Source organism: Kangiella spongicola (assembly GCF_003194565.2).
Taxonomy (GTDB): Bacteria; Pseudomonadota; Gammaproteobacteria; order Enterobacterales; family Kangiellaceae; genus Kangiella; species Kangiella spongicola.
On the sequence record NZ_QICH01000001.1, the window covers coordinates 115,343 to 230,685 of the forward strand.

The 115,343-nt window shown below is 43.8% G+C and carries 94 protein-coding genes, 6 tRNA genes and 1 pseudogene (1 of these 101 cut by a window edge); 25 read left to right on the forward strand and 76 right to left on the reverse strand.

What is annotated here, in order from left to right; all coding sequences use genetic code 11:
- From DL796_RS00465 to gshA, 5 genes are all read right to left on the reverse strand, one after another.
- Window positions 1-527 carry the 5' portion of a DUF3307 domain-containing protein gene (locus DL796_RS00465; protein WP_110198928.1) on the reverse strand. 235 nt of this gene lie to the left of the window's left edge, so 527 of the gene's 762 nt are visible here — the first part of the coding sequence; it begins with the start codon at window positions 525-527; its stop codon lies off the left edge, out of view.
- 71 nt (window positions 528-598) lie between these two features.
- On the reverse strand, window positions 599-1,252 hold the full coding sequence (locus DL796_RS00470) for a SatD family protein (protein WP_110198929.1): 654 nt from the start codon (window positions 1,250-1,252) through the stop codon (window positions 599-601).
- 273 nt (window positions 1,253-1,525) lie between these two features.
- Window positions 1,526-1,975: a universal stress protein gene (locus DL796_RS00475; RefSeq protein ID WP_110198930.1), complete on the reverse strand. Its 450-nt coding sequence runs from the start codon at window positions 1,973-1,975 to the stop codon at window positions 1,526-1,528.
- A gap of 182 nt (window positions 1,976-2,157) precedes the next feature.
- Complete coding sequence (gene putP / locus DL796_RS00480) at window positions 2,158-3,780, reverse strand: sodium/proline symporter PutP (protein ID WP_170114218.1); 1,623 nt, start codon at window positions 3,778-3,780, stop codon at window positions 2,158-2,160.
- Between the two features lie 77 nt (window positions 3,781-3,857).
- Window positions 3,858-5,429, reverse strand: a complete 1,572-nt coding sequence (gene gshA, locus DL796_RS00485) for a glutamate--cysteine ligase (RefSeq protein WP_110198932.1) — start codon at window positions 5,427-5,429, stop codon at window positions 3,858-3,860.
- Between the two features lie 165 nt (window positions 5,430-5,594).
- On the opposite strand from gshA, the gene DL796_RS00490 reads away from it, so the two are divergent.
- The 4 genes from DL796_RS00490 to DL796_RS00505 all read left to right on the forward strand — a co-directional run bounded on the left by DL796_RS00490 (window position 5,595) and on the right by DL796_RS00505 (window position 8,198).
- Window positions 5,595-6,902, forward strand: coding sequence for a hypothetical protein (locus tag DL796_RS00490; protein ID WP_110198933.1), 1,308 nt, complete (start codon window positions 5,595-5,597; stop codon window positions 6,900-6,902).
- A 12-nt stretch (window positions 6,903-6,914) separates the two neighbouring features.
- The gene (locus DL796_RS00495) at window positions 6,915-7,139 is read left to right on the forward strand and encodes a hypothetical protein (RefSeq protein ID WP_110198934.1); all 225 of its coding nucleotides are present in this window, start codon (window positions 6,915-6,917) and stop codon (window positions 7,137-7,139) included.
- A 38-nt stretch (window positions 7,140-7,177) separates the two neighbouring features.
- The gene (locus DL796_RS00500) at window positions 7,178-7,507 is read left to right on the forward strand and encodes a hypothetical protein (protein WP_110198935.1); all 330 of its coding nucleotides are present in this window, start codon (window positions 7,178-7,180) and stop codon (window positions 7,505-7,507) included.
- 355 nt (window positions 7,508-7,862) lie between these two features.
- Window positions 7,863-8,198 (forward strand): hypothetical protein, encoded by a 336-nt coding sequence (locus tag DL796_RS00505; protein ID WP_110198937.1) that lies wholly within the window; start codon window positions 7,863-7,865, stop codon window positions 8,196-8,198.
- Between the two features lie 455 nt (window positions 8,199-8,653).
- Here the strand turns inward: DL796_RS00505 and purL are convergent, their stop codons facing one another.
- Complete coding sequence (purL, locus tag DL796_RS00510; protein ID WP_110198939.1) at window positions 8,654-12,550, reverse strand: phosphoribosylformylglycinamidine synthase; 3,897 nt, start codon at window positions 12,548-12,550, stop codon at window positions 8,654-8,656.
- A 173-nt stretch (window positions 12,551-12,723) separates the two neighbouring features.
- Between purL and mltF the strand changes: the two genes are divergently transcribed.
- Entirely contained in the window at window positions 12,724-14,205 is a 1,482-nt protein-coding gene (gene mltF / locus DL796_RS00515) for a membrane-bound lytic murein transglycosylase MltF (protein ID WP_110198941.1), read from the forward strand.
- A gap of 58 nt (window positions 14,206-14,263) precedes the next feature.
- Here mltF and DL796_RS00520 read toward each other — a convergent pair whose 3' ends face one another.
- From DL796_RS00520 to DL796_RS00575, 11 genes and pseudogenes are all read right to left on the reverse strand, one after another.
- Entirely contained in the window at window positions 14,264-16,027 is a 1,764-nt protein-coding gene (locus DL796_RS00520; protein ID WP_110198943.1) for a GspE/PulE family protein, read from the reverse strand.
- Window positions 16,028-16,172: 145 nt separating this feature from the next.
- On the reverse strand, window positions 16,173-19,100 hold the full coding sequence (locus tag DL796_RS00525; RefSeq protein ID WP_110198945.1) for a TonB-dependent receptor domain-containing protein: 2,928 nt from the start codon (window positions 19,098-19,100) through the stop codon (window positions 16,173-16,175).
- Window positions 19,101-19,246: 146 nt separating this feature from the next.
- Window positions 19,247-20,044, reverse strand: coding sequence for a TatD family hydrolase (locus DL796_RS00530; protein WP_110198947.1), 798 nt, complete (start codon window positions 20,042-20,044; stop codon window positions 19,247-19,249).
- A gap of 17 nt (window positions 20,045-20,061) precedes the next feature.
- Window positions 20,062-21,639 carry a peptide chain release factor 3 gene (prfC, locus tag DL796_RS00535; RefSeq protein WP_110198949.1) on the reverse strand — a complete coding sequence of 526 codons (1,578 nt, stop codon included), beginning with the start codon at window positions 21,637-21,639 and terminating at the stop codon, window positions 20,062-20,064.
- A 75-nt stretch (window positions 21,640-21,714) separates the two neighbouring features.
- Window positions 21,715-22,995, reverse strand: a complete 1,281-nt coding sequence (locus DL796_RS00540; protein ID WP_110198951.1) for a mechanosensitive ion channel family protein — start codon at window positions 22,993-22,995, stop codon at window positions 21,715-21,717.
- A 70-nt stretch (window positions 22,996-23,065) separates the two neighbouring features.
- Complete coding sequence (gene rimI, locus DL796_RS00545; RefSeq protein ID WP_110200669.1) at window positions 23,066-23,518, reverse strand: ribosomal protein S18-alanine N-acetyltransferase; 453 nt, start codon at window positions 23,516-23,518, stop codon at window positions 23,066-23,068.
- Between the two features lie 356 nt (window positions 23,519-23,874).
- Window positions 23,875-25,221: pseudogene (locus DL796_RS00555) on the reverse strand (2-isopropylmalate synthase); the annotation flags it as partial.
- Between the two features lie 183 nt (window positions 25,222-25,404).
- Window positions 25,405-25,719, reverse strand: a complete 315-nt coding sequence (locus DL796_RS00560; RefSeq protein WP_110198957.1) for a hypothetical protein — start codon at window positions 25,717-25,719, stop codon at window positions 25,405-25,407.
- Window positions 25,720-25,856: 137 nt separating this feature from the next.
- Window positions 25,857-28,304 (reverse strand): acyl-CoA dehydrogenase, encoded by a 2,448-nt coding sequence (locus DL796_RS00565; protein ID WP_110198959.1) that lies wholly within the window; start codon window positions 28,302-28,304, stop codon window positions 25,857-25,859.
- 64 nt (window positions 28,305-28,368) lie between these two features.
- Complete coding sequence (locus tag DL796_RS00570; RefSeq protein ID WP_110198961.1) at window positions 28,369-28,998, reverse strand: TetR/AcrR family transcriptional regulator; 630 nt, start codon at window positions 28,996-28,998, stop codon at window positions 28,369-28,371.
- A 321-nt stretch (window positions 28,999-29,319) separates the two neighbouring features.
- Entirely contained in the window at window positions 29,320-29,583 is a 264-nt protein-coding gene (locus DL796_RS00575) for a glutaredoxin family protein (protein WP_110198963.1), read from the reverse strand.
- Between the two features lie 140 nt (window positions 29,584-29,723).
- On the opposite strand from DL796_RS00575, the gene DL796_RS00580 reads away from it, so the two are divergent.
- Window positions 29,724-30,401 carry a hypothetical protein gene (locus tag DL796_RS00580; protein ID WP_110198965.1) on the forward strand — a complete coding sequence of 226 codons (678 nt, stop codon included), beginning with the start codon at window positions 29,724-29,726 and terminating at the stop codon, window positions 30,399-30,401.
- A 55-nt stretch (window positions 30,402-30,456) separates the two neighbouring features.
- Here DL796_RS00580 and rlmKL read toward each other — a convergent pair whose 3' ends face one another.
- The 5 genes from rlmKL to DL796_RS00605 form a co-directional block, all read right to left on the reverse strand.
- A complete protein-coding gene (rlmKL, locus tag DL796_RS00585) occupies window positions 30,457-32,616 on the reverse strand; it encodes a bifunctional 23S rRNA (guanine(2069)-N(7))-methyltransferase RlmK/23S rRNA (guanine(2445)-N(2))-methyltransferase RlmL (protein ID WP_110198967.1) in 2,160 nt (719 codons plus the stop codon).
- Window positions 32,617-32,643: 27 nt separating this feature from the next.
- Window positions 32,644-33,666, reverse strand: coding sequence for a quinone-dependent dihydroorotate dehydrogenase (locus DL796_RS00590; protein ID WP_110198969.1), 1,023 nt, complete (start codon window positions 33,664-33,666; stop codon window positions 32,644-32,646).
- 182 nt (window positions 33,667-33,848) lie between these two features.
- Window positions 33,849-36,476 (reverse strand): type I DNA topoisomerase, encoded by a 2,628-nt coding sequence (topA, locus tag DL796_RS00595; RefSeq protein WP_110198971.1) that lies wholly within the window; start codon window positions 36,474-36,476, stop codon window positions 33,849-33,851.
- 237 nt (window positions 36,477-36,713) lie between these two features.
- Entirely contained in the window at window positions 36,714-39,194 is a 2,481-nt protein-coding gene (locus tag DL796_RS00600) for an ABC transporter permease (RefSeq protein ID WP_227592917.1), read from the reverse strand.
- Window positions 39,195-39,205: 11 nt separating this feature from the next.
- Window positions 39,206-39,907, reverse strand: a complete 702-nt coding sequence (locus tag DL796_RS00605; RefSeq protein ID WP_110198975.1) for an ABC transporter ATP-binding protein — start codon at window positions 39,905-39,907, stop codon at window positions 39,206-39,208.
- 53 nt (window positions 39,908-39,960) lie between these two features.
- Here DL796_RS00605 and DL796_RS00610 point away from each other — a divergent pair, with 53 nt between their 5' ends.
- A complete protein-coding gene (locus DL796_RS00610) occupies window positions 39,961-40,608 on the forward strand; it encodes an arylesterase (protein WP_110198977.1) in 648 nt (215 codons plus the stop codon).
- A gap of 551 nt (window positions 40,609-41,159) precedes the next feature.
- Here DL796_RS00610 and DL796_RS00615 read toward each other — a convergent pair.
- Together DL796_RS00615 and DL796_RS00620 are read right to left on the reverse strand one after the other, a co-directional pair.
- Complete coding sequence (locus DL796_RS00615) at window positions 41,160-41,834, reverse strand: OmpW/AlkL family protein (RefSeq protein WP_110198979.1); 675 nt, start codon at window positions 41,832-41,834, stop codon at window positions 41,160-41,162.
- Between the two features lie 177 nt (window positions 41,835-42,011).
- Window positions 42,012-43,220, reverse strand: coding sequence for an aspartate aminotransferase family protein (locus DL796_RS00620; RefSeq protein ID WP_110198981.1), 1,209 nt, complete (start codon window positions 43,218-43,220; stop codon window positions 42,012-42,014).
- A 232-nt stretch (window positions 43,221-43,452) separates the two neighbouring features.
- On the opposite strand from DL796_RS00620, the gene astA reads away from it, so the two are divergent.
- From astA to astB, 3 genes are read left to right on the forward strand one after another with little or no spacing between them, the layout of a single operon-like run.
- Window positions 43,453-44,502, forward strand: a complete 1,050-nt coding sequence (gene astA, locus DL796_RS00625) for an arginine N-succinyltransferase (RefSeq protein ID WP_110198983.1) — start codon at window positions 43,453-43,455, stop codon at window positions 44,500-44,502.
- A 15-nt stretch (window positions 44,503-44,517) separates the two neighbouring features.
- Window positions 44,518-45,984 (forward strand): succinylglutamate-semialdehyde dehydrogenase, encoded by a 1,467-nt coding sequence (gene astD, locus DL796_RS00630; protein WP_110198985.1) that lies wholly within the window; start codon window positions 44,518-44,520, stop codon window positions 45,982-45,984.
- Window positions 45,984-47,345, forward strand: coding sequence for an N-succinylarginine dihydrolase (astB, locus tag DL796_RS00635; RefSeq protein ID WP_110198987.1), 1,362 nt, complete (start codon window positions 45,984-45,986; stop codon window positions 47,343-47,345). The genes astD and astB overlap by 1 nt, the downstream gene beginning before the upstream one ends.
- 58 nt (window positions 47,346-47,403) lie before the next feature.
- Here the strand turns inward: astB and DL796_RS00640 are convergent, their stop codons facing one another.
- Both DL796_RS00640 and DL796_RS00645 read right to left on the reverse strand, forming a co-directional pair.
- Window positions 47,404-49,395: a TonB family protein gene (locus DL796_RS00640; RefSeq protein WP_110198989.1), complete on the reverse strand. Its 1,992-nt coding sequence runs from the start codon at window positions 49,393-49,395 to the stop codon at window positions 47,404-47,406.
- The gene (locus DL796_RS00645) at window positions 49,388-49,810 is read right to left on the reverse strand and encodes a BlaI/MecI/CopY family transcriptional regulator (RefSeq protein WP_110198991.1); all 423 of its coding nucleotides are present in this window, start codon (window positions 49,808-49,810) and stop codon (window positions 49,388-49,390) included. Before DL796_RS00645 ends, DL796_RS00640 begins: the two co-directional genes overlap by 8 nt.
- 257 nt (window positions 49,811-50,067) lie before the next feature.
- Between DL796_RS00645 and DL796_RS00650 the strand changes: the two genes are divergently transcribed.
- Window positions 50,068-51,378: a dicarboxylate/amino acid:cation symporter gene (locus tag DL796_RS00650; RefSeq protein WP_110198993.1), complete on the forward strand. Its 1,311-nt coding sequence runs from the start codon at window positions 50,068-50,070 to the stop codon at window positions 51,376-51,378.
- An 84-nt stretch (window positions 51,379-51,462) separates the two neighbouring features.
- Here DL796_RS00650 and DL796_RS00655 read toward each other — a convergent pair whose 3' ends face one another.
- From DL796_RS00655 to DL796_RS00735, 17 genes are all read right to left on the reverse strand, one after another.
- A complete protein-coding gene (locus DL796_RS00655; RefSeq protein ID WP_110198995.1) occupies window positions 51,463-53,394 on the reverse strand; it encodes an alpha/beta hydrolase family protein in 1,932 nt (643 codons plus the stop codon).
- A 6-nt stretch (window positions 53,395-53,400) separates the two neighbouring features.
- Window positions 53,401-54,057 carry a thiopurine S-methyltransferase gene (gene tmpT / locus DL796_RS00660; protein ID WP_110198997.1) on the reverse strand — a complete coding sequence of 219 codons (657 nt, stop codon included), beginning with the start codon at window positions 54,055-54,057 and terminating at the stop codon, window positions 53,401-53,403.
- A gap of 16 nt (window positions 54,058-54,073) precedes the next feature.
- The gene (gene sohB / locus DL796_RS00665) at window positions 54,074-55,171 is read right to left on the reverse strand and encodes a protease SohB (protein WP_406946417.1); all 1,098 of its coding nucleotides are present in this window, start codon (window positions 55,169-55,171) and stop codon (window positions 54,074-54,076) included.
- 193 nt (window positions 55,172-55,364) lie between these two features.
- Window positions 55,365-57,524: a hypothetical protein gene (locus DL796_RS00670; RefSeq protein ID WP_110199001.1), complete on the reverse strand. Its 2,160-nt coding sequence runs from the start codon at window positions 57,522-57,524 to the stop codon at window positions 55,365-55,367.
- 172 nt (window positions 57,525-57,696) lie between these two features.
- Window positions 57,697-58,416 (reverse strand): fatty acid metabolism transcriptional regulator FadR, encoded by a 720-nt coding sequence (gene fadR / locus DL796_RS00675; protein WP_110199003.1) that lies wholly within the window; start codon window positions 58,414-58,416, stop codon window positions 57,697-57,699.
- 338 nt (window positions 58,417-58,754) lie between these two features.
- Window positions 58,755-60,446: a Na(+)/H(+) antiporter subunit D gene (locus DL796_RS00680; RefSeq protein ID WP_110199005.1), complete on the reverse strand. Its 1,692-nt coding sequence runs from the start codon at window positions 60,444-60,446 to the stop codon at window positions 58,755-58,757.
- On the reverse strand, window positions 60,433-60,789 hold the full coding sequence (locus DL796_RS00685) for a hypothetical protein (protein WP_110199007.1): 357 nt from the start codon (window positions 60,787-60,789) through the stop codon (window positions 60,433-60,435). Before DL796_RS00685 ends, DL796_RS00680 begins: the two co-directional genes overlap by 14 nt.
- Window positions 60,782-62,272 (reverse strand): monovalent cation/H+ antiporter subunit D family protein, encoded by a 1,491-nt coding sequence (locus tag DL796_RS00690; RefSeq protein ID WP_110200670.1) that lies wholly within the window; start codon window positions 62,270-62,272, stop codon window positions 60,782-60,784. Before DL796_RS00690 ends, DL796_RS00685 begins: the two co-directional genes overlap by 8 nt.
- A gap of 44 nt (window positions 62,273-62,316) precedes the next feature.
- A complete protein-coding gene (locus DL796_RS00695; protein WP_110199009.1) occupies window positions 62,317-63,795 on the reverse strand; it encodes a monovalent cation/H+ antiporter subunit D family protein in 1,479 nt (492 codons plus the stop codon).
- Complete coding sequence (locus DL796_RS00700; RefSeq protein ID WP_110199011.1) at window positions 63,792-64,160, reverse strand: cation:proton antiporter subunit C; 369 nt, start codon at window positions 64,158-64,160, stop codon at window positions 63,792-63,794. Before DL796_RS00700 ends, DL796_RS00695 begins: the two co-directional genes overlap by 4 nt.
- Window positions 64,157-65,146 carry a DUF4040 domain-containing protein gene (locus DL796_RS00705; protein ID WP_110199013.1) on the reverse strand — a complete coding sequence of 330 codons (990 nt, stop codon included), beginning with the start codon at window positions 65,144-65,146 and terminating at the stop codon, window positions 64,157-64,159. The genes DL796_RS00700 and DL796_RS00705 overlap by 4 nt, the downstream gene beginning before the upstream one ends.
- 4 nt (window positions 65,147-65,150) lie before the next feature.
- Entirely contained in the window at window positions 65,151-65,534 is a 384-nt protein-coding gene (mnhG, locus tag DL796_RS00710) for a monovalent cation/H(+) antiporter subunit G (protein WP_110199015.1), read from the reverse strand.
- The gene (locus DL796_RS00715; protein ID WP_110199017.1) at window positions 65,531-65,803 is read right to left on the reverse strand and encodes a monovalent cation/H+ antiporter complex subunit F; all 273 of its coding nucleotides are present in this window, start codon (window positions 65,801-65,803) and stop codon (window positions 65,531-65,533) included. Before DL796_RS00715 ends, mnhG begins: the two co-directional genes overlap by 4 nt.
- Entirely contained in the window at window positions 65,803-66,291 is a 489-nt protein-coding gene (locus DL796_RS00720) for a Na+/H+ antiporter subunit E (protein WP_110199019.1), read from the reverse strand. Before DL796_RS00720 ends, DL796_RS00715 begins: the two co-directional genes overlap by 1 nt.
- A gap of 399 nt (window positions 66,292-66,690) precedes the next feature.
- Window positions 66,691-67,380 carry a DNA polymerase III subunit epsilon gene (gene dnaQ, locus DL796_RS00725; RefSeq protein ID WP_110199021.1) on the reverse strand — a complete coding sequence of 230 codons (690 nt, stop codon included), beginning with the start codon at window positions 67,378-67,380 and terminating at the stop codon, window positions 66,691-66,693.
- A gap of 10 nt (window positions 67,381-67,390) precedes the next feature.
- Complete coding sequence (gene rnhA, locus DL796_RS00730) at window positions 67,391-67,834, reverse strand: ribonuclease HI (protein WP_110200671.1); 444 nt, start codon at window positions 67,832-67,834, stop codon at window positions 67,391-67,393.
- Between the two features lie 54 nt (window positions 67,835-67,888).
- Window positions 67,889-68,578 carry a methyltransferase domain-containing protein gene (locus DL796_RS00735; protein WP_110199023.1) on the reverse strand — a complete coding sequence of 230 codons (690 nt, stop codon included), beginning with the start codon at window positions 68,576-68,578 and terminating at the stop codon, window positions 67,889-67,891.
- 110 nt (window positions 68,579-68,688) lie between these two features.
- Between DL796_RS00735 and gloB the strand changes: the two genes are divergently transcribed.
- Both gloB and DL796_RS00745 read left to right on the forward strand, forming a co-directional pair.
- Window positions 68,689-69,459, forward strand: a complete 771-nt coding sequence (gene gloB, locus DL796_RS00740; RefSeq protein ID WP_110199025.1) for a hydroxyacylglutathione hydrolase — start codon at window positions 68,689-68,691, stop codon at window positions 69,457-69,459.
- 14 nt (window positions 69,460-69,473) lie between these two features.
- A complete protein-coding gene (locus DL796_RS00745; protein WP_110199027.1) occupies window positions 69,474-71,015 on the forward strand; it encodes a lytic transglycosylase in 1,542 nt (513 codons plus the stop codon).
- A 96-nt stretch (window positions 71,016-71,111) separates the two neighbouring features.
- Here DL796_RS00745 and DL796_RS00750 read toward each other — a convergent pair whose 3' ends face one another.
- The 11 genes from DL796_RS00750 to DL796_RS00800 form a co-directional block, all read right to left on the reverse strand.
- A complete protein-coding gene (locus DL796_RS00750) occupies window positions 71,112-72,308 on the reverse strand; it encodes an ABC transporter permease (protein WP_110199029.1) in 1,197 nt (398 codons plus the stop codon).
- 1 nt (window position 72,309) lies between these two features.
- A complete protein-coding gene (locus DL796_RS00755) occupies window positions 72,310-73,110 on the reverse strand; it encodes an ABC transporter ATP-binding protein (RefSeq protein WP_110199031.1) in 801 nt (266 codons plus the stop codon).
- Between the two features lie 17 nt (window positions 73,111-73,127).
- Complete coding sequence (locus tag DL796_RS00760; RefSeq protein ID WP_110199033.1) at window positions 73,128-74,222, reverse strand: YcjF family protein; 1,095 nt, start codon at window positions 74,220-74,222, stop codon at window positions 73,128-73,130.
- Window positions 74,219-75,643: a YcjX family GTP-binding protein gene (locus DL796_RS00765; RefSeq protein ID WP_110199035.1), complete on the reverse strand. Its 1,425-nt coding sequence runs from the start codon at window positions 75,641-75,643 to the stop codon at window positions 74,219-74,221. Before DL796_RS00765 ends, DL796_RS00760 begins: the two co-directional genes overlap by 4 nt.
- 153 nt (window positions 75,644-75,796) lie before the next feature.
- Window positions 75,797-77,125 carry a tetratricopeptide repeat protein gene (locus DL796_RS00770; protein ID WP_110199037.1) on the reverse strand — a complete coding sequence of 443 codons (1,329 nt, stop codon included), beginning with the start codon at window positions 77,123-77,125 and terminating at the stop codon, window positions 75,797-75,799.
- Between the two features lie 18 nt (window positions 77,126-77,143).
- The gene (locus DL796_RS00775) at window positions 77,144-77,776 is read right to left on the reverse strand and encodes an energy transducer TonB (protein ID WP_110199039.1); all 633 of its coding nucleotides are present in this window, start codon (window positions 77,774-77,776) and stop codon (window positions 77,144-77,146) included.
- Window positions 77,777-78,178, reverse strand: coding sequence for an ExbD/TolR family protein (locus DL796_RS00780; RefSeq protein ID WP_110199041.1), 402 nt, complete (start codon window positions 78,176-78,178; stop codon window positions 77,777-77,779).
- Window positions 78,179-78,195: 17 nt separating this feature from the next.
- Window positions 78,196-78,708: a MotA/TolQ/ExbB proton channel family protein gene (locus tag DL796_RS00785; protein WP_110199043.1), complete on the reverse strand. Its 513-nt coding sequence runs from the start codon at window positions 78,706-78,708 to the stop codon at window positions 78,196-78,198.
- Window positions 78,709-78,717: 9 nt separating this feature from the next.
- A complete protein-coding gene (locus tag DL796_RS00790) occupies window positions 78,718-80,064 on the reverse strand; it encodes a MotA/TolQ/ExbB proton channel family protein (RefSeq protein WP_110199045.1) in 1,347 nt (448 codons plus the stop codon).
- Window positions 80,061-80,837 (reverse strand): DUF3450 domain-containing protein, encoded by a 777-nt coding sequence (locus DL796_RS00795; RefSeq protein WP_110199047.1) that lies wholly within the window; start codon window positions 80,835-80,837, stop codon window positions 80,061-80,063. Before DL796_RS00795 ends, DL796_RS00790 begins: the two co-directional genes overlap by 4 nt.
- Before the next feature lie 302 nt (window positions 80,838-81,139).
- On the reverse strand, window positions 81,140-82,291 hold the full coding sequence (locus DL796_RS00800) for a hypothetical protein (RefSeq protein ID WP_110199049.1): 1,152 nt from the start codon (window positions 82,289-82,291) through the stop codon (window positions 81,140-81,142).
- Window positions 82,292-82,681: 390 nt separating this feature from the next.
- Between DL796_RS00800 and DL796_RS00805 the strand changes: the two genes are divergently transcribed.
- From DL796_RS00805 to DL796_RS00825, 5 genes are read left to right on the forward strand one after another with little or no spacing between them, the layout of a single operon-like run.
- Window positions 82,682-84,418 carry an ABC transporter substrate-binding protein gene (locus DL796_RS00805; RefSeq protein ID WP_227592918.1) on the forward strand — a complete coding sequence of 579 codons (1,737 nt, stop codon included), beginning with the start codon at window positions 82,682-82,684 and terminating at the stop codon, window positions 84,416-84,418.
- A complete protein-coding gene (locus DL796_RS00810) occupies window positions 84,418-85,377 on the forward strand; it encodes an ABC transporter permease (protein WP_110199051.1) in 960 nt (319 codons plus the stop codon). The genes DL796_RS00805 and DL796_RS00810 overlap by 1 nt, the downstream gene beginning before the upstream one ends.
- The gene (locus DL796_RS00815; RefSeq protein ID WP_110199053.1) at window positions 85,374-86,249 is read left to right on the forward strand and encodes an ABC transporter permease subunit; all 876 of its coding nucleotides are present in this window, start codon (window positions 85,374-85,376) and stop codon (window positions 86,247-86,249) included. Before DL796_RS00810 ends, DL796_RS00815 begins: the two co-directional genes overlap by 4 nt.
- Before the next feature lie 13 nt (window positions 86,250-86,262).
- Window positions 86,263-87,240: an ABC transporter ATP-binding protein gene (locus tag DL796_RS00820; protein WP_110199055.1), complete on the forward strand. Its 978-nt coding sequence runs from the start codon at window positions 86,263-86,265 to the stop codon at window positions 87,238-87,240.
- A complete protein-coding gene (locus DL796_RS00825; RefSeq protein ID WP_110199057.1) occupies window positions 87,240-88,025 on the forward strand; it encodes an ABC transporter ATP-binding protein in 786 nt (261 codons plus the stop codon). Before DL796_RS00820 ends, DL796_RS00825 begins: the two co-directional genes overlap by 1 nt.
- 132 nt (window positions 88,026-88,157) lie before the next feature.
- Here the strand turns inward: DL796_RS00825 and DL796_RS00830 are convergent, their stop codons facing one another.
- From DL796_RS00830 to clpX, 6 genes are all read right to left on the reverse strand, one after another.
- Window positions 88,158-90,071 carry a SurA N-terminal domain-containing protein gene (locus DL796_RS00830; RefSeq protein WP_110199059.1) on the reverse strand — a complete coding sequence of 638 codons (1,914 nt, stop codon included), beginning with the start codon at window positions 90,069-90,071 and terminating at the stop codon, window positions 88,158-88,160.
- Window positions 90,072-90,169: 98 nt separating this feature from the next.
- Window positions 90,170-90,246 (reverse strand) — tRNA-Asp (locus DL796_RS00835).
- 55 nt (window positions 90,247-90,301) lie between these two features.
- Window positions 90,302-90,377 (reverse strand) — tRNA-Val (locus DL796_RS00840).
- Between the two features lie 12 nt (window positions 90,378-90,389).
- Window positions 90,390-90,662, reverse strand: coding sequence for an HU family DNA-binding protein (locus DL796_RS00845; protein ID WP_110199061.1), 273 nt, complete (start codon window positions 90,660-90,662; stop codon window positions 90,390-90,392).
- Between the two features lie 169 nt (window positions 90,663-90,831).
- The gene (gene lon, locus DL796_RS00850) at window positions 90,832-93,234 is read right to left on the reverse strand and encodes an endopeptidase La (protein ID WP_110199063.1); all 2,403 of its coding nucleotides are present in this window, start codon (window positions 93,232-93,234) and stop codon (window positions 90,832-90,834) included.
- 78 nt (window positions 93,235-93,312) lie between these two features.
- The gene (gene clpX / locus DL796_RS00855) at window positions 93,313-94,581 is read right to left on the reverse strand and encodes an ATP-dependent Clp protease ATP-binding subunit ClpX (protein ID WP_110199065.1); all 1,269 of its coding nucleotides are present in this window, start codon (window positions 94,579-94,581) and stop codon (window positions 93,313-93,315) included.
- 347 nt (window positions 94,582-94,928) lie between these two features.
- Here clpX and DL796_RS00860 point away from each other — a divergent pair, with 347 nt between their 5' ends.
- Window positions 94,929-96,809, forward strand: a complete 1,881-nt coding sequence (locus tag DL796_RS00860) for a metallophosphoesterase (protein WP_110199067.1) — start codon at window positions 94,929-94,931, stop codon at window positions 96,807-96,809.
- Here the strand turns inward: DL796_RS00860 and DL796_RS00865 are convergent.
- From DL796_RS00865 to DL796_RS00895, 7 genes are all read right to left on the reverse strand, one after another.
- A complete protein-coding gene (locus DL796_RS00865; protein ID WP_196597935.1) occupies window positions 96,806-98,329 on the reverse strand; it encodes an ATP translocase in 1,524 nt (507 codons plus the stop codon). The two genes, DL796_RS00860 and DL796_RS00865, sit on opposite strands and share 4 nt — an antisense overlap.
- 319 nt (window positions 98,330-98,648) lie before the next feature.
- Window positions 98,649-99,266, reverse strand: coding sequence for an ATP-dependent Clp endopeptidase proteolytic subunit ClpP (gene clpP / locus DL796_RS00870; RefSeq protein WP_110199071.1), 618 nt, complete (start codon window positions 99,264-99,266; stop codon window positions 98,649-98,651).
- A 105-nt stretch (window positions 99,267-99,371) separates the two neighbouring features.
- Window positions 99,372-100,664, reverse strand: a complete 1,293-nt coding sequence (gene tig, locus DL796_RS00875; RefSeq protein WP_110199073.1) for a trigger factor — start codon at window positions 100,662-100,664, stop codon at window positions 99,372-99,374.
- Between the two features lie 114 nt (window positions 100,665-100,778).
- A tRNA-Leu gene (locus DL796_RS00880) sits at window positions 100,779-100,863 on the reverse strand.
- Window positions 100,864-100,941: 78 nt separating this feature from the next.
- A tRNA-His gene (locus tag DL796_RS00885) sits at window positions 100,942-101,017 on the reverse strand.
- A 65-nt stretch (window positions 101,018-101,082) separates the two neighbouring features.
- A tRNA-Arg gene (locus DL796_RS00890) sits at window positions 101,083-101,159 on the reverse strand.
- A gap of 33 nt (window positions 101,160-101,192) precedes the next feature.
- Window positions 101,193-101,269, reverse strand: a tRNA-Pro gene (locus DL796_RS00895).
- Window positions 101,270-101,447: 178 nt separating this feature from the next.
- Here DL796_RS00895 and folD point away from each other — a divergent pair.
- On the forward strand, window positions 101,448-102,302 hold the full coding sequence (gene folD / locus DL796_RS00900; RefSeq protein WP_110199075.1) for a bifunctional methylenetetrahydrofolate dehydrogenase/methenyltetrahydrofolate cyclohydrolase FolD: 855 nt from the start codon (window positions 101,448-101,450) through the stop codon (window positions 102,300-102,302).
- A gap of 153 nt (window positions 102,303-102,455) precedes the next feature.
- A complete protein-coding gene (locus DL796_RS00905; protein ID WP_110199077.1) occupies window positions 102,456-102,866 on the forward strand; it encodes a hypothetical protein in 411 nt (136 codons plus the stop codon).
- Window positions 102,867-102,911: 45 nt separating this feature from the next.
- On the opposite strand, the gene DL796_RS00910 is transcribed toward DL796_RS00905, so the two are convergent.
- From DL796_RS00910 to DL796_RS00920, 3 genes are read right to left on the reverse strand one after another with little or no spacing between them, the layout of a single operon-like run.
- Window positions 102,912-103,565: a lysophospholipid acyltransferase family protein gene (locus DL796_RS00910; protein ID WP_227592919.1), complete on the reverse strand. Its 654-nt coding sequence runs from the start codon at window positions 103,563-103,565 to the stop codon at window positions 102,912-102,914.
- A gap of 10 nt (window positions 103,566-103,575) precedes the next feature.
- Window positions 103,576-104,535, reverse strand: a complete 960-nt coding sequence (locus tag DL796_RS00915) for a phosphatidate cytidylyltransferase (RefSeq protein ID WP_110199081.1) — start codon at window positions 104,533-104,535, stop codon at window positions 103,576-103,578.
- Window positions 104,536-104,563: 28 nt separating this feature from the next.
- Complete coding sequence (locus DL796_RS00920) at window positions 104,564-105,235, reverse strand: CDP-alcohol phosphatidyltransferase family protein (RefSeq protein ID WP_265090332.1); 672 nt, start codon at window positions 105,233-105,235, stop codon at window positions 104,564-104,566.
- A gap of 79 nt (window positions 105,236-105,314) precedes the next feature.
- Between DL796_RS00920 and DL796_RS00925 the strand changes: the two genes are divergently transcribed.
- The gene (locus tag DL796_RS00925) at window positions 105,315-106,049 is read left to right on the forward strand and encodes a helix-turn-helix domain-containing protein (protein ID WP_110199085.1); all 735 of its coding nucleotides are present in this window, start codon (window positions 105,315-105,317) and stop codon (window positions 106,047-106,049) included.
- A gap of 266 nt (window positions 106,050-106,315) precedes the next feature.
- Here the strand turns inward: DL796_RS00925 and cysS are convergent, their stop codons facing one another.
- A complete protein-coding gene (cysS, locus tag DL796_RS00930) occupies window positions 106,316-107,713 on the reverse strand; it encodes a cysteine--tRNA ligase (RefSeq protein WP_110199087.1) in 1,398 nt (465 codons plus the stop codon).
- Window positions 107,714-107,895: 182 nt separating this feature from the next.
- On the opposite strand from cysS, the gene DL796_RS00935 reads away from it, so the two are divergent.
- Together DL796_RS00935 and DL796_RS00940 are read left to right on the forward strand one after the other, a co-directional pair.
- Window positions 107,896-108,402, forward strand: coding sequence for a peptidylprolyl isomerase (locus DL796_RS00935; protein WP_110199089.1), 507 nt, complete (start codon window positions 107,896-107,898; stop codon window positions 108,400-108,402).
- 60 nt (window positions 108,403-108,462) lie between these two features.
- Entirely contained in the window at window positions 108,463-109,182 is a 720-nt protein-coding gene (locus DL796_RS00940; RefSeq protein WP_110199091.1) for a UDP-2,3-diacylglucosamine diphosphatase, read from the forward strand.
- Between the two features lie 79 nt (window positions 109,183-109,261).
- On the opposite strand, the gene pepE is transcribed toward DL796_RS00940, so the two are convergent.
- From pepE to DL796_RS00965, 5 genes are all read right to left on the reverse strand, one after another.
- Entirely contained in the window at window positions 109,262-109,975 is a 714-nt protein-coding gene (gene pepE / locus DL796_RS00945; RefSeq protein WP_110199093.1) for a dipeptidase PepE, read from the reverse strand.
- 10 nt (window positions 109,976-109,985) lie between these two features.
- On the reverse strand, window positions 109,986-110,651 hold the full coding sequence (gene miaE / locus DL796_RS00950; RefSeq protein WP_110199095.1) for a tRNA-(ms[2]io[6]A)-hydroxylase: 666 nt from the start codon (window positions 110,649-110,651) through the stop codon (window positions 109,986-109,988).
- Between the two features lie 70 nt (window positions 110,652-110,721).
- Window positions 110,722-112,686 carry a transglutaminase family protein gene (locus tag DL796_RS00955; RefSeq protein WP_110199097.1) on the reverse strand — a complete coding sequence of 655 codons (1,965 nt, stop codon included), beginning with the start codon at window positions 112,684-112,686 and terminating at the stop codon, window positions 110,722-110,724.
- A 21-nt stretch (window positions 112,687-112,707) separates the two neighbouring features.
- Window positions 112,708-113,649 carry a DUF58 domain-containing protein gene (locus DL796_RS00960; protein WP_110199099.1) on the reverse strand — a complete coding sequence of 314 codons (942 nt, stop codon included), beginning with the start codon at window positions 113,647-113,649 and terminating at the stop codon, window positions 112,708-112,710.
- Window positions 113,649-114,566, reverse strand: a complete 918-nt coding sequence (locus tag DL796_RS00965; RefSeq protein ID WP_110199101.1) for an AAA family ATPase — start codon at window positions 114,564-114,566, stop codon at window positions 113,649-113,651. The genes DL796_RS00960 and DL796_RS00965 overlap by 1 nt, the downstream gene beginning before the upstream one ends.
- 138 nt (window positions 114,567-114,704) lie before the next feature.
- On the opposite strand from DL796_RS00965, the gene DL796_RS00970 reads away from it, so the two are divergent.
- Window positions 114,705-115,241, forward strand: coding sequence for a hypothetical protein (locus DL796_RS00970; protein WP_110199103.1), 537 nt, complete (start codon window positions 114,705-114,707; stop codon window positions 115,239-115,241).
- The last annotated feature ends 102 nt before the right edge of the window (window positions 115,242-115,343 follow it).

The window sequence follows — 115,343 nt, forward strand, 5'->3', positions numbered from 1 at the left end:
TTGGCCAGTGAATGGTTCGTTTCACCAGGCTGATCGACATTCAACGGCGTCCAACGTGAAATTAACACTTTGATGATGATAGAAGAAACTCGCGTTAACAACAGCAGCACAACCGCCATCAGCCAAAACTGCTCGTAGTTGAAAGAAAACTCATAAAGCTCTGGGTAGTAATAACCAACAACCCCCAGTATGACTAGCAAATGAACCAGTTGATCCGCTAAAAAAAGACTGCGTTGATTAAAAAACAGTGATTTGTCAGCATCTATGGTCTTATCCAAAACCCGATTGCCGATAGCCTTTCCGCCGTCGACTAGGTAGTGAGTCATGCTCAAAATTAGCCAGCCAAGCCAAAACTGTGGGGCGAAGGAAAAGGCCATGGCGTATAAAGCTGCATGCACCAGACTGTGTAAAATCAGTTTGCTTGAAGCAAAGCCTTTTTGCTCCTTATCTTTGACCCACGAAAGCGGTTGGATCAGGAAGTCAGCGATCAGGTGAGCCAGTAATAATTTTAATAGTAATAAGGTCATGAGTTGCTCTTTATTAATTTATCCTTTTAATCTTTCAGAGGAAGCCTTTGAACGACTCTTGGCAAGAGCCTCTATAATGACAGTCTCTCTTTTATTCTTTCACGGTAATATTCTTCAGCATCCATAATAGGCCCATACCCAGCTCGCGATAAGCGCTCACTAACACGACTTTGCGGTATCGATAATAACGCCGCGATGTCTTTTTGAGTTGCCTCTGGGTGCTCCAAACGAGCTAGCACTACCTCGGCGCTAGTCTCAGGCCAATTATCAATGGTTAATAATGCCAAGTTGATTAACAGATTAATGCTTTCATCAAATTCTTGCCAGGGACTTTTTAGGGCAAGCGTCTGTTTCTTGAGCGAATCGAACTTTCTTCCTGAATTCACGAAAGCTTCACCGCTGGACTGCAATACCTGTTCACGATGATGCTCTATGCTTCCAATACCAATCGCCATCCGCACATCCAGCTCTTTGTGCTGCTTAAGGCCTGCCTTTAACTTTAGTGCGATACGTAGCGCATTTTCAGGTTGATAACACACCAACTGAAAACTATCCCCGCGATAGACTTGCCAGTCTTTCGGGCTATTTCCAAAATCAGACAAAAGTCTCTGCAGTTCCGAGTTCCAGTCAATCTCGCTCTTTATAGCCTGAGAGTTAATGATATCGCCAGTAATTACCGCCACTAGTGGTAATTCGCTGTGTTTGCTTTTCGGTTCTGGGTTCATCAAGTTCCTCGCTTCTTACAATAGGCTCAAGTACTAAGCCAGGCAAACCTTATTAAAATTACATAAATTTCCGTATAAATAGAAATATACGCTTTTTTTCGTATAAAATCAAATATACGTTATTTGATGTAATACAAAGACTTGTCATAGGGGTGAGCTAGCAGAAGTAAGTAAACAGAGGTTAGCAAGAGCGTTAGGACAAGCTCTAGTTTATTGAAGAAATATAAAGTTTGGAAAAGACACCAGCGTAGGGAGCTAGGTGGTACTTAGTGACTAATCCTCAGTTTTCATTTGCACACAGAGCACATCACAAGGCGCGCCATGCAAGACCCCGTTTGCCGTGGAGCCTAGTAACAGCTCCCACCCATGTTGACCATGAGTACCGATAACGATGAGATCGCAGTCATGATCGCTGGCAAACTTTTTAATGGTTCTAGAAGGCTTACCAATTTCAATATGCTGGTGCTCAGAAGGGATATTGAATCGATTTGCTAAATCATGCAGTCGCTTAGTCTTTGCCTTGATAGCTTCTTGCTCAAGTTCTTCGGTATTAACGACCACAGCTCCAAACGGTGCACCCGCCCAAAGGCCGGCATCGATTGGCTCAGCTACATGCAACAACTCAAGCACACCATCGCTCGACAGTTCACTTTGAGCTTTTTGAATGATCTTTCTACTTTCTTTGCGCAAATCGACGGCGACAACGATATGACTAAAAGGCATGACAAACTCCTTGTTGATTGAGTCTACATATTAACCATAGCATAGCAATCAGAGCATATCTTGCTCAAGGTCAATGAATCGACAATTTAAAGCCATAAAAAAAGCGCCCTCAAGGAGCGCTTTTTCAAGAGTTTGCTAGTGAGTCAACGCACTGTGGCACGCCGACTCCAACATACTAACCACTAGCTTTTATACTTCTTAAACTCATTGCTGTACCAATCGAACTGGTTTGCAGTTTGTTCGGATACTTTAGTCATTTTACTAACAACATAAATCGCCAGTAAGCCAATGATGAAGCCAGGCAGTAATTCATACAGGCCGAATAAGCTATACTGAGCTTCCTGAATAACCTCTCCAGCCTCATTAGTTTTTTCTGCGACTGTAAGTAATGACTCAAGGTAGTCCCAGATCAGTACCGATGCAGCACCAGCGATAATCCCGGCAAGCGCCCCCTGACGTGTCATATGCTTCCACAATAGCGAAAGTATAATCACTGGACCAAAAGCAGCACCGAAACCAGCCCACGCTTGACCAACCAAGTTTAGTACATTCTTGCTGTCGCCAAGCGCTACAAAGATACCGATCGCTGCCACTAGAATCACTACGAAGCGATTAACCCAAACCAGTTCAGTCTCAGAAGCTTCTGGACGAATGTGTGGTTTATAAATATCTTCTGTTACTGAACTTGAAACCGCGAGCAATTGTGAGTCAATGGTACTCATCACTGCCGCCATAATAGCCGCCAGTAAGAAGCCTGCTAACCATGGATTAAATAACGCCTGCGTCAGCAATAAGAAGACTTTTTCAGCGCCTTGAGAAGTGTTTAAAGCCGCCACTTCATCTTTGGTCAGTAACTTATATTCGCTAGCCGCAAAGTCACCGCCAAAATAAGCAATGCCAGCAAAACCTACAAACACAGCACCTAAAACACAAACCGCCATCCAAGTCATGCCGATACGGCGCGCTTGTGGCACAGTGTTAACACTTTTGATTGCCATGAAACGAGCGAGGATGTGTGGCTGACCGAAATAGCCTAGGCCCCATGCCGCAAGCGACAAGAAGGTAATCCAAAGGAAAGTACCATTTTCGTCAAACAATCCCGCAGTAAAGCTGGCCAAGTTATCTTTCCCTAAAGCTTCACCAGTTCGCTGAACACCCTCAGTGATTCCGGTTAAACCGTTGTACTCAACTAAAAGAACGATTGGTGCAACCACTAAAGAAATAGCAATGATTAACCCTTGGAAGAAGTCAGTCCAACTAACCGCTAAAAAGCCACCGAGGAACGTGTAAGAGATGATAACAATAGTGCTCACGAAAAGAGCGGTGTTGTAATCATAGCCGAAGCTTGACTCGAACAGTTTACTACCTGCCACTAAGCCTGAGCCAATATAGTAGCCATAGAACACAATCATGACGACAACCGCCGCAATTCGTAACCACTTACCGCCATCGTGGAATCGACCAGCGAAGTAATCAGGCAGAGTCAAAGCATTATCCGCTATTTCAGTATAAGAGCGGAGACGACCAGCGATGAACTTCCAGTTTAGGTAAGCACCCACGACCAAGAAGAAGGCAAGCCAGGACTCGGACAATCCAGAGAAATAAATGGCGCCAGGAAGCCCCATTAGAATCCAACCACTCATGTCGGAAGCGCCCGCACTAAGTGCCGTTACAGCGCCACCGAGGCCTCGACCACCTAGCATATAATCGCTAGAGTCGTTTGTTTTCATGTAAGCCCAAACACCGATTGCCAGCATAAAAATTAGGTATATGCCGAACGCAATTTCGATAGGGCCTACTGACATCCCCCAAATGTTAAATAATTCTGTACTACTAGAGTCCATAACACCCCTTTAAATTTAAGTTAGTTTGGCTCAGCAACCTACTCAGCAAAATATTGCTCAAGGTACTCTTCAAAACTTAGAGTTTCGCTCTTTTCAATCTCTTGCTGCTCTGCCAGCGATTTTTCAGCTTCTTGTTCAAACAAGCGCTGAACTCGCGGCTCAACCGGCTGTGACAAAAACTGCTGCTGAACTTTCGCAGAAAGCTCCATCGTATAGCCAAAATACCCCTTAGCACTACTTTTGATATCCTTATAGTAGCGTCCAGAAAGGGTCTTTGATGGATCGTTCGCCATCTCAATGGCTTCCGACAGTGCCTTGGTATAAGCTCGCGTATGGTTACATTTATCAAGCAAGACTGCAACCGGACGCATTTCCTCAAAAATCTGCAAAGTAGCCTCTTTTAGAGGCAAAGATCGGTTATTTCGAAGCAAATTGAGGTCAGGCTTGCGTCCGAAGTAAACCACTCGACGGAAGTTTTCATCGTTCTCAGCGTTCTCACGATCTGACTGGTCTTTACTTTCCTGAAGCAAACAGAACAACATAAAGACATCTAAAAAGTCGATTTGCGACTGGCTGATCCCTACCGGATCATACGGATTTAGATCCAAGGAGCGTACTTCAACATACTGCACGCCAGCACGATTTAACGCCTGTGTCGGGCGTTCACCGCTATTGATCACGCGCTTAGGACGTATTTTGGCGTAATATTCGTTTTCAATTTGTAGCAAGTTTGCGTTTAACTGACGATATTCGCCATCAATCTTTACACCTAACTCCTTGTAAAACTCATCAGGAGTGCGGATCGCGCGCTCTAATTCAGCGGTATATTCGTACAAATCGTTATGACGGATCGAGAATTTTGCTTGAGCATTATTCTGATAACCCAAATCGCTCATGCGTAACGACGTTGCATAATCACCATACATAGTGCCATCATCAGTTTCGGTTAAAAACTCCCCACCCGCACCTTTTGTAAAAGATTTACAAATCGCCGGCGAAGCACCGTATAAATAGGGTAACAACCAACAATAACGCAAATAATTGCGGATTAGCGCCAGATATTGCTCGGAGATAAAGGTTTGAAGATCCGAATTATCACCATAATGGCTTTGTAGCTTTGGCCAAAAGTCATCTGGTAGTGAGAAATTATAGTGAACACCAGCAATGGTCTGCATGTAGCGTCCATAACGATAACCAAGACCTCGGCGATAAATATGCTTCATCATGCCCACATTCGAACTGCCGTAATCAGCCAGAGGAACATCTTCTTCTTTGGTCATGATACAAGGCATACTGCCGAGCCACAGTACTTCGTTTTCCATGTGCTGATAGATATAACTATGAATATCAAACAACCATTGGCGTGGCCCTTCTCTACCAGTGGTTACAGGCGTAATCAGCTCAGGCAAAGCTTCTGAGTAGTCCGTTGTAATGTATTGGTTGGTAAGTGCCGAACCCCATTCTTTTGGATGTGGCCGTTTCGACAAATAACCATCTGGCGTTACGCGGAGACTTTCTTTCTCAATACCGCGGTTGATATTGGCCAGACAATTCGGTGCTTCAGACTCAATAAAGGATATAGTAGACCTATACATCTTAGGTTCAAACATACAAATAGGCGGGGTAAGTAATAATCCGTTTACTATGCCACAGAGCACAGTTTTTTCAAGAAGAGTCTCTTTAATTCTAGGTATTTACAGCTGGTACAAGTTGGAATTGATGCCCCAGCAATGGCATAATTCCCGTGTCTATTTATAACTAACAGCAGGATTCTTGTGAAACTACTTAAAAAAGCATCACTGATTATCGTCGTTGTCTTAATTGCGCTGGTTGTTTTGTTACAGTTCGACGATAGCTTAAAGCCAGAAACTAAAGCATGGAAAGAAAAAACAGAGCAAGCTATCAATAATGATAATGACGCCTACTTCTACTTCTTAGGCATGATGGCCCCCGAAGACAAAGATCCTGTTACCGTGGGTAAAGAGATTCACTCGAAAGTTAAAGCTCAGCCGATTGACGATTTTGATGTGGATAATGTCGAAGAGTCCCGACAAAATGCAAATTATGGCGAAGTTTACCGTATTAAAGACGGTCTAACCGTCCATAAGCCACGCACATACTGCCGTGCCTTTATAAAACATTGCTTTGAAACGCTTTTAGACAACCCATCGCAAGCGAAAGAGCTTGTTACCAATAATAAGTTGCTTAAAAATCGCTATAGAAAATTCCTAGAAATGCCGAATTATCAGCAGATGCACCCGATGGCAAACTGGAAAAGCATTCCTTCCTATCAAAGCCTGATTGATGCTAATAACCTAGCGCTAATTAGCCTACTGACTTTAGAAAATAGCGAAACGATTAATCAGCAATTCTCAACACTAATGAACCAGACTCGCCACAAGCTCACGCAGTCCGGCTCAATAATGGAGAAAATGATTTTCGTAGCAATCATCAATCACAATTTAGAGTTCTATAACTTGCTCTACACACACAACCGAATAGAGAGCCCACTGACTTTCGATAACCTCTCAAAAGAAGAAAAAGATTTTGAAAAAGCCATGAGTTACGAGCTGTTATCGGGCTCAGCGGTCATGAATCATTACGATTTCAAATGGTATCGCATCGTTGCTCGCGCCGTGATTAAGAAAAACATCATGCTCAATAAGCAATATGAATACGCCAAAGCCTACAGCGCCATTAGTCGCTTACCAGCCCATGAGCAGATACAACCAGAAACTTGGGAAGAAAACCTTCCTGAAGAAGACAGCTTCCTGCAAAAGTATCGTAACTACTCAGGCTGGATTCTTCATCAGATCGCAAAGCCCGCTTATAACGATTATATCTATCGCGTGTCAGGTTTAGACGCAAAAATTGGTCTTCTTAACTGGCGCTTACAGCAAACACCTAACGCTCCGATCGATCAGCTATATTTAGAAAGCCACTCAACGGAAACGTTTAACCCCTACCAAACTGGGGCATTCATTATTAAGGCTGATAGCGACAACCCGAACGTAAAAAGACTGTGTATCGAAAGACCAACAAAAATTGCTGATAGAAACCACGTTAGATGCATTCAGCTATAAGCACACAACATCATGAGAAAAAAATATAAACCACCAATAGCCCAAACCTTCACAGCCTTCATCATTGCTTTTGTCAGCTCAAGGGTATTATTTTATTTAATAGACTTTAACTACAGCCTATTCAAAGACCCGTTTAACCTAGGAAAATTTCTAACGGATATCGGCGTCTTTTTCGGCTTTTTCTTTATCGGTATGGTGGTTTATAACTTGTTTACCCCTAACAAACGTAAGAGTTAGCAACTAATTTTTAACACTACACAGAAAGGAGCTGTTACATGGAAGCACTAATCAGTTTAATTATTGTCGTTCTACTACTCGTTTTGCCGCTCAAGTTCGCCGCGCAGTTTATCGGCGCCAAAAACACAGGCTTCTTCAACTGCCTGTTCGCCCTTATCATCTCCGCCCTCTTCCAATATGGCGTCGAACACTTCTTTCCAAACTTAGACAACACCTATGGCTGGCTCGTCACCGTACCCGTCGCCGCCATCGCCTACATGCTCGTGCTTGGCACAAGCTTTATCAAAGGTGTACTAATCGCCATCGTACAGGTTATTTTAGCGGTGTTATTGACTGCTTTAGTCGCGAGTTTAATGGCGGGAGTATAGGTTAATAGTGGTTTCGCTCTTACAGCGAGTTACTTTCTCTTTTTTGGTCAAGAGAAAGTAACCAAAGAGAAGCCCACCCCAGACGCTAGGTGCTTCGCACTTCCCTCGCTCAACAAAGTTACTCACGCGCCGCTAAACGAAACACTCCCCTTCGGGGATTCCTTGCAGTCACCTATTCGTCTTAGCTTAATCAGACTGCAGTAATATATCATCAGCCGTTTAGTAATAGCAGTATTACAACAATTTTATTAAGGAGTTCACTATTAAGTGGGAAATATTTAAAGAAATTGACTGTCCTTGTTCCGATATTTCCTATCAATGGATCTCTGAACGAGATCCAAAGTTAATAGTCATAATGCACTTTTCAAGAGTCATTGGTGGTATTGATAAAGATCTGAAGTTAGTTTTCACTCACCCAATAGCTTTGCAGTGGGAAGATGAAAGTTACAATGTTATTGAATTACCCAATAACTTACCAAAATGTTCTAAAGAACAATTTAACGAATGGACATACCCGACCTTGACTATTTCAGATTCCAAGTGGGCAAACGAATATGCTGCAATGACGCACTCCATAGATAACTTTGAAAATCACAGAGTAACTCATTATGCGTTTATATCTATGAACGACATACTAAACGTACTTTCAGAGAACGAGCCGACTGTAAGCTGGATCAAAGAAACGTATTGAATGTAATAGGCGTAGGTTCAGCTGAGTGGAGCGATGCCCAACGAATAAACAATGTTGGGGTTCATACCCCCCAACCTACTGGCTGAAAGAACGAAATATAATTTTAAGTAAAGACACTGGATCCCGCGGTTAAACCTCGGGATGACGTGAGAATTTGATATTTCTTCGATTAGGTGAAAGCTTAGATTTTTTATTTAAGACAAGGCGTAAAGCTTTTTAGCTCGCGGAGTTTGCTAGAAACAAATGAGCACCTTAACGCCCAAAGTCCTCTCAAACTGTAAAATCAGAACTTTTCTTTCTGGCGACTTTGTAAATTTGAAAAGTAGTTTTTAAAGCAGGTTTTTTTCTTCAAGACAAGGCATAAGACTTTTTGAGGCGCGGAGCTTACTAGTAGTAAGTGAGCACCTCGAAAAAGTCTTATAACGCGGTATTGTAGGAAAAAGACTATTTAAAATTTATCCTATGTGCTTACGGGCATTGTAGAACATACGCTGCCAAGCCCCGTCTTCCCTCCACTCATCCGGTCTCCACGAGTTCTGCACCGTGCGAGCAACACGCTCTGGGTGAGGCATCATGATAGTTACACGACCGTCGGTTGTAGTGAGGCCTGTGATACCGTGTGGTGAGCCGTTCGGGTTGGCTGGATAAGTATCTGCAATATCGCCGTAGTTGTTTACGTAGCGGGCTGTGATTAAGCCTGAGGCGTTTACCTGTTGTGCAGCGTCAGCTGAAGCAAACTGGGCGCGACCTTCACCATGCGATACGGCGATTGGTAGGCGCGAGCCTTCCATACCTTGCATAAATAGTGATGGTGATTTTGCGACTTCGACCATGGCGAAACGTGCTTCAAATTGCGCCGATTCGTTTTTCACGAAGTGTGGCCAGTGATCAGCACCTGGAATCAACTCTTTCAGGTTCGACATCATCTGACAACCGTTACAAATACCTAAGCTGAAAGTATCTTCGCGCTTGAAGAAGGCTTCGAACTCGTCACGAGCACGGCTGTTGAATAGAATCGATTTTGCCCAACCTTCACCAGCGCCCAGTACGTCACCGTACGAGAAGCCACCACAAGCGACTGCACCGGTAAAGTCTCTTAGCGTTACGCGACCACTTAGGATATCGCTCATGTGAACGTCGATACATTCGAAACCAGCTTTAGTGAAAGCCGCCGCCATTTCAAGGTGGCTGTTCACGCCTTGCTCACGCAAGATGGCAACACGCGGGCGAACACCGCTACTAATCATTGGTGCAGCGATGTTTTCGCTCACATCAAAAGTTAGCTGTGGTTTTAAACCTGGGTTATCAAGATCAAGCTTGGTTTGATATTCTTCTTCTGCACAACGTGGGTTGTCACGAAGTTTTTGCATGTGGAAAGTTAGCTCAGACCAAATCGCACGCAAGTCTTTCATCTCACGTGATAGGACGTCTTCACCGTCTTTCGTCACGCTAAAAGTTTTCGTTTCAGCAGGCACGCCGATAAAGTGGCTGAACGCTTCAACATTGTGCTCTTTCAATAATCTTTCAACATCATCACGCTTAGAAGCTGGAACTTGTAATACCGCACCTAGCTCTTCGTTAAATAGAATTTCTTCAGCAGTACCGGTTAAGTTCGACAAGTCGACACTGACGCCACAGTTACCGGCAAAGCCCATCTCAACTAGAGTTGTTAGTAAGCCACCGTCTGAGCGATCGTGATAAGCGCTCACTAGGCCCGCTTGGTTCAAGTCTTGTACTACATTGAAGAAGTTACGCAGGTCGTCGCTCGAATCGACGTTAGCTGGCTCTGTGCCTAACAACTTATAAACCTGAGTGAAGGCTGTCGCGCCAAGACGGTTTTTACCGCGGCCTAAGTCGATTAGTAATAACTCAGTCTCGCCAATGTCTGTTCTCAGTTGTGGTGTTAAGCTTTTGCGCACGTCAGTGACTGGTGCAAAAGCTGTAATGATTAATGATAACGGCGAGGTAACGCTTTTCTTCTGTCCGTTTTCTTCCCAAACCGTTTTCATCGACATCGAGTCTTTACCCACTGGAATCGTAATTCCAAGTTCTGGACAAAGCTCCATACCAACGGCTTGGACTGCTTCATAAAGATTCGAATCTTCGCCTGGAGCGCCCGCAGCCGCCATCCAGTTTGCAGATAAACGAATCTTTTTAATATCATCAATTTTTGCTGCTGCGATGTTAGTTACAGCCTCGCCAACTGCCATACGTGCTGAAGCAGCGCTATCGAGCAATGCAGCTGGTGTGCGCTCACCCATCGCCATAGCTTCGCCAGTGTAACTGTTATGCGTTGACGTCGTTACCGCACAGTCTGCCACAGGAACCTGCCACGGGCCGACCATCTGATCACGCGAGACCATACCGCCAACGGTTCTATCGCCGATGGTGATTAGGAACGATTTATCTGCTACCGCAGGTAAGGCAAGAATACGATCGACCGCTTCGTTGATATCATCAACTTTTGGTAATTCCGTCGAAGGCTTCGATAAGGTTTTTGCTTCACGGTGCATTTTCGGTGCTTTACCGAATAATACGTCCATCGGTAAGTCTACTGGCTTGTTATCGAAATGCTCGTCGTTTAGCTCAAGGTGCAACTCTTCAGTCGCCTCGCCAACTACGGCAAACGGACAACGCTCACGCTCACAGATTGCTTCAAAGGTCTCAACGTCATCAGGAGAAACGGCTAATACGTAACGCTCTTGCGCTTCGTTACACCAGATTTCTACTGGCGCCATACCTTTTTCGGCATTTGGTATGCGGCGTAATTCAAACTTACCGCCACGCTCACCATCATGAACCAGCTCAGGGATAGCATTTGACAAACCACCCGCACCCACATCGTGGATAAAGGCGATTGGGTTTTGCTCGCCCATTGCCCAGCAGCGGTCGATAACTTCCTGACAACGACGCTCCATTTCTGGGTTATCACGCTGAACAGAAGCGAAATCTAAATCTTCTTGGCTTGAGCCTGTGGCCATTGATGAGGCAGCACCACCGCCTAAACCAATCAACATCGCTGGTCCACCAAGAACAACAACTTTGTAGCCAGGTTTAATTTCTTTTTTCTCGACGTGTTGCTCGCGAATATTACCCATGCCACCAGCAATCATGATTGGCTTATGGTAACCGCGAACCTCTTCACCATATTCAAAGGTGAACTTTTCTTCGAAGGTACGGAAATAACCGTTAACCGCCGGACGACCAAATTCGTTATTAAAGCTCGCACCACCAATTGGGCCTTCCAACATAATGTCTAGCGCGGTAACGATTCGATCAGGCTTACCAAAGTCTGTTTCCCATGGTTGCTCATAACCTGGAACGCGTAAGTTAGACACCGTGAAACCAGTTAAGCCGACTTTCGGCTTACCACCGATACCTGTCGCGCCTTCATCACGAATTTCACCACCAGAACCGGTAGACGCGCCCGGATAAGGCGAAATACAAGTTGGGTGGTTGTGCGTTTCGACTTTACACAGAACGTGCACAGGTTCTAAGTGATATTGGTATTCATTCGTTTCAGCATTCGAGAAGAAACGATGTGCGCTAAAGCCTTCGAATACCGCCGCGTTATCTTTATACGCCGATAAGACGCCTTCAGAATTCACAGCGTAAGTGTTTTTAATCATCTTGAACAACGACAGGTCTTTTTCGACACCATCAATGGTCCAAGAAGCATTGAATATTTTATGGCGACAGTGCTCAGAGTTTGCCTGCGCAAACATCATCAGTTCGACATCCACTGGATTTCGACCAAGTTGCTTAAAACTATCGACTAAGTAATCGATTTCATCTTCCGCTAGCGCCAAGCCAATTTCGACGTTGGCTACTTCTAGCGCTTTACGACCGCCATTTAATATATCAACAGTGGCATAAGGCTTCGGGCTTTCTTGAACAAATAACTGCTCTGCTTCTTCATGCTCGGTTAGCACCACCTGGGTCATGCGATCATGAATAAGTGGCTTGCAGCGCTCTGCGACCTCAACGCTTAATGGCTCACCATCAGGGTTGTTGAAGTAAACCGCAACGCCTCGTTCAATACGGATAACCTTGTCCAAACCACAGTTGTGGGCAATATTGGTCGCTTTAGATGACCAAGGCGAGATAGTTCCGGGACGTGGCACCACAATCATGCGCTGACCGGTATGCTCGCTCGCAGTACGGTCTGGGCCATATTCTAATAAACGATCTAAGACTTGAAGCTCGTCTTCACTTAGCTCGGCACTAACATGAACATAGTGCACAAATTCGCCGTAGACCTCCGCAATACAAGGTTCTATAGCGCTAACTTCTTCTAGAAGACGTTGTTTTTGGAACTGTGAATAGGCAGGATTTCCGCGTAGTATGAGCATAAACTTCTCGGCTTGTCTAAACTGTGTGAGGGGATGAATACCATTAGTGCGCAAATTTTACTCCATCTAGGACTTTTTGATAAGTCATTGAGCTGATTTAAACGCTTAAATTTGCACTTTTTTAGTATTTACCTTCATAATGCCTGTAGTTAATCATAAAGTTATTACCATTCATGATAATAAGCTTCTACAAAAAACTCGGATTAGTGGCGTTAGCAATACTCATTATTGGTGGTCTCGCCTCTTGTGACTACCAAGAAAAGACGCAACTAGAGCGCATTAAAGAGCAGGGATACATTAAGGTTTATAGCCGAATATCACCAACCACCATGTCGGTTGGCGAAAAGGGCTTTTCGGGTTTTGAGTATGAGCTGGTCAAGCTTTTTGCTGAAGACTTAGACGTGCGATTAGAAATCGTCACCCACAATGATATCGCTAAGATCCTTAACGAAGTCGAAAATGGCACAGTAGACTTTGTGGCTGCCGGCCTTACGGTGACTAGCCAGCGTCAAGAACGCTTCCGCTTTGGTCCTCCTTATCAAAGCATCACCAGTAAACTCGTTTACTTAAAAGGCACGCCTCGACCTCGCGACTTTTCCCAAGTAGATGAGCAACTTACGGTTATCGCCAACAGTTCACACTCGGAAGATCTGTTTGAAATTCAAAAAGACTATCCAGAATTAAGCTGGACCGAGCGTTCTGATCTAACGTCTCAAGATTTATTGGACATGGTACTTTCCGGCGAAATCAAATACACCATTGTAGACTCCAACGAGTTGGATTTAATGCGTCAAGTACAGCCTGAACTAGCTGTAGCTTTTAGCGTTTCTGAGCCTGAAGAGCTTGCTTGGGTATTTAACAAAAATAGTGATAATAGTTTATTTATCAAAGTGATAGAGTTCTTCGGTAAGATTCGTGACGACGGCACCCTATCCTATTTAATCGAACGTTATTACGGCCACTTATCGAAGTTTGACTATGTGGGAAGCCGTGCTTTCCATCGAGCTATCGAAAGCAAGCTACCAGAGTTTAAGCCTTATTTTTACGAAGCCGCCGGCGACGACTTGGACTGGCGCTTCTTAGCCGCAATGGGCTATCAGGAGTCGCACTGGGAGGCTGATGCGCGCTCGCCAACAGGCGTTCGAGGCCTAATGATGCTAACTTTAGATACCTCAAAGCAACTGGGTATCAAAAACCGTCTCGATCCTGAGCAAAGCATTATGGGTGGCGCAGAATATTTCAGACTGATGAAGTCTAAAATTCCTGAACGGATTAGTGATCCAGACAGAACCTGGTTTGCATTAGCGGGATATAACGTCGGCTTTGGTCACCTAGAAGACGCTCGTAGACTGGCTCAACAGGCGGGTGAAAACCCCGATAAGTGGTTGGTCGTGAAAAAATTCTTGCCACTACTTCGTCAGAAAAAGTGGTACTCTAAAACCCGTTATGGCTACGCACGTGGCGATGAGCCCGTAAAGTATGTCAACAATATTCGACGTTATTATCAAGTCCTTAAAAAGGTCGAAGAGCCAAAACCGGGCGCGGATGAATTAGTCGAAGAGACTTTAGACGAAGATGAGATCGAGCCTGCAGAAGAAATTATAGAAGAAGCCATAGAGCAGCAAGGCGATGTAGAAGTAGACGATGATCAATAGATACAATAAAGGCTGTGATTTCACAGCCTTTTTTATTTACTAACCTTTGTAAAATCGATTAATTATTATCTCTTGGCGATACTCGTAACACTTCCTCAATAGTGGTTAACCCTTGCGCCACTTTATAGGCGCCACTGACTCGCAATAGATTCATGCCCTGAACTTGGGCTTGTTTTCGCATCGACTTAATTGAAGCATCATCGTGAACTAAAGTTTTAAGCTCATCGGTAACTCGCATAAGCTCATAAATCCCCTGGCGACCTTGATAACCTGTATGGCGACAGTCATCGCAGCCTACAGGTTCATAAATATGCTGTGGCATCTCCAACTCACCATTAAGGTTATCGCCAACGAGAATTTGCCATGCCTCTGTATCCACTTCAGTTTTACGCTTACAGAAAGAACACAAGGTTCGCACCAGTCGTTGGGCCATAACTCCCAGCATGGTAGCATTCAGTAAATAAGGCTCAACGCCAACCTCAATCAATCGTGTCATCGCCGAAGGCGCATCATTGGTGTGTAATGTAGAAATTACCAAGTGACCGGTTAAAGCCGCCTGTACAGCCATTTGAGCGGTTTCTTGGTCACGAATCTCACCAATCATAATAATGTCGGGATCTTGTCGTAATAATGCTTTTACACCAGCGGCAAAATCGAGATCAATGTCATGGTGAACCTGCATTTGATTCAGCGCAGGATCGACCATCTCAATCGGATCTTCAATGGTACAAATATTGACTTCAGGTGTAGCCAGTAACTTAAGTGAAGTGTATAAAGTAGTCGTTTTACCCGAGCCGGTAGGTCCCGTTAGCAAAACAATGCCCGTCGACTGACCAATTAAATCACGCCAAACGCGCTCGGTTTCAGGCTCCAAGCCAAGTTCAGTAAAATCTCTTTTCAAAACCGTTGGATCAAAAATACGTCCAACGAACTTTTCGCCAAAGGCAGTCGGTAGAGTCGACAAGCGCAATTCAATCTCTTGACCATCTGGGGCCCGAGTTTTAACACGTCCATCGAGTGGCTTACGGCGCTCTGCTAGGTCCATTCGACCAAGGATCTTAAGACGCGATATAACCGCTTGAGTAATAGCAATCGGTAATTCATAAACGCTATGCAATACGCCATCTATGCGGAATCGAATTTTTCCAATATCACGTCTTGGTTCGATGTGGATATCACTCGCACGTTCCTTAAAGGCGTACTGCAATAACCAATCAACAATCTGCACAATGTGCTTATCGTTAGCGTCCGCTTCTTCTCCGCCCTTAAGCTCGATGAGCTGCTCCAAGTTGGTAACGCTAGTGTCACTTTTAGGGTTGGTATTCTTTGCGCCGGCGACAGACGCAGAGAGCTGATAAAACTCACGTTGATAACGTTTAATAGAGGCAGGGTTTGCGAAAACAGGAATAATATCCCGGCTAACCACCTGCCCAAGGCTTTCTTTCCATGATAATTCATCTGGATTCATGACCGCCACTTTAACGCTATCGTCGTTCACCTCTACAGCTAGTATGTTATGACGTTGAGCGTAGGCATAAGACATGACATCGGTAATATCATCAACATGGACTTTCAGTGGATCGATACGGTAATAAGGAAGCTTGTAAAGCCCTGCTAAAAATCGTGTTAGCACTTCTTCATCGATAATTTTCTGATGTTGATTGTGGCGTGTTAACGATAAATCAGCGACTTGTTCAATCGGATGAAGCTTTGGGTCCACCTGCCTTAAATGAATTTTTGCAGCTTCGAACTGCTCGTTCGATATCCAGTCTGCTTTGAGCAACAGCTTAAGAATGTGAAATGTTGATAAAGGGATTGTCATCGAATTACTTTTCCTATGATTATTACCATCAGATTAAAGCATATTTCCATAATTTCAAATACTTACTCGTTAACTCTTTGAGAGAGCATACTTCTTTGCAACAAAAATGGGGCCGAAGCCCCATTTTTATATCGTTACGATTTACTTAAAACTTCAGTTTAATTGAAGCGTAAGCAAATACACCTTCCGGATCGTAAACTGATGGATCATAACCGTTTAACGAACAGCTATAACATGCTGGTGGGTCTTCATCTAAGAAGTTATTTACACCAACGTTAAGCTCCATCTCCATATCGTCAACATCAGGGAAGTAGCTAAACTGCAGGTCGTTATAAACACGTGAGTCTAGTGTATTCAGTCTATTATCTGGATCTGAACATAAACCAAGCTCAGCTAGTCCATCTGGAGTACCGTCTAAGAAGTCACTACAGCTTTCAGTTAGGCTGTCGACGTAGCGTACCGTCCAACTTAAACCCCAGTCATCTTGGTTAAGGCCCATAGTTAGTACCGACTTCCACTCAGGGATACCCGAGTCATTCTGCTCTTTACCAACTAGATCAACAGTTCTACCAGAAGCATCCTCTTCAACATAATCGCTAACGAAAGTGTTAAACCATGTTACCGAGAACATGCCCCAGTCCGACTGTGGCGCAGTATACGTGATGGCTACATCGTAACCAGAAGTATCAATACCACCAATGTTAATCAATCGGTTATTAAAGCCGTTAATCGCGCCCGTTGCTGCACGAGTAATGCCGTTACAAGCAGCCGCCGTGGTTGGGTCATCCGAGCTTAAGCACTGATCAAGCTGAGTCTGAGCATCTGGTGCTTGCACAGCATCGCGAATTTCATGCTTATAGTAAGTTGCTTTAAAATCTAAGGTGTTAATCCAGTCTACAGAGTTAACCCACTGTGGGCTGTAAACGAAACCTAGCATTTGACTGTCCGACTTTTCGGCTTCTAAGTTAGGGTTACCACCTGTAGTAATTGAAATTTGTGGGTTAGGCTGTTCGTAGTTAGAAGGGACCCCGAGCATATTACAAGCATTCTCATAAATAGTGCCAGGATGATTCGAGCAGCGATCCGTTAAGGTCGCATCGAATCTGGCCGCCGACGAATACAACTCGCCAATACTTGGAGCACGGAAGCCTTCAGAAACCGAACCACGAAGCATAAACTCTTCGTTAATACGCCATAATAAACCAGCTTTGGTCGTTGTTTCAGAACCGAAAGTACTGTAATCAGAATTACGAGCCGCTAATGAAAGCGTTAACTCTTCTGCTGCTGCAACATCGGCTAGCAAAGGTACTTTAAACTCTGCGTAATATTCATCAACTTCGTACGAGCCACTAGTTGGTTTCGACGGTACGCCGTTACTGTCACCTGCTACAACCACAGGATCTGGCTCAAAGAAGCCGCGGTATTCGCGTGACTCGATACCTGCCGCAAACGAGAAGTAACCCGCAGGCATTTCAAACAAGTCACCTGAAATATTAGCGGAAATTGTGTCGATAACGTTTTCACTGGCATCTTTCTGAATAAACTGGATATAGTCCAACATATCCTGAGTAATTGTGCCTGAACCATCGCCTTGGCCACCGAATAAGTTCAGAGGTACACAGCCAGCCAAAGCTTCGCAGTCTGCTAATGGGCCTAAAGCATTTTGAATATGACGAATGTTATAACCGCCACGCTTAATTTGTGTCGCGTAGTTCTTACCATGACTGTAATTTACGTCCCAGAAGAATACATTGTCGCCTGCTGCAAAGTCGCCATTAAAACCTAAGCCAATATAGCTGGTATCAACATTTTGACGATAATTACGTGGGCCACCCTCTATAGGTCTTCGACCAAGTAGTAAGAAGTTTGAGTTTGCATCAAGCGTCATACCAAATGGGTTGTAGGGGTTAGTTTCATGGATGCTAACTGAGTCCGCCAAACCACCAGTACCCGCTTCTGGGCCTAAGAAAATTGGTTCAGGTGCAGCTTGGTTTACTGATTTACGGTTGTTATAAAGCGCTTTAGCGTAGAAATTAACATTGTCCGTAAGTTGGTAGTCTGCTTGACCAAAAATCGAGGTTCTTTGGCTCGGTGTGACGTACAGGTTGTAAGCAGCAAAGTTAAAACGATCCGCATTAGTGAAGGCATGGAAGTCATCGTTAGGTCCACCTGGATTATTCGGGTCATAAGTTGGGACACCTGTGACACCATCATTGACGGTTAGGCTGTAAACATCCGGCTCGCCATCCATATTGTTGTCTTGGCCTAAAAAGATAAAGCGACCTTGCGGTGTACCAGAGCTACCACGCGTTACGCCTGTGCCCGGTACCGGAACTGCTGACAACTCACGAGCCCATGAATTTACTTCCTGCTGATCATAGTGACTGATGCTAAAGAACACACGGTGTTTATCACCCGTTGCCCCGAAAGCTAAATCAAATTGACCAGTTTCACCGTCGCCTTCATCATAAGCACCACCATAGGCGTTAAACTCCATACCATCGAAATCTTTACGTGTAATAATGTTAACTACACCAGCGATTGCATCAGAGCCATAAATTGAAGATGCACCATCTTCTAGAACTTCTATTCGATCAACGATACTAATTGGAATAGTATTTAAGTCGACGGAGTTTGAAACACCTGAGGCCGATGAGCCGTTAACCCAACGAACGCCATCAACAAGAACCAAGGTTCGCTTTGAATCTAGGTGACGTAGTGCAACTTCAGCAGCACCGGCACCAATACCACCGCCATCTGGTGGGAAACCAAAGTTACCACTACTATTAAAGCGCGTGTTTAGTGCAGAACCTGCCGCTGGCAAACGTTGTAAAATATCACCAACCGTTTTCAGACCTGTACGATCTAAGTCTTCGCGCGTTAATACTTGAACCGGGTTGGTTCCTTCAGCTTGTGATTGTCGAATGCGTGAGCCGGTTACAATAATGCTTTCAGCTTCTGCACTTGTCTCTTCTTCGGCCGCGGTTACAGTACTATTAAAGCCAACGGCTGCGAATACAGCACTGGCTATTAAGAGTTTTTTAGCGGGCGGAAAAAAGTTATTTTTATCCATAAATGACCCCATTTGGTTGTTTTCATTAGCTATATGAACCTGCATAATTTGTTTTATAAAAAGCACAGGTTCCAAGGTTATAGCTTAAGAATTACCCACCAACAACTGAGATACATTCGAAATGTGAAGTGTTCACTGTTTGTACATTAGGTTACACGGAGGATTTGACGAGAGTTTAAAGTGGTCTGACGAGCGATATCTTCAGCGCTTTCTTCACGCAACTCAACAAGCGTATTGAAGTTATTGAATATCAATAAGGGGCTGTTATGCTTTTTGTCTGTATTGGCGGGAATCATATCTGGGGCATCCGTTTCCAGAACAATATCTGTAAGTGGCAAGTTAGTCGCTAGGTCTCTTAGTTTTACAGCTTTTGGGTAAGTCATAGCGCCACCAAAGCCTAACTTAAAACCTAGGTCACGATAACGCTCGGCTTGTTGCATACTGCCGTTAAAAGCATGAACGATACCACCTTCTTGAAAACGCATTGTCTTCAGATAAAGTAATACGTCTTCATGCGCCTTCCTTACATGTAAAACTACGGGTAATTTACAAGACTTAGCGATTTCAAGTTGTGCTTTGAATAAAGCGATTTGGACTTTACGATCAAGATGCTTTGCATAATAGTCCAAACCAATTTCGCCAATGGCCGCTAAAGGCTTCAGTTCGGAAGCGAGCTCAAGATCATGAATATGCTCCTTTCTATGCTCTTTAATGAACATTGGGTGCAATCCTAAAGCAACATGAACACCTGGCTTGGTAGCGCCAAGTTGACGTATAAAGCGCCAGTTTTCCTTTTTCACACCCGGGATTAAAACCCCTTCAATACCGACTTTTCTCATTTGCTCAAAGATTGCATTGCGATCGGTATCGAAAACAGGAAAGTCCAAATGACAGTGACTATCGAATAGTCGAATATTTGGTGTTTTAACTTTTGCTTTAAACATTACAACCCTTTTAGATTTTAGTGTTCCCTTGTTTCTAAGAACTTTATATCAGGCCAACGCTCCATAGCCAAGTTTAAATTTACCATAGTTGGCGCTAAATAACTCCAGTTATCACCACCATCTAAAGCAAGGTTGTCGGCATTTTTGCGTTTGAACTCTTCAAACTTTTTATCATCATCGCACACCACCCAGCGAGCTGTAGCAATGCTGACCTGATCATAAATACATTCAACTTTATATTCGTTCTTCAAGCGTGCCGCGACCACATCAAACTGCAACACACCAACGGCTCCCAACACCAAGTCGTTAGAATTCTGCGGTCTGAAGACCTGAGTAGCACCCTCTTCCGATAGTTGCACCAAGCCTTTTAATAATGCTTTATTCTTTAGTGGATCACGTAGGCGTACACGGCGGAAAAGCTCTGGTGCGAAGTTAGGAATACCACGGAACTTTAATTCCTCGCCTTCGGTAAACGTATCACCGATTTGAATAGTGCCGTGATTGTGTAGCCCAATAATATCACCTGCATACGCTTCATCGAGGTGCTCACGGTCGCCGGCTAAAAACGTCAAAGCGTTGTTAACCGCCATATCACGCCCTAGTCGCACATGTCGCATTTTCATGCCCTTTTGATATTTACCACTACAAATACGGACGAAGGCTATACGATCTCGATGTAGCGGATCCATATTGGCCTGAATCTTAAAAACGAAGCCACTGAATTTTTCTTCCGTTGCTTTAACTTCGCGATCCTCACTTTCTCGCGGTAAAGGCGACGGCGCCCATTCGACTAAACCGCTCAGCATGTGATCCACACCAAAGTTACCAAGCGCCGTACCGAAGAATACTGGCGAAAGTTTTCCATCTAAAAACTCTTGCAAGTCGAACTCATGACTTGCGCCTTTTACCAACTCAAGTTCATCGCGGAAGTCAGCTGCTAGCGGACCAATAGCCTCATCCAAATCAGGGTTATCGATACCTTCGATCACACGCTCTTCTTGGATGGTATGTCCTTGGCCGGATTGATACAGGTAAACCTTGTCTTCGAGCAAATGGTACACACCTTTAAACTCTTTCCCCATGCCGATCGGCCATGAAATCGGTGCGCATTTAATCTTTAGAACATCCTCAACTTCATCCAGCAACTCAATTGGATCACGAATATCTCGGTCCATTTTGTTCATAAAGGTCAGAATTGGCGTATCACGTAGGCGACAGACTTCCATCAACTTAATGGTACGAGCCTCTACACCTTTACCGCCATCGATCACCATCAGCGCCGAGTCGACCGCTGTTAAAGTACGATATGTGTCTTCAGAGAAATCTTCGTGACCTGGTGTGTCGAGTAAATTAACGGTCTTACCACCATAAGGAAACTGCATGACCGAGGTGGTCACAGAAATACCACGCTCTTTCTCCATCTCCATCCAATCTGAAGTCGCGTGCTTGCCCTTACGTCCTTTAACAACGCCGGCTTCCTGAATTTGCTTACCAAAAAGTAATACTTTTTCAGTAATGGTCGTTTTACCCGCATCTGGATGCGAAATGATCGCAAAAGTACGACGGTTTTCAATTTCAGACGTCAATTTAGACATGCTACTCTCTTCGTTACATTATTCGTTGGATGGGCGTTACAGACGGAGCAAGCCCGCAAAGGCGGGCATTATAAGCTATTTTTCCTGACCTACGCGACCACTAAAGGTATTTTCCTGCGCCGATGCTAGCTTTGAAAAATCATAGCCGGTTGGCGACTGATGGAGCCTTAAACCAAACTCCGGCAACACGGCGAAAATATGATCGAAAATATCAGACTGAATATTTTCGTATTCAGCCCATTTAGTGGTTGCAGTAAATGCGTAAACCTCGATAGGAATACCATTAGACGACGACTGCCCCTGCCTAACTAGCAGCGTCATGTCCTGTCGAATTCCTTGGTGGTTCTCCAGATAGTTCAATAAGTAAGCTCTAAAGGTACCAATATTGGTTAGGCGGCGACCATTAGCTCGGGAAGTTAAATCAAACTGATTCTCTTCGTTGTATTGGCTGATTTCTTTTTGACGCTCTTCTAAATATGGCTCCAACAAGCGAGCTTTCTTTAATCGCGCCACATCATCGTCCGACAAAAATTCTACGCTTGTGGCATCGATTAGTACTTGACGTTTTATGCGTCTACCACCGGACTGCTCCATTCCACGCCAGTTTTTAAAGGAATCTGAGATCAGCGCGTAAGTCGGAATAGTGGTGATGGTTTTATCCCAGTTACGAACTTTAACTGTGGTTAAAGCGATTTCGATAACATCACCATCGGCACCATAGGACGGCATTTCTAGCCAATCGCCAACGTCCAACATGTCATTAGCCGATAACTGGATCCCCGCCACTAAGCCGAGCAAAGGATCTTTAAAGACCAACATAATCACTGCGGTCATCGCGCCTAACCCGCTTAAAATTATTAAAGGCGACTTACCGACTAAGGCAGAAACGGCAAGAATAATAACCACTACTGTCGCCACTAGCTTGACACTTTGAAATAGTCCGCGAAGCGGTAATCCCTTTAAGCGCGAGTCATCTGACGATATATCCAGCAAGGCATCAAGTAATGAAAATACTGCAAGCAAAATAAACAGAAGCACCCAGAGCACGCAGATTGTCTGGATCCATTCCATAACGCCAGAGTCGGGCTTAAGCCATAAGCCAGCCTGGATATAGATAATCACACCTTGAATCACCAAAGCGATACGACTGAAAATCTTTCTTTCAAAGAAAGCTTTGCGCCAGCGCTTTTGAGACTTTTGGGCCATCTTATCTAAAAAACGTAGCACCACTCGATGAAATATAAAGTGAATCGCTACCGAAATAAGGAGAATTAAGCCAAGGACCATAACTAAAGCCGTGATATCGGTAAACTGGTATCCTTGTACTTCCAACCACTGACTAAACTTTTGCTGCATGCTTATAACCTGTTAAACCTAAATTACGCGTAGTTTAACAGCTATCAAGCATTGAGGTGAAATCTAAGGGTTATAAACTGCGTCGCATCACAATGGCGGCTTCGCGAGAATCTTGACTGGGATAGTAATTTGGGCGACGGCCGATTTCTTCAAAACCTTCTTTCGTATAAAAGGACAAGGCAGGCTGGTTTGATTCACGCACTTCGAGCAGCACGCTTTGCATTCCTGCGACCTTTGCTTTTTTATACATGGCTTGTATCAGTTGGCTAGCAAAGCCTTTCCCTTGGTATGACACTGAGGTTGTGATGTTCATCAGGTGACATTCATCAAATAAATAATTAAATACGACATAACCAATAATGCTGGAGTTTTGCTCTAACACAAGGCTGGGATATTCCTGCTCAATACAACTTAAGTGAATACTTTTTTTCCATGGGTAGTCGTGAGCTTCTAGCTCGATGTTGATCACTTGCTCAAGATCGACCACCTCAAGCGGACGAATATTAATTGATGAAGAATTCATTAGTGCAATCGCTGCAACAAGCTCCACCATTCTTTTTTCTTGCTTTGCAGCGCATCTAAAGAGGGAGCTTGGATACTTGGATGCTCGAAAGACGTCAACTCACTACCACAAAGGATTATTTTGCCACGACAACTTTCAACCGATTGTGCGTATTCTGATTGCTCACTAAGTTGTGCAATGGCTGCTGTAAAAGGTTGATCTAACCAGGCTTTCCATGCCAGCTCTAACTGCCTTATTGAAGCCTTGCAACTTGCTGGATCAGCACTTTTAGGGATGACAAAAACAAAATCAGCACTCGCTTCGCCTTGCAAGATGCGAATAAAATCGCCTTCTATATTAGGAGCAGAGTCTATATTAGATTCAGCGGCTTCTTCAGCCTCTACCTTCACGGCATCAGCACTGGCCGAGGTTGCTTGAGGCCTAGATTCGCTTGGATCGACTTTTAGATTAGTGTTTTCTTCAGCCTGATCGTTAAGAGGCACCCAAACAGGTACCTCTAACGCATCAAGATAAGCTCGATTCCAATGTGACATTGATTCTGACACCGGCAATTAGCGCTTAATGAGACTTAGTAAATCTTCGTCTAAAATATCGTGCTTTTGGTCCGCCAGCTTCTTGAATGCCACAAACGCTTCTTTCAGTTCATCATTGTTATCAAACTGAATACCTAAACCTGCAAGGTGGCTTTTGAAGGCATTTCGGCCTGAGTGCTTACCAAGAACCATGCGGTTATTGGCCCAGCCAACATCTTCAGCGCGCATAATTTCATAAGTTTCACGATTCTTCAAAACACCATCTTGATGAATACCCGATTCGTGTGCAAAAGCATTATCACCAACGATAGCTTTATTCGGTTGAACCGCAAAGCCAGTAATTTTCGATACCAGCTGTGACGTCGGTACGATATGGCGAGTATCAATATCCACATCAACATCAAAGAAATCTGGACGTGTTTTAATCGCCATAATAACTTCTTCCAAGGACGCATTACCGGCACGCTCGCCCAAGCCATTGATAGTACACTCTACCTGGCGCGCACCTTTTTGTACTGCAGCCAAAGAGTTAGCAACGGCTAAGCCTAAATCGTTGTGGCAGTGCACGGAAAAGATAGCTTTATCAGAGTTTGGAATACGCTCGATTAACTGCTGAATTGTATTGGCGTACTGTTCAGGCATGTTATAACCAACCGTATCTGGAATATTGATAGTGCGAGCACCAGCATCAATAACCTTTTCAACAATTTCGCACATAAAGTCTAAGTCTGAGCGACCAGCGTCTTCACATGAAAACTCAACATCTTCGCATAAGTTACGCGCCAAACGCACAGACTTCACGGCTTGCTCAATAACTGCTTCTGGTTCCATTTGTAGCTTGTGCTTCATGTGTAGCGGAGATGTTGCAATAAAAGTATGAATTCGACCTGAGTTTGCACCCTTGAGCGCTTCGCCAGCCACTTCAATATCTTTGTCTACAGCACGAGATAATGAACAAATGGTACTGTCTTTGATGTTATCCGCGACTAATTTAACGGCTTCAAAGTCGCCAGGACTCGCAACGGCAAATCCAGCTTCGATAACATCGACCTTCATTTTTTCTAATTGTTGCGCGATTTCTAGTTTTTCTTCTTTATCCATTGACGCGCCAGGACTTTGCTCACCATCACGCAAAGTTGTATCAAAAATAACGAGTTTATCTTTCGACATATATTCGGTCTCTTCAAATTCTAATAAATGTGCCAATTAACCTTTAAGGCATTAGCTATATCATAAACTTAATAGTCCAGAATACCAAATATTGAAGATGCTTAATAACAGGGAGCAACAGGTATGATGAGTGTTCAATATTTAAGCCATAAAAAAAGGCGCTAGATAGCGCCTTTCATAACTTCAGCCGTTACAGATTTGTTGGGCTCGGTTGAACTTTACACGATTACGAGGAATTAAGTTCTCATGGCTTAACTCGCCTGATTTCAGCCTTGAGCTAATTACCGAGGCTTCAGCATCAGTAATCAATGGGATCATTGACTCAGCAATGCATCCACAGTTGGCTAACCCATTTAATTCACAGCTTTTTTCAATCTCGCTGATTACAACCTGCTTATCCGATAGCTGGCTACCTTGCTGAACAGGAACTCCTTTTTCTTCAGCAACAAGCGTAAAGCTGACTGCCAGGATGGCCATTGTTAATAATATTTTGTACATTTCTCGCTCCTATAAATAGCGTCGCCACACGTTGTTTCACCTAGTTTAGCCATAATATATACCATACTCCATCTTTTGCTCACTGAAAAGATGTGACTTTTGTTGCAGAAATACACTAATTATTCCTAACTTGGCAACTAGTCCTCAACCACACCTGAAATCTGCTCATTAGAGTAGTCATCCACTTGGATAACGTCCATACGCGCAGTTTCCGCATCGCTTAAGATTTGCTTTTCATCTTCGGTGATAATCCCTTTCTCAAGCGCTTGCTCGATACGCTCCATATTGGTCAAATTCTTATCAAGCTCCTTAGACTTCATCGCTTTGCGCAGTTTAAAGCGTACGCTATCTGCTTCAAGAACCTTCTTAAAGGCAAGCTCAACTCGGCCTGTTACGTCATCATCCGTATTGCCAACATACGCATATTGAGTAATCCGATCACGGATTTCACAATCCTTCATCATCGGCAATACTAATTCACGTTCTAGGCGATCTGATGGACGTTTATAACTTTTGCCATAAGGGAAGGCGATAAAACGCAACACTTTACCTACGGCTTTATTCGGGAAGTTTTCATAGAAGTCATAGAAAGCTTCTTGGATTTTGTGCAAACCGTACTCCATATTCCAACGAACATACGGCAAGTCAGCTAACGGACGCTCGTGGTCTTCGTAATATTTCAGTACTGTTGAACACAAGTATAGGTGGCTCAAGACATCCGCCAAGCGTGCAGACAAACGCTCTTTACGTTTTAAATCACCGCCAAGCATGCCCATAGCTACATCAGAAGTTAGCGCTAACGCAGAGCTCATTCGCGTTAACTGTTGATAGTAACGACCAGTTTCGCCGGCAACAGGTTTCTCTGCGATTCTCGCAGCTGTAACACCCAAACCTAAAGTACGGAAGAAGTTACTGACGCCATAACCTACGTGACGGAATAACAAACTATCAAAACGCTTTACGCCCTCTTCTTCATCGTCCAATTGTGCCGCTAACATTTCACGCAAGACATAAGGATGACAGCGGATAGCGCCCTGACCAAAGATCATCAAATTACGCGTTAAAATATTCGCGCCTTCCACCGTAATACCGATAGGCTGGCTCATAAAGCCATTGGCGAGATAGTTACGTTCACCCATGATAATGCCACGACCAGCGTGAACATCCATCGCGTGATTCATAATATCGCGCCCCATTTCCGTCATCTCGTATTTAGCGATGGCAGAAACGACCGATGGTTTTACGCCTAAATCCACAGCGCCTGCAGTCATCAAACGACTCGCTTCAGTACGATAAGCCAGGCCTGCGATTTGCGCCATCGCTTCTTCAACACCTTCGAAGCGACCAATAGGTAATTTAAACTGCTCACGAACTAAAGCATAAGCACCTGTCATACGGTAAGACAGTTTAGCAACCGCCGTACCCATCGCTGGCAATGAAATCGAACGACCCGCGGCCAAACTTTCCATCAGCATACGCCAGCCTTGACCTGCGTAATCTTCACCACCAATTAACATGCTCATTGGAATAAACACGTCGTCGCCAGTAGTCGTACCGTTCATGAAAGCTTGGTTCATTGGTAAATGACGACGGCCAGTATTAACGCCCGGGTGATCCGCTGGAATTAAGGCACAAGTAATGCCGTAATCTTCTTTATCTTTGTTACCTAGCAAGCCTTCTGGGTCATACAGTTTGAAAGCTAGACCAACAATGGTCGCGACTGGAGCCAGAGTAATATAACGCTTGTTCCAGGTGATGCGAATACCAAGGGTTTCTTCACCGTTGTACTCGCCCTTACAGACAATACCTTTATCAGGAATTGCACCGGCATCAGAACCAGCCACCGGCGAGGTTAATGCGAAGCAAGGGATTTCTTCACCCGTCGCCAAGCGCGGAAGGTAATAATCTTTTTGTTCTTGAGTACCGTAATGCAGTAATAACTCACCAGGGCCTAACGAGTTTGGCACCATTACCGTAACCGCAGCACTACCACTTCGAGTAGCAATTTTAGTGACCACCGTAGAGTGAGCAAGAGCCGAGAAGCCTTTACCGCCATACTCTTTCGGGATAATCATTCCCAAGAAACCTTTGTCCTTAATGAACTGCCACACTTCCGGTGGTAAATCTTTACGTTTATGAACGATATCCCAATCATCCAGCATCGAACAAAGCTCTTCTGTTTCGTTATCGACAAAAGCTTGCTCTTCTTCAGTTAGTTCAGGCTTCTTGTAATTAAGCAGAGTCTGCCAGTTCGGCTTACCGCGGAATAATTCAGCTTCCCACCAAACATCACCTGCTTCTAAAGCGGTTTTTTCTGTTTCAGTCATTGGTGGCAGGACTTTCTGCATAAAGTGATAGAGTTTTCGCGAAATCCAGTCGACTCGCAGGTCAGGCAAATAGTAAAACAGTGACACAACACCATAAATTAATAAGGAGACATAAAAGCCCCACGAATTATCAAAGGCGATTAACAACACCAACAGCGCCACGCCATTTACGATCATTGCGTTTTTCATTGCCATGCGTTGATAAGCGCAAAAGCCTACCGCTGCTAGCATGATTAAAAACTCTAGTAACCCTATCATTCGTTTTCCTCGGTACTCTGTATTTTAAAATTAGATTATTTGGTGGAATCGGTCGCTTCTAAACTCAAGCTTTCATGCCTGCAGCTAAAAACGGTACCATTTCTTCTATCACATCTTTGACTTCTAAACTTCGATTGAAGTCAGCTTCTGAAATTTGGCGTAACGCATCACTACCAGCAAGGGTGAAAATCAAGCTACCAAGCATGTAGTGGAGCCTCCAAAAGATTTGATCGTTAGTCAGTTCGGGGTAACCCTTTTGGAATAAAAGAGTAAAGCGAACCAGTACATGACCATAACGTTCAGTCACGTAACGACGTAAATGTCCTTGAGTTTCGGCATAAGCGCGTCCTAATAAACGCATGAATATTGAAACAGCATTGGGTCTTTTCGTATTAAGTGACAATAACGGATCAATTAAAGCGGCTAATAAGGTTTCGGCCTTGAGTTCGTTTGCAGGCTCTTGCTCCAGTTGCTCAAGACGGACACTTAGCTGCTGCGTAAAGTCCTGTAAGAATCGATCAAACACGGCTTGAATCAAAGATTTCTTAGAGCCAAAGTGGTAATTCACACTGGCTAGATTAACTTTCGCTCGACCTGTAATGGTTCTTAGACTGGTTTCCGCAAAGCCACGTTCCGCAAAGAGAAACTCAGCGGCATCTAGAATCTTGGTCTGGGTTGTATCATGTGAACTCATATCAATAAGGCTACACCAAATAAAACACTTGTTTGAAACATACGTTCAAAACGGTGTTTTGTCAAGATATTACAACGACTAAGACACTCCATTGTCACATGACAGGAGTTAGGAACTGACACTTAAATAGGTATTTAAACTCATCGCCGAGTTCCAAGGGGCCAAAAATAAATGCAACTAAAACTGTGAATAAAGAATTGAATAGGTCAAATTATCACTGACCGAATCGGGCTTGCTCAATCACTTTAATGTAAAAATTAAAACTCGAGATTGTGAAAATAAGATCTAGCAAAAAATTGAAGCTGGAGTATTACAAAAAAATCATGAACGATAGAACCACTTTTCTAATTCTTCAAAAGTAAATGGCCAGAATAACTTTTCATTAGTTGTTCTATTTTTTAATACAGGAATTGTTGTACGATATTCTTCTAAAATTTTTTCGTCATCAATAATATCGAAAGCAATTACTTCATGAGTTTTCGTTAAATTTTTTTTCTCGTTTAAAGCAAAAATCATCGCTTCAACTTGCTCACACAAATGACAACCAAAAGTTGTATATAAAATTATTTCTTCTCTATTTGGCATACTTTTTTAAGAAAAACATAGAAAAAGACATCAATAAGCTCACTTTATCATAATTAGTATTTAACATTACAAAATTCTTTCCGTATAATTTGATTGAAATTTAACCAAAAACATCACACGACCAAATAGGGGAAACAACCATGGCTAGAAAACCAAGCAAGTCTTCTGCTACGAAATCGAAGTCATCAAAGGCTCCAACTTTGAAGCAACTCGAAGCCGCCGCTAACAAAGCAAACACAGCAGCAAAAAAAGCTCGTGAAGCTGCTAAAAAAGCAAACGAGAAAGCTAAAGCCGCTGCTAAAAAAGCAAAGGATAAAGCGAACAAAACAAACAAAGCTGCTGCAAAGAAAGCGAAAGATGCAGCACGCAAAGCAAAAACTTTGGTCAACCAAGCCGCTAAAGCTCAAGAAAAAGCTAAAACGGCTCTAGCCGATGGTAAAGCAGCAGCTAGAAAGCAAGCCGCTTTAGAAAAAGCCATTGCTAAATTCGAAAAAGATTGGAACGCTAAAGAAGAGAAGAAAGCGAAAGAAGCAGAGAAGAAGCGTATCGCACGTGAAAAAGCTGCTGCTAAAAAAGCTGCCGCTAAAAAGAAAGCCGCAGAGAAAAAGAAGAAGGCTAAAGCAGCTGCCAAGAAAAAAGCACCTGCTAAGAAAAAAGTAGCAACTAAAAAAGCTCCGGCTAAGAAAAAGGCTCCTGCTAAGAAAAAAGCACCAGCCAAAAAGAAAGCCCCAGCTAAGAAAAAGGCTCCTGCTAAGAAAAAAGCAGCAACCAAAAAGAAAGCTCCTGCGAAGAAACGTGTAACTCCTAAAAAGAAATAAACGAATTTTAGGTACTACATAAACGTCAAAAGCCCAGTATTTACTGGGCTTTGTTTTATTCCTTATGCTGAATTAACCAACATCGATGATGGTTTTTACTCATCTTAAAGTCTGGTGGAAGTGTTTTACCCGTAATTTCATGGATTACAAACTTCTCTTTAAGCGACTCTTCCAATACAAACCTCTTAAAGTTATTCGAGAAATAGAGCTTACCACCCTGCTTTAAAAGGCTCATTGTTAGGTTGATTAGGTCTTTTTGATCTCTTTGTACATCAAAAGTGTCTTCCATACGCTTAGAGTTGGAAAAAGTTGGCGGATCCAAGAAGATCAAGTCGTACTGTTTGTCACCTTTATTTTCCTCTAACCACTGCATACAGTCTGACTGAACGAAAGAGTGACCATAGGGTGAGATACCATTCAAACTAAAGTTCTTCTTAGCCCAATTAATATAGGTATTGGACATATCCACGGTGGTTGTCTTAGCGCCGCCCATTGCTGCGTATACGCTAACAGAGCCCGTGTACGCAAATAGATTAAGGAATCTTTTACCTTCAGCCTCGTTAAAAATCATTTTACGAGTTTTGCGGTGATCTAAGAATAACCCCGTATCGAGATACTGCTTCAAGTTCACTTGGAATTTAAAGCCGTTCTCTTCAACCACTTTAAAGTCGTCCTCAGCAGTCTGCTGCTTGGTGTATTGCTGCTTACCCTTTTGTCTTAAACGCTGCTTTAAATGAATATCGGCTTCTGGAATATCCATCAAGCCAGACGTCACGCGCACGATTTCTTGCAGACGTTTACGGCTGGTTTTCTCTGGCACTTCTTTCGGTGGCATATACTCTTGGATATGCACATCATCACCATACACATCTATCGCAGCTGAGTACTCTGGCAAATCAGCATCATACAGACGATAACAGGTTACATCATTCTGCTTTAAATAGGACTTCAAGCGTTGCAGATTCTTGCGCATACGGTTTTTTAACATTTCCGCGCCTTCTGACAAGCCTTTTTCCCAGTTTGGATTAACTTTCGTTGGATCGAACGGCGTATAATAATTCTCTTTAGTGACCTCAAATAAATATAATTTGCAGTCTAAAGCACCATTCTTAAATTTGTATTGCTTATGAGAGCGCAGACCAACCGCTTTAGCAAACTGATCTTCGGTTGTAATAAATGCAGCATGCCAACCATTACAGCGCTTCTTGATATAATCGCCAAAATCACGATAAAGCTGAGTAACTTCTTCTTCCTCGCCTAATCGTTCAGCATAAGGTGGGTTTGAAAGTAGTAATCCTTTCTCGCTGATATTCTCTGCCTTTGGATGGCGAATATCCTGCTCTTCTATCTCAATGAACTCCGCTAAGCCACTCGCACGGCAATTTTCTTCCGCTAAGGGTAAGCTTCGACGGTAGCTATCACTGCCATAAAAGCGATTTGTGAGCTTTTCACGCCCTTTTTCAGCCTCAGCCTTAGCTTCATTTAATATGTCTTGCCACAAGGACTCATCGTGCTGCTTCCAGACTAAAAAGGCAAAGTCATGATTGAGCAGTCCTGGGGCAATGTTTGCCGCCATCATAGCGGCTTCAATCAGCAAGGTGCCACTACCGCACATCGGGTCGTGAAAGTCGTAACCCTGTTGCGATAACTCAGGCCAACCGGCACGAATAAGAAGCGCTGCGGCTAAATTTTCTTTAATCGGTGCGCGACCACCCTCTTCCCTGTAACCGCGTTGGTTCAAGCCATGCCCACAAAGATCGATACCGACTTTAAGCTGGCTGCCATTCACCACAACGTGAACACGGTAGTCTGGGTTTTCTTTGTCAATCGACGGGCGTTTTTCGTAGCGCTCGTTGTAATAGTCAACAATAGCGTCTTTAGTTTTTTGTCCACCGAACCCAGAGTGACGAATATGCTTGTTCTTACGAGCAACACAACTTACGACAAAGGTTTGATTGAGATCAAAATGCCAACTCCATTCGATACGATTAATCTTTTCATACATCTCATCAACCGTTTCAAAGTTGTCTTCTAACAAGCAGAGGTAGACTCGATTCGCTAAACGGGAGCGTAAGCAAGCCTTGTAGGCTACAGCTAGATCGCCTTCGAAGGAAACATGTGTCGGGTGTTCTTTAATCTCGCTAGCTCCGAAAGTGGCAAGCTCAGTGGCCAATAACGGCTCGACGCCTTTCGGGCAAATTGCGTAAAATTGCATAATGATTCTCTATATAACCGTAGCTTCTCAGCTAGCGTTCTTTTTAATGCCTAATGCGGCATCATGAATTAATTTGGGGCCTTCATAAATAAAGCCAGAATATACTTGGACTAAACTCGCACCCGCTTCTATTTTTTCCACAGCCGTTTCGGCATTGTGAATTCCACCGACACCGATAACTGGGATCTTGTGGTTCATAGCCTCAACCAAATTTTTAATCACTTTAGTGGACTGGGTTGCGAGAGGTTTGCCACTTAAGCCACCCTGCTCATCAGCATTCTTCATGCCTTCAACCTGGCTACGATCAAACGTCGTGTTTGTAGCAATAACGCCGTCCATCTCAAACTGCGTAAAGGTTTCAGCTAACTCCTGTATATTATCATTGGATAAATCAGGGGCAATCTTAATCGCTAATGGCTTGTAGACTCCATACTCCTGGCTCAACTGAACTTGCTTTTCTTTTAAGCTACCAAGGAGAGACTTTAAAGTTTCACCAAACTGCAAATCACGTAAACCCGGTGTATTTGGCGACGAGATATTCACCACCATATAATCGGCTTTGGCATAGATTTTTTCCATGCCTATTAAGTAATCATCAACCGCCTTTTCGACCGGAGTATCAAAGTTCTTGCCAATGTTTATTCCTAAGACACCACTGTATTCAGCTTGATTAACGTTCTCCAATAACTGTGCAACACCATCGTTGTTAAAGCCCATGCGGTTAACAATCGCTTCAGCTTCTTTAATACGGAACAATCGTGGCTTCGGGTTTCCTGGCTGTGGTCTTGGTGTGACTGTACCAACTTCTACGAAACCAAACCCAAGGCTTCCTAAGGCATCAACATATTCACCGTTCTTGTCTAAACCTGCTGCTAAGCCCACTCGGTTTGCAAACTTAATCCCCATCACTTCAACCGGATCGCTAACCATCGGCTTTGCCAACAATCCGCTTAGTTTTAGCTTGTTGGCTAAGTTTAAAGAGTTTAACGATAAGTGGTGCGAGCGCTCAGCGTCGAGCTGGAATAGAATAGAACGAAGTAACGAATACATTTTTTACCCAGGAATGACTGTCAATTACAGAAAGGATTGCCGTTATATCGTCACGAGCGATAGCAAGACGCGGCGAAATCCACTTTATAATACGGAGTTTACACTAGTAATCGAGTAATTATAAAGTGGATTTGAACAAAGTATTCCCTAGTATGGAGGGAAAGCGCAGTAGATATAACCAGTTATTCTTTTTCCTGCCACTTACCATTCTTATAAAAAGCAGCCCAACCACTCGCTTTGCCGTCTTCTTTAACTCCAGCCACATACTGCTCTTTAGTCTTACGGCTGAATTTAACGAAAGTACGGTTACCATCAGGATCTTCCGTTGGCGCTTTGGCTAAAAACTTATACTTCGGATCAAGTTGATCGGCGACTAGCTTTACCTCATCAACCGCCGGAGCCCGAGTTTCACGGTTTTTAGGGAACTTGCTTGCTGCTAGGAAAATACCTGCCGCGCCATCACGCAAGACATAGTGGTCGTCCACTTTGTCACACTTCAAATCAGGCATTGGGATCGGATCGGCCTTTGGTGGCGCAGGTTCGCCATTCTTTAAGAGCTTGCGCGTGTTTTTACAGTCTTCGTTAGTACAGCCGAAATACTTACCAAAACGGCCTGTTTTAAGCTGCATTTCACTACCGCACTTATCGCAGTCTAGAACAGGACCATCGTAACCTTTGATTTTGTACTCGCCTTTCTCGACTTCGTAACCATCACAATCAGGGTTGTTACCACAGATAAACAACTTGGTTTGTTCATCCACCAAATAATCGTCCATGGTTGAATTACACTTAGGGCAACGCTTACGGCTGTGTAAATAACGAGCTTCTTCGTCTTCGTCAGCAGCCACAAATTCGTCACCTGGGATCAGGTTCACTGTGTGCTTACAACGTTCTTTTGGCGGTAGAGAATAGCCCGTACAACCTAAGAATACGCCTGTGCTAGCGTTTCGAATGGCGAGATTATGCTCTCCACACTTTTCACACTGTAACTCTGTTTCTACAGCTTCATTACGTCGCATGCCGCCTTCGTCTTGCGACTGATCCGCTTTCGCTAACTGCTCTGAGAACTCCTGATAGAACTCATCAAGCGTGATTCGCCAGTCGGCACGCCCTTTTGCAATCTCATCGAGATGCTTCTCCATGGTTGCAGTAAAAGAATAGTCCAATAGGTCGTCAAAGCTCTCGACTAAGCGGTCGGTAACGATCTCACCCATCTTTTGAGCATAGAAACGCTTATTTTCTAGGCGAACATAGCCGCGATCTTGAATCGTTGAAATAATCGACGCATAAGTCGAAGGTCGTCCAATACCACGTTTTTCCAACTCTTTAACCAAGGCAGCTTCTGAGAAGCGCGCAGGCGGTTTGGTGAAGTGTTGTTTTGGATCGAGCTTTTGCAACTTAAGCTCTTCGCCTTCTTTGACGTTTGGTAACTCTTGATCTTCTTTACTACGGCTTTGCATTGGCTGTACTTTCGTCCAACCATCAAATCTCATAACACGACCACGAGCTCTAAGCTCGTAATCACCAGCGGCAATTTTTAAACTGGTCACATCGAACTCAGCTGGCATCATTTGGCAGGCCACGAACTGGCGCCAAATTAATTCATATAGACGCTCAGCGTCTTTTTCCATGTTCTTTAGTTGTGTCACACGAACATTAACATCCGATGGACGGATAGCTTCGTGCGCCTCTTGTGCGCCTTCCTTGCTCGAATAAACATTCGGATCTTTAGGAAGGTACTTTGCACCATAGCTGTCTTTGATGTGATCACGACAGGCAGAAACGGCGTCGGCACTTAAGTTCATAGAGTCGGTACGCATATAGGTAATGTAACCCGCTTCGTACAAACGTTGCGCCATCATCATGGTTTTCTTGACGCCATACCCTAAGCGCGTGCTCGCTGCTTGTTGCAGTGTCGAGGTAATAAAAGGCTTTGGTGCTTTACTTTTTTGTGGCTTATCTTCTCGCGAGGATACGCTGTATTTGTGTTTTTTAAGCTCAGCTAAAGCTGCGTTTGTGTCCGCTTCGTTAGTCGGCTTAAAAGTTTTACCCTGATGTTTACTGACCATCAAACGCAAGTCTTCATTGCTTTGCGTTAGCGTATCGGCATGCACATCCCAGTATTCTTCAGGGATAAAGGCACGAATCTCACGTTCGCGCTCGACCAGCAATCTAACCGCAACAGACTGCACACGCCCCGCGGATAAACCACGAGAAATTTTGCGCCATAATAAGGGCGACACCATAAATCCAACCACGCGATCTAGGAATCGACGCGCCTGTTGGGCGTGGACATAGTTCATATCCAAATTGCCCGGCTTTTTAAAAGCTTCTTGAATCGCTTTTTTAGTAATTTCGTTAAAGATAACGCGTTTAAAGCGACTATCATCACCACCTAAGGACTCACGAAGATGCCAAGCGATGGCCTCTCCTTCTCTATCCAAATCCGTTGCGAGATAAATTTCGTCAGCATCTTTAGCTAACTTTTTTAATTCGTTTAGTACTTTCTCCTTGCCTGGAAGCACTTCATAAGTTGCATCCCAACCTGCTTCTGGGTTAATCCCCATGCGATCGAACAAGGCTTTTTTCTCTTTACGAGCCTTGTGCTTAATCTTTTCTTCGGGCGATAGCTTTCGTGTCTCGGCAGCTTTTCGGGCACGCTCTTTTGCATCAACCGGTTTCTTTTTTCCGCCAGTCGGCAAGTCACGGATATGGCCAACACTGGACTTAACCACGAAATCATTACCAAGATATTTATTAATGGTTTTCGCCTTCGCTGGCGACTCCACTATCACTAAGGATTTTCCCATAATAGAATTTTCTACTTAAAATCAGTAAGTTACACAAACCAAGTTAATAACTAGCCATCAAAAACTAAGATAACCCAGTATTAAATATGCAAAAAACAGGGCAACTGCAAAGGGGCTGACCTGTCTATCCTTTTTTATTAATAACAATCAAAGACGGTCAATGTCTACCTTTATTTTACTTTAGACCATCTTTTATGAACCCGCTCATTAGGTTTTGAGCGGGCTAAAGAGTACTTTTTATAATTCTCTTAAAACTTGATGGGCTGGCTGATTCAAGAGATGTTTTAACCCCAACCAACCAACGACTCCGATAAAGCTGACGCTAATTAAAGGAACAACTAGCCAGTACCAAGGGTGTAGCACAAGTTCGATATTAAAGGCTTGTGAATACAGTATATTGACTAGGATTTCACCGCCAATAACACCTAGCACCCCAGAGAATAGTCCCAGCAACGCTAGCTCCGCCAGAATACTCGCTCGAATAAATTTCTTCCTCGCACCCAATGCTTTCAATAGTGTGGCTGACAATAAACGCTCTTCGCGGCTCACCTGTAATACCGCGTACAGCACAGCAACTCCGGCCAACAACACAAAGAGCATAATAAACTCGACCGCCATGGTGACTTGATTCAGGATTGACTGAACCTGCGCCATAATGGCATCGAGCTCGATAATGGTGACCGTCGGCATCGCTTTCAAGATCTGGTTGAGAACATTTTTATCCTCAAGCGGCAAATAAAAACTAGTGATATAGCTCGCAGGGAATTCATCCAAGGTGCCTGGTTCAAAAATAATAAAGAAGTTGGGTTGGAAAGAATCCCACTGGATTGAACGAAGGTTAGTGATCTCACCCTCAATTTCTAATCTACCAATGGAAAAAGTTAAAACATCGCCCAACTCCAAACCTAAACGTTCGGCCAGTTCTTCACCCACAGAAATCTCAGTTCGCCCATCGTCAGCACTGGCTTCAGACCACCACTGTCCTTTGGTCACTTCGTTCGCTTCTGGAACTTCGGTAGTCCAGGTTAAATTCAGCTCTCGCCTAACCGCTCCAGTGCGCTGCTGATTTTCATCTAGCGCTTCTTCTAGCGTCATATCATTCAAGCCTACTACACGCCCACGCACCATCGGATATATCCCCTCAGTGCTGACATTGTTTTCTTTGAGTAGGCTCTCTAAAGGCTCGACTTCTTGTTCTTGGACATTAATTAAAAAGTGGTTTGGTGCATTTTCTGGAAGCTGGCTTTGCCACTCGCTTAGCAATTCACTGCGCAATAGCACCGTGGATAGCATGATGATAAAAGCCAAGCCAAAAGCGCTGATCTGGCTGATAGTAAAAGCTGGATACTGTTTTAGTTGGCCGACGCCAAAGCGCACAGCCAATGAACCACGCTTTCCGAGCCACACGCCAATTTTGAAAATAAACCAAGCGATTAAGCGGATTAACAAATAGGTCACCACCGCCACAGCTAATAAAATACCCACTAGCAATAGCGAATTACTTTGCCACCACATCAACAGCGCCATGACACCGATTGATAGTAGATAAATAACCCAACTCGACATGGCGCGAGGGAGTAACTCTTTACGCAATACCCGTAACGGCGGCACTTTAGCAATTTGTAAAAACGCCGGTAGAGCAAAACCCAACAAAACAACTAGGCCGCTTAAGGCGCCTGTAATCACTGGCGCTAAACCAATCCCTACCATGGGTTGTGGCAACACGTCAGAGAATTGATTAATGATCAACGACTGAAGACCAAGCCCTAATGCTAGACCTAGCCCAGAACCTATCAGGCCAATCATCAATAGTTGCCATAGATAAAGTTTGTGAACCTGCCGAATTTGCATGCCTAAACAACGATAAATCGCCGAGTAGTCGAAATGACGCTGGCTGTAGCGACCAGCCGCCACCGCAATTGCGACACCCGCCAGCACTACTGAAATTAAACTTGCCAAACGCAAGAACGTTTCTGCACGTGCAAGCGCCGCCTTAAGAGCAGGCGTGCCTTCTTTTCCGCCGGTGATCCTTTGAGTCGAGTTCTTTTGTTCTTTTAACCATTGTATATAGGGCTCACGAACGGCGGGCTCACCTGCAATAAAGAGTGTATGACTGAGGCGACTGCCTTCTTGAACAATGTTCGCTTTCTTAACGTCTTCAAGATTGATTAGAACTTTGGGCGCAATATTGAACACTTCGCTGGCTTGCCCTGGCGCTGCTACAATAACACCATCAACGGTCAGTTGAATCGAGCCGAAATCAATCTTATCGCCAACTTCAACCCCTAAAACGCCTAAAATTCTTGGTTCTAACCAGATAGTTCCAGCCTTCGGTTGCGCTTGTTGCACCACACCTTGAGTAAAAGGTTTCTCGGCTATTTCGATAGTACCTTTTAAAGGGAATTTACCACCTAATGCCCTGACGCTAACCAGTTGAAAGTTATTACCGCTCGACAACACAGTAGCGAAAGACTGTGAACGCGTGATATCCAATCCATCGCTTAAGCCTCGCTCAATCCACTCTGGCTCAACCGGTCGTGGTGATTCAAAAGTATAGTCCGCGCCTAAAAACTCGCTGCTTTGCTCGCCCATGGCTCGATGCACACGATCGGTAATCGAGCCAATAGCTACCATCGCCATCACGGCAATGGTCAAGGCAAATAACAAAACCTTAACTTCGCCAGCATTCCAGTCGCGGCGGAACGTTCTAAACGCCATTCGCAACATAATTACAGCTCCGCAGTTTTGTCTAAGACCGCCTTGGAGGCTTCATCAGCCACCACTTTACCGCCCTCTAGGCGCACAATACGCTGGCAGCGCTCGGCAAGACGGTTATCGTGCGTTACTAACACTAAGGTTGTGCCCAACTGCTTATTCAAATCGAACAATAAATCACTAATTTTATCGCCGTTCTCACTATCAAGGTTACCCGTTGGCTCATCGGCAAAGAGGATTTTCGGCTCGCTGGCAAAAGCCCTTGCGATGGCGACTCGCTGCTGCTCACCACCCGACAACTGGTTCGGATAATGCTGCAAACGTTCCTTTAAACCTACTTTCTCTAATAACTCTGTGGCGCGTTCTTTTGCTCGCTTTTGCTCTTTAAGCTCAATCGGAAGCATGACGTTTTCTAAAGCACTTAAGCCTGGTAGCAAGTGAAACGATTGAAACACAAAGCCTACGTGTTGTGAGCGAACGGCGGCGCGCTGATCTTCATCCAACTGGTGCAAAGGCTCTTCTGCTAAGTGAACTTCGCCACTAGTTGGCAGGTCCAAACCCGCCAGCAACGACAACAATGTTGACTTGCCTGAACCCGAAACTCCAACAATCGCTACAGTATCTTGTTCATTTACGGTTAAACTAACGTCAGATAGAATGGTCAAACCTTGACCTTGTGAGTTAACAGTTTTCGTTAATTCTTTAGTTCGTAGCATAGTGATCAATAAACCTTGAGATAATGAATTTTATAATTAATAGCAAACTTACCATGTTTAAAAAACTTTTTGCCCAATATTTGTTTCCAGTTGTTACAGCCCTGACTTTGATGCTGGCGCTTCCAGCCCAGGCAGAGACGACTGAACAAGGTAAAATACTTGTCTTAGGCGATAGCTTAAGTTCCGGCTATAACTTTAGCCCTGATAAAACATGGGTAGCTTTATTAGACAAAAAGCTGAGTGAAGAAAACATCAATTACAAAGTCATTAATAGCAGCATCAGTGGCGATACGACGACTCAAGGTTTACAGCGATTGCCTAAATTGCTCGAAGTGCATCAGCCAGATGTGGTGATTATTGAGCTTGGTGGTAACGATGGTATTCGTGGCATTCCACCCAAAAGCATTAAAAACAACCTTGATAAACTGGTCAAGATGTCCAAACAATCAGGCGCAGAGGTTTTATTGCTTGGACTGCGCATTTTCCCGAACTATGGCCAACGTTACGCTGATGCTTTTTTTAACAACTACCAGAAAATCGCTGACAGCAATGAAGTTGCTCTTGTGCCCTTCTTTTTAGAAAACGTCGGTGGCAAAGACGAACTGATGCAAGATGACGGTATTCACCCCAACGAAAAAGCACAACCGATTCTGTTAGACAACGTCTGGCCGAAAGTGCAGGAAGTTTTGAAAAGCGAATAGAATATTGTGGTCATTCTTATAACAACCAAAAATGGCTACAATGAGTTGGAGCCTGTAATACTGACAAGGTAGCATCCTGTATGGATAGCCTCTAATGTGATTTCTGAGTTGAAGGTACAAAGTTTAAGGCAACAAGGTATTGATTTAACTACATATGACTTTGATGCAATCACAGTGAACTGTGATTCAATTAATAATTGTATTGAAGATATATCACTACATCACCCTAATACAAAAATCTAGATTGAGTACACTGGATCCCGCGGTTAAACGACCGAAGGAAGTGCCTATGGTGCCGCGGGATGACAAAACTAAATTCATAGCACCAGTTACCCATAATATTGAGCTGAACTACCCAAAAAATATAGCAAGCAAAATCAGGACGATTTTGCTAAGAGTTTCCAGCACATGGAAGTGCTGTAAACTCTGATGCGTTAAGTATTTCTAGGGTAATTCAGGAAGTCATGCTTGCATGACCTCAATATTGGGGTGTCTTTTCTTTTGATTCGTTTTCTTTGGACAAGCAAAGAAAATGAACAAACAGTAATACGTTAAAAACGCCAAGCAAACCCTAACATCGCTACCCAAGGATCAATGTCTACATTAACTGTAGTAGCTGTGGCACCGTCAACGATCACATCAGCCTCAGTATCAATATCCACATACCAAAGACCAGCGTTAATAAACCAATCATCACCAACTTTCCAATCAGCACCAATCTGGCCAGCTAACCCTACTGAGTTATCCAGTGATAATTTAACATCGCTAGAACCTAGCGCTGTTTTTAATTCAGGGGATGCAGTTTCGTCCATAAACAAGGTGTAATTTACCCCTAGTCCGAAATATGGGTTGAAAACATCGCCTTCAATCTCAGGGTAATACTGGAATGAAACTGTTGGTGGCAGATGTTTAGTAGAACCAATAGGCAAACCTGATAGGCTGCCTGTGCCTTTAATATCATGCTCAAATGGTAGCGCAGCGAGAACCTCTAAGCCCCAACGATCGCTTAGCATCCAGGTACCACTAAAACCCAAACCTGTAGCAGAGTCGACAGTAACACCATCATCAGTACCCAAGACATTCGAACTATTATCGTTTGGGCTAACGTGGGCTGCACCAACCCTTAAAATGAAGTCTCCTTCTTTGTGCGCTATTGCTTCCATAGCGCCAAGTGAAAGAACCGAGCCAACTGCTAGTACTGTGAACTTTTTAGACCATTGAATCATTGTCATTACCTTACTATTGATTGAATAATTGGTATAAGAATAATGACCTTCCAACACATCAATATTGACCCAGATCAATATCTGGATAACCTTTATCACAGGCTCAACTCTATTTGACTTAGATCAAAAAAAGGCTCCACTAAGGAGCCTTTTTCAGATCACTTTGGATTACAAGAGTTAGCCAACCAACTCTGCAATACCTTTTTCGAAGCGCGCTAGGCCTTCTTCGATATCAGCGTCAGTAATTGTGGCTGCAGGTGCAAAGCGTACAACGTCTGCGCCAGCTACTAGGCACATTACACCGTTCGCCCAACCAGCTTCTAGGAATTTACGTGCTTTTCCTTTCCACTCGTCAGATAGTACCGCGCCTAACAACATGCCTTTACCACGAACTTCTGAGAATACGCCGTATTTCTCACCGATCGCTTCAAGCCCACTTTTAATCTTAGCGCTTTGCTCTTTAACCTGAGTCATCATTTCAGGCGTGTTAATCGCTTCTAGAACCGCTAGCGATACCGCACAACCTAATGGGTTACCACCGTAAGTACTACCGTGAGTACCTGGAACTAGGCTCGCTGCAATCTTAGTCGTCGTCAACATAGCGCCGATTGGGAAACCACCGCCCATTGATTTAGCTGTCGTTAAGATGTCTGGAGTAACGCCCATGCTCATGTAAGCATATAAGTCGCCAGTACGACCAAAGCCCGTTTGAACTTCATCGAACACTAGCAATGCGTTGTGCTTGTCACACAGCTCACGAACTACTTTGACGAACTCTGGGTCGGCTGGGATGATACCGCCTTCACCTTGAATCGGCTCCATAACAACGGCACAGGTTTTGTCCGAAATTAGTGCTTTGAACGATTCAATGTTGTTGTATTCTGTGTGCAATATACCGCCCGGAAGTGGCTCGAAACCTTCTGTGTATTTTGGCTGACCACCGACACAAACGGTGAACAATGTACGACCGTGGAAAGACTTAGTGAAAGATATGATTTCGCTTTTTTCTGCACCAAAGTTATCGTGGGCATAACGACGAGCAAGCTTAAATGCCGCTTCATTCGCTTCACCACCAGAGTTAGCGAAGAATACTTTGTCTGCGAACGTTGCTTTCGTCAGTTCGTCAGCAAGCTTTAACGCTGGCTTGTTAGTAAATACGTTACTCAAGTGCCAGATTTTGTCAGCTTGGTCTTTAAGCGCTTTAACCATTCCTGGGTGGTTATGACCAAGGATGCTTACCGCGATACCGCCAGCAAAATCTACGTATTCATTGCCGTTCTGATCCCATACTCGCGAACCTTCTCCACGCTCCGGTAGAATTTCTGAAGGATTATAGTTTGGAACCATGACCTCATCGAAGGTCGCTCTAGTATAGTTGTCGGACATAAAAACCCCTTTATTTGTCTAAGCTGACAATTTCAGCTTTGCATATTCATCAAAGTTAAGGCGGACATGATCCCTTTTTTAAAGTCAAAATTCCAGCCTTTGCTGGAAAAATCCTGCCTTTTCCTTCAAAATAGCTCTTTTACTCGGGTGAACTTTTCGTCTATCATCCGCACTCTCTATTTTCAAATACTAAACGATATTGTACTAATATAAGGATTTAGGCCGCACTGTTATGGTAATTCGCCCAGCACAAAGCACTGATTTAGAAGACATTTTAGAGTTAGCCGCCAGCGCTGGCACAGGGTTAACGACTCTACCGAATAATCCCGAGACGATTTCTAAAAAGATCGAAAACTCGCGGAAGGCGCTTGCGCAAGACGTTAAGCAGCCTGGCTCAGATTATTATTTCTTTGTGCTAGAAGACCTTGAAGAAAGAAAAGTTATCGGCACGAGCGCCCTAGTATCGGCGGTAGGATTAGACGACGCCTTCTTTAGCTACAAACTGGGTACACAAGTTAGCGTTAGTCCTGAGCTTGGTGTCTATAATCACCACAAAATCCTTACCTTAGGCAATGATTACACCGGCGCTACCGAGATCGCCACACTATTCTTAGCAGAAGGTCATCGCGGTGGCCACAATGGTCACTTACTCTCCAAATCGCGTTTTCTATTCTTAGCAGATCACCCTGAACGTTTTTCAGACAAGGTCATTGCTGAAATGCGCGGTTATTCAGATGACAATGGCTACTCGCCGTTTTGGGAAGCCTTAGGTAAGCGCTTCTTTAAAATGGACTTCGCTAAAGCTGATGCGGTTCGAGGCTTAGGAAGCACAACCTTTATCTCAGAATTAATGCCAAAGTACCCTATTTATGTGGATATGCTGCCAGAAGAAGCACGAGCCGTCATCGGCCGTGTTCACCCAGATACAGCTCCAGCGCTTTCACTTTTAAAGAAAGAAGGCTTTACCCATCAGAACTACGTCGACATCTTTGATGGCGGCCCAACGGTTGAAGTTCAGAGAAATGCCATCAGAACTGTAGCTCATAGTCACATTGTTGAGCTGGTTGCTGGTGAACTCAGCGGCAATACCTTGCCAATTATGATTAGCAACCGTAAATTAAGGGACTATCGATGCACCGTGGCGCAAAGTCGCCTCGAGGGTGAGCAGTTAATGATCCCACAGTCCTCAATTGACGCGCTTGGTTTAAGCGCTGGTGATACAGTTAGAGCCGTAGAGCTATTTGATAAACGCAGATCGCTACGCTCGAAAAAAACTCAATAAATTCAGGTTTATTATATGTTGCATAAGAACTTATTCATTAATAATCAATGGCTTGCTGGTGAAGGCGAGTCTTTCAAATCCATAAACCCTGCTGATGGTAGCACTGTTTGGGAGTCGACTAGCGCGACTGCCGATCAAGTCAACGACGCTATTATGGCCGCACAAAAAGCAGGCTGGGAATGGAGCCAGTACAGTCTTGATGACCGTATTGCCATCATCAAGAAGTTTGAGCAACTGGTTAGAGACAATAAAGAAAAAATTGCCGAGTTAATTTCACAAGAAACGGGTAAACCTTTCTGGGAAACCTTAACCGAAGCAGGCGCAATGGCGGGCAAAATTGATATTTCTATTAAAGCTTACCATGAGCGTACCGGCGTCAAAGAAACTGAAACAGCCTCAGGCCAAACCGCTGTGCGCCATAAGCCACACGGTGTTTTAGCCGTATTTGGTCCTTATAACTTCCCTGCGCACTTGCCGAACGGTCACATCGTTCCAGCACTAATTGCAGGTAACACTATCGTCTTTAAACCAAGCGAGTTGACTCCAGCCGTAGCTGAGCTCACCATTCGCTTGTGGGAAGCTGCCGGCTTGCCAGAAGGCGTCATCAACCTTGTACAAGGTGAAGTTGAAACAGGTATCGCCTTAGCCAACCACCCTCAAGTCGACGGAATTCTGTTCACCGGTAGTGAGACTGTTGGTAAGATTTTACACAGACAGCTTGGCGGCGAGCCAGGCAAAGTCTTAGCGCTAGAAATGGGCGGCAACAACCCATTAATCGTAGGCGAGATTAACGATGTAAACGGTGCCGTTTACCATACGATCCAATCAGCATTTATCTCAGCGGGGCAGCGTTGTACGTGTGCACGTCGCTTGTTCATCCCTAAAACTAGCGAAGGCGATATCTTCCTAGAAAAGCTGACTGAAGCGACAGCCAATATCCGCGTAAGCCACTATAACGACGATAACCAACCATTCATGGGGCCTGTGGTTTCAGAAAAAGCCGCACTAGATTTATTAGCCGCCCAAGATAAGTTATTGGCGAAAGGCGCGAAAGCACTCGTTAAGATGGAGCACCTTGAAAAAGGTACTGGTTTTGTAAACCCAGCTATCTTAGACGTCACTGGCGTAGAGCTAGAAGACGAAGAATACTTTGGTCCACTACTACAAGTGATCCGTTATGATGAATTTGAAGACGCGATTGTTGAAGGTAACAACACTCGCTTTGGTTTGTCAGCAGGTTTACTAAGCGATAACAGAGCCCAATTCGACGAATTCTATACGAAAATTCGCGCGGGCATCGTAAATTGGAATAACCAAACGACAGGTGCCGCTGGCACTGCACCGTTTGGTGGGGTAGGTAATTCAGGCAACCATAAGCCAAGCGCTTATTACGCAGCAGACTACTGTGCGTATCCGGTTGCATCAATCGAGAACAACGCATGTTCTTTACCTGAAAACCTAACACCAGGGGTAAAACTTTAATGAGCAATAAGGCTTTTGAGTTTAACTTTGATGGCCTCGTAGGGCCAACGCATAATTATGCGGGTTTGTCGCACGGTAACGTTGCCTCAACGTCCAACGCAAACCTAGTAGCAAAACCTAAAGAAGCTGCCAAGCAAGGTCTGGCTAAGATGAAAGCCTTGCATGACATGGGCTTAAAGCAAGGCGTGTTAGCGCCTATGGAGCGTCCTGACGTCCATACATTGCGTAAACTAGGTTTTACTGGTAGTGATGCTCAAGTTATTATCAAAGCCTCTAAACAAGCTCCTAAGGTCCTTGCAGCTTGTAGTTCAGCGTCTAGTATGTGGACTGCAAATGCCTGTACTATGGCGCCATCGAGCGACACTGGCGACGGTAAAGCCCACTTCACACCTGCCAATCTAGCCAACAAGTTTCACCGCTCGATTGAACACGCCACAACAGGTCGTATTTTGCAGGCTATGTTCAAAGATGACAATCACTTTGTCCACCACCCTGCTTTGCCTATGGGCGATCATTTTGGTGACGAAGGAGCGGCTAACCACACCCGTTTTGTCGACATCAACGCCGAGAAAGGTTATGGCAAGAAAGGCTTACACTTTTTCGTCTACGGTAAGCATGCCTTCGATAACACTAAACCTGCGCCACACAAATACCCTGCCCGTCAAAGCTTTGAAGCTTCCCAAGCGATTTCACGCTTGCACAAGCTCGATATGGACAACACGGTTTTTGCACAGCAGAACCCTCATGTCATTGATAAAGGCGTGTTCCATAACGACGTCATCGCGGTAGGTAACGGCAACGTATTATTCGCTCACCAAAAAGCTTTCTTAAACCAAATGCAGGTTTATACCGATCTTGAGCAAGCTTTTGACGGCGAAGAGTTTCACGTGGTTGAAGTGGGTGCTAACGATGTATCGGTTGAAGACGCGGTTAAGTCCTACCTATTTAACAGCCAGCTTATCACTAAAGATAATGGTGACATGGCGATTATCGCACCAGGCGAATGTGAAACGATTCCTGCGGTTAAAGAATATCTCGACTGGTTAGTTGAGCAAGAGACACCAATTAAAGAAGTGAAAATCTTCGACGTTAAACAATCGATGCAAAACGGCGGCGGTCCTGCGTGTTTACGCCAACGAGTTGTGCTTAATGAGTCTGAAATCTCTGCCATGAACCAGAATGTATTGATGACAGATGAGTTATTTGCAGAGCTTAATACTTGGGTTGATAAGCACTACCGTGAGACTCTGGAAGAAGACGATCTGGCCGATCCAAGCTTACTGACTGAGTCGCGTACTGCTTTAGATGAGCTTACTCAGATTTTAAACCTAGGTTCTGTATATCCTTTCCAGCTGGATTAAACTTTTACTCTTTGCATAAAAAGCCCGCTTAACTGCGGGCTTTTTTGTGGAGCGATCTTTATCCTGAAATATCTTTAGAATCTAAAGCAAACTTCATCTTATATTCCATATCGGTTTTACCATAGTCTTTTTCATCGAATGTCCACTTTTTAACCGCCTCAATAGCATCTTTATTGAATAAACCGTTATTACTGGCCTCGACCACACGAATGTTGGTCGCCTTACCTTGGTCATTAACATCGAATGATAAGTCCACATAACCTTCGATACCTTGCTCAAGGGCAGCCTGTGGATATTTAGCAGGAGTTTGCTCTAGAAGGCTCAAGGAAGGAGCTTTCGGGCTCTTTCCTGGTTTAGCTGGCTTAGCAGGCTTAGGTGGTAGAGGTGGCGTCGGAATACTTTCGACTTTTTCATCAAAATAAGCTTTTTCCGCCGCTGTCATGGCACGCTTTTTGCCATTTTCTTCAACACTATAGTCACCGTCTACATTGCTATAAACTTTACCGCTATCGTCTTCTAACTTAATAACGTGGCTACTATGAACATCTGCGCCAACATGCTCGTCATGTTTTAGCTTTTTAACTTTATAGACATGCTTATTGTCAGAGCCATCCTTCATCGCCAAACGCTTTTTGCGAATTTCAACCTTAGCTTTTTCGAGTCCTTGCTTCGCTTTTTCGATATCGACTTTGATATTCACCTTCTTACCATCAAATTGCTTCCGAGCTTGCTCTAAGCTTTTGCGAACATGTTTTAGTTGCTCTTCGCTTAGCTCACCGTTTTTAAACTCCAGTTCGATTTCACGCTCAGCTTCAGCAATTGCTTCATGCGCATGCTCCATTTCTTTGTGCGCTAACTCAATCTCTTCGGTATGGAGTTCGAGCTCTTCTTGAGCACTCTCGATTTCTTTCTCTATCATGATCAACTCTTGCTCAGAAAGCTCAAGCTCTTTCATGGTGGCTTCATGCTTACGTTCAAAAGCAGCGCGTTCAGCCGCGGTCATTTCACGGCGATCTCCATTTTTCTCAATATAGTATTTATCGTTTTCTTGAATATAAGTAACACCATCCTCATCAATCAGCTCGAGCATGACTTCTTCATTCTTGATGACAGTTTTTTCGTGAACCTCTTTGTTAGCAGCATAAACCGCGCAACAACTCAGCACGAGACCCGCGCCTAACGTTAACGCAGCCTTACCTTTGCGATTAATGGGTTTAGTAATATTCATAATACGTTCCTCAAGTTGGTTAAAAACCTTCCAAGAGCAAAGCAGACTTACAGAATGAGTGGCAGAAACTGTTGAAAGCAAAGCATGACCATAATCTTTAGTTCTCGATTGACTGGTTTTATTGAGCACCAGATAATCACAGAACAACTCCTGATCATGGCGGAAATTTTTTCGAGCAATATAGATAAGCGGGTTAAACCATCCAATACAGACTAAGATATCCCACAGTAAATTTAACCACAGATGCTTTTGTTTAATATGCTGCTCTTCATGCTCGATAATAAGTTGCATCTGTTGCACAGTAAGTTGCTTGGCAACGTGGGTCGGGAAGTAGATCTTAGGCTTTATAAAGCCATATACAGCGGGCGACATCTCTTTGCTAGTGACAGCAACCACCTGGTATCGACGCGCCTCAAACAACTCCGCACCAGCGAGCTCTGACAAGGGTCGCTCAATTTTTTTCAAATCTTTTCGTAACTCGATATGCTGAATAATCAATCTCAGCAATAGTAATGTGGTGCCCGTCAGCCATATAGCTCCTAGCCACCAGTAATTCTGTAAGGTTTCCACGGGCTTAATAATCATGGCACTAACCGCTTCGCCGATATAACTCGAATCTACGCTCGAGAAATCCAGTGAAGCGATGACTTTAGCTAAAACAAACCCCACAGGGATCGCTAGCCACAACAAATAAGAGTTATAACTTTTTGTGGTTTTTCGGATGAAAAATCGAACCAATAATACGGTTAAAACAATAACACTGAGATCAAGGTTAAAGTTCCAGAAAGTATCCAGCCAGCCATTGAACTGTAGATCAATCATCTTTCAGCTCCTTTATAACCTTTTCGTCCCTGACGTTCTTCGTAGACTGGTCACGTTCAGAGTCATTTAACAAGCCTTTTAAATAATCCAACTCGTCCGTGGATAATTGTTTGTTTTCCACGAAGGTAGCCAACAACTCTTTCATGTTGCCTTTAAAAACTTTATCTAAGAACCCTTCACTTTCATCAGCTAGGAACTCATCACGCTCTATGGCGGGAGAATACAAATAGCGACGGCCGTCTTTTTGAAACGACACAACGCCTTTTTTTACTAAACGATTAAGAAAGGTTTTAACGGTTTTCTCGCTCCAATCTTGCGATTGTAGCTTTTCAACCACTTCAACACTTGATAATGGAGATTCCTGCCACAGAACGTCCATCACACTTTTTTCTGCTTCACTCACTCTGATTGTCATACTCGACTCATATCAGTTAATTAAGTTATTTAACGATTACAAATGTAATCATGCGTTTTAGATTACACCTGTAATCGTATCCCGTCAAGAATAAATTTCATTCAATTTATTATGGTTGGAAAACTTCCTTTGAGTAATACATTGGTACAATCATTGCTTTATACTGCGAGAGACATAGCTGAATACCCTGACTTAAATTTGCAGTTTTTGGCACAATGACTTAGAGTTCACTACTTCTTAAACAATAGATTAAAACAATGAATTTAAGCGTCAAAATCCTAATTTTTATGCTTGTGGGTGCCGTAGTGGGGGTGCTTTTCTTGCAGTTTGGTGGCTATCAATGTGCTAGCGACCTTTCAAAGGCAGAGTGTCAGACAATACAACAAGGTAGCTGGGCTTATACTTATTTCGTAGAAGGCCTTTTCAATGTTGGTGGTAGCCTCTTCATTAATGCCTTGAAAATGCTAATGGTTCCACTGGTTCTTGTGTCATTAGTATGTGGCGTTTGTTCCTTAGCAGATCCTTCAAAGCTCGGACGTTTAAGCCTAAAATCTATTGGCCTTTATTTATTAACTACAGCTATTGCGTTAACTCTGGCGCTAACTCTAGCTTCTATTTTCCAACCAGGCATCGGCATGCCGGTAGGTGATGCCACTTTTGATGCAAGTAGTAAACCACCACTTACGGATGTTCTGATTAATATTGTTCCAACCAACCCGTTCGAAGCGATGGTTAAAGCTAATATGCTGCAAATCATTGTTTTTGCAATTTTAGTTGGCCTAGCGATTACCCTATCAGGTGAACAAGGTAAGCGAATCGGCAATTGGTTCGAGGATGCGAATAAGGTTGTTATGGAACTGGTTAACATCGTCATGAAGTTCGCGCCTTACGGTGTTTTCTTCTTGATTGCAAAAACCTTTGCTACTTTCCCCTTCTCCGACTTGGCTGAAGGGTTAGGCGGATATTTCGCCTTGGTGATTGGAGGCTTAATACTCCACGCACTTTTGACTTACAGCGTATTAATCGCAATATTCGCACGTTTAAACCCCATCAACTTCTTTAAAGGCATGTGGCCTGCAATGATTACCGCATTCGGTACTTCGAGCAGCAATGCGACACTGCCAGTGACTATGCGTTGCGCTGAAAGTAACCTTGGCATCCATAAAAACACTTTCTCTTTTACGCTGCCACTGGGTGCTACTATCAACATGGATGGCACAGCGATCATGCAAGGTATCGCGACGCTATTTATCGCACAAGCATACGGCGTGGATTTAAGCATGGCGCAGTTGTTAACCGTAGTCTTAACAGCCACCTTGGCCTCAATCGGAACTGCTGGCGTGCCAAGCGTTGGCCTGATTCTACTGGCGGGCGTACTGACTCAGGTAAACTTACCGGTTGAAGCGATTGGTATGATTTTAGGTATCGACCGCTTGTTAGATATGACGCGAACTGCGGTTAATATTACCGGTGATGCTGCTGTCACCACAATCGTCGCCAAATCTGAAGGTGAAATCGACATCGACACCTTCAACGACACCAGTAATAGAAGTAACTTCGACGATTAATAAACAAGTTTTTCTGAGACTCAACTAAAAAAGACACTCATCATCGAGTGTCTTTTTTTCTAAAATTCCTGCAAAGCTATAAGCCTAGTTCAATAAGTAATTCCGATAAAACTCAAGCTCAGCTTCAAAGGCTCTAATAATCGTTTCAGGCTTTCTAAAGCCGTGCCCTTCACCTTCAAAAGTAATGTATTCGTACGGTAAGCCTTTGCTTTTAAGAGCTTCAACCATGGCCTCTGCTTGATTGGGTGGCACGACCTTATCGTCCAACCCTTGCAGAATTAGAATTGGGCAAGATAGCTGCTCAGTATGATTAACTGGCGAACGTTCGTGATAAATATCAGCCTGCTCTGGGTAAGGGCCAATAACACTGTCGAGATAGCGAATTTCGAATTTATGGCTATCTTGTGACAGTGATACGAGATCTGCAACGCCATAGCGGCTCATACCGGCTTTAAATGCATTATGGAAGGTTAGCGCACACAAAGTGGTGTAACCACCCGCAGAGCCGCCCCTAATCGCCATACGCTCGCCATCAACGAGCCCTTCGGCAGCAAGGTAGTTGCCCATAGCAATGCAGTCATCCACATCGACTAGCCCCCACTTCCCTTTTAGTTTGTCGCGATAAGCTCGCCCGTAACCGGTGCTACCACGATAATTCACGTCTGCAACTGCGAAGCCGCGACTTGTCCAAAACTGAACTTTAGAGTCCAAACCGCTATCCGCCATGGCCGTTGGGCCGCCGTGACTCATGACGATTAATGGTGGGCGCTCATTTTCTGGGCCTGTAAACTGACTATTTGCTGGTGGATAAAAGAAGCCATGAGCAATATCACCACCTGAGGTCGGGAAGCTGACGTGCTGTGCTACTGAAATGTTCTTTTCGTTGGTATTGTCATCAAGCTCAGAAAGTATCTGTTTACTGGTCACGTTAAAATCACTATTTAACGTTAGCTTAACTACTGACTCTGACTGAGTCGGACTAGCGGCGAGACAATAAACGTGGATCTCATCTTGGCCCTTATCTTGAGCCGAAGTCACCACCATCTGCCCGCTAAAAGCAGTCCAATCATCGCAAAGAGTGCTGATAGTGCCATGCTGTCGATTAATGATGTACAGCGCTTGCGTGCCCTGCTTGGTGCCAATGGTAATCAAGGTATTCGTATCTAATTCCTGCCATGTGCGGCAACCGAACACCCACTGTGGTAAAGCGAATTCTATGTCTTGAAGCTCATGCAGCGGCTTATCACTGCCAAGCGCATACAAATGCCACCAACCGTCGTAGTCTGCGGCGTACACTAACTCGTTGTTATGCGTCCAATCTGGCTGATACGCCGACACTTCAGACTTTTGCACAACCGCTTCAGCATTTTTAATATCGCCATCGATAATACCCGCAGTCCAAACCTCGGTTTCGTCCCACGGCATATTAGGATGATTCCAGCATAACCAGCTCAAGCGCTGTCCATTTGGGCTAATGCGCGGGTTGGAGTAAAAGTCATAACCTTCAGCGACGATTTCGATGTTTTGACTTCCATCTAGCGGCACCTTAACCAACTCATTAATGACTTCGCTTTCTTCATGTCGCTCACGCACACACACCGTAAACTCTGATCTCGGGTCAATACAACCATCGTTATAGCGCCAACTTCTTTTCGCCGGCGGCTTTGGTGTTAACGCTTCAATCTCTAGAGTCGTTAAGTCTTGGCGATATAGGCGCTGTTCTTCGTCATCCACAAACAACAAATACTGCTCGTTCAGCCAAAAGTCACCACCACCATATTCATGCACTCGAGTTCTTACATTATACGGTTTAGGCGTGATGTCTTCGCGCTTACCGTCTGCGTAACGCACGATTACGCCTCTGCCCTGCTCTTCAGGTCGCCCTTCAAGCCAATACAAGGCATTGCTGGTCGCTTGAATTTGTCCCAGTCGCGTTGATTTACTGGCTAATTGCTCGGCGCTAATATACGAGTCCCACTGACCATAAGGTTTTACGTTTTTACTTTGTTCAGACATACACCATCACACTGTTTTTAATTGAATTTCATATAAGACTTCATCAAGCCTACTTAGCTCTAGCTCACGCCATCTGGGGTGAGACTGGATTATGCTAGTTCGAGCCAATTGCTTGATCTCAGTATTTGGAAATAGCTCTTCTATTTCGGCCTTATCGATATAAAAAGGAGGGCCCGACATTTGCTCAGCATCGTAGTCCATAGTGACCAGCAACAAGCGCCCCTGTGGCGCCAAAAAGCTTATGAGGTGCTTGGCGTAGTCAGGTCTCATTTTTGGCGGTAATGCGACTAGGGCTGCACGGTCAAAGATTGCTTGGAAATGGCCGATATCATCTTGATTAATATTAAAAAAGTCAGCCATCCAAACTTCAATACTAGAGGTTTGATATCGGGTTTTGTTATCGAAAGAGGTCACTTCAGGGGTTAACTTGCTGTCTGCGAAAAAAGACTCTACAGCACGCGGATTAAACTCAACGCCTATAACATTTATGCCGTTTTGGGCGAGAAAGTTTAAATCTTGGGTTTTACCACACAAAGGCAATAATACTCGCTCTTTGTCGGCGAAGTATTGATCGAAATATTCGGTTAGAAAGTGATGAGGCTTTGTTAAATGAAACGGCTGGGTAGGCTTTACCCAGCAATTATTCCAGAACTCAAAGTCCACGAAGTGGCCTCCAATATTACTTAAACAAATCTTGTCGTGATGAGCGGTGAACTAAGCGGGTTAATAGTTTTTCTGCGCCACGGCTCAAGCTGATTGATAAACGCTCGCTAATAGGCTTCTTAATGCTGAATTTAATCGCATAGACATCTTTATCTTTAAGCGCCTTCATAATCCAATCATCACTAGTACCTAGCTCATCGACCAGGCCGAGCTCTTTGGCTTTAGTGCCATACCAGTGCTCGCCCGTTGCTACTTTTTCTAAATCCAGCTCAGGACGGTTTTGATTGATAAACGACTTAAACAGCTGATGCGTATCTTCTAAGTCTTCTTTAAATTTATCACGACCATGCGAGGTGTTCTCACCAAACATCGTCAAAGTACGCTTATAATCGCCGGCTGTGTGCTGCTCATAGTCAACATTAGCCTTTTTCAATAAGCGGTGGAAGTTTGGTAATTCAGCGACCACACCAATCGAGCCAATAACGGCAAACGGAGCAGCGGTGATAGTATCCGCCACGCAGGCCATCATATAGCCGCCACTAGCTGCAACTTCGTCGACCACAATAGTGAGCTTATATCCGGCGTCACGGATTCGCTGTAGTTGCGAAGCGGCTAAGCCGTAGGAATGCACCATACCACCAGGGCTTTTAAGGCGAACCATGACTTCGTCACCTTTATTTGCGGCGTCGAGAATCGTGGTGATTTCTTCTCGCATGGACTCCACTTCGCTAGCCTCAATATCGCCATCAAAATCAATAACATAGACTCTAGGCTTTGCATCCTGCTCATCACTCGACTCTTCAGCGCTCGACTTGTCACTTTTCTTTAATGCTTTAAGCTTTTGTTTTTCTTCTTTATCTTTGGCTTTTTCCTGCTCTTTTTCTTGTTTTAGAGCATGCTTGTACTCGTGTTTTGACAAGACTTCATTTTTAATCGCCTGGCTGCGATCTTTAATCGTCTCGCCAAGGTTTGTCACCTTAATATCCCCTCTTGGGACAGCTTGCTGTCTGTGACTTGCGTTTATGATCATCGCAAGCACAACAATAATGCCGATAACAATGGTTGCGGTCTTTAATAAAAATAAACCGTATTCAGCAAAAAACTCTAACATAATGCCCTTATCTCAATAACCAACAAAGTTTCATGACTCGACTGGTTGACGTGTGAACGATGATTCTACTGCAAATCACCCTAAATTGGATCACTATTTGACCTAACGCCAGAAACAAAACCTAGATCCATAAAAAAAGCCCTCAAAACTGAGGGCTTTCATCCTAATGGATTGTTAATTACTGTTCAAACTCTGCTTATTCCTCAATCAGCGAAGGATCAGTAATTTCAATCAATACACCACCTGAAGCGATAAACTTGGCGATAGCGTTTTGAATCAAGGTTGTTTGATCCAAGAACTGGGTTGAGCTATCTGGGCCAGCTGGCGTTAACGGCGTCGCGTGAGTACCTGTTGATACTTTAATCGAACCACGAGAGCTTCCTTGAGTCGTTTCAGTTACCACTGGCAAGCCATACAATGCCGCATGTGGGGTGTTACCGGCTAATGGCGCACCATCAACTTGGTTAGTAACGACTGTGTCACCTTGAATTTGGATGCCTAGCGTTGGTTTGTTTTGCGCAACCGCTATTTTCGCGTAATTCACAGGGTCTGCTGAATCAACGACTGTTTGCGCCGCAAACATGAACGGAGCTAACACTTCTGAAGCAAACGCTGGGTCGCTTTCTGGAATACCTGTAGAGGCTGATAAACCAGCTCGGATCACAGGACCAAAGGTTGGCGAGCCATTCAGTAGCTGTGCGATGCTTCCAGAAGTTGTCGCTAGAACACCTTGCTTAACGTTTGCAGATAGCGCCATGTAGTCAGAGCCAACGATACCGCCTAATGAGTGACCCATAAAGCTAATATTGTCGCCATCAAAATCAGGAACTGTATCGCCATCGACGTCCATATTTGGAATTTCATTCTCGAGCGCTAACAAATCTAAAACACCCTGACGCACGTTATCACGCGATACCAGAAGGTTTTGTAAGTTGATGAAGTGTGCGCCTGAGCTGTCTGCAATACCGTCTGGACCAGGTGCTGATGTGTCGTTATCAACATAGTCTACGCCGAAAGTACGCTCACGAGCCGCGCCCGCGTTATATCCGGCAAAGATACCAATCAGCCCACCACTTGCTTGTTGTAAGCCTAGGTGAACTTGGTTATCAGCAGCGATACCGTGTAATGGCAAGTCCATTGAAACAACTGCCGTACATGCGCTCGCCATTGTGTCAGCAATACCTAACATAGCAGTACGATCGCTCGTAATACCATGTTGGAAAATCATCACAGGATATGGCTTTGGACACTGAGGATTTTTTGGTAGCGAGACTAATAAAGGTACTGTTTCATCTGCGCTTTTCTTAGCTAACGGGTTAGCATAAGTAATATTGCCACCTGCAAACGGGTTAGCCATCATGCCACCTTGGCCATCAGGAATCATATCAGCTCCAACCCACTGCTTATCTAACGGTGCTGTCGGGCTTTCCATTGATGGCGCTGTCAACAAGTAAGGAAGTGAGAATTCTCCCTTATAAAGATTAGCAGCACCGATTCCGGTAAACGGCGTTGTATCAGTCATTAAGCTTGAGAAGCTTGATGCACCGGCAGTACTAAACGGCGAGTTGCTGTCGACGTAAAAACCTTGAGAAGCAACCAACGAGTCAGCTACTGACTGAACCGTAAATTGATACGCTAGTACCACATCATCGCGAACCACGCCAGCGCCTTCAGCAGCACCAAGCATAGCGTTTACTAGCTGACGAACAGGCTCTAGTGCAGAGGTTGCCGAACCTTCTGGAATTGGGTCTGGAGATTTTGCAACGGCAAATTGAGTATCGGCAATAACACCATTACCGTTTACGTCGGTAATACCATTGGTCACAACAACCATATAGCTTGCCTGAGCATCGAATGGTACTAATGGCACGATACCGATAGCAGCTGGGCCATTAGGCACTGCAACAAACTCGGTACCAGCGGCTAACTCAGCCTCAACTGCGGTCACAGGACCTGTTGGGCCAGGAATGCCAGGAGCCACTTCGCCACGAGCTGTCGATACTTTAAATACTCGTACCGTTTGTCCTGGAACAATCGAACTAGCATCGATAGCACCACGGAACTCGATGTTGAATGGTGCGTGTGTTGACCATCCGTCCAAACCGCTAATAGCGTTTTGTGGATCTGACATGTCAGTCGGATCAGAAGTAGGAATATTAAGAGTTAGATCGGCTGAGCCACTGAATAGCAAATCATTTGGAACTGGAATCTCACCATCTCCAGGAGCATATACTGGAGCAATAAATTTTGTACTACCATCACCCGAACCTGGTATCTTTGGCTCCGCTGGCCCATCACTACACGCAGTCAGCACAAGGCTGCTGATCAGCGCGACTCCGTAAAAAGATTTTTTCATCTCTAACTCCCGTTCTCGTGAAACGTTTTAATTACGGTTTTTTAACCGATAGTTATGTTTATATAAAAAAATTAATCTAATCCTACTCTGTTAAACACCCAATTGGCAAGTGGACTTACCAGATAGAGCTATTGTTTCAATTGCTTATAGCAAATCTTACTTCAGAGCAGTCCTACCCAATCTCACTAAAAGAGGTCATTTCACCTTTAGCTTTTTGCCACAACTCACCGCTTTCGTGACCATAATCCCATAATATCTTAATTACGAGATCACCGTCTTTCGCTTTAATAGCAGACTCAAGCTTCCGGTAGTAATTGTGGGCCAAACGACGAGTTTGTTCCCATCCAAAATAAAAACGGCCGATTTTGTAATACACAGACTCAAAGCCATTTAGTAATAAGGTATAAATTGGATTGCCTGAGGCACGCGTTGCCGAATGGTGAAAGTGCCAATCAAAGTCAATATAAGCTTCGGCAGTATTTGGCAACTTCTCAAGCCCAGATAAGACTTCGAGCAACATCTCCGGTTCGTTCTTAACAGCATCACGCATAAAGATGCTCAAAATCGACGTTCGAGCACGAAGCAAGTTATCCGCCAAAGTCATAGAACCTGCATCATCTAGTGTCACTAGAGTATCGAGCACGTTGAGGGTTGCTGAGTGCCAGATATCATTCACTTTAGTTGGCTTACCATGCTGGATAGTTAGCCAGCCATCTCGAGCCAAACGCTGTAGCACTTCACGCAAAGTTGTTCTGGTAACACCGATAATTTCGGCCAGTTCACGCTCTGCTGGTAATATAGTCCCAGCTGGAAACTTGCCGTTCCAGATAGACTCAACGATATACTGCTCAGCGAATGCCGCTGGCGTTAATGCTTTAGCTGTAGAAGCCATCAGCTATCCCCGCTTAATTTCATGATAATAATGTTAAACAACTGGTAAGAGGTCAACTCTGACCTCGGTTTTAGCATATAGTCTTAATCATTTCCAGTCGCAGTGAATTAGTTGTAACTATTTTTAAGAGGTCTTTGTTACCACAAGTGATTTTTGTTCTTTCAATTTTTTCAAGCAATCGCAGTAAAATACCCTAAATCCTTATAAAGATAAACCTTGATTCCTAGCAGTTGTAAGATTAAAAATCGCTTATTAGAAACCTATGGTGTTGGTAGAAACTTATGAGTTATATCATATAAAAAGCCGGCGATGGCCGGCTTTAAATAAGAATCGATAAACTACCAAAAACTCAGTATCAAAAAGACCGCCAGTAAAATACTGACCCAAATAACCATACTACCTGATAGTTGTGTACGCGATAGAATACCGTCTGGCTCGTGGCGCGAAATCATCCCTAACATGCCATTTAGACCTCGCATAAAGCTTTTACGAATCGCTCTATCAACGGCCCAGAAAGTGTTGAAGAATGGCGTCAAAATCGCAGGGAATAATCGACGGTATAGCCAGTCAATATCCAAGTTCACAGACGGTAACTCTGGCGGGTACATCTTCTTCAAATTTAACCACACAAACGCTAATGCCGAGAAGAACAGTAGCTGTGTTTGTGTTAATACGTGAGTCGCATCGTACGGGTTATAGCCAGTGTCGTATGGCAATAAGCTGTATAGCGCCTGCGGATAGACACCAATCGCAATACACAAGACTGCCGAAATTGTCATCGCCAGCAACATGTTCTTCGGTGGCTCAGTGGTTCTAATGCCTGAGTCATGCGCAAAGAAAGCAAAGTACGGAATCTTAATACCCGCATGGTGGAATACACCAGCCGCTGAGAATAACAGTAGCAACCATGCCCAGCCATAGCCATTATTAATCGCTGCCGTCATCACCATCGATTTACTGACAAAACCACTAAACAGCGGGAACGCTGAAATCGAGGCGGCACCGACCATACAGAGAATGGCGGTTTTTGGCATCGATTTGTATAAGCCACCGAGCCGTGAGCCGTCTATTTTCCCTGTCATGTGCAACACAGCACCCATCGACATGAAAAGCAGGCCCTTAAACAGAATATCGTTAAAGGCGTGAGACACGGCACCATTAATCGCTAAGGTAGTACCAATCCCGATCCCCACCACCATGAAACCAATCTGGTTAATCATGCTGTAGGAAAGCACCCGACGTAGATCGTTTTCTATCACCGCGAAGAAAATAGGGAAACAGGCCATGGTAACGCCAATATAGACCAAGAGTTCAGTGCCAGGATAAGCACGAGCCAGTGCGTAAACAGCAACCTTAGTGGTAAAGGCGCTCAAGAATACAGTACCCGTTGGCGTCGCTTCTGGATACGCATCAGTAACCCAGTTATGCAGCATCGGGAAAGCGCACTTAACGCCGAAGGCAATAAAGATTAGCCAGCTAGCTGTGTCGCTTAAACCAATTTTGGCGAAATCAATGGTGTTATGCTCATGGGCATAGAAAATAATCCCCACCAACAATACCACGCCCGATAAGACCTGAATAATAAGGTAACGTAAACCTGCTAAGTAAGAACGTTCGGTCCGTGTCGCCCAGATTAAGAAAACCGAGGTGACCGCTAGAAGTTCCCAGAACACAAATAAGGTAATCAAATCGCCCGCGAAAACAGCACCAACAGCACTACCGGCATATAGCAAACCGCTAATTTGCTGTAGCGTGTCTTTAACGTGCAGCGCAAACAGCATGCAGATAAAGGCTGCTATGTGGAAAATATAGCCGAACAGTAGACTTAACTTATCAACCTCAAACACTTCCAGCTGGAAGCCCATGAAATCAAAGCTGAGCATTGTCCCTACTGGCACAGTCAATAAGTGCAAACCACTTAAAACTGGCGTAATCAGCAATATCGCTTGGCGCACTTTGCCTTGAGTAAATAAAGCAATCAAGGCGCCGATGAAAAATGGTGCGAAAGCTGGCATCTCAGGCATCCACATTGTTGCCTCCTTGCGCTTGCTCTGCTTCGTCACTCACTATGTCCGCCGACTCTTTTTTAGTTGGCGCTGGGTGCTGTTTTTTCTCCAACTTGTCGTAATAATCTTCATCACGCATCAAGAATATCCGCATCCATTTAGCGACAAAAACCAATACCACACAGCCAACGAAGCCATAAATCGGGTAAAACGCAAAAATGCTTTCCCACGAATGATAAACGTGTCGGTTAATCACAAATTCCAACAGCACCAATATCAGGCAGATCGCATACACGATATACAACAAGCGCTTTACGTTTTTAGGATTATCAAACAAATATTGTTTGTCCTGCTCTTGCTTAGCCATGCGCACCTCCCGCAATATTTGCAAGTGACTCTGCTAAGCCGTAGAAAGGTTGCGGCCAGAAAAAGAAAACTATGGTCATAATCGCAGTAATACTCAATGCTAATAAACTGGGCCACGGCGCTTCTTTAATCTCATCACGACGAATCGAAACAACACTTCGATTACCATCGAAGAAAGCCCGCAGCGGAATAGGAAGTAAGTAAGCGATATTCAACAAGGAGCTGATCATCAAGACAATCATCACTGCCACTTGCTCTGCTTCTAACGTCCCCATCAATAAATACCACTTACTCCACATACCTGCAGCAGGCGGTAAACCGATAATGCTCATGCTACCGATAAAGAACGCAATCATGGTCAGTGGCATGGTTTTACCCAGCCCTCGCATGTCACTAATCTCGGTTTTATGCGCCGCCACCATAATCGCGCCAGCACAGAAGAAGAGTGTAATTTTACCGAAGGCATGAGCAACGATATGGAACGAGCCACCAAGAACACCAGATTGAGTCGCTAATAAAGCGCCAATAGTGATGTAACCGAGTTGGCTAACCGTTGAATAAGCCAAACGCTTTTTTAGGTTGTCTTGGCGCATAGCGACCAGTGACGCTAATAAGACGCCAGCCGTAGCAATATAAAGCAGCCAATCTGTAATCGGCAGTTCAGCCAGTAAGTCGATACCAAAAATATAGACACAGACTTTCATGATGCTGAACACACCCGCTTTCACTACCGCAACAGCGTGTAGTAAGGCGCTTACTGGTGTTGGCGCCACCATGGCCGCAGGTAACCAGCGATGGAACGGCATCACGGCCGCTTTACCAATACCAAATACGAACAATGCTAAAAGAACGCTTACCACCATTTTAGAGGTGCTATTGTCAAACACACCACCGGCGGTAAAGGTCAAATTCCCTGTTTCTGCCCAAGTGCCGATAACGGCGAACAGGAAGAATAGAATCGATGTCACCAACAATATCGACAAATAAACTCGGCCACCATGACGCGCTTTATCGGTGCCAGCGTGGGTCACGAGCGGATAGGTCGATAACGTTAAGATTTCATAAAACACGAATAAGGTGAACAAGTTATCGGCAAACGCTAAGCCCATGACACCGGTAATGGCTACGGCAAAGAAACAGTAGAACCGCGTTTGGTTGCCTTCACCATGACCACGCATATAGCCTATGGAATAAATCGAAGTGACTAACCATAGGGAGCCTGCCACAAGACTGAATAGCACACCTAAAGGCTCCGCGCGGAAGGCGATGTTTAATCCTGGGAGCAATTCCCACCAGTGAACGTAAGCGCCCTGCCCTGCATCAAAGCCCTGATAAAAGGCTACTACAGCGAACAATAATATTGTACCGACGATTAAGGTTGCCGCTTCACGCAGGTTTTGTTTTTTATGGAACAGTAAAATGCCTGGGATCGCCAATAATGGCAAAAGAATGATCCACTGCATTAATGCTTCTTGAGTCATCATTTGATTGGCTATCTCATTACTAAGCTGGTTACTTATCTCATTGCTCATTTCGCGACTCCGAACAACAGCTCAGCAGTTCTTTCCGACAAACCAACGGTGAAGCTGGTATCAATACCGAAGTAAATGTTTGCTATCACGAAAATCCAAGCAGGAATTAGAATCGCTAACGGCGCTTCTTTATACGACTGATTGTTTTGTAGCGCTGGCTTGAAGTACGCCACTTCGACCAAGCGCCAGATATAAGCAATCGCCAACAAGGAGCCAATAAGCACGAGTACCGCAACTGGCCACCAGTTGCTTTCTAATAACGCTAAAATTAAGTACCACTTGCTAATAAAGCCTACTGTCAGCGGCATACCGATTAAGCTCAGCCCGCCAACCACAATAGCCGCCATGGTCCAAGGCATTTGCTTACCAAGTCCTGCGAACGCTTTGATGTTGACGCTACCAACACGATAGACCAAACCCGCTAAGGCTAAGAAGATGGCACTTTTCATCAAGGCATGGTTAAACAGATGTAGCATGGTCGCGGTTAAGCCCGTTTTGGTACCGATACCGATCCCTAAGATCATGTAACCAATTTGGCTCACACTCGAGTAAGCGAAAAGTCGCTTGATATTGGTTTGGTAAATTGCCACCACCGATGCGGCAATAACCCCCACTAAACCTAAGCTCACCAGAATCTCGGTCAGCGGCATATGAGTGAAAGAGAATTCGAAGCCAAACACCGAGAAGATAAAGCGCAGGAGCACATAAATCGCGACTTTAGTTGAGGTTGCCGCTAAGAAGACTGTAGCAATCGAAGGCGCGTAAGCATAAGCGTTTGGTAGCCACAGGTGTAACGGGAACAATGCTAGCTTTAAACAAACACCTACTAAGAAGAAAGCGAAAGCAGTAAAAACCGTTTTAGTTTGTTCAACCTCAGGCAAACGCTCGGCTAAATCATTCATGTTCAAGGTGCCGGTCATCATGTACATCAGACCAATACCAATCAGAATAAAGGTCGCACCGATGGTACCCATGATGAGGTATTGATATGAAGCCCACAAAGAACGGCGATCATTACCCATCGCAATCATGGTGTAGGATGCAAGTGACGAAATCTCAAGGAAAACGAACACATTGAACGCGTCGCCAGTCGCTAAAATACCCAGTAGACCGGTTAAACACAGCAAGTATGCAATGTAAAAATAGGTCTGCTTCGACTCCGCCATCTCTTTGGTTAGGCTGGAGCCAGCCGCCATAATGGTGATGGTGCTGATGGATGTGACTAAGATCATCAAATAGGCGTTCAGTTCATCGACGCGGTATTCGATACCAATTGGTGCTTCCCAGCCACCTAGCGAATAAACCAGGGTGCCATGAAGATTGACCTGTTGCAGAAGCATAATGCTGACCACAAAAGCCATAACGTTTGCGATTAAGACAAACCAGCGAACCAGTCGGGCTTCTTTTAGAATAAAGCAGATAGGCGCTGCAAGTAACGGAATGATGACTTGCAGTATCGGTAAATGTTGAATCACTCTGTAGAACCCTCTTGCTGTAAGTCTTTTTCTTGAATCGCGTCTTCTTCGATGGTGCCGTACGCTTCTTTAATTCTAACCGCCAGGGCTAGACCTAACGCAGTAGTGGCAACGCCAACAACAATCGCCGTAAGAATTAACACGTGTGGCAGAGGGTTACTATAAACATTGTATTTATCATCAAGGATTGGCGCCGTTCCGCCTATGACCTTACTGATACTGATATAAAGAATGAAGACAGACGTTTGGAAAATTGTTAGCCCCATTAGTTTTTTAACCAAGTTGCCGTGAGCAATAACAATATAAAAACCACTCATCATTAGAAAAATCACAACCCAGTAATTGTACTGTTCTAAGAAGCTCATGCGGTCTCCTCACTATTTTTGCCAATGCGTCGTGCAAAGGTTAAAAAGATTAGAATCATGGCGGTGGCTACGGTAATCCCAACGCCGAGCTCGATAATAATAATTCCAACGTGTTGCCCAGTAATATCGTTTTCCGCAAGCACACTATAATTCAAGAAGTTACCGCCGTTTAACATGCTCACGACACCAACCGAGCCGTAAATTAACACGCCTAACGCCGCCAAGATTTTAGTCACCGGCATCGACACCGCTTTGCGCGCTTGCTCTACGCCGAACAACATGGCGTATAAAATAATACTCGATGCAAAGATTACGCCTGCTTGGAAACCACCTCCAGGGCTGTATTCGCCATGGAACTGGACGTATAAAGCAAACAGCATGATGGCCGGAATAAGAATCTTACTAACAATTCGCAAAACCTTGTGCTGGAACATAGGTGCCGGTCGATTACCAAGCTCGCTGCCCTTACGCGAAAACTCGAGCAAACCAAGCACACCAATGAGTGCCGTAAAGACCACCACAACTTCACCAAAAGTATCGAAGCCACGATAACTGGCCAAAACCGAAGTCACGATATTCGGAATATCGATATCTTCGCCAGACTGCATGATGTAATAAGGCGCCACATGAACTTGCGCAGGAGCGGTATCAGCACCAAAAGCTGGCATATCCACTGTGCCAAAAATAAGCATGATGCCAGTTATTACTACCACGATTAGCGCTATTTTAGGATGGTATCGTTTCTCATTTTCATAGCGCCCAGTCATGGTGATAGTGGTTAGCATAAGGATGGTAGAAATACCCGCACCAACTGCCGCCTCAGTAAAGGCTACATCGACTGCGTCCATCAATACAAAGAAAGCTGCTGATAATAAACTGTAAATCCCCGTGAACATCACTGAGGCGAACAAGTCCTTAGCAAACGCTAGGGACAGAGCAGTAATCGCTAAAAACGCCAACAGGATGACATTAATTAAAATCTCTATGACTCTACTCCTTATTCTTAGTGTCTTCGGACTTCACAGGACCGAAACTACGTAAAACATCTTCGTCCTGTTCCTCTTGATTGCTTCCTAGCTTAGGACGCAGCCCACCGTGTAACGCGGCTTTCGCAAGCGCGTGGCTTGCCGTTGGGCTGGTCAATAAAATAAATAACACGATCAAAATTAACTTGACCAAAACGGTATATTCACCGTCAAGTTGTAGCATTAGTCCCACTAGAATTAAGCTACCACCTAATGTATCGGTCACACTTGCAGCATGCATACGGCTAAAGAAATCAGGGAAACGGTGCATACCAATAGCACCCGACACGCAAATAAAGCCACCTAGAATAAGCAGTGCCCAGCTTAGGCCATCAATAAAGATACTCATTCTTTGGCCTCGCTAGCGTCGGCATGTTTGTATTCGAAAAAGCGCAACACGGCAATAATCGCGATAAAGTTAATCAGCGCATATACCAAAGCGATATCGAGAAACTCTGGCCGGCCCATTAAGAAGCCCAAAACAGCAATAAACAACACGGTTTTAGTGCCGAAAACATTGACCGACAAGATACGGTCATACAGTGTTGGCCCCATAAAAGCCCGCACTAAAGCAAGCGCCATGGCAACCAAAATAGCTATAGCAGCGGCAAGAAACATTATTCCTCCAAGCGCGAAACACGGCGATCCATGTCACCGGTCATTAAATAGCGAATAGCATTATTCGAAAGGGCGTAAACAATCATGGTGTCATCTTCAACATCCAGCGTCGTTGTCCCTGGCGTCAAGGTGATTGAGTTTGCGTAGATCGCTTGCCCCATTTCTGTTTTCTGACTGATCGGAATTCGAGCAACCACAGGGTTAATTGAACTTGGGCCTTTCCAGATACGCTTTATCACCGTGATGTTTGATTTGACCAAGGTTTTTAAAAGCCATAACCAATAGACAACAATGCGGCGGCTAACATGGAGAGGTTGAGACTCTTCATCAATGATGCCTAAACGGTGTGACATGAAAACGACAAAGATGACGGATACAACTCCCAAGGACAGCAGTAGGCCGTTGAAGAAACCTGAGTTGCCAAGCCAAATAAGTGACAACACAACAATTAGGCTGACGATGTAACGAATACTGTTATTTTTTTTCATCTAACTTCAACACACCTTATCTGAAAACCAAACAAGCCCCGAGAAGCAGTGGAGCAATCACTAGCAAACATTGCAACAATCGCAATAAAGCCAAAAGATTGTAGCAACCCCCAAAATACCCTGCAAGCATCCCCCTGAGCACTTATTGAGCAAAACTGATTCGCCAATAACTACATAAATAAGCTGTTAGTAAAGCAGAATTTTTCGACTTTATTTCAACTTTTCGAGTCGTATAACCTAAAACCTACCAAAATCTCGATCACTTTTTGCTCGCCCGACAATCGCCAATAACCCCTTAAATTTGTACGCTTTTTATACAAAAAAGCATTTCAAACAGAGTAACATTACCGTTTTGGCATACTTTTTTTGCAACAACCTATTAGCTGAGCTAATGCAATTCTATTCCCAAATCGCTCCCTTAAGACTCTTAAGTTTCTTTTCATGGGCACTGAGTTCTTCCTCGTTCGCTCTTATCACCTTTAGACTAGGACGGTTTGTTGCAATTTTTCGCACCGGCAACTCCCCTGTTTCAGCACTTGGTGTCGACTGACGACCCAGGGTTAAATTAGTCTGTCCGCCGGTCATGCGAAGGTAAACATCCGCGAGGATTTCTGAGTCGAGTAAAGCGCCGTGCAGTTCACGGTGACTGTTATCAATCTCATAGCGCTTACATAAAGCATCAAGACTGTTACGCTGTCCAGGGTGCATCTGGCGCGCCAATACTAAGGTATCGAGCACCGTACAGTAATCGCTCGTTTTACCTTTTGACGGGTCCCATAATTTCAGCTCATGATCGATAAAGCCCACATCAAAGGGTGCGTTATGGATCACTAACTCAGCACCATCAATAAATTCCAAAAATTGGGCTGCGATATCTTGAAATCGCGGTTTATCTTCGAGAAACTCATTGGTAATGCCATGCACTTCTATGGCGCCTTCATCAATCTCACGATCTGGCTTAATGTATTGGTGATAATGGTTACCCGTTAACTTACGGTTCACCAGTTCAACGCAACCAATTTCAATGATTCGGTGACCGTCCGATGGCTCTAAACCCGTAGTTTCTGTATCCAGAACAATTTGTCTCATGTTCGCCCTTCTATTTTTCGTTTAATACTTTTTCAACGCCTAAATTTGCTAGCTCATCCGCGATTTCATTTTCCGGATGGCCACTATGTCCTTTAACCCAGTGCCAATTCACCTGGTGCTTCGAGACCTGCTCATCCAGCTGTTGCCATAAGTCCTTATTCTTAACAGGTTTTTTCGCAGCGGTTTTCCAGCCTTTGGCTTTCCAACCTTCTAGCCACTGGTTAATGCCGTTTTTAACATACACAGAGTCAGTAGTGAGTTCGACCTTACAACTGCGCTTTAATGCTTTTAAGGCTTCAATTGCCGCAGTTAATTCCATTCGATTATTGGTGGTTTCAAGCTCCCCACCATAGAGGCGTTTTTCATGGTCGCCATAACGCAGTAACGCTCCCCAGCCTCCGGGGCCAGGGTTACCCTTGCACGCACCATCGGTAAAAATTTCTATTGTTTTCAAACTGTTGCAAAGCCTTTTATTGTGTTTAGAATGCAGCATTCTATATGATAATGATTAGATATTCGCCAACTTGCCACCAAGTGCCAGCGCCTCAGCTTCCTCTTCAAGTGGACGCAGAGGTGTCATGGTTGAAACTTTCTTTTGTGCTTTGACCATATAAGCGATGGGAGCTGAAAGCCACGCATTAGGCATCGACGATTTCGCCTCAAACTTTTTAAAGCCGCGCCACCACGGACACCCGACAATTTCGGTTTCAAGTGTTTTGAACCCTAATAAATTTAGCCACTCTTGATAGCGATGTATGCTGATCGAATGGCTTGGAAGTTCTTTTTTATTACGCGATAAGCGCCCGCGCGCCTTAAGCATCCAAGGATTGTAAGGCGCGTATAATAAAGCATACAAGACGCCTTGTGGCGCCAATGCCCGATGTACCTCACCAAGCAATACACTTGGATTTTGTGCGTACTCTAAAGCATTGCTTAAGACTACCGTCTGGATAGAGTCGGTCATAATAGGTAACTCATCCGGTCTGGCCTCTACCGTATGACACAAGCCGTCACCAAGCCTTACATGATACTCAAAAACATTACTCGGCAGGCTTAAGCTTTGGGTTAAACTGTCAAGAGTTAGCAAACAACCACCGTGATATTCTTCAAGGTGTTGCTGCAACCATTCTTGCCATAAATACCTCAGACGGTTTCCCGCTGGCATTTTAGCCCAACTCAACTCAAATAATCGCTCCATTGCTACCTGTCTAGTTGCTAGGTGTGGATCTGTCTTGTACAGTATTCAATGCTAACCCGAGTTATGCATCCAAGCAAACACAACCTAATTTATTATGAAAGTATAAGTCTATGAAAGTCATCCCATTACCAGCCTTTAATGATAATTACATCTGGGTTATCCACTCCTCGAACTCCAATGCAGTGGCGGTGGTCGATCCGGGCGATGCAGCACCAGTCATTGACTATATAGAGGAGCATGATCTAACGCTCGAGACGATACTAATCACACATTACCACAATGATCATATCGGCGGTGTGCCGACCTTAAAAAACCGCTACCAATGCCGAGTTTATGTATCTCAGCGGGACAATCAGCCTTTTTCCGATCGTAATTTAGTAGAAGGGGACAAGATTTCCATCCTTAATGATGAATTCCACTTTGGGGTAATAGCGGTGCCAGGTCACACTATGGGGCATATCGCCTACTATGGTCACGATGCCCTGTTTTGTGGAGATACGCTTTTCAAGGCAGGTTGTGGCCGCATGTTTGAGGGTACTCCAGAAGTATTTATGGAATCACTCGGCAAACTCGCCAAACTTCCAACAGAAACAAAGGTTTACTGTGCTCACGAGTACACCTTGTCTAACCTCAAGTTTGCTTTGTCGATTGAGCCTGATAATGAAGCAATTAAGCAAGAAATCAATAATTCTCAATCACTTAGAGACGAAAACCGTCCAACTGTTCCGTCCACCATAGGCCAAGAACTTCGCTTTAACCCTTTCCTAAGGTGCCATGAAGATTCTGTGCAACAAGCAGCGAACCAAGCGACCGGACACAAAACTTTCTCCGATCCTGTGCGAACTTTTGCTACAATTCGGCAACTAAAAGATAATTTTTAAACACAAAAATCATTATGAAGCGCATTGCTATTTTGTCTCTACTGGTACTAAGTGCTTGTAGTACTTTAGAAAAAAACACAAACTCACCGTCCACGGAAGGGGCCACAGCAAAAACTAACCAGCCGTTACCCGCGCCTGGTTTAGAGCAGGACGAGCTGTCTCCTGAGGTTGAGTTGATTACTAAAGACTTAAAACCAGTCCTGCCAGTGAATTTGTGGGATGAAATTGCTAAACAGCAAACATTGACACATATCAGTAACGCTCGGGTTGAATCACAACAAAAACGCTTTTTGCGCCACAAGCATCATCTTGTCGAACGCGCCAACAAAGCTGCGCCTTATCTTTATTACATCATTTCTGAGCTTGAAAAACGTGAAATGCCTGTAGAATTAGCCTTCACACCGATGGTAGAGAGCAATTTCGACCCATTAGCCCATTCAGTCGTGCAAGCAGCCGGCTTATGGCAGTTTATGCCTAGAACCGCTCGTGGCTTTGGTTTAACCATCGACCAATGGTATGACGGTCGCCGTGACGTGGTAGCCTCGACACAAGCCGCTCTAGATTATTATGAATACTTAAACAAAATGTTTGATGGTGACTGGTTACTAACGGTCGCCGCTTACAATGTGGGTCAGGGTAACGTTTTAAAAGCTATTAAGCGTAATAAACGTAAAGGCCTACCAACAGACTACTGGTCATTGAAGCTACCAAGAGAAACCATGCGCCACGTTCCAAAGTGGATTGCCCTTTCAAACATTTTCCTCAACGCCAAAGACTTCGAGGTAGAGCTCCCTTTCATCGAAAATACACCAGCATTCAAGCAGGTTGCGATCGAAGCACCGGCTAACCTAATGCAGCTGGCTAAAATTGCTAACATAGATAAAAATGTTTTCTATCGCCTCAATCCAGCTTACAACAAATTATTTATTCCCGAAGAACATGGTCAAGCACAGATTTTAGTACCGACGAAAAATGTACAACTGTTCCAAAAAGGCATTATGGACATAGAGCCAGGCAAAGAGCTTGGACTATTAACCTATACGGTTAAATCTGGTGACAACTTGAGTGTAATTGCTAAGAAAAATAACACCAGTGTGTCGACATTAAAAAACCTCAATAAGCTCAAGTCTGACTTTTTAAAAGTGGGACAGGTATTAAAAATGCCTGGGTTTGCTGATGCTTCCGAACATGAACTAAACTTTATGGCGACCTTGGACAAGAACCGTCAACGTCGTCGCTATCAGACCTACCGCGTTAAAAGTGGGGATAGCTTATGGAGTATTGGTAAGCGCTTTGGAGTAACGTCAACTCAGGTTGCTCGTTGGAATAACATGAACAAAAACAGTACTTTACGAATCGGTCAGCGGCTAAAAGTTTGGCCTAAACGTTACTCCCAGTTTGCCTCGGCTAAAACCTCATACAAAGTCAGAAGTGGTGATTCACTTTCAGCAATCGCCCGAAAGTTTAACGTTAAAATTAGTGACTTAACGAAATGGAACCAACTGAGTAAAAGAAGCATTATTCGCCCAGGACAAACCTTAACTATTTTTCGCTAAGCTTTCTAACATATAACAATTAACAATAAAAAAGGGCCCGAAGGCCCTTTTTTATTTCCGTGTATTTAACTAATAAAGCACAGCTGAGTACAAAGCTTAGCTTCTGAATAACACCTTCTCTTTCTTAAAGAACTGAGTTGTGAAATACAATAAAGCTCCAGCAATAACTACTGTTGACGCTAATAAAACCATAATCATGCTGTAATCTACTGTACCTTTCACCAAATCCTTCATTGCTAAAGCAACGTTGGTGATAGGAATCATTGCAGTCTTAACGTTTAGCTCCATACCTGGGACAAAAGCCACGATGACAGGCATAAAACCAAGCATAAATATTGGCGACATGTAAGCTTGCGCTTCTTTCATGTTTTTAGCGTAAATCGAAGCGCTCAACATGATCGATGCAAAAATACTGGTAAGCGGTACTAACAATACTGCGACAAGTAGCAGATCGAGTCCCGAGATATTCGACAGGAAGTCCAGCCCACTCATTTTGCCACCCATGGTGAAAATCCAGGTCCACACAAAATAACTGAGCAGTGTCACAATGACCGTGAAGAAGCTCGCTGTAAAAATCACACCAAACTTAGCTAAAACAATCTTGCCTTTGGTCATTGGTGTAAGTAACAAGGTCTCTAAAGTACCGCGTTCTTTTTCACCAACACCAAGCTCTAGCGCAGGATACATAGCTCCAGATACTGCTAAAGCTATAAGAATGTATGCGATTAGTGGGCCGGCAAACTCACCAATTCTCTCACGCTCCGACGCGAAGTTTTTATTTTCTACTGCAATAGGCTTGTTGAACGCTTTAACATTGTCGGTCGTTAAATTAAATCGTTCACCTAATGCTAATCGCTCAGTATTGTTATAGGCTTCAATAATATCTTTGACCCTTTTATTAGAGATATTATCGAGCTTAGAAGCCCCTTTATAATACAGGTTTATGAGCTCTTGCTTACGACTTTGTGAAGGCATTGCAGAGTCTTCTGGCACTTCTATGATGAAGTCGACCTTATCGTTCAAAATTTCTGCTTTGTAGTCGCTAGACTCTAGCTCTACTTTTTTGAAGTGCTTTTCTGCTGTAAATAGGTCAGGTAAACCCTCGAAAGTATTGCCATTAACAAAAGCTATCTTAAGCTCTTTAATTTCTGCCTCTTGCGTTTTACTTTGGGTAAATTTCCCTACACCAAAAAACAACACTGGGAAAATTATCGTTGGCAACAGAATCGAAAAAATTAACGTTTTCTTATCGCGCAAGATTTCTAGTAATTCTTTTTTATAAACTAACCACATTCTAAGCGACCTCCTTCTCTTTATTATTCACATTAGCTAAGAATGCATCGTACAAGTTACCCGACGGCGTCTGTGATGCGAAATTTTGTGTGCTGCCATAGAACTTAGTTTCACCGAGATCAATCAGACAGACTTCATCACAAAGCCTTTCAACCTCATGCAGGTGATGTGTCGAAAATATCACAGACATTTCGGTTTCTTTATAGCTTTCAATAAAATCTAAAACAGTTTTTGCAGAAATCACATCAAGCCCCGTAGTTGGCTCATCAAAAACCAATACTTTTGGGTCATGAATCACTGCTCGAGCGATTGAGGCGCGCTGCATCATACCTGTGGAGAGATCATCGGCTCGCTTTCCAGCAAAAGTATGCATATCAAGCATAGAGAAGATTTTATCAATTCGCTCATCCATTAGCTGCTTAGATAAGCCATGCATACGCCCAAAGTATTCGACGTTTTCACGTACCGTCAAGCGATGATAAAGACCCGTTTTGCCTGAAAGGAATCCTATCAGCTTCTGAGCATAGCGTAGTTCTTTGGTGACATCGTGCCCATTAATTAAGATTTCCCCCGATGTTGGCTCCAAAGCCGTCGATAACATACGAAGAGTTGTAGTTTTACCAGCTCCGTTTGGCCCAAGTAGACCTAAAACTTTGCCTTTGCCACATTGAAAGCTAACATCGCGAACAGCGTGAAACACCCCTTCGCCTTCCCTAGGATCTGTTGCAGCTTTATTCTTTTTTTTCTTTGCCTCCTTTTTATCGTAGGCAAAACTTTTGGATAAGCCTTTAATTTCTATCATTCTTTTTTCCCCTAATTCTAACTATCGTCGTAATCATTATGTTGCTTCAAAGCTTCCTGTTGCTTCACTTTCTCACCCTGCTTGTTAGATTTATCGCTGGAAGCACTTTTAACCAAACCTATAACCTTACTGAGCACGGACTTACGAACCTGACTTAACTTTGGCTTAGTTTCGCTATTGTAAGGCACTGGGCGGCATAGATGCATGGTTTGTAAGCCCATACGCGCGATTAATAAGCCTACACCAATACCTTGAGCTGCTTTAGTCGAGATTGTCGCTGTTAAGCCCTTTCCAAGCAGTTCAACGCCAGCGTCGGCAACTAACTCGCTGGCTCCCGCCAACATCATATTCTTAAATACTCTTTTCGTCATCTCAAATCGCCCTAAAGCTGTTTGAGGACAGCCATAAAGCGCAGACAACTGCTGAATCATCTTGCTACTGCGCCAGGCCACTAAAGCCATATCTACGGCCGCTAACGGACTCAATGCCACCATAGCGGCAGCCTCAGTAGCATGTTTCGTTACAACCTCGATAGCAGCAGAGTCGAGTCCCTTTAATATTGTTGACGAATAGATTTGTATCAATTCTTGATCATTATGAATTTGTTGCTTTCGCTTATCATAGTCCTGCTGCAACTTGTCGATATTCGCTGTTTTGGCTATTTCCTCAGAGACTTCTGCCAAAAGGGAGTTTGCTTGACCATAACTGCTAACTTCAAGTAAGCCACTTATTGCTTCCTGTTGTCGCTGTCGCTTCTTAAGGCGAGTTCTGGAACGCCACCCTTTATACAGTGAATAAGTACCACTTATGACAATAAGACCACCTAGAAAGCCAACGGCACTTCCAAGTAGCCAGTGTTGATTATAGAGGTTCGTAATGAAGCTTGTTGCTTCGTAACCTGCTGCAATAATTACAAAGGTGGATAGACTTGGCCAAAAAAGTTTCTTAAGAACTGACTTTTTTTTAGTAGATTTTAAAGTTATAGCAAGCTCATTATCAAACTCTTTCCCGACAAGTGTCTTACTTGTAGCTTCAAACTGCTCATTTAATAGCTTTTCAGCTTTTTGATGAGCCTTATCGGAACTATAGAACTTAACAGGTTTGTCGCTCATACAAATTTATCTCCAATCAGAAACTGAAGAACTTTATCCATTCTTATATGTGGCAATGGTTCATCAGGGCTAAAGCAGGGCACAGCAAAAGGAGAAAAGTCTATTTCCAATTTGCGCCACTCTTCCCTACTTAGTGTCTTCGAAGGGACTTTACCTGGATAATGAATCACAGACTCACGAGATTCTACATCTAAACCTTTCACACAATGGAGCTGTTTCCCATCGTGCTCGGTGGTAACTGGCTCAGAGGTAGCGACTGAAGCTATGGCCATAGTTTCAACATCAACACCCTCGTAACCAATATCGTTCTTAACTTGAGCAACTGTTTTTTGCATAAAGGACTCTAGGGACGCATGCTGATCCGGTGGTACTAGATCAGCTTTGGTCGTTGCAATCAACAGCTTATCGATTGACGGGGAAAACAGTCGTTTCAACCAATTAGAGCGGCCATAACTAAAACCTTCTAACAAGCGCTCAATAGTATGTTTGAAATCTAGGTATGATTCGTAGTCTGACTCTAAAATCGAGTTAGTATCAATAAGCACGATTTGACGATCAACTTTTGAAAAATACTCTTCAAAAAAAGGGCGGATAATATGTTTTTGGTAATAATTATATCGACGCTCTAAAATTTTTAATAAAGACTGACTCTCAAACTGTTCCCAATCCAGACTTAGAATATCTGACGAGATTACTGGAAAGAAAGAAAGTACAGGGCTGCCTTCAAGTTCACCAGGAAGCAGAAAACGACCAGGCAAGGCTAAACTGAAATCCTTATTATACTTGCGATAATCATAGAGTGCCGTTCTGTAATCATTAGCTACGCTACTTAATAACTTATCTATTTCAGCTTCGTCCACAGGTTCACTGTATTGAAGCTCGGATAGCTGTTTGACAACATCAGAAGCATACTGCTGACGCCTCTCTCTTCTTAAATACTGTTGGCATAGCTCAGACCATTCTTTAAAACTTAATCTTAGCAAGGGTAAATCCAACAACCACTCACCAGGATAGTCAAGGATCTCTACAGTAAGAGTGCTATCCTTAGATACTTTCCGCAACCATTTATCTTTGACTTTATATCGGCAGCTAATATTAGCTTGAGAAATATTACGCGTTGAACTGGGCCATATGGGGTTAGCATCAACCAAAGAGCCAAAGCAACCCTGATAGTCAAACTTAGGAATGTGTAACTCTTGATGCATGGCAAGCTTTGATGCTTTGAATCTGCGTTCTCTACAGGGCTCAAGGAATGTAAGGTGCCCTTCAACTGGCGCATGAAGTAATTGATTAATAACAGATGTTACAAAGGCAGTTTTGCCTGCTCCACTGAGCCCTGTTACTGCAACTCGCACATGTCGATCTAGTCCACGATGCACAAGCTTCTCAGCTTTACTTTTTGCTTTGTGATACCAAGCCATAGTCAATCCAATAAAAGTACTGTCTATAGTATAGAGTAGATTACTCGAGTGAAATATGTTCAAACGTAATAAAGTATTTCGAAAAGCTTATAGTATTTCATAAAGACAAAAAAAAACGCTACTTAAAAGTAGCGTTTTATAAGTATAAATAAATTAAGAATCGTTGTCTGTAGAGTCTTCCTCTAGCTTCATAGCTGCTATAGACTCTTTCATTCTTTTTAGATCGCCTATGTATTTGATATAAGCTTTGGCATTTTTAGCAACCTTTGGATATTTACTAGCTCTTTCCATTGTAGCAATCGCAGCACTTTCCTGGCCTAATCTAAACTGTGAAACACCAAGGTTCATGTATGCATAACCTATATCTTCTTTATCTAAGCCACCCTTTCGAATTGCACTTTTGTATCTTTCTATAGCTTTCTTATAATTATCGCGGTCTTGATACATAATCGCAACTTTATAATCATACTTTCCACTAGAAGTAAAACCGCTTGCCTTATCGTAAGCTTTTACTGCATTCTCTAGATCTTTAGCATAGAAATAATTGTCAGCCACTCGCTTCCAGTTATCTTCTGTGGACTCAACAATACCTTCCTCAATGCCTTCCTTAAGTCTTTCAGCTGCGAGTCTAGGCGTTTGGTTATTAGAGAATAGTGCCGATAATTGTTTATAATTAGTTTCACTTTTCCAAATACCATTCATTCTTGCAAGTTCTGCTAAAGCCAACATATCTGCTTGCTTGCCTCTGCGACTATAAACTGCAAATAGGTTATTATATGCAGACTTATCGTCAGCGTATAACTCTACCATTTCCTCGCCAATGACCTCAGCCCCAGCTAAATCATTGAGTTTATAATGAGCTCCGAATAGTATTCCGTAAAGCCCTTTTTTCGAAGAGTAACCTTGTTGAATTGCAATGTATGCTGGACAAATTGATTCACGGAACTTCTCAGTTTGATAAAACATCTGAGAATAAGCAGCATAAGAAGAAGCAGGTGGTTTAATGACGTTATCAAAGTATTGCTTCATCCACTTCAACGCTTCATTGTAGTTTTCCTGAACCATATAAACACGAGCAATACTCATTCGAATATTTGCAGCATTCGCAGGTGTTAAAAAACCACTATTAAGGGCCTTCTGGAAAGCACGGACAGCATCGTTGTATCTTTCCATAGCATTATAATTAACGCCTAGTAAATATTGCCCTCTTCCTACTGCAACTTTATCGCCTGATTCTGCAATTAATTCATTAAGTAGAGCAATTGACTCTGCATGTTTGCCATCAGCATAGGCTTCATTAGCGGCAGTGATTTTTTTAAAAGCAGACTGTGATGTTATCGAACCTACCTTTTTTTCAGGGTATTCACCTTCAGTCGGCGCTAAAGGCTTACATGAAGACGTATACTTTGTTTGGGGCAATGCAGAAGCACTACCCGCAAACAATAAACCTGTGACGCCTAAAATAATTGGTAATTTTTTCATATTTATCACTTTTAAAAGTTACTGGTCTAGTTCAAATTCCATTCTGTAACGCATATTTCGTTGAGGAATAGCTTGACCATTCACAATTCTTGGCTTGAACTTCCACTTTCGGATTGCACGCATAGCGTTTCTTCTAAATACTCCTCTTGGACTTTCGTCTTCAACAGAAATATTCGAAGGTGAGCCATCTGGGCCTATATCCAGAGTGAATAAAACGTAACCTTCAATTCCTTTTAGTTGAGCCTGTACTGGGTATTCAGCTTGTGGCTGATAAACAGGGATAGCGTCGCCATCTCCCATTCCAGCGAAATCGGCTTGACCTGTACCAAGACCACCAATGTATATTCCGGTACCATCCATAGACGCATCAATATTATCAATTTTGATGTCAACAATTGCTGTCACAACTTTCTGCTGCTTTTGTTGCACTTGTTGCTGTGGTGGTGGTGGCTCTTTTGGTGGTGGTGGCTTTTTAGGCGGACGACGTTCTTTTCGCTGCACCTGTTTGTCTTCTTCGACAAACGCCACTTCAACCTTTACGTTTTCAACTTCATCTTTTTTTGCATTAGATGAAATCAAAAAGTTCATCAAGAGGAACAAGCCAACCACAATACCGAAGGCAAACAGTGCGCTCACAATAACTCTTAACATTTACTGTTCCTTTTCTGTTGCAACTGAAACTTTAGCACCAGAGCTCTTAGCAAAATCTAGTACTTGTAATACAAGTCCAGCTTTCGCCTTTTTATCAGCCTGTATGACTACCTCACCTTCGAGGTTTTCAGTACGCATCGATTGGATTTTCGATTTTACTTCTGACGGCTGTATCGTTGTCTTGTCGATCGTAATCACATTTTTATCGTCAATTGCGACGAAAATATATGCATTTTTACGCTCTTCAGCTGTCTCCGCTAAAGGTTTGACAACTTCAACACCAGATTGTTTCACAAAAACCGTGGTGACGATGAAGAAAATTAACATGATGAATACGATGTCCAACATCGGTGTCATATCAATTTCTACATCTTCTTGTTTTCTTTTATCTTGTATAGCCATGTAGTTTCACCCAATAATTAATGGTGTGAAAGGTTATCGGCTAACTGGTGCGTCTTAACATAAGTCGTTTGTTCTAAACGACTACTGAAAAAGATACCAGATAATGCGGCAACCATTCCCGCCATTGTTGGAATTGTGGCTTTAAAAATACCACCTGCCATTTGACGTGCACTACCCGAACCTTGACCTGACATGCCATCAAATACGTCAATCATACCTGTCACAGTACCTAGTAAGCCTAGTAATGGACAAATTGCGATCAAAGTTTTGATTAAAAGCATTCTTTGGTTCAACGCTTCTCGAGCTGCAGAGATCCAAGCATCACGGATTTGTTTTGCTTTCCATGAAGTTTGATCTTCACGTGCGTTCCAACGTGCGATAATTGAGCGAGCTTCTTTTGGATACTGGCCATAAATGTACCAGTATCGCTCGATCAAGAAGGTCCACATTAAGAAGAGAACGAGTCCTATCCACCATAGGACCCATCCGCCTTTACCGATAAACTCTAATATCGTATAGATTAATTCCATAAGGAAATCCTACGCGTTATTCTCGTCATGTTGAGCCATCAAACCTGTGCTCTGCTCTTCCAAGACGTGAATAATGTTTTTACTTTTACCAGCTACAACAGCGTGTAAGAACGTTAATGGAATTGCTGCTAATAGACCCCAAACAGTTGTTACCAATGCTTGCGAAATACCGTCGGCCATTAATCGTGGGTCACCAGTACCGTGTAAAGTAATCGATTGGAATACCTCAATCATACCTACTACTGTACCTAATAGACCAAGTAACGGACCTAGTGCTGCGATTACTTTGATTAAATTAATACCACGCTCGATCTTAGGTGTTTCTTTAAGAACAGCTTCATCTAACTTAAGTTCAAGATTCTCTACATCTTCATCTTTGTTAGCTAGGTATACTTTCATAATGCGACCAAGAGGGTTGTTTCCTGGTGTGCTTGATTTTCTTTGTGAAGCAACTTTCGGGCCTGTCACCATATATAGCGTGAATAAACGCTCTAGCGCGATTAGGATACCGATAGCTAAAAGAACCATTACTGTAGAACCAGCAAAGCCTTTATACTTCCACAAACGATCCGGTAAGCTCATCTTCAATTTTTCTAATTGTAAGATACCGCCTTTGGTTGGATCGATAAACAAGCCAGCATAACCTGAATCAGTCGACTCATACTCTGCTGCTAAGTCACGCACTTCAGCAGAAGGTTGAACTTGTAGTGTTTTGATCTGACCTTGCTCATAAATCAAGTAATCTTTACCTGTAAGCAAGTTGAAAGTACCAATACGCTCAACTGTTTGAGTCTCAGTACGGCCTTCTTCATTGACAACGTCAGCAGCAAAGCTTGTCGTTTTACCTTGCTCAGTTAATTCTTGAAGCATTAGTACGTAAAAACCACGCAGGTCGTCCATTCTCGGTAGACCTTCAGCTTCGATTAACTTGTTTAGTAGTGCATCACGACCAGGGTACTGAGCACTTACTAATGAAGATGAAATATCACCAGATAAGCTGTTCGCAGCCTGACGTACAACACCAAACAACTCACCCAAGTTACCTTGCTTAATACGTAAGTCTTCAGCAATTTGAGTCAACTGTTTTTCGTTTTCATCAAACTGATTCTTTAAACGCTCACTTCGAGCTTCTTCCGCTGCTAAACGAGCTTTAGCATCTGCTAATAGGCTTGCTTGACGGCTTTTCTCTTTCTGGAACGTTTGAACACGTTGGTTATTTACTTGCTCTTGAATTCGAGCTTTATCCCTTACTTTTTTAAGTAAGTCTGAGTGTGACATACTCTCAGCTGCGTTAGATACAGTTGAAACACTGAATGCGAAAACGCCAGCTAATGATAATGCTAAAAGGTTTCTCATTGTGCTGCCTCCGTAGCTGGGACTGGTACTTTGAAGAGTTCTTGTGTTGCAACTCCTTTCGCCATGTTAATAGCGCTATCTACAGAATCTAAGTAACTATCCGGTAGATCGACCCATTTATCAGAGGTTTTATCCCAATAAGCACCATGCTTACCATCAACAGTTAGGTAAACATAAGACAAACGACCAACACGTAAGAAGTTTACGCTAAGTTCTTCGCCGTCTTTTTCAATGTTCCCAGTGCTGGCAGAAACGGCATTACCGTACTGCATTTCAATTTGGTAAGCTTCTAAGATTTTACGGTACTTTTCAGAAACCGTGACGTTAGCGTCATCCATAAGTGCTTCGAGTTTAGCAACACGCTCTTGGCGTTGCTCTAAATTGAATGGGATATCTAATTGTACGAATTCATCAAGGGTTTTGATCATTTCATCCATTAAAGGAAGAACACCCTTTTCTGTTTCATCAATAGTTTCCATTTCTTTGCTACTTTCAGAAATTTGTTTTTCCTGATTAGCAATTTGTCTTTCAAGTTGAGTGTTGTAGATACGCAAGCTGTCAACTTGTTGCAAAGTATTTCTGTAGTCTAGAGCCAAATCTGTAGTTTGCTCTGCTAGACGGTTTACAGTTACTTGTGTGCTCGCAGCTTTTTTATCGATTGTCTTCTCTGTTTTCATCGAAGAATCGAACTCGCCAGCAGCCATCGTGCTGCCCATCACAGCAGAGGCAAGAATGGCAACAGCCGTTTTCTTAAAAAGTACTTGTTTTTTCATAAACTTACCCAAATTTCTGTTCAGAAATCGTTTCATTAAAAAGTCGATGCTAAAGAAACTTAGTAGTTTCCAGCCTAAAAATCAAGGAAATAAAGGTCGGAACTGTTAAAAGAGTCTCTTTCAGCCTAAACTTTAACCAATTGGTATTTCTCTGGTGAAAGAAATCAACTATAAAGGAGATCGGCTGTAAGGGTCAACAAAACATTACAGTTAATTTACAATTTGAAATAGTTTCAGATAACTTTTATTTATAGAGGTATGCAGAGCTGCAAGCAAGCAATAAAGAAATGAGCAAATGTGGATTAAAAGTTAATGCTACCACTTAATTTAATGTATTTTGGTGTTTCAAATGTATAAGGTGATAACCCCGTGTCATAGTAGTCGTATGCAGTTTGACGCTCAGAGTTTACTCCTAGCAAATTCACTAGATCAATCCTTATGACAAGACCTACATCATCCCATCGACCTTGATACTGCACTCCAATATCTAAGGTTGTACTGTCAAAGTTTATCGCATCAAAACTATCACTGACTAATGACACGATTGGTGCTTGATTCTGCTGGTAAGACTTATGTTTAAGCTGAGCGCCCATCGACCATTGGGGTGATAAATCTAGCTGACTAAAAATTGACAGGCCTGACTCATCCAAAACACTATTAAAGTGACTTAAGCTTTCAAGCTGTAATGGTTGCCACTCTAGATTAGATTCAGCCTTTGTGACTGCACCACCAAATGATAGTTTGTCGTTGATTTGTCGACTTAAACGAATTTCTATACCTTCAAAAGCCTTATTATAATCTTCAACTGCACCGAGCTCAGAGAATAAGCTTACTGATTCAGGTAAGCCATCACGGTTTAAATCAAACCAGTATTTTTGATTGGTAATAGCGCTTTGATGACTCGAGAACAATGAGTTTTCGTTGTGTCGTTGCTCAAGTTCAGACTTAGTATAACTAATGCTCACAGCCCAGCTATCATTTAAATTCTGCTCTAGCCCTAAAGACAGCCCCTGTGCTGATGAATTTGGTTGATCGTAACTCAGCAAATCATCAACCTTAATTGACACCGGTACTCTGCGATTACCGTAATTGATATAAAAGGTAGAATTATCACCGTTTGGACTATAAGCCGTATGTACTCGGTATTGTTCAGTGCCGAAAATATCGTCTTGAGGTTGATTCAGATCTAGTGAAAACTTCCACAAACCATCGGTCGAGTCTTCAATACCAAAGGATAAAATCTTCGATTCATTATCAAAGTTGCGTGTTGAAAGCTTGGGTGGATAAAGAATGTCCGTAACAGAGGAGGACTCTAAAGTTTCACTTGGCGAGCTAAACGTATAAGGAGTCCAGTCATTACTACTTTGGTATAAGCTATCATTAGCAAAGGATACAGATCCCAAGCCTAATAGCAGCAATGTAGCCCCAACTTGTATTTTATGTTTACTCTTCATCACGTCACTCAAGTTATCTCGATGAGTTTGTTATAAAGCAATATCTTTCTATAAACCGCCTGTAAAAGCGCGACATCTAGGTAATGCTAATTTTATGCTCAGACTTTCAGCTGAAATCTTATCGGTTTGCAACTTAGCATTTGTACCAATCTTTTATATAGGCAATTCAAAGTAAAGCAAGTTTAACAACCACCTTGAACTTACTGGAAATTCCCTAAATCGGCATAATATCTACTCTTATTTATGAGATTCAGTATAGCACTTTCCCTATCCCTTTCAACTTCTTACGCTCCTAAGTAAGCGCCTGTTCACAGCTTGTTACAAGTTCCTACGAATTGCTGAAACACAGTCAATGACAACCAACGCTAGGCACTGGCTTATAAGCTTGTTATGATTAAGAAATCTAACGAAAACAAAGACCTGATGACTAATAGCAGTGTTTACAGAGATATCGCAACAAAAGCGAAGCTACTCATCTCACTAACAGCATTTTTTTGTTTTGCATGCAGTCCAGAAGACTCTGATCTTTCTGAGCAGGACAGAACGCAAGACCTTTTGGTGTACTGCTCCGAAGGAAGCCCCGACAGTTTTAACCCCCAATTGGTGACATCAGGAACCTCTTACGACGCCACCGCTAACATCCTTTACAATCAACTAGTCACCTATAAACCTGGCACAACTGAGATTATCCCTTCCTTAGCAAGCTCGTGGGAAATCAGTGAGGACGGGTTGCGATATACCTTTAATCTGCGCCAAGACGTATCATTCCATACCAGCCAGGTTTTCTCGCCAAGCCGCAACTTAAATGCCGATGATGTTCTATTCAGTTTTAACCGCCAGCGTTTAAGCTCACACCCCTATCACGGTATATCCGGCGGTAGATATCCTTATTTTACGGCTCAAAGTATGGATCAACTGATTAAGGACATTCGCAAGGTCGGTGAGCATAAAGTTGAGTTTGTACTAACTCGACCTGAAAGCCCTTTTCTTTCGATTCTCGCTACGCCATTTGCATCAATCCTGTCCGCTGAGTATGCCGGGCAACTTAACCGCTTGCGCCACCCGGAGTGGATAGACAGCAAACCAGTAGGCACTGGGCCGTTTCGTTTTGAACGCTACGAGCCAGATGCCTATATTCGATTCAAACGCTTTGAGGATTACTTTGGTGATAAAGAGCGGGTTAAAAATTTAGTGTATGCAATAACTCCTGACGCTGCCATGCGCTTTGCGCGTTTTAGCGCGGGTGAGTGTGATGTTATGAGTTACCCACTTCCGGTTCACTTACGAGTAGCGCAAAAGAATGATTTGCAGGTAGTACAGACCCCGGGACTTAATATTGCTTACTGGGCTTTTAATACCGAAAAGCCACCTTTTCACGATGCAAAAGTAAGGCAGGCCTTAGCGATGGCGGTCGATCGCGAATCAATTCTGCAAACGGTGTATGATAGACAGGCATCTTTAGCGACCAACCCAATTCCGCCTTCCTCATGGGCATATAATAACAATGTTAAGAAAATCACACATAGTAAAAGACGAGCTTTAGAGTTGTTGAAAGAAGCCGGTTATGAGAACGGTTTTTCGATTGATATTTGGGCCATGCCTATTCAGCGAGCTTATAACCCGAATGCTCGTAAGATGGCTGAAATTATCCAGCAGGACCTCGCCGATATCAATGTTGATGCGCGCATCGTAACCTATGAGTGGGGAACCTTTTTGTCCCGCGTCAGCAGAGGTTTGCACCACAGCGTGCTACTCGGGTGGAACGCGGATAATGCCGATCCGAATAACTTCTTCAGTCCTCTTCTAAGCTGTGCTTCTGCGGTTAATGGTAATAATTACGCGAACTGGTGCGATAACCGCTTCGACGAACTTATTTTAAAAGGGCGAACCTCTTCAGAGCAGAGTGAACGAAAGGTGTACTACGATCAAGCTCAAGAAATTTTCAAACAGCAGACGCCTTGGTTAACCATTGCCCATGCCAACAATAGCGTGTTAGTACAACCACGAGTCAAAGGGTTTGTCATTTCGCCTATTGGAAATATTAACTTTGAAGGTGTTACGGTTGGTCAACCAGAGGCCGGGCAGTCTCAAAACAAAAGCCAAGCAAGCCATGAGGTGACTCACTAATGATTGCCTCAATCCTTAAACAACTTGGCACATTGCTCATCAGCCTGCTCGGGTTAACAGTCTTAACTTTTATCTTAAGCCAACAATCTGACACCCCAATCCACCCTTATCAAAGCGATAGCGCCTTTATCCAATACTTTGAGTATATCCAATTTCTCATTAACGGAGATTGGGGTATTTCGAGTATCCACAAACGCAGTGTTCTAAAAGACTTTTTGCAGCATTTTCCCGCGACTATTGAGCTTATTGTTTTTGCCATGATTCTTGCGGTCACAACCGGCCTAGCTCTTGGAATATTGGCTTCGACGCGTCGCGGCGGCTGGCTCGATAATACCTTAATGACGACCTCACTTGTCGGCTATTCGATGCCAATATTCTGGTGGGGAATGTTATTAGTACTACTATTTTCATTGACCTTGGGCTGGACGCCTGTCGCAGGTCGCATCAGCTTTGAGTATGACATTCAGCCTTTTACTCGCTTCATGCTCATTGATACTTTACTGCATCACAATAAATATGGTTTCGATGCTTTCCTCAACGCATTGCACCATTTAATTTTACCTGCGGTTACACTAAGCACTATCCCGATGGCGATAATTGCTCGCATGACTCGCTCCTCTTTGCTAGCCGTATTAAAATCTGAATATATTCGAACCGCACGCTCGAAAGGCATCAGTAAACAGAGGATTATTTGGGTTCATGCACTGCGAAATGCATTACAGCCCATCCTCACTATCAGTGGCGTCCAAATTAGTATTATTATGTCTGGTGTCATTATCACCGAGTACATCTTTGCTTGGCCTGGGATTGGTAAATGGTTGCTCGAAGCAGTTTCACGCCGCGACTTTGCTAGTATCCAAGGGGGCGTATTGGCGCTCTCTATAATCGTGATTGCATTTAACTTGGTGCTCGACTTTTTAAGCATATACCTTAATCCAAGACTTCGGAGGCCGTCATGATCAAACTGCCGGTTTCCGCGAATAATAGAGCCGCATGGACTATTTTTAGGCAAAATAAAGGTGCCATGATAGGTGCCGTGATATTAATCATTATACTAATTCTTGCCATCATTGGCCCCTGGATTTCACCCTACGATCCCGCTCGCCAGTTTACGAATAAGATTTTAATACCACCGATCTGGAGTCCAGCCGGAGACTTTAACTTTTTCTTAGGTACAGACGATCTCGGGCGCGATATTCTGTCACGCTTATTGCATGGCGCTCGACTATCATTACAGCTGACCTTCACCGTTGTGCTGATTGCCGCATTGTCAGGAATTTTAATTGGCGCTGGCGCAGCATTTCTTAATCAAACTCTGCGCTCGCTATTAATGCGTATTATGGACTTGCTACTTTCCTTCCCGTCATTACTTCTGGCGATTGCGATTGTAGCTATCATAGGCCCAGGACTTCCCAACGCTATTTACGCGGTGGTCATCGTTTTAATTCCGCAATTTGTGCGCATCACTCAGTCTTCGATTAGTGATGAGTTGAATAATGATTATGTTATGGCAGCTCGTTTAGATGGCGCTAGTTCGTTGCGACTATTAAGTCATCATGTGTGGCCCAATATCACTCCAGCACTCACGGTACAATTAACGTTCAGCTTCTCAACTGCCTTGTTAGATATCGCTGCGTTAGGATTTCTCGGCTTAGGTGCACAGCCGCCTATGGCTGAATGGGGTACTATGTTATCAGAGTCGCGGGCGTTCATTCAGTTTGCACCTTGGACTATGACGCTCCCTGGACTCGCTATATTCCTTACCGTACTTTCCATAAACTTGGTTGGTGACGGTATTCGCGACGCGCTTGATCCTCGCTTAAATCGATAAGGTATTTCGAATAATGGGCTTATTGCAAGTAGAAAACTTAAGTGTCGATTTCCAAACAGATAATGGAATTATCCCTGCCGTCGATCGTGCCAAGATATCGATAAACGCAGGCCAAGTTCAAGGCGTGATTGGTGAGTCCGGCTCAGGGAAAAGCGTCATGGCTCTTGCCATAGCGGGCTTATTGTCCCCAGCCGCAACTATGCGTGCTGATTTATTTAACCTTGATGGTCATGATCTGACACGCATGAGTGCCGGTGAGCGACAAAAACTAATCAGTAATAATATATCGATTATTTTTCAGGAACCGACATCAAGCCTAAACCCGTCACTAACGATCGGTTATCAACTCGATGAAACCATTCGCTTTCATAGTGGCGGTACACGTAAACAGCGTTATGACAAAGCTCAAGAATTGCTACTACAAGTAGGTATTATTGACGGCAAAAGGCGCTATAAAGAATATCCTCATCAATTATCAGGGGGCTTAAATCAACGTGTCATGATTGCCATGGCGCTTGCTTGCGAGCCCAAGCTTTTAATCGCTGATGAGCCCACAACCGCACTTGATGTAACGGTGCAATCTCAAATCTTGGATTTATTGTTAAAGCTAAACGAAGAACACAATATGGCTTTAATGCTGATTACACATGACTTTTCAATTTTGTCTGAAACCACAGACAAAGTGTACGTTATGTATGGCGGTCAAATCGTCGAATCAGGACGGACCTACAAGTTACTCAGTCAGCCCTATCATCCCTATACCAAAGCTCTTTTGAACAGTGTGCCGCATTACGGCATGCACTATCGCAAAGGACGTAGACTCTTTAACCTCAAAGGCAGCACGCCTTCGCTAGATCATTTACCGGTAGGCTGCTATCTAGGGCCACGATGCCCTTATGCCAATAGAAAGTGCGTACAAACACCAGAGTTAAGAACCTTAAAGGGACGTAAAGTGCGCTGTCACTTTCCACTAATTGAGGACGATAGTTAATGCCTAACTTATTTACAGCTAAAAACCTGACTAAAAGCTATCGAGTCTCGAACAACCCCCTTAAAAAGAGCCAGCTCGAGGTTCTACACGGCGTTAGCTTTAGCTTAAACCCAGGCCAAACTCTTGCGGTTGTTGGTGAATCTGGCTCTGGTAAATCAACTCTTGCACGAATTCTTGTTGGTGCAGAAACCCCTGATAGCGGACAGCTATTTTTTGAAGGCAAGAATATCTTAAGCAAAAAACATAAGTTTGAGTGGTTCAAAAATATTAGGTTGATATTTCAAGATGCTTCTGCATCACTAAATCCGCGCATTACTATTCACCAAAGCCTTGAAGAGCCACTGAAAAATGGTACTGACTATAATGCAACACAACGCAGCGACCGGATTGCCGAAGTATTAGAAATGGTGGGTTTACGACCAGAATACGCGAAACGATATCCACATACCTTTTCTGGCGGCCAGAGACAACGTATCGGCATTGCTAGAGCCTTACTGTTACGGCCAAAGGTGATTGTGGCTGACGAACCGGTTTCATCTTTAGATGTGTCCGTTCAGGCGCAGATTATTAACTTATTGCTCGATTTACAAGATCGGCTCGATTTAGCCTACGTCTTCATTTCTCACGATTTAGGATTAGTGCAACACTTTAGTGATAAAGTCTTGGTATTGAATAATGGTACTCAAGAAGAATACGGCCCAGTATCAGATGTCTTTAGCCAGCCAAAGTCTAAATACACCCTTGAATTACTCGACGCCTCAGCAGGCTATAAGAAGCCTGAATAACTTCAGTGATTCATGGCTAATCCAATAATCCTGTTAAACCAATCTAATTAACCTTTGTTTTAACAAATCATAAAAACTAGACAAAAAAATAGCCGCTAAAAGCGGCTATTTGAATTGAAACTAAAAAACTCGTTATCGACTGACTTCAACGATCGCTTTGAAGTATTCTACTAAGTTAGCAGAATCCGCTTGGGTCGCTAAACTTCTAGCTGTCTGTTTTAACTGAGTTTTAGTCGCTTCATCAATCTCTGAAAAATCAGGATAATTCACACCTTTAAGCTCTATCACAGCATAGTCGCCATTAAACAATGGTTTGACACTGTATGAAGATTCTTCACCTTCTGGAGCAGGCAACTCATAGACCGCAGACACAAGCGCAAAATCCATCGCTGAATCACGACGCTTCAATTCTGAATTTTCCAACCAAGAAAGCTCTTCTTGTGCTAACAACTCTTCAACTGATTCGCCATCTTTAAGGCTACTTAAAACGTTATTCGCAAATTCCTCGGCATCTTTAGCTGCCTTTTCTTTGGTTAAGGCTGTGATAATTTGAGGCTTAACTTCTTCTAATGGCTTAACCGCTTCTGCTTTGTAATCTTTTGCAGTTACGTAAACGATATCTTTGCTGCCTAGCTCGATTTTGTCACTGACTTCGCTCGAATCAATTACTTTTGCACTAAATGCTTTTTCTAATAGTGCTGGATTAGCCGCTACACCAGTTGCTGTAGAACGCGTAAAGACGCCTGTTTCTTTTACTTCTAAACCGGCTTGCTCTGCGAATAGCTCGATATCATTGCCGTACTCAAACAAAACGTCATTTAGTTTTGTTTCTTTCGAGTAGAACTCTTCATCTGCTTTCTCTGCTGCTAACTTAGCGACGATTTCTTCACGCACCTCAGAGAGCGGAGTTGTTTTACCTTCACGACGGTCAATAAGCTTTAAGATATGATAGCCGAACGAGGTTTCTACAACGCCACTGATATCGCCTTTATTCTCTAGAGCTAAGGCTGCTTTTTCGAACTCTGGCGCCCAACCCGTGCCGGCTGACACTTCACTTTGCTCCTGTGCATCAACCCAATCAAGCTTACCCCCATCTTCGGCACTGAAAGTATCACTAGAGTGCTCTTCTGCTAATTGAGCAAAGTCTGCGCCAGATTGAATCTGCTCTAATAATTCTTTAGCTTTTTCTTCAGCGTTATCGACAGAATTATCAATTAAGATGTGAGCCACTTGTATTTCGGCTGGATCTAAATAATTAGATTTTTGTTGCTCATAATAAGCTTCAACTTCTTCATCAGTAACTTCAGCTTTCTTTTCTTCAAGCAACAAGTCTGCTGATAAACGCACATAACTAAGGTTAACTTGCTCAGGCTGCATAAAGCGAGATTGGTTTTGCTGATAGTACTCTTCTACTTTTTCATCTTCAAAGGTTACATCTTCAGAAAACTTTGCTAAAGGTACACGAAGCACACGAACGTCACGAGTTTGCTCTTGTAGGCGGTATAAAGTTTCAATTTCGTTATCTAGAGCGAAACTGCTTGATTGCAAACCATTTTGTAACTGTTCACGAGCGATTTCTTCGCGACCAATTTCTCTTAAACGGTTTTCGGTCAAACCGTTTTGTTGCATGATGCTTCTTACTCGCTCAGGAGAGTACTCACCACTTACCTGGAAGTTTTCGTTAGTACGCAACCAGTGCTTAACTTGCTCGTCTGACGCAGTAAAGCCGGCTCTAGCGATGCCCGCAGTTACTACTTCGTTGTCAATCAAGCGCTGCTCAATAGTGCTTCTTAGCTGTGCACGACTCGCTTCCGTCGGATAACGTTTTTCAAAGTTTTCACCATCACGTTGGCGCATCAAGTCGATTTCACGCTGAACTTTCTGGCTACTGATGGAAACACCATCAACTTCCGCTATACGGTTTGGATCGCCGCCAAACATATTAGCGCCGAAGTAGCCCGCACCAATGAAAAACACAATAATGACAAACATTACCGCTTTCATTATTGGACTCTGCATACTCTGCTGAATTCTTTCCAACATCATGGGTGAAATTACCTTTTGTGTTTAATCTGTTACTATGTGTTTATAACAAGTTTCTAAGCCAGTTATAAAAAACGCGCCATATAGGCGCGCTTAAAAGATGGCGGAGCGGACGGGACTCGAACCCGCGACCCCCGGCGTGACAGGCCGGTATTCTAACCAACTGAACTACCGCTCCGAATTTTTAAAGTCCTCACCACAAATATTGATATATTAACTTGTGGTGAAAGACTTGGTGGGTGGTACTGGGCTCGAACCAGTGACCCTCGCCTTGTAAGGGCGATGCTCTCCCAACTGAGCTAACCACCCAAAAATCGGCGCTTAGTTTACCGCGTCTTTAAGCGCTTTACCAGCTTTAAAACCAGGAACTTTTGCAGCTTTGATTTGGATAGTTTCGCCAGTCTTTGGGTTACGACCTGTACGAGCTGCACGCTCTTTTACAGAGAAAGTACCAAAACCAACTAGAGAAACACCTTCACCTTTTTGTAATGAATCTGTTACTGCTTCTAGCATTGAGTCTAGTGCACGACCCGCTGCTGCTTTTGAAATGTCTGCGCCTGCTGCGATAGCATCAATTAATTCTGACTTGTTCACTCACTTTCCCCTTTAATTTTTTAGAAAATCTGTGGTTTAAAAGTTTACTGCATTTCTTAGAGTTTTTATGCTTAACTCAAGGTGCTCTGTTATATCAACTCACAATGAAAACTGTCAAGATAATTTAGGCCAATATCGCTAAAAGTCTCTAGTTTTCTGCATTTCAGCCCTAATGTGGTTGAATTTTGTTCGCTTCTTCTTGCTTTGAAGCACTTGCCTTAGGCTTTGCTTCTACCGGTTTTGTAATCGGTTCTGGCAGTCGCTCTAGTGCAATATCGATGACTTCATCAATCCATTTAACCGCAACGATTTCCAAATCTTGTTTAATATTTTTCGGAATATCCTCAAGATTTCGTTCGTTCTCTTTTGGAATAATAACGGTCTTAATACCACCTCTATGCGCCGCCAATAACTTTTCTTTTAGGCCACCGATCGGAAGCACCTCACCACGCAGCGTAATTTCGCCTGTCATGGCCACATCTTTCCTAACCGGTATATCCGTCAAGCTTGAGATTAACGCCGTACACATGCCAATACCGGCACTAGGACCATCTTTAGGCGTAGCACCTTCAGGAACGTGGATATGCAGGTCTTTAGTCTCATAAAAGTCTGGTTCAATGCCAAGCGCTAAACAACGACTTCTAACCACAGTCATAGCGGCTTGAATCGATTCTTTCATGACATCACCAAGCTGACCCGTGAATACAGGCTTGCCCTTACCATTAACCACCACTGACTCAATCGTCAACAGCTCACCACCGACGGAAGTCCATGCGAGGCCTGTGACCTGCCCTACTTTGTTGCTCTCACCAGCCCGACCATAGTCATGACGTTGAACACCCAAGTACTTAGCGATATTTTCAGCAGTGACTTTTACCGTTTTCTTGGCTTTTTTCGCTAGCAACTGCTCTTTCACTGTTTTACGGCAAACTTTTGAGATTTCACGCTCTAGGTTACGTACACCTGACTCACGGGTGTAATAGCGGATAATGCTACGAATAGCATCTTCCGTTAGCTCTAACTCACCTTTTTTCAAGCCGGCATTTTTAATCTGTTTAGGCAGTAAGTAACGCTTTGCGATTTCTACTTTCTCATCTTCGGTATAACCCGGAATGCGAATAACTTCCATACGATCCAATAGTGGCGCAGGAATATTCATTGAGTTTGATGTCGCAATAAACATTACCTCAGACAAGTCGTAATCGACCTCAAGGTAATGGTCACTAAATGTATGGTTTTGCTCAGGATCAAGAACTTCAAGCAATGCTGAAGATGGATCGCCGCGCATATCCATAGCCATCTTGTCGATTTCATCGAGCAAGAACAAAGGGTTTTTAACCCCTACTTTACTCATACGCTGCATCAATTTACCTGGCATAGCACCAATGTAGGTACGTCTATGACCACGAATTTCAGCTTCATCACGTACGCCACCAAGCGCCATACGCGTGTATTTACGGCCAGTAGCCCTAGCGATTGACTGACCTAACGAAGTTTTACCAACGCCAGGAGGTCCCACTAAACAAAGCACAGGACCTTTTAATTTCTTCACGCGCTGCTGCACCGCCAAGTATTCTAAAATGCGATCTTTGATTTTCTCTAAACCATAATGATCTTCATCAAGCACTTCTTCCGCTTTAACCAAGTCGTGCTTGACGCGACTACGTTTTTTCCACGGCACGCCCAGTAACCAATCGATGTAACCGCGGACAACGGTAGCTTCCGCCGACATCGGTGACATCATTTTTAATTTTTTGAGCTCTGCTTCGGCCTTTTCTTTAGCCTCTTTGCTCATACCGGCTTCTTCAATTTTCTTTGCAAGCTCTTCATGCTCAGAAGCAGTCTCTTCGCCATCGCCGAGTTCTTTTTGAATTGCTTTAATTTGCTCGTTCAAGTAATACTCGCGCTGGTTTTTCTCCATTTGGTTCTTAACACGGCCACGGATACGCTTTTCAACCTCAAGCAAATCCATCTCACTTTCCATTTTGCTCATTAAGTGCTCGAGGCGCTCAACCACAGACTCCATCTGTAGAATCTCTTGCTTATCTTCTATTTTCAAAGACATATGAGCGGCAATGCTATCGGCCAAACGGCTTGGGTTCTCAATCCCAGCCAATGTTGTAAGAATTTCGCTTGGAATTTTTTTATTCAGTTTGACGTATTTTTCAAAGCTGTTTAACGCAGCTCGAGCTAAAGCATCTTCTTGATCTTCCTGCCCCGCTTGGTGCTCAATAAAACTCACTTCCGAAATAAACATCGGATCGGTTTCTACATAACTTTCAACTTTAGCGCGCTGAACACCTTCAACTAATACTTTGACATTACCATCGGGCAACTTCAGCATCTGCAAAACCGTTGCCACACAGCCATAGTCATAAACCTGATCGGTATCAGGCATGTCCTCAGTGGCTTCTTTTTGCGCCACCAACATAACCTGCTTATCGCCGTTAGTTGCTTCCTCTAACGCTAAAATAGATTTCTCGCGCCCAACAAAAAGCGGAATAACCATGTGTGGGAACACCACCACATCACGCAGTGGTAACAATGGAAGTTGTTTCGTTTCTAATGGCATGAATTCAATTTTCCTGGGATTTATAAAATCAGTGTATTGGACTGCGCACCTTTAAAGTACACAGTCCATCGTAGATTCTTATTCTGATGCTGCTTTTGATTGATTATCGTAAATTAACAGTGGTTCTGCTTCGCCTTTTACGACCGCACCATCAATACAAACTTTGCTAACACCTTCTAAGGATGGTAAGTCATACATGGTGTCTAATAAAATTTCTTCAAGTATAGAGCGTAATCCTCGAGCACCTGTGCGACGCGCCATTGCCTTATGAGCGATGGCGGCTAGAGCGTCTTGACGGAATTCCAGCTCAACATTTTCTAGCGAGAATAGCTTACTGTACTGCTTTGTTAGAGCATTTTTTGGCTCAGTTAAAATTCGAACTAGAGCTGTCTCGTCCAACTCCTGTAAGGTGGTCAGAATAGGTAATCGACCAATAAACTCAGGAATTAAACCAAACTTCACTAAATCATCCGGTTCTACTTTTTGTAGTAACTCACCAACTTTTACGCCATCGCTAACTTCTTTAACGTCAGCACCAAAGCCAATACCGCCTTTCTCTGTACGTTCTTGAATAACTTTTTCAAGTCCAGCAAAGGCACCACCACAAATAAACAAAATGCTACCTGTGTTGACCTGTAGAAACTCTTGCTGAGGATGCTTACGACCACCTTGTGGCGGAACTGAAGCAACTGTACCTTCAATCAGCTTAAGCAAAGCCTGCTGCACACCTTCTCCAGACACATCGCGAGTTATCGACGGGTTGTCTGACTTACGTGAAATCTTGTCGATTTCATCGATGTAGACAATACCACGCTCAGCTTTTTCGACATCATAGTCACACTTCTGCAGAAGTTTCTGGATAATATTCTCAACATCTTCACCAACATAACCAGCTTCGGTTAATGTTGTCGCATCAGCCATGGTGAACGGTACATCCAGCATACGTGCGAGCGTTTCAGCCAATAAGGTTTTACCGCTACCCGTAGGGCCAATAAGAAGAATATTACTTTTACCAAGCTCCACATCTTGATGCTCACTCGAATGAGGCTCATGCTCAAGACGTTTATAATGGTTATATACAGCAACCGAAAGAACCTTTTTCGCAGCCTCTTGGCCAATCACATACTGCTCAAGAAATTCAGCAATTTCTCTCGGTTTTGGAAGTTTTTCTTTTGCTTCTTTTGAGGCAATTTCTTGTATTTCTTCTATGATGATGTCGTTACATAAATCGACACATTCGTTACAGATAAACACGCGTGGCCCTGCAATCAGCTTTTTTACTTCATGCTGACTTTTGCCACAAAATGAACAATAGAGTGTTTTGTCGTCGGAGTTTTCGTTACTCATCTTCTACCTCAAGCAGGCGCCTTTAGACGTTAAGGCGGGCTTTATTTATGCTTTTTACACCTAATCGTGCAAAGCCAGATTTCTCTAAGTGATGAAATGAGGCTGATTGTTGATTTTTCAAGTGTGAATAGCGCTTAGCGAGCTCTAACACTGACAAAATCAGCTTCCTATAACCTAACAGTACCAAATATCTTAAAGCAACAAAAGCAAAAAGCCTCGCAAAGCCATAACAGCTCTAATTTTAGACAGTTTTCACCTATTCATTTTCTCGACTTTAAATCGGTTTCATATTTGCTAAAGAATCGGCTGTGATATACTCGAAAAATGTTTCCTGGAGCCCATTCGCCATGAAAATCAAAACGCTAACTCATCTTGCTCTCGCCTTACTTTTTATCGCACTGCTTAGCTTTTCAAAGACGAGTCAGGCTAAACGAACGGTCGCAGTTACTGATGTTCATGGTGCTTATCAAGATTTGCTAATAGTTCTCAAGCACAGCGATGTGCTGAATGAGCAGTTACAATGGACAGGAAACACCGACACCCTAGTAATTATTGGTGATAATCTCGATCGAGGCCCAGAGTCACGCAAGGTGTTAGATTTATGGATGCGTCTTGAAAAGGAGGCCGCCGAAGCCGGTGGCGAAGTGGTCGCATTGCTCGGTAATCACGAAGCCATGAATATTATGCCCGATCTGCGGTATGTGGCTGACGAAGAATTTGCGGCTTTTATTCCAGAGGAGTCCTCCTCTTACCGCAATAAAGTCTACAAAGATTTTTTACAGTACTCACGTCGGGATGATAATAGCGCAAGCAAAGACGTCTTTAACCAGCTTTACCCTCCGGGTTACTTTGGACTGGTAGAAGCTTTCTCGCCCGATGGTTATTACGGTCGCTGGCTTTTAAACAAAGACGTCATTCGCACGGTGAACGGCCGAACGTTTGTTCATGGCGGTATCTCTCAACAACTACTTGACCTTGGACTAAGTGAACCACAGCTCAACCAGCGCTTTCGAGATGATTTAACCCAGTATGCTACTTTATATCACGACTTTATCGATGCCGGCCTTTTCAAGCATTATTTCAGCAAAGGCGAGCGAAAACAGGTGCTCCAAGCCCTGCTCGATGGCCAAATCAAATCTCGCTCACTGAACACACGCAATATGCGTAAAAAAGCCGAGCAGTTCCTCGAGGTTGCAGACTCAATAATGCTGACAACGTTCGGGCCCATCTGGTATCGAGGTAATATCTATTGTCATGCTTATTCTGAGCAAAAAGTTCTCGACCAAGCTTTGAGACACTTTAAGTCAAAGCAACTCTTAGTGGGCCACACTCCCGACAAAAGTCGCTTAGTACGTTCAAGATTTGATAACAAACTTATTTTGCTCGATACGGGCATGCTACGTACTCACTATTCAGGCCACCCAAGCGCCGTGGTGATTGATGATGACAACCTCAGCGTGGTCAATATCGACAATCCCGAAGCGAATGCCCCACTTCCCGATCCGGTTCGTAAACCCTTATACCCTAATGGTTTAAGCGATGATTATTTGGCTGAATTTTACCAAAATGCCAAAGTGGTGGACTCTAAGCCACTGGATGATTTTTATAGCAAACCCATTAAGCTGACTTTCGAGCTAAACGGCAAACGTCATAATGCAATCTTCAAATATTTAGACAGTGACCCACAAATGCATAAGAAGCCTTGGAAACGTCGTCTTGGAAACCTGGCTGATCGCTATATTTATGATTTAGCGGCTTATAAGCTCGACCGTGAGCTCGGTTTATTTATGGTGCCATTTACCATGGAGTACCATTTTGAGGGTAAATCTGGGATTTTGCAGTATTGGGTGGAAAACTCAATCACGCGAACTGAAATGATCGAGACAGGCGAGTCTTTATACAGCTTCTGTAACACGCAAGATTCCGAAGATATTATGCACATTTTCGATTGGCTGATTTTTAACGATGACCGCAACACTGGTAACCGATTGTATGACAAGGACAACGGTTTTTTGTGGCTAATCGACCACAGTCGAGCTTTTCGCTCAAAAATCAGTCTTCCTGAATACTCAAGACCTATGCCTAATTACTTGTCACCCCTCTTTAGAGCAAAACTGAAATCTTTAGACTCTGTGAAATTACAGCAATTGCTGGGAGATATTTTGCATAAGAAACAAATCAGCGCCCTACTCACTAGGAGAGATAAAATCCTTCAGCGCTTGCCTTAGGGCTCAGTTTTAATGGTGATCTTCCAAGGGGTACTAACTTCGTACCCCGCAAAGTCACTGGCTACGAGCTCAAGCTTGAGTTTTTGTGGCCGTCCTTCAGGTGGGGTCAGCGACAAAGTCAATCGCTGGGGATCAAACTCACACCAGGCAGGCAGTTTTTGTCCCTTAGCTGCTCGAACTTGATAACGTATAAAATCACCAGCATCCGGTTCGATAAACGTATTCTCTGCGATGGTTAAAACGCTTCGCTTTCCCGCGGCGACCGTTTGTGGCTTCAGTACCGCTGATAGCACGGGAGCGCTACCTTCATCGACCGCCCCATACTGCAATTTATAGCGCTTGCGTATGGCGAGCGCGGTCCAACAGCATAACCCAGCTAATAAGGCATTAAAGGTTATAAACTCAAACGTTCCGAGCCCAAAGAGATTCACACCAACAGCGACACTCGCACCATACATCAAATCACCAAAGCGATAAAAAAACGTATCCATGGCATTTTTACTGAGGTACTTATCCTCCCGAGAAACCGGCAGGAATAAAGCATGACGACTAGTATTTTGAATGGAATAATTAACACTGTTTTCCGCAACTAAAGCCCACTTAACCACTGCAAAAAATGGAAAGAACATAATCAAGCTGTAATTAATTAGCATTATGGTCGGCAAAATAACAATAGAAGCCCCAACGCCAATCCAGCGAAATAACCGTGCCACCACAAACACCTGTAATAACAAGCCGATCAGCGTAAACCATGCGATATAATCCGAATAGAACTCCGTCATAAAGAGCTGCTCTTCGTAGCTACCGCGTGTAGCAACTTGCTGTGATTGCGCTATAACAAACTTCGCTAAGACATATTCACCAACAGAGTTTACCCAGTTATAAAGCAACACAAAAAGCGCTATAAGAACCAAATAACGGTTATGAACAAAACGAGATAATCCACGCCACCATGCAGGATTTGCGCCTAACGAAGGTTCAGAACTCTGCGCTCTTGAGCCAGAAGGAATTGCACGATAACTTAATTGAGACAGCAGATTCAAAGCCAGCAACAGCAGCGCTGATAAAACCATCAGCCCGACTACCCCCACCAATGGAAAAAGATATCCACCAAGTTTTGCACCCACCCAAGCGCCACTGGTGCCTCCAATAGCAATTATCGCAAACAGTCGCTTACCACTCATAGCGTTAAAGCAATCCGCACAAAAAGCCCAAAACAAAGCCACCACTGTAACACTGTAAATCCCAAGCCAAATATAAAACGCAATGCCAATGGGCAAGGAAAGACGCTCAGCGGCTATAAACACTGCTAAATTGAGCACAAAGAAAATCAGCACTCGCCTTAAAAATAACGACTTGTCTTGTTGGCGTGAATAGCGGTAATAAAATCGGTTAAAAAGCGGAATAACCAACAGTAAAATTGTCGCTTGCGCTGCGGTCGTGTAGCTTTTTAACTCGGCGCTACCATCAGAAAGGATTAAGGGATCGCGAATGACTTTAAGTAGGTAGTAAGATGTCATCAGCAAGAATAGGCTGAGAAACATTAACATTATGGCCTTACCCTCCCCGGCACGCACCCATGCGAAGCGAGATAAACAGCGCTCTATAAAGCTATATTGCCGGCGACTACCCATCAAACCTCCAAGCAAGCTTAATACTTACCTATTCGATGGCGCAAACCAACAACTACTGTTGCCTGATATTTTTATATGAAACTTTATTCTTAGACCAGAATAAAACGTAAAGGTGTCAAAGAGAAAGGCTTTATTGATAAAAACAAGCCACCTAAGGCTAGCAAACCTAGGTGGCTATATAGATATATGACTATTTAAGAGTTTCTTAGTCTTGTTTGCGAGAGTTAATGATCGAATCTACCAAACCATATTTCACGGCTTCTTCAGCTGATAAGAAGTTATCACGATCGGTGTCCTTCTCGACTTGCTCAATTGGCTTATCACAGTGATGCGCTAAGATTCCGTTGAGGCGTTTCTTCATCTCATAGATTTCTTGGGCATGAATCGCAATATCAGATGCCTGACCTTGGAAGCCACCTAATGGCTGATGAATCATCATACGTGAATTCGGTAAGCAATGACGCTTGCCTGCCGCACCACCAGCTAATAGCAAAGCACCCATGCTCGCTGCTTGGCCGACACAAACCGTCGAAACATCAGGACGGATAAACTGCATAGTGTCATAAATGCCCATACCCGCAGTCACTACGCCACCTGGCGAGTTAATGTAAAGATAAATATCTTTTTCAGGGTTATCTGATTCCAAGAATAACATCTGAGCGACGATTGAGTTCGCCATGTTATCTTCAACAGGGCCAACACAAAAAATGACTCGTTCTTTTAATAGACGCGAGTAAATATCATAAGAGCGTTCGCCACGTGACGTTTGCTCTACAACCATTGGAATTAAAGCATTACTGATCGGTTGTTCAAATTTGCTCATATTTAGACGATTCCTTATGTTAGAGGCAATAGATTATACCAATGCCCAAAACAAAAGAAGCGGATAAAATCCGCTTCTTATGAATGATGTGACTGACGCTAAAACTTACTGTTTGTTAGTGTTTAGCATCTCGTCAAACTTTACGGCTTTCTCGGTTACTTTAGCTTTTTCTAGCACCAAGTCAACCACAGAGTCTTCTAGTACTAATGACTCAACTTCACGTAAACGTTGTGGGTCGCCATAGTACCAATCGATAACTTCTTGAGGCTCTTCATAAACTGAAGCCAAGTCTTCAACTTGTGCACGAACTTTTTCTTCGTCCGCTTTTAATGCTTCAGACTTAATGATTTCAGCTACTACTAGACCTAGCTTAACGCGACGCGAAGCTTGCTCTTCGAAAAGGTTAGCTGGAAGATCTGGAGTTTCGCCTTTCGGTGCATTCATTTGCTGTGCCATTTCTTGACGCATACGATCGATTTCTTGATCAATCATTGCTTTTGGCATATCAAATTCGTGCTTAGCGACTAATTGCTCCATTACAGCGCCTTTAACGCGTGCTTTTACAGCATTGCGCAACTCACGCTCCATGTTTTTCTTAACGTCTGCTTTTAGTGCTGCTAAGTCTTCAGCGCCTAATTGCTCAGCCAATTCAGTAACTGTAGGAAGTTCTTTCTTATTAACCACGTGTACGTGAGTTTCAAAAGTTGCTTCTTTACCCTTCAAATCTTCAACGTGGTAATCTTCTGGGAAAGTTACTTTAACTTCGATATCACTATCAGCAGAAGCGCCAACTAGTTGATCTTCAAAGCCAGGAATCATGTTGCCAGCACCAATTTCAAGTGGGAATTGCTTTGCTTCGCCGCCTTGGAATGCTTCACCATCGATAAAGCCTTTAAAGTCGATAACAACTTGGTCACCTTCTTTAGCTTTACGCTTAACTTCTACCCATGAAGCACGTTGCTCGCGTAAAGTATCCATCATGTTTGATAGATCTTCATCGCTAACTTCTGCTGTTGGCTTTTCTATTTCTAAATCTGAAAGATCAGCAACTTGAACTTCTGGATACACTTCAAAAGTAGCAGAGAACTTTAGGTTTGCACCGTCTTTGTTCTCGATAAGCTCAAGTTGAGGGTAGCCAGCAGGTGTTAATTCTTCTTTTTGAACAGCTTCAAAATAATGACGTTGCATGACTTCACCAAGAACTTCTTGACGAACGGCATTGCCATAACGCTTTTGAACTACTTTGAAAGGAACCTTACCAGGACGGAAACCGTTCATTTTAACGGTACGTGTCATTTCCTGAAGGCGTTTTTGTACTGCACCGTCAATGTTTTCGGCAGGTACATCGATAACTAATTTTCTTTCTAAACCGTTTGTGGCTTCAACTGAAACTTGCATTCGCTGATCTCCGATACGCTATATTTATAGCTATTAATATATATGACCAGGTTTTCAGATGAAGACTTTTAGGGAGGAGCCATCTTTACCAACCTTTATAAGCTGAGATAAAGATGGTGCGAAAGGAGAGACTCGAACTCTCACGCCTCGCGGCACTGGAACCTAAATCCAGCGTGTCTACCAATTCCACCACTTTCGCGTTTTGACTGCGGGCCCTGAGCCCTCATCGAACCATATTGTAATTCCTGCTCAGCGTTTATGCTGGTTTACAAGAATCTGGGGTGGACGATGGGATTTGAACCCACGACAACCGGAATCACAATCCGGGGCTCTACCAACTGAGCTACGCCCACCATCAACCTACTCTCCCCCGACTCGGCCGCTTAACAATTACTAGCGAGCATCTGCTCTTTAGTAATGGCGCGTCCGGCAGGATTCGAACCTGCGACCCACGGCTTAGAAGGCCGTTGCTCTATCCGACTGAGCTACGGACGCATGTTAAATCCTGACGTCGAGGCGAGAAATAATTGGTCGGAGATGAGGGATTTGAACCCCCGACATCCTGCACCCAAAGCAGGCGCGCTACCAGACTGCGCTAATCTCCGAATTTTGTCTCAAGGGGCTTGCCCCTGCGAGACGCGCATATTACTGATTTCCCCCATACCCGTCAACACTTTTTATCGCCTTTTTTACTAAAACTTCAAACTTCTACAAAAGCATTGAGTAAGTTGTCTATTATTGCGACAATATCGCCTTTCAAACAACCATTTGAATTTAACCAGCATGACTGCTCAAATTCTTGATGGCAAAGCCATCTCAGCCAAAGTAAAAGACGAATTAGCCCTTAAAGTAAAGGCTCGCCTCGATAAAGGCCTACGTGCACCGGGGTTAGCGGTAATTCTAGTGGGAATTGATCCCGCGTCTCAAATCTATGTTAACAAGAAAGTAGAAGCTTGTGAAAAAGTGGGCTTCATTTCTCGTAAGATTGTGATGGAAGAAGATACCACACAAGAAGCCTTATTAGAACAGATAGATTTACTTAATGACGACCCTGCTATCGATGGAATCTTAGTACAGCTTCCATTGCCTGAGCATTTAGATTCAAACGTTATTCTTGAGCGCATCAAAGCAGATAAAGATGTTGATGGCTTCCACCCTTATAATATGGGTCGCTTAGCGCAGAAAATGCCAACCATGCGTCCTTGTACGCCTTATGGTGTTATGGTGATGCTAAAAGAAACTGGTATTGACCTTATTGGTAAGGATGCCGTGGTAGTCGGTGTCTCCAACATTGTTGGCCGTCCGATGGGCTTAGAGCTCTTAATGGAACGTTGTACCGTGACTTTTACGCACAGTAAAACTAAAGATCTGGCGAAAAAAGTTTCTGAGGCAGACATCGTGGTTGTCGGTGTGGGCATTCCCAACATGGTCAAAGGCGACTGGATCAAGCCTGGCGCTATCGTTATTGATGTGGGCATTAACCGTCTTGATAACGGCAAACTGGCCGGTGACGTTGAATTTGATGTCGCAAAAGAACGTGCTTCATGGATTACCCCTGTTCCAGGCGGTGTCGGACCAATGACGGTGGCCATGTTGATGAGCAATACCTTATTTGCTTGCGAGCACCTGCACGACTAATACCTTAAAGCTTTATGTGGGCTGGTTTTCTCAGCCAGCCCATTTTCACCATAAAATAGCGTGAACTGCATCACCACTTCCCACTAATAATCTATTTGAGTTCAATCACTTGCGTTAGTCTTTACACTATAAATTCTAAGTATAGGGGTAAATATGGACGTTATAATCAAGTTACTAGCTATCGTTGGCGGCTTACTCGCTGCTTCGAGTCTAATCGCTCAAAAATCCAAAGATGCCGGGCAAGCATTAAATAAGCTCACACCCTACCAAGGGATTATTGGCGTCATTCTTCTTGTGGTCGGCCTTTATTCGTTTTTATTTCACAGCCTGCCACACCTTGGTGCCATGATTAAATACTCCGCAGGCTTATTCGGCCTTATCATGCAAATCTTGATGATTCTGGTCGGCTTTATTCTGTCCTACGCATTATTGTCTGAAAAATTACTGTCAAAAAATGAAACCGCCCAAGAAAAAGGCGCTCAAGCGGCCCGAAAATTAGTTTCGATTCAAATACCGCTAGGCATCGCATTGGCTATTTGTGCTTTCTTAGCCTTAATTCTTTAATTTAAACCTTTAAACAAATGGTTTACTTACAACGGTGGGACCTCACTAGTCCCACTTTGGTAGCTTTACCGAGTCTTGCATGTTTGCAAATCGCTTCTTCACTTCGCCATAAAAAGACTCCTGACTATTTTCATAGGTCATAGGTTCTGAAAACACCACATCACAGAAAAACGGTACAAACAGTGCATCGCCTTTAGGCAAAGTCTTACCCAAGCCGTGCATATAAATTGGGTAAAGTGGTACTTTAGGACAGCGCTCAGCCAGCTTTACCACGCCATATTTCAAATCGGTCATCTTCTCAGGCTCGCCACGCGAACCTTCTGGGAAGAAAATTAAGATCTTGCCGCTATCAAGTGCTTTCGCGCACTGCTCAATTGGGTTTACAGTTTTATCCTTACCCTGACGCTCAATCGGCAAAATACCGATAATATTTAAGGTAAACCAAGCCATGAATTTGTTTTTCAGAAAATAATCAGCGGCAGCGACAGGCTGAACTTTGTGCAGAATTTTTAGTGGTAATAACGAAATCAACACCATCGTATCTAAGTGGCTATTATGGTTCGCTATCAGTAGCGCAGGCCCATCCTGCGGTAGAATGGGCTGATTTTGGTAGCGCAGGCCAATTACGATTTTCACAATTGGCTTAATAATTAAGGCGAAAAACAACCAACGCAGTGCTAAATTAATGTACTTCATCATTAACTCCTCCCTAGAAGTAGAAATAACGCATAACGTGGAAGAACAGTGGCGCGGTAAAGGTCAAACTATCCAATCTATCCAAAATACCGCCATGCCCAGGAATTAACTGCCCAGAGTCTTTAATACCGATATCACGTTTAATCGCCGACAACGAAACGTCACCAATAAAGCCCGCGATACCAATACCCAAACCAACTAACAAGCCCTGCCACCAGATCATCGGTGTTAACAAACCCGCTAAGATCATGGCTAAAACACCCGTAGTGATAACACCACCAATCAAGCCCTCGCGCGTTTTATTCGGACTAATAGTCGGCGCAATAGGCGTCGTTCCCATCAGCTTTCCCCACACATACTGCGCTACATCATTCAGTTGCGTTAGCATCACTAGATATAGCAACAAAGCAGCACCATCGCCTGACATAGTCAAAGACTGATACTCACCTTCGCTCGGCAACATCACTAAATAGGCCAAGTGGCTTAGCGTAAATACTGTTAGCATCAAGCCCCAGTGAATATTGCCCACCGCGCGTAAATAATTTTTGGTGTCGCCTGCCAGTACCATGCGAAAAGGAATGAACAGAAAGGCATACACAGGAATAAAGATAATAAACATGCCGTACCAACCTGTTGCGATCCAATAGTATTGCAAAGGAATCGTTAAATAAGCCCAGAACAATACTTTGCGATCGACCAATCTCGTCGGCGTCATCGAAAAATACTCTTTCAGCGCAATAAAACTCAACATGGCGAATAGCAGAACTGTTACTAATGGCCCCATCAATAACGCTAGGCCGAAAATACCAATCATGATCCACCAAGAATTAATACGCTGCTTCAGTTCGGTATAATTTTTTTGTTTATTTTGTAGCGATAGGACCCAGCCGATAACCGTCGCGAGCGACAAACCCGCTAATAAAAACATAAAGACCTGGGTCACTGTGCGCATACTTTCGAAATCAAATAACATGGTTTTCTCCTTAATATTCTTTTTGTTATTAAAGCGCTACTTTGATTCTGTTCACCATTGTGAACACCGACAAAGCCACTAAAACAACCAATCCATAATTCAAATACTCAACAACGATTGGCCATAAAGGCAAGATAATCCCTAATAACCCTAAGACTAAAGCGCGATCGCTTTTCCCCATGGGGCCTTGATACTGACGCTCCTTTCCGACCATTGGTGCGACGACGCCAACAAATTCGACTAACATCGCCATAAAGATAAATGCCCCCACTAACCATGGCGAAACGCTTGGCAATATAAACAGTGGTAATAACAAAGCCACGTCTGACACTACATCGCCTAACTCATTCAGATAAGCGCCCAACTTTGACTTTTGATTATGCTCACGCGCCAACATGCCATCGATAGCATTCAATGCCATGCGTAGAAATAAAACCGCAGGGAGCAAGTAAAACCACAGCAACGATTGCTTCCATAAAATCACACCACCAGTTGCGATACTGAGCAACATCGCAAACACCGTGACTTGATTCGCGGTGACACCCGCTTTGGCTAAACCATTGGTTAGTGGTCGTAACATTTGCTGGAACTTAGGTTTGAGTTGATACACTGAAATCATATTGAATCCTTTTAAGCTCTTACCGAACATTTCTTGCACTGCGATAGTGCTAAATTCCCATACAGATGACTTAGACGCCACCTTTTATGTTATAGTCGCTACCAGATAACCTTCTGGTATCGTATAGCTATACTTTTTTTCAAAGCCCAACGGAATCCTGATGAGCCGACAAACTAGCCAATTAATCGAAACCTTAAAACGTCATTTACGCAGCCAAAACATCACTTATAAAGATTTGGCCACGCATTTATCCATGAGCGAGGCCAATGTTAAACGCATGTTCTCACAAAACAAACTGTCTCTTGTGCGTTTAGAGGCTATTTGCAACCTACTTCACATGGATATCCTGCAGCTGGCTCAAAACGCCCAAAGTCAGCAACACAAAATCTCAGAATTGACCTTAGAACAAGAAAAAGAGCTGATTACGGATTTTAAATTGTTACTGGTCGCCCAGCTCTGCTTATCCGACTGGACCTTTGAAGATATGCTAGCGCGCTACCAATTTACTGAGCATCAATTGATTCAATACCTTGCCAAACTCGACAAAATCAATTTTATTGAATTACTGCCCAACAATCGAATTCGAAAACGAGTAAGCCCCCATTTTAAATGGCAAAGCGACGGCCCAGTACGCAAATTCTTCGCCGATCACATCCAAAGTGAATTTTTTAACTCACGTTTTGAAAACCCCACAGAAAAAATCCTCTTTATTTCAGGAATGCTCAGCGACGACTCCAATAAAAAGATTCAAAGCCTGATCGAAGAACTCGGCACAGCTTATAGACATCAACTCAGCCAAGACAAAGATTTAGCACTCGAGGAAAAGAAAGGCACCAGTTTAGTGGTAGGTTTACGAAACTGGGAATTATCGGTGTTTAATGATTTGAGACGGTAACATGCGCTTTGAGCTTTTCGAGCCCCATTAAATTAAGCTGAGTTTCAAAACAGATATAGCAATTCTAAACACGGATGTTTTGAATAGTGAAATTCAGACAGGGAGTCTGTATTTCGCGGTGCGTAAATAGCTGATTTGTAACTCAGGTAGTTATGCTTGCATAACCTTAATTTAGGGGTGTCTTTCTTTTGGTCCCTTTTCTTGGACAAGTGACCTAGGGAATGCCTCTGGTGCAAGAAAAGGGACATAAAACTACTAAAAAGACACTACTTCCGACGCCAGCTTGTACCACCCGCGCCATCTTCTAACTCAATGTTGAGCTCATGAAGCTTGTCGCGAATTTCATCAGCAAGCGCCCAGTTTTTATCAGCGCGAGCTTGTAAACGTTGTTGAATCAAGTCATCGATCTCTTCATCAGAAACATCGCTATCGCCAGCTCCAGACTTTAAAAACTCTTCAGGTTCTTGTTGCAACAAGCTTAAAACACCCGCCAGCTCTTTCAATTTAACGGCGATGGTTGCTGCTTTTGGCATATCATTAGCTTTGAGGCGGTTAACTTCTTTCGCTAGGTCGAACAATACCGGCATAGCTTCTGGCACGTTAAAATCATCGTCCATGGCTTTAATAAACGCCGCTTGAGCTTTTTCAATGATGTCGTAGCTGTCTGAAGTCGCGGCCGATAAATCTACGCCACGTAGTGACGTATATAAGCGCTCCAAGCTAGCATCAGCAGATTCGATATTGGCCTGCGTATAGCTTAGTTGACTGCGGTAATGACCACTCATTAAGAAATAACGCACAGACTCGGCACGATACTGCTTAAGAACATCGCGAATAGTAAAGAAGTTACCCAATGATTTAGACATCTTCTCTTTATCGACCTGCACCATACCGGTGTGAATCCAAGTATTGGCAAAGGTGCAACCGTTAGCGCATTCAGACTGTGCAATTTCGTTTTCGTGGTGCGGGAACTGTAAATCCGAACCACCACCGTGAATATCAAAGGTTTCGCCTAAGCACTTTTTGCTCATGGCTGAACATTCGATATGCCAACCCGGGCGGCCTTTACCCCATGGCGAATCCCACGATGGCTCGCCCGGTTTTGCCGACTTCCACAGTGCGAAGTCCATTGGATCCTTTTTCGAATCACGCACATCTATACGCTCTCCGGCGTTTAGCTGTGACAAATCTTGGCGGCTCAATTTTCCGTAATCTTCGTAGGCTGGCACATGGAAATACACATCGCCGTCTTCTGTGGCATAAGCCGCGCCCTTTTCAATCAGGGCTTGGTTCATTTCGATGATTTCAGCCATGGTTTCGGTAGCGCGAGGCTCAACATCTGGGCGTTGCAAGCCAATCGCATCGAAGTCTTGGTACATTTCGCCAATGAACTTTTCCGTCACATCTTCAAATGCTTGGCCAGTTTCATTGGCGCGATTGATAATCTTGTCATCAATATCGGTAATATTGCGCACATAATTAACCTCGAAACCTTTATATTTTAGGTAACGATTAATAACGTCGAAGGCTGCGTAAGTTCTGGCGTGACCAATATGGCACAGATCATAAACCGTCACTCCACAGACATACATAGACACCTTGCCATCTTCTAAGGGCTTAAAGGTTTCTTTTTGACGAGTTAGGTTGTTATAAATCTGCAACATATTGATTAATCTCTTGTTCAATTATTCCAATTTTCAGCTATTTTCTAATAAAATCGCAATTTAATACCAAAAAAAGTATCATGTGCGGCAAACAGCCTTGGGATTCCGTTGCTAATTGTAACGAGCTAATGACTTCCAGGCTAGCTTAAACACGGCTAAATCATTAATTTTGAGGATATTCCATGAGTAACCCTGTAGTAACTTTTTCAACAAACCACGGCGACATCACACTTGAGCTTTACCCTGAAAAAGCACCTGAAACCGTTAAAAACTTTTTGAGCTATGTTGAAGAAGGCCATTATGACGGTACTATTTTCCACCGTGTTATCCCTAACTTCATGATTCAAGGCGGTGGTTTTACTCCTGATATGGAGCAAAAAGAGACCAAAGAACCTATCGCAAACGAAGCAAATAATGGCTTAACTAACGAGATCGGTTCTATTGCTATGGCCAGAACCATGGAGCCACACTCAGCTTCAAGTCAGTTCTTCATCAACGTAAACGACAACGATTTCCTAAACTTCAAAAGTGAGTCGCCGAGTGGTTGGGGATACTGTGTGTTTGGCAAAGTGACTGAAGGTATGGACGTGGTTAATGCGATTAAAGACGTACCAACAGGTAGCTACAGCATGCACCAAGACGTTCCTACTGAAACGGTCTTGATTACTAAAGCTGAAGTTAAAAGCTAAAAGCCTCAAAATATTGTCACTCTGATGTGAGCAGCAGGGTGACATAATAGACGAGTAACTATGATACACATTATATCCGACTTACACCTTTGCGAAGAGCGCCCTGATCTGACGGCGCTTTTCGAACATTTTATGGACGAGATAGCGCCACAATCGGAAGCACTTTACGTATTGGGTGATCTGTACGAAAGTTGGATTGGCGATGATGACGACTCTGCATTCGTGGAATCGACTATTCAGAAGTTTAAAGCTTACTCTGATTCCGGTAAAAAACTGTATTTCCAGCATGGCAATCGAGACTTTCTACTCGGCGACTCGTTCGCACAGAAAACAGGTGGCGAATTACTCGACGAAGTTCATTCTATCCAGCTAGGCGATAAAAAAGCCATCATGATGCATGGTGACAGCCTTTGTTGGGACGACAAAGAGTACATGCAATTTCGTGAAATTGTGCGTTCCGAGCAATGGCAACAGCAACTGTTGTCGCAACCGCTTGAAGTACGCCGTGGAATTGCAGCGGACCTGCGCGCTAAAAGTCGCCAAGCTCAGGAAAACAAAGCTAGCGCCATTACCGACGTTCACCCGCAAGCTGTAGAAGAAGTTTTGCAAAAGAGTGATGCCAAAATATTGATTCATGGCCACACCCACCGCCCTGATTTCCATGACATTGAAGTGGATGGCAAGCACTGCCAGCGCATTGTATTAAGCGACTGGGGCGAGAAAGGTCACTACCTCGCCGTTCTGGATGATTCAATTTGCGAACACTATTTTACGACCTAAGTCTACGCCAATAATGTAATCAATATTTCTAGGAGTTTCGCGACAGAAGAAACTCCTATTATTTTATCTAGCTATCCTCTTACAGCAGCCAGCTAAGATCCGTGTTGCACTGTAGTGGACGAGTCTTTTCGCCATCGCGGAACACAAGTCCTGGTTTATTGCCCACTAAAGTCAGCTTATTGTCCTTTAGTTGTAGCGCGGTTCCTTCACGGGTTCCGACCACATAACGGTGCGGATTAGCCTTTACATACTCGAAAATTCGCTCGGCGCGTGTTTCGCCGTTATGGTTTGGTGGCTGGTAGTCGGTGTAATGAGGGTTAATCTGGAAGTTCACCAAAGCCAATGCATTAAAGCTTCGTGGCTCTACAATCGGCATATCGTTAGTGGTGCAAATCGTTAAGCCGGCAACATTCGAGCCTGCGCTCCAGCCCATGTAGGGCATACCTTGGTTTACGCGCTTGCGAATGGCGTCAATCAACTCATTGTCATACAGCTCTTTCAACAGATGGAAAGTATTACCACCACCAATCGCTATAGCCTCGGCTTCTTCGACAGCCTTAACCGGATCGTCGAAGCGGTGAATCGAAGTGACTTTTTTACCAATAGTCTGGAACGGCTGATTCACTTTGTCTTCATACTTATCGTAGCCCATGGCAAATCCCGCGTAAGGGATAAACAGGACATTTTTGATGCTCTTATCTAAGAAGCCATCGATTAAAGGTAACGCATGCTCCAAATAATCCGTTTGGCCTTCGCGAGAAGAGCTCAGTAACAACAATTTTTTATCCGACATAACAAACCTTTTAATTTAAAGAATTATTCGACTGAGGAACGCCTGAGTGAAAGCGGAACAAAGGGTCCGGAGTTTCGATCAGCTCTTTTTCTTTCTGCAAAAAGAAATCCAAGCGTTCATCAATCGGATGTTTAGAATACTGCTTGGCTAAATCAATATAGTCCATAAAATGACGTGACTCAGACTTCAGCAAGAATCGGTAATATTTGGCTAACTCAGGGTGCGAGTCTTTTAGGTATGGCACTAACGCATGAAACCGTTCGCAAGAACGAGCTTCGATAATACCACCGATAATTAAGCTATCGATTAAGCGCTGTGGATCGTCCTTCGAGGCGAACTGATGCAAACCAGCAGCATAGCGCGACGGCTTAATTCCACGATATTTAATGCCCTGTTGCTCAATAAATTCAAGCACTTGCTCAAAATGCAGCACTTCTTCGCGGATCAACTGCGACAGTTTTTTCAGTAGCTCAATGCGCTCTGGATAACTAAACATTAGCTTCACCGCCGTGGCAGCCGCTTTTTTCTCACAGTGCGCATGATCGATAAGCAGCGTTTCTAATTCCGTGACCGCATACTCCAACCATGCTGTTGGTGTTTCACAATAAAGAAATTGCTGGATTGGAGTAATATCAACGCTTTTCTCAGCGCGCTTTTCTGCCAAGTTGTGTGCCATCGAGTTTGCCAAACAGGTATTAATTTAAGGTCGCACATTATAACGGCTAAGCTCAGCCTTGTCAGTTGGCTTACACTTTCGACACTTGCTGTTTAAAGCGTTTGAGCAAGTCAGCGCTAACTTCTTGTTGCTGATAGCGAATTTCAATATAGGTCTTCAGCGCTGGAGCAGCTCGCGAGTAAACCTTTTGTGAGCTCTCGCGTGTCAGCTTCAGAACATCTTTGGGGCCCATATTTCTGTCGCACGGAATATCGAGCTTCTGTAACTTCTTAAGTAAGCGCAAGTAGTGCTTTGTCACCGGCTCCAGCTTTTGCGCGCCTCTAAGCACCAGATAGCCAAATATAAAGCCTGCCAAAATAATGGTTGCCAATAAACCATAGCCTAAATAACGGTACTGATGACGCTTGATCCCCAGTTTTCGTAACCAACTAAACTGCATGTCACGGCTATACCCCATAACCGTTTCGCTCCAGAAAGTCTGAATCGCATCCCAGCGCAAGGCTAAGTTTTGCAATAAGCCTTCTGGTGCATCGAAGCCCATATCGCTACCAAACTCTTCAAACCAACCGTCCCTTGAGCTCGCTGACCCTCGTAAGTCCTCTTCGACTCTTGATGGGTGGATAGCCGCTGTCGGATCGATGCGACGCCAGCCCTCGCCTTCTAACCATACTTCGGTCCAAGCGTGTGCATCCGACTGGCGCACAATGTAGTAATCACCATAGGGGTTATATTCAGCGCCTTGATAGCCCGCGACGACCCTAGCTGGAATGCCCGCTGAGCGCATGATATAGACAAAGGCGCCGGCATAATGCTCACAGAAGCCTTCTTGGGTGTCGAACCAAAAACCGTCGATAGTATCAACTTCGATCACTCTCGGCGTTAATGTATAACGGTATTGGTTTTGGTGAATATAGGACAAAATCCAGCGAATAAAAGCTTCGTCACTCGAATGTTTCTGGCGCTGCTCGGCAGCCCACTCTCGAGTCTGGGTATTACTATTTCGAGGTAGCTGCAATGCGCGTTCAAGCTGGTTTTCGCTTAAAGACTGGCCACTGAAGTCGATATCATAAGCTTGTGCTGAATAAATAAAGCGCTGCGTGATTTGGCGACGCCTTAACCACGTGTGGTCGCTAAAGAGATAGGCTCCTTTGGGTGCTTCGGCGAGTTCTTCCAAGCCAAAAATCCAGTTACGATTGTTCGGCTCCATCTGCACTTTATATTGGTAGGTTGGCGTCATCGGCAGTTCGAGCTCTCCCCTAACGGGCGAATGGCGTTCCTTAAACCAAGTAAAGCCATCAAATCTTGATAAGACTAATCCACGCCAATACATCTCAGAGCGTGGCGGTACCTTGCCCTCGAAATCGACTCGAAACGCAATATCATCAAAAGTGTGCAGAGCACCGATACTACCTGGGCTCATGGTGTCATCAATACCGCTACCCGCCTGACTATCCGACGGCATCGACCATAACGGCGACGCACTTCTGGGGAAGAACAAAAACAGCAATATCATGATAGGGATGGCTTGAAGCAGAGTAACGCCGGAAATCTTGCCAAGGCCAGAGAGCCCTTGAAAACCACGCGGGCTGTTTAATGCGACCAGTCCAACGAGAATAGAAAGCACGCCTATCAATAGGTAAAGCCCCATCCATATCGCTTCGCTATAAAAAAACGCTGTGACTAATATAAAGAACGAAATAAACAAAATTAAGGCTGCATCACGATAGCTTCGCGCCTCTAGCAACTTGAAAGCATACATTAAGCTAATTAAGCCTATCCCGGCATCCCGCCCGTTAAGTGTTTTAAACTGTAGGAATACACCGCCAACGCACAGCAACACAACGATTAACAACACCCAGCGAGGTGGCGTCGCATCACGGCGATACATGGCGTATTTAGCTAATAACAAGACTATGGTTAAGGCACTAATCCAGACGGGTATATAGAACCACAAAGGCAACAGCACCAAGGCCTGGATAGCGATAAGCAAAGGGATAATACCTTGGCGACTAATGGGTAACTGTTTTACGTTCATAAACTTCTAAGTCCCGCTCCGCTAAAGTAAAGCCAATGATTTTAGGCATTTGTGCAAATGTTCAGGCCCTTGCCCCATGGCAATCGACTCCTGAGGAAGCTTTAGACCGTAAACTTGCTGACTTTTTTCAGCGGCCAAAACCGCATCGGTTAAATACGAGATTGCGAGCTCCTTTTCATAATGAGCCACGCTATCCCAACTTAAGGTTTGCTGCTCGCCCACATAATCTTCGAATTCCTTGCTTAACAAGCCACGCTCACGCGCATAAGCCTTCCACATTACCTGCTTAATCGGGTCTCCGGCTTGATAGTCGCGCAAATTATGAAGATCCTCGGCGCCTTTTTCACGCGCTTGTCCTTCGTCGATACCCGTGTTGGTTGTGATCAAAGGCTCGGGGCATGGAATTGGTTTTGGGTAGACCAGAATTTGATAAGGCGATCGTACCCAGGACCAAGCTTCAAAAATCCCAAAAGGAAAAATTGTCGAACAGACCACTCTCGGAACCGGCATGAAACCACGGCGATGTGTCTCTAGGCTAATTGTCGCGAGCGATTTAGACTCCGCCTCAACATCGACATAACTAACACTTTTCTTGGTCAAACCGACGCCAATACCAAAACGCTGACTCTGGGTGTTATTCACTAACTGCACATTCAGCGTCGCATCCTCGGTAGCGAACACCGAACCCGATTTATGACAACGAACTTCTAGGCCTTTTAAATTACGGAAAGTATAAAATACGGAGAGCAGCCCCACCGCCAGCAAGATAAAGCCCGCCATGAAGCCCATGTTGTTTTGGTAGTTTGTCGAGGCCACTAATATCAACACCAATATCCCCAGCATCAACCAGCCATAACGGGTAGGTAAGATATAAATGTTCTTCTGCTTCAATAACGTCGCCACCTGTAAAGGTAACCGTTTATCGACCCAACTGAAAAATGTTTTCTTTGCCGATTTAATCATTAGGCAGGCACAGGCACATCGTTAATTAATTCTTCAATCAACTCGATCGTCGAGGTCGATGAAGTTTTAATTGATTGCAAACGGTGGCGCGCAGAAGCGACAAAAACCTGCTGTATATCTTCTGGCAGAACATAATCACGCCCATCAACAAAAGCCCAAGCTTTAGCTGCACTAACGATAGCCAAACCGGCGCGTGGCGACAGACCATGAGCAAAGTCAGGGCTTTGTCGCGTGGCCTGAATCAGATCCATCACATACTGTAATAAATGATCAGTAACCGTTAGTCCCGCTACGGTTTCCTGTAGCTGCTTTAACGTTTCAAGATCAAGCAAAGATTGTAACGAAGGCATCTTGGTTCGCCCCGACTCCCCTTTCAGCAAAACTTTCTCCAAAGCAGCGTCTGGGTAACCCAAACTGATTTTAAAGAGGAAACGGTCGAGTTGTGACTCTGGCAAAGGATAAGTACCAATTTGGTGCGTAGGGTTTTGCGTGGCGATAACAAAAAATGGCGAAGGTAATTCATAGGTACTACCTTCGACTGTGACCTGCTGCTCTTCCATAGCTTCGAGCAAAGCGCTTTGCGCTTTTGGCGTGGCGCGGTTAATTTCATCAGCCAAAACCAGTTGTGCAAAAACTGGGCCCGGGTGAAATTCGAAGGCAGACTTTTCGCGATCGAAAATATTAGCGCCAACAATATCCGCCGGCAGAATATCACTCGTAAACTGAATTCGTTGAAAGTCTAAACCAAACACTTTGGCCATCGCTTGCCCTAGCGTGGTTTTTCCCATTCCAGGTAGATCTTCTATTAACAAATGACCTTTGGCTAATAAACAAACAACTGCTAACTTTACTTGGTGAGGCTTTCCTAACAATACTTTATTAAGTTGCTCTAAAACCGGCAAAATCGATGAATTCATGTGATTCCTTATTTATACAAGGTTTTGTGAGAAAGTTCTCATAAATGTGTGACTATAAATTTTTAGTTCAGTCTTAATTCAGTTTACTTGAACAATAATACAGTTGCATTATTTAACAAGAATTATGAGGAGACGACAATGTCACTTAAAAAAGTATTTATAGCAACAAGTATCGCCCTTTCTTCTAGTCTAGCAATGGCGAATGGCGTTAGCTACGATTACCTTCAAGGTGGTATTCAAGATTATGACGACCAGTTTGACGGTGTTGAGTTTGAAGGCTCTATGTCTTTTAACCAAAACTGGTATGGTAAAGCTGAAATCATGAAAGCAGAAACTAACGTTGGTAATACAGACGTTGATCGTATTCGCTTAAACGTTGGTTTCCACACACCTATCAACAACTCTGTTGACTTCGTAGCTGAAGCTGGTTATGAAGATTATGAAGTTGGTGGGTTCGATGATTCAGGCTTCAACGCGCTAGCGGGTTTCCGCGGCATGGCGAGCCAGAACTTCGAGCTAGGTGGTTATGCTCAGTACTCAGACGTTCTTGAGTCAACTGACCTAACTCTTGAAGGCCGTTACCACTTCGATCGCAACATGTCTGTTGGTGTTGAAATCGGTAACGATGACGAGTTAGATAACCATTACGGTGTTAACTTCCGTTACAGCTTCTAAGTTTACTTAGAAAGCCAACAAGAGTACTCAATAAAAGTACTAAGAAAGGTCGCTTCTCGCGGCCTTTTTTATATCGAGCGTGTGGAGCTTACTTTTTTACCG

Bases quoted from the DNA above. Each gene is read 5' to 3' on its own strand.
- purL (WP_110198939.1), bottom strand. From the start codon at position 12,550: ATGCTCATACTACGCGGAAATCCTGCCTATTCACAGTTCCAAAAACAA.
- DL796_RS00965 (WP_110199101.1), bottom strand. From the start codon at position 114,566: ATGAATTCATCGATTTTGCCGGTTTTAGAGCAACTTAATAAAGTATTG.
- DL796_RS00960 (WP_110199099.1), bottom strand. From the start codon at position 113,649: ATGATTAAATCGGCAAAGAAAACATTTTTCAGTTGGGTCGATAAACGG.
- DL796_RS00560 (WP_110198957.1), bottom strand. From the start codon at position 25,719: ATGTACAAAATATTATTAACAATGGCCATCCTGGCAGTCAGCTTTACG.
- DL796_RS00565 (WP_110198959.1), bottom strand. From the start codon at position 28,304: ATGATAGGGTTACTAGAGTTTTTAATCATGCTAGCAGCGGTAGGCTTT.
- DL796_RS00925 (WP_110199085.1), top strand. From the start codon at position 105,315: ATGAGCCGACAAACTAGCCAATTAATCGAAACCTTAAAACGTCATTTA.
- DL796_RS00785 (WP_110199043.1), bottom strand. From the start codon at position 78,708: ATGGAATTAATCTATACGATATTAGAGTTTATCGGTAAAGGCGGATGG.
- DL796_RS00815 (WP_110199053.1), top strand. From the start codon at position 85,374: ATGATCAAACTGCCGGTTTCCGCGAATAATAGAGCCGCATGGACTATT.
- DL796_RS00700 (WP_110199011.1), bottom strand. From the start codon at position 64,160: ATGAGCTTCTTAGAACAGTACAATTACTGGGTTGTGATTTTTCTAATG.
- DL796_RS00615 (WP_110198979.1), bottom strand. From the start codon at position 41,834: ATGATTCAATGGTCTAAAAAGTTCACAGTACTAGCAGTTGGCTCGGTT.
- topA (WP_110198971.1), bottom strand. From the start codon at position 36,476: ATGGGAAAATCCTTAGTGATAGTGGAGTCGCCAGCGAAGGCGAAAACC.
- DL796_RS00780 (WP_110199041.1), bottom strand. From the start codon at position 78,178: ATGGCTATACAAGATAAAAGAAAACAAGAAGATGTAGAAATTGATATG.
- astA (WP_110198983.1), top strand. From the start codon at position 43,453: ATGGTAATTCGCCCAGCACAAAGCACTGATTTAGAAGACATTTTAGAG.
- DL796_RS00580 (WP_110198965.1), top strand. From the start codon at position 29,724: ATGGCTAGAAAACCAAGCAAGTCTTCTGCTACGAAATCGAAGTCATCA.
- mltF (WP_110198941.1), top strand. From the start codon at position 12,724: ATGATAATAAGCTTCTACAAAAAACTCGGATTAGTGGCGTTAGCAATA.
- DL796_RS00805 (WP_227592918.1), top strand. From the start codon at position 82,682: ATGATTAAGAAATCTAACGAAAACAAAGACCTGATGACTAATAGCAGT.
- DL796_RS00525 (WP_110198945.1), bottom strand. From the start codon at position 19,100: ATGGATAAAAATAACTTTTTTCCGCCCGCTAAAAAACTCTTAATAGCC.
- DL796_RS00575 (WP_110198963.1), bottom strand. From the start codon at position 29,583: ATGCCAAATAGAGAAGAAATAATTTTATATACAACTTTTGGTTGTCAT.
- DL796_RS00770 (WP_110199037.1), bottom strand. From the start codon at position 77,125: ATGAAAAAATTACCAATTATTTTAGGCGTCACAGGTTTATTGTTTGCG.
- DL796_RS00825 (WP_110199057.1), top strand. From the start codon at position 87,240: ATGCCTAACTTATTTACAGCTAAAAACCTGACTAAAAGCTATCGAGTC.
- folD (WP_110199075.1), top strand. From the start codon at position 101,448: ATGACTGCTCAAATTCTTGATGGCAAAGCCATCTCAGCCAAAGTAAAA.
- putP (WP_170114218.1), bottom strand. From the start codon at position 3,780: ATGTCAGTAGGCCCTATCGAAATTGCGTTCGGCATATACCTAATTTTT.
- DL796_RS00820 (WP_110199055.1), top strand. From the start codon at position 86,263: ATGGGCTTATTGCAAGTAGAAAACTTAAGTGTCGATTTCCAAACAGAT.
- DL796_RS00590 (WP_110198969.1), bottom strand. From the start codon at position 33,666: ATGTATTCGTTACTTCGTTCTATTCTATTCCAGCTCGACGCTGAGCGC.
- DL796_RS00860 (WP_110199067.1), top strand. From the start codon at position 94,929: ATGAAAATCAAAACGCTAACTCATCTTGCTCTCGCCTTACTTTTTATC.
- mnhG (WP_110199015.1), bottom strand. From the start codon at position 65,534: ATGAGTATCTTTATTGATGGCCTAAGCTGGGCACTGCTTATTCTAGGT.
- DL796_RS00680 (WP_110199005.1), bottom strand. From the start codon at position 60,446: ATGTGGATGCCTGAGATGCCAGCTTTCGCACCATTTTTCATCGGCGCC.
- DL796_RS00600 (WP_227592917.1), bottom strand. From the start codon at position 39,194: ATGGCGTTTAGAACGTTCCGCCGCGACTGGAATGCTGGCGAAGTTAAG.
- DL796_RS00530 (WP_110198947.1), bottom strand. From the start codon at position 20,044: ATGTTTAAAGCAAAAGTTAAAACACCAAATATTCGACTATTCGATAGT.
- DL796_RS00640 (WP_110198989.1), bottom strand. From the start codon at position 49,395: ATGATTGATCTACAGTTCAATGGCTGGCTGGATACTTTCTGGAACTTT.
- DL796_RS00570 (WP_110198961.1), bottom strand. From the start codon at position 28,998: ATGAGTTCACATGATACAACCCAGACCAAGATTCTAGATGCCGCTGAG.
- DL796_RS00765 (WP_110199035.1), bottom strand. From the start codon at position 75,643: ATGGCTTGGTATCACAAAGCAAAAAGTAAAGCTGAGAAGCTTGTGCAT.
- DL796_RS00540 (WP_110198951.1), bottom strand. From the start codon at position 22,995: ATGCAGCAAAAGTTTAGTCAGTGGTTGGAAGTACAAGGATACCAGTTT.
- DL796_RS00760 (WP_110199033.1), bottom strand. From the start codon at position 74,222: ATGAGCGACAAACCTGTTAAGTTCTATAGTTCCGATAAGGCTCATCAA.
- DL796_RS00470 (WP_110198929.1), bottom strand. From the start codon at position 1,252: ATGAACCCAGAACCGAAAAGCAAACACAGCGAATTACCACTAGTGGCG.
- DL796_RS00935 (WP_110199089.1), top strand. From the start codon at position 107,896: ATGAGTAACCCTGTAGTAACTTTTTCAACAAACCACGGCGACATCACA.
- DL796_RS00810 (WP_110199051.1), top strand. From the start codon at position 84,418: ATGATTGCCTCAATCCTTAAACAACTTGGCACATTGCTCATCAGCCTG.
- DL796_RS00910 (WP_227592919.1), bottom strand. From the start codon at position 103,565: ATGATGAAGTACATTAATTTAGCACTGCGTTGGTTGTTTTTCGCCTTA.
- DL796_RS00610 (WP_110198977.1), top strand. From the start codon at position 39,961: ATGTTTAAAAAACTTTTTGCCCAATATTTGTTTCCAGTTGTTACAGCC.
- DL796_RS00645 (WP_110198991.1), bottom strand. From the start codon at position 49,810: ATGACAATCAGAGTGAGTGAAGCAGAAAAAAGTGTGATGGACGTTCTG.
- DL796_RS00830 (WP_110199059.1), bottom strand. From the start codon at position 90,071: ATGATGTTGGAAAGAATTCAGCAGAGTATGCAGAGTCCAATAATGAAA.
- DL796_RS00505 (WP_110198937.1), top strand. From the start codon at position 7,863: ATGCACTTTTCAAGAGTCATTGGTGGTATTGATAAAGATCTGAAGTTA.
- DL796_RS00520 (WP_110198943.1), bottom strand. From the start codon at position 16,027: ATGACAATCCCTTTATCAACATTTCACATTCTTAAGCTGTTGCTCAAA.
- DL796_RS00475 (WP_110198930.1), bottom strand. From the start codon at position 1,975: ATGCCTTTTAGTCATATCGTTGTCGCCGTCGATTTGCGCAAAGAAAGT.
- prfC (WP_110198949.1), bottom strand. From the start codon at position 21,639: ATGTCTAAATTGACGTCTGAAATTGAAAACCGTCGTACTTTTGCGATC.
- cysS (WP_110199087.1), bottom strand. From the start codon at position 107,713: ATGTTGCAGATTTATAACAACCTAACTCGTCAAAAAGAAACCTTTAAG.
- tig (WP_110199073.1), bottom strand. From the start codon at position 100,664: ATGCAAGTTTCAGTTGAAGCCACAAACGGTTTAGAAAGAAAATTAGTT.
- rimI (WP_110200669.1), bottom strand. From the start codon at position 23,518: ATGAATTCTTCATCAATTAATATTCGTCCGCTTGAGGTGGTCGATCTT.
- lon (WP_110199063.1), bottom strand. From the start codon at position 93,234: ATGCCATTAGAAACGAAACAACTTCCATTGTTACCACTGCGTGATGTG.
- rlmKL (WP_110198967.1), bottom strand. From the start codon at position 32,616: ATGCAATTTTACGCAATTTGCCCGAAAGGCGTCGAGCCGTTATTGGCC.
- DL796_RS00905 (WP_110199077.1), top strand. From the start codon at position 102,456: ATGGACGTTATAATCAAGTTACTAGCTATCGTTGGCGGCTTACTCGCT.
- DL796_RS00750 (WP_110199029.1), bottom strand. From the start codon at position 72,308: ATGTGGTTAGTTTATAAAAAAGAATTACTAGAAATCTTGCGCGATAAG.
- DL796_RS00940 (WP_110199091.1), top strand. From the start codon at position 108,463: ATGATACACATTATATCCGACTTACACCTTTGCGAAGAGCGCCCTGAT.
- DL796_RS00790 (WP_110199045.1), bottom strand. From the start codon at position 80,064: ATGAGAAACCTTTTAGCATTATCATTAGCTGGCGTTTTCGCATTCAGT.
- DL796_RS00605 (WP_110198975.1), bottom strand. From the start codon at position 39,907: ATGCTACGAACTAAAGAATTAACGAAAACTGTTAACTCACAAGGTCAA.
- dnaQ (WP_110199021.1), bottom strand. From the start codon at position 67,380: ATGAGACAAATTGTTCTGGATACAGAAACTACGGGTTTAGAGCCATCG.
- miaE (WP_110199095.1), bottom strand. From the start codon at position 110,651: ATGGCACACAACTTGGCAGAAAAGCGCGCTGAGAAAAGCGTTGATATT.
- DL796_RS00650 (WP_110198993.1), top strand. From the start codon at position 50,068: ATGAATTTAAGCGTCAAAATCCTAATTTTTATGCTTGTGGGTGCCGTA.
- DL796_RS00620 (WP_110198981.1), bottom strand. From the start codon at position 43,220: ATGTCCGACAACTATACTAGAGCGACCTTCGATGAGGTCATGGTTCCA.
- DL796_RS00775 (WP_110199039.1), bottom strand. From the start codon at position 77,776: ATGTTAAGAGTTATTGTGAGCGCACTGTTTGCCTTCGGTATTGTGGTT.
- DL796_RS00865 (WP_196597935.1), bottom strand. From the start codon at position 98,329: ATGACATCTTACTACCTACTTAAAGTCATTCGCGATCCCTTAATCCTT.
- DL796_RS00685 (WP_110199007.1), bottom strand. From the start codon at position 60,789: ATGGCTAAGCAAGAGCAGGACAAACAATATTTGTTTGATAATCCTAAA.
- astD (WP_110198985.1), top strand. From the start codon at position 44,518: ATGTTGCATAAGAACTTATTCATTAATAATCAATGGCTTGCTGGTGAA.
- DL796_RS00690 (WP_110200670.1), bottom strand. From the start codon at position 62,272: ATGATGACTCAAGAAGCATTAATGCAGTGGATCATTCTTTTGCCATTA.
- DL796_RS00795 (WP_110199047.1), bottom strand. From the start codon at position 80,837: ATGAAAAAACAAGTACTTTTTAAGAAAACGGCTGTTGCCATTCTTGCC.
- DL796_RS00955 (WP_110199097.1), bottom strand. From the start codon at position 112,686: ATGAACGTAAAACAGTTACCCATTAGTCGCCAAGGTATTATCCCTTTG.
- DL796_RS00755 (WP_110199031.1), bottom strand. From the start codon at position 73,110: ATGATAGAAATTAAAGGCTTATCCAAAAGTTTTGCCTACGATAAAAAG.
- pepE (WP_110199093.1), bottom strand. From the start codon at position 109,975: ATGTCGGATAAAAAATTGTTGTTACTGAGCTCTTCTCGCGAAGGCCAA.
- gshA (WP_110198932.1), bottom strand. From the start codon at position 5,429: ATGTTTGAACCTAAGATGTATAGGTCTACTATATCCTTTATTGAGTCT.
- DL796_RS00745 (WP_110199027.1), top strand. From the start codon at position 69,474: ATGAAGCGCATTGCTATTTTGTCTCTACTGGTACTAAGTGCTTGTAGT.
- DL796_RS00670 (WP_110199001.1), bottom strand. From the start codon at position 57,524: ATGAAAAAATCTTTTTACGGAGTCGCGCTGATCAGCAGCCTTGTGCTG.
- DL796_RS00915 (WP_110199081.1), bottom strand. From the start codon at position 104,535: ATGTTATTTGATTTCGAAAGTATGCGCACAGTGACCCAGGTCTTTATG.
- DL796_RS00715 (WP_110199017.1), bottom strand. From the start codon at position 65,803: ATGTTTCTTGCCGCTGCTATAGCTATTTTGGTTGCCATGGCGCTTGCT.
- DL796_RS00495 (WP_110198934.1), top strand. From the start codon at position 6,915: ATGAGAAAAAAATATAAACCACCAATAGCCCAAACCTTCACAGCCTTC.
- astB (WP_110198987.1), top strand. From the start codon at position 45,984: ATGAGCAATAAGGCTTTTGAGTTTAACTTTGATGGCCTCGTAGGGCCA.
- DL796_RS00720 (WP_110199019.1), bottom strand. From the start codon at position 66,291: ATGAAAAAAAATAACAGTATTCGTTACATCGTCAGCCTAATTGTTGTG.
- DL796_RS00735 (WP_110199023.1), bottom strand. From the start codon at position 68,578: ATGGAGCGATTATTTGAGTTGAGTTGGGCTAAAATGCCAGCGGGAAAC.
- DL796_RS00655 (WP_110198995.1), bottom strand. From the start codon at position 53,394: ATGTCTGAACAAAGTAAAAACGTAAAACCTTATGGTCAGTGGGACTCG.
- clpP (WP_110199071.1), bottom strand. From the start codon at position 99,266: ATGAGCAAATTTGAACAACCGATCAGTAATGCTTTAATTCCAATGGTT.
- DL796_RS00800 (WP_110199049.1), bottom strand. From the start codon at position 82,291: ATGAAGAGTAAACATAAAATACAAGTTGGGGCTACATTGCTGCTATTA.
- fadR (WP_110199003.1), bottom strand. From the start codon at position 58,416: ATGGCTTCTACAGCTAAAGCATTAACGCCAGCGGCATTCGCTGAGCAG.
- DL796_RS00970 (WP_110199103.1), top strand. From the start codon at position 114,705: ATGTCACTTAAAAAAGTATTTATAGCAACAAGTATCGCCCTTTCTTCT.
- gloB (WP_110199025.1), top strand. From the start codon at position 68,689: ATGAAAGTCATCCCATTACCAGCCTTTAATGATAATTACATCTGGGTT.
- DL796_RS00500 (WP_110198935.1), top strand. From the start codon at position 7,178: ATGGAAGCACTAATCAGTTTAATTATTGTCGTTCTACTACTCGTTTTG.
- clpX (WP_110199065.1), bottom strand. From the start codon at position 94,581: ATGAGTAACGAAAACTCCGACGACAAAACACTCTATTGTTCATTTTGT.